This is a genomic window from Enterococcus sp. AZ103, from assembly GCF_051714685.1.
Lineage (GTDB): Bacteria > Bacillota > Bacilli > Lactobacillales > Enterococcaceae > Enterococcus_A > Enterococcus_A alishanensis.
Window position 1 is genome coordinate 922744 of record NZ_JBIOSI010000001.1, and the last position, 113477, is coordinate 1036220.

Genomic DNA, 113477 nt, shown 5'->3' on the forward strand with positions numbered 1-113477 from the left:
GGTAAAACGATCTAATGGATGTTGAGCTGACATAAATGAAATATCTGAGGCGATAGAGCAATAACGTCCAATTTGTGACTGTGTTGGAAACATAGTAGCAGAATAACTATGTGTACCGATAGTAGGCAAAGTTTTATCAAAAGACGATACTGTGTATAAGCAATTGTTTTCTAAAATAGTTGAATCATCAATGGTTAAAATACAATTATCAGCTAAACCATCCTGACGATTGACTGCAAAATAAATTTTCTTTGATAATAAAAATTGCCTAAGTTCAGGTGTTATTTTTATTTTTTTAATCATCATGTACTCCTTATTTTCTGATTTTTCATCAGTTATAAAGATATTTTACTATGATTTTTAGATGTAAGAGATATTCTCCCAGATATGGGAGAATGGTTTAATAAATCAATCCAGTAATAATGCCGCTTAAAAAACTAACCAAGGTAGCACTTAATAAAATTTTCAATCCGTGTTTGGCGACTAAATTGCCTTTTTCCTCGTTCAAACCTTTCATGGCACCAGAAATAATTCCAATTGAAGAAAAATTTGCGAATGAGACTAAAAAGACAGAAACAATCGCCGTTGTACGGCCAGAAAAATGAAAGTTGCCTTTAGCTAATTCTGTCATAGCAACAAATTCGTTTGTGACTAATTTAGTCGCCATTAAGCTACCAGCACTCACCGCTTCATTCCACGAAATACCACTGAGAAAAGCCAATGGAGCAAAAATATAGCCTAAAATCTCTTGAAAACTTAAGCCTGTTACTTTAGCAAAAATAAAATTAATCATCGCAATCAAAGCTACAAAACCAATCAGCATGGCGGCAACAGTAATAGCCACGTGAAAACCATCCAAAATGTATTCTCCCAGCATTTGGAAGAAGGTTTGTTTTTGATCTTCTTCAATCGCTAATAAATCTTCTGTTTCCGAAAGTTTATAAGGATTTACGATTGCTGAAATAATATAACCGCCAAAAAGATTTAAAACTAATGCAGTAATAACATAACGAGGCTGTATTAAAGCCATGTAAGAACCTACAATTGACATTGAAACTGTCGACATGGCCGAAATACTCATAGTAGTAATTCGTTGTTCACTCAAATGAGGTAGCTCTTTTTTGATCGAAATAAAAACCTCAGACTGTCCTAAAATGGCTGAAGCCACGCCATTATAGGATTCTAATTTACCTAAGCCGTTTATTTTACTTAAAGCTAGTCCAACGCCCTTCATAAATAATGGTAAAATTTTGATGTAGCGCAAGATACCGATGATGGCAGAAATAAAAACAATCGGCATTAAAACATTTAAGAAAAATGGTGCACTGCCTTTATTAGCGATCCCACTAAAAACAAAAGCGACACCTGAGGCAGCAAATTTTAATAATGCATCAAATACTGCTGCTAAGGCCGAAACAATTACTGTACCAACAGACGTCCGCAATAATATAAAACCCAAAATAAACTGCAAAACCAGCATAAAAATAACACGTTTAAAAGCTATATTTTGACGTTGACTACTCATGCTAAACGCAACCAGTAAAACTATAATAAAACCAATTAATCCTACAAAATAGTGCATATACTCACTCCTTCAAAAATTCCTGATTCAGCATAGCGAATGTAGTGGAAAAAAACTAATAATAAGTTCATTATCCGACTAATTTTTAGACATTTCTCTTAAAAAAAACACTAACAAATTCATTTTAATAAAAATCTTTTCATCACCTTTTAGTAAATTTTGTGCTATGCTAAAAAAAATAACTTGAAGGAATGTAGCAAATGGAATCCAATAAAAAAACAGTTTCCTTACCGCGTTATCAGCAAGTAGCGGTTGAAATTGCTGAACGTATCGCTGAAGGTCGCTATCGAGTAGGAGAAAAAATCCATGCTCGTTCAACTTTAGCTAGCAACTTTAATGTTTCACCAGAAACAGCTCGAAAAGCAATTAATGTGTTAGTTGATTTAGGGATTATGGAAGTTCGGCATGGCAGCGGTGCTTATGTCTTATCCAAGGAAAAAGCACAAGCATATTATGAACAGTACCAAGACGTCCAATCAATTCAAGAAATCAAAAATGAAATAGTGTCGAGTATTCAACGTCAACGAAACGAACTAGACGATATTAGTCAAAAATTGAACCAGTTGGTTGCCAAAACAAAACGGGTTCACCATTCGGCCCCCTTTGTTCCTTATGAGCTCACTTTAACTGAAAATGCGCAACTTTTAGGTCAAACGATCAATCAATTAAATATTTGGCACGAGACGGGCGCCACTATTGTCGCATTGCAAAAAGGCGACAATTTGGTGCTATCTCCGGGACCATATGCGAAATTAGAAGTTGGAAATATTTTATTTTTTGTCGGCAATGAATTAGGTTTCCAACGGATGCAAAATTTGTTTTATCCTGATAAATAAACAAAAGACCATGAAATTGAGGTAGTATTTTCATGGTCTTTTTATTATTCATGAAAATTTTTGAAAGTTTCTTTTTGACAAAAGTGAACACACGATGTTAGTATGATATGGTCACTTTTTTATCGTTTCGAGGGAATTGAAACGAAGAAAAAACAAGGAGGAACTTACAAGTGAGTAAAGTAAAGGTTGAACATTTAACCAAAATCTTCGGTAAAAAGCAGCAACAAGCTTTAGCGATGATTAAAGAAAATAAAAGCAAAACAGAAATATTAGAAAAAACCGGCGCAACGGTTGGGGTTTATGACGCTAGTTTTGAAGTCAACGAAGGAGAAATTTTCGTTGTGATGGGACTTTCCGGTAGTGGGAAATCTACCATGATTCGTCTATTGAACCGTCTGATTGATCCAACTTCAGGTGAAATTTATATTGATGGCGAAGATATTGCTAAGATGAATAAAGATGAACTGCGGGAAGTTCGTCGCCACAAAATTAACATGGTTTTCCAGAACTTTGGTCTATTTCCACATCGAACTATTTTGGAAAATACTGAATATGGTTTAGAAGTTCGCGGTGTGTCAAAAGAAGAACGACAAGCAAAGGCAGAAAAAGCTTTAGAAAATTCTGGACTGCTTTCATTTAAAGATCAATATCCAAATCAATTATCCGGTGGGATGCAACAGCGGGTTGGTTTAGCGCGAGCATTAGCAAATGATCCAGAAGTTTTGTTAATGGATGAAGCTTTTTCCGCGTTGGATCCGTTAATCCGTCGAGAAATGCAAGACGAGTTATTGGATTTACAAGCAAGTGTCCAAAAAACAATTATTTTCATTACCCATGATTTAAATGAAGCATTGCGTTTAGGTGATCGGATTGCTTTGATGAAGGATGGACAGATTATGCAAATTGGTACGGGAGAAGAATTCTTGACTAACCCTGCTAATCAATATGTTCGTGATTTCGTTGAAGATGTGGATCGCTCGAAAGTCTTAACGGCACAAAACATTATGGTACCTGCTTTGACAACAAATATTGAAGTCGATGGACCAAATGTTGCCTTAAATCGGATGCGGAAAGAAGAAGTCAGTATGTTGCTGGCGGTAGACCGTAAACGTAAACTAAAAGGTAGCTTGACAGCAGAAGCTGCTTCGGAAGCTCGTAAGAACAGTCTTACTTTAAAAGAAGTACTAGACAAAAATGTTAGAAAAATTAAACCAGATATGCTGGTTACAGATATTTTCAATCTGATTTTTGACTCACCGGCACCACTTGCGGTAGTTGACGATGATGATAAATTAATTGGCGTAGTCATTCGCGGGAGTGTAATCGAAGCATTAGCTGGTGAGCACGAGGAAGAAGAGGTGGCAATCAATGAATAATTTTTTAACAAATAGTTTGCCAGTTGCTGATTGGGTAGAAAACTTTACTAGTTGGTTAACCAGTACTTTTTCTGGCTTATTCTCAGTTTTACAAAGTATCGGTCAATTTATCATGGATGGCATGACTGCTTTATTAACAGGTATTCCTGCTTTACTATTCATTGTAATTTTGACGATTGCCGCATTTATGATCTCAAATAAAAAATGGGGTCTGACTTTCTTTACGTTAATTGGTTTACTCTTTATTTATAATCAAGGCTTATGGCCGGACTTGATGAGTACGATTACGCTAGTTGTATTATCTAGTGTGATTTCAATTATTATCGGGGTACCATTAGGAATTTGGATGGCTAAAAGTGATCGAGCAAAAAGTATCATTACGCCGATTCTAGATTTCATGCAAACAATGCCTGGTTTCGTTTATTTGATTCCAGCCGTTGCTTTCTTCGGAATTGGGATGGTGCCAGGGGTATTTGCCTCAGTAATTTTCGCTTTACCACCGACCGTACGTTTTACTAATTTAGGGATTCGTCAAATTCCAACTGAATTAGTCGAAGCATCTGATTCATTTGGTGGTACTGCTAAACAAAAATTATTTAAATTAGAATTACCATTAGCTAAAGGAACTATTTTAGCCGGAATCAACCAAACAACAATGTTAGCTTTATCAATGGTAGTAACAGCTTCAATGATCGGTGCACCTGGTTTGGGTCGCGGCGTCTTGTCAGCTTTACAACGTTCACAAGTAGGTAATGGTTTTGTTAATGGTTTAGCATTGGTTATTTTAGCGATTATTATTGACCGTTTCACACAAAACTTAAACCGACCAAAAACTGAAAAATCAGCGCAACCAATGTCTAAAAAGAAAAAAGCTGGGATTTTAGCAATGGCAGCTGTATTAATTGTTTCTTCAATTGGTGGTGTGGTTTACAATAATGCTCAAAACACCTCAAAAGGAACAGTAAACTTGGCTTATGTAGAATGGGATTCTGAAGTTGCTTCAACCAATGTGATTGCCCAAGTCTTAAGAGATCAAGGATATACCGTTAACGCGACACCGTTAGATAATTCAGTTATGTGGGAATCTGTTGCCAATGGAGAATCAGATGCATTAGTTTCTGCTTGGCTACCGACGACTCATGCGTCGCAATATGAAAAATACAAAGAAAACTTAGTTGATTTAGGTCCTAACTTAGAAGGGGCAAAAACAGGCTTAGTTGTGCCAGAATATATGGACGTCAATTCGATTAGTGATCTAACTGATCAAGCTGGACAAACCATTACCGGAATTGAACCAGGTGCCGGGATTATGAACTCAACTGAAAAAGCCTTGAGTGATTATTCAAACCTATCAAGTTGGAGTTTAGAAAGTTCTTCATCAGGTGCTATGACAACGGCGCTAGCTCAAGCAATCAATAATCAACAAGAAATTATTGTAACGGGCTGGACGCCTCACTGGATGTTCCAAGAATATGATTTGAAATATCTAGAAGATCCTGAAGGAAGCTTTGGTGATGTTGAGTCCATCCATACGATGACTCGTAAAGGTTTAGAAGAGGATAACAAAGAAGTCTATGATATTTTAGATAAATTTGATTGGACGACTGACGACATGGAAAGCGTGATGCTAGCCGTTCGTGATGGTAAAGATCCGCAAGCAGCTGCACAAGATTGGATTAAAGCCAACAGTGATAAAGTTGCTGAATGGACAAAATAAGTTTATTGGAGAGTCGCTTGTGAGCGGCTCTTTTTTTGAAACAAAAAAGAGGACTTTTTCAGTCCTCTAAAAATTACAATTCTTTTTCACGGGCAATTGTGTCATCAACAGCCTTGACTACGGTTGCTAAGAAACGATTGTCTTCCAAGCTGACAACTCCAGCCACTGTTGTGCCACCAGGTGAGCTGACTTGATCAATTAAGCCCCAAGCATTTTCGGATGATGCAGCTAAAGTTTCTGCGCTTCCTAGCACAGCCTGAGTGGCCATTTCGGTAGCTAAATCTTTTGGCAAGCCATTTTTTACTCCTGCTCGAGCCAAGGAATCAATATAAAGGAAAGTAAATGCGGGTGAACTTCCAGCAATTGCTGCAAAAGTTGAAAACTGTTCTTCTGGTAATTCCCAAGCTTTACCAATCGCTGCAAACAATGCGATTATTTCCGCAACTTGTTCTTTAGAGGTAAATTGATTACCGCAAACTGCAGTTGCACCTTGACCTACCATGGAATTCATATTTGGCATTACGCGAATAATACTGACGGCTTGCTCGGTTTCCAAATAATCATAAAGAGTCGCCAAATCTTTTCCAGCTGCGATAGAAACTATCAGTGAATTTTTCGCTAAAATGGTTGTTCGAATTTCATTTACCACACTTTCAATAATTGGGGGCTTAACTGCCAATACAACGGTGTCAACTGCTTCAACCAATTGATTGACCTCTTCAACGGCATGGATACCTAATTGATCTGCTAAATTTTGGGCTTTTTCAAAATGGATGTTGTATAAATAGACATCTTCTGCAGAAACAAATTTTTGACTGATAATCCCTTCTATAATCGCCCGTGCCATATTACCGGCACCAATAAAACCAATTTTCATTTATTTTCCTCCTAAAATCTGTCTTCAATTGAATTATACGTTTTTTTTAATCACTTGAAAAATATTACAGCACAAGCTAAAGTTAAAACGAGGTGAGTCGATGTACGAAGAATATTTTAAAGAGGTTGGATTAACAGTGGTAGAATTACCTGTGGAATTAGAAAATAATTTACCGGTATATCGTGGATTAATTAAAGAATTGTCGTTTATTACAGCTGAAGCGATTTCGAAAAAAGCGATGTACGCTAAATTGGCAGAGCAATACCAGGTTTATCGCAAAGAAATCTTGGCGCAACAACAAGCAGTTGACGAAGAAAAACCTGCTTTGTCGTTGGAAGAGATGCTACGTTATTATGACGGCGAAATCTTTGCGGATTTTTCTGTAAGTGATTTGGAGGATGAGCATGAATAGTATGGAGAAAATTAATCAATTTCGAGATGAAAGAAATTGGCGGCAATTTCATAATGAAAAAGACTTGGCTTTATCTTTGACGCTAGAAGCCAGTGAATTGTTGGAACTATTTCAGTGGAAGACGTCAGAAGAAGCCAAAGAAAAGCCAGAGCGACTAAAAGAAGAACTGGCAGATGTTTTGATTTATGCTTATATGTTAGCTGATAATTTAAATTTCGATATTGACCAGATTATTGCTGAGAAACTGGTCAAAAATGCACAGAAATATCCAATTGAAACGAGTCGTGACAGTCGAGAAAAACCAAAATAAGTAAATCTTTATTATTTCAATACCATTCGTTCACAAAAAGTTCATAAATATTGTTTATAGTATGCATATACCAACAAACAACCCTAACACTTTTTCATTTTTAACTCCTTGCCTGTCGGACCCCACCGACAGGCATATTTTTTTGCTTTAATCTAAAAGAGATGGTACAAATAGATTGAATAAATTTAAATTGGAGATGGCGCTATGTTTGGATTTTTTGAAAAAATGGATACGATATTACCTGCTGACTTAGAAAGACAGCTGAAAAAAAATAAATTAACAGTTTTAGATGTACGGGATACAAACGAATATGCTTCTGGACATATTCCCAATGCGATTAATTATCCTTTGGCAGATATCGAAAACTATCAAGGGGCTAAAGATCAACCAACTTATGTCGTTTGTCAAGGTGGCGTTCGTAGCAAAAAAGCTGCAAAAATTTTGCAGGCCAAAGGATATCAAGTGGTAAATGTAACCGGTGGTATGAATTTGTGGCAAGGATCTCTTTCAAAAAAATAGCATCAAATGTTTTTGAATTTCCCATAAATTCTTCAAAGGTTCTTCAAATTCTCTCGGTATTATATATTCATACCAACAAACAACCCTAACACTTTTTTTCATTTTTAACTCCTAGCCCGCTAGTTCCCCGACTGGCGGGCATCCTTTTGTCTTCAAATAGGTTCTTATAGATTTTGCTCCTTGATTAAATGGTAATGGGCCTTTTTAGCTTGTAAGAAATCAATATGATCTTGGAGCTTTCTTTTTTCGAATTCCAATAATTGTTCTTGTTCTTCCAAAATGGCAATGCGTTGATTGATCGTGGTGATTCCTTGTTCTCGTAGCTTAGAATACTCAATAATTTTTGATAATTGCATCCCAGTGTTTTTGGCTTTTTGGATAAATTCAATCCAGTCCAAATCTTTTTTTGTAAATAGGCGATAATTATTTTCTGATCGTTTAGGCTGAAGTAAGCCTAATTCTTCATAATATCGTAAAGTGGGTATTGATAAATTTGTCAGTCGGGCTACTTCGGAAATTTTATAATTTTTAGTCATTGCTGTCCTCATAAATTTTTTCTTGCTATCAAGTAAGCTTGATAGTTTATGCTCATTGTATCAAAGAGGAGGATGTCATATGAATAATTATCAACGAGGATTAGAAATAAGAAAACAAGTTATTGGTCAAGAAGCTAGTCGTGCTGTATCGGAAAGTCTGAAAGAAATTGCACCAGTTTTAGATGAATACACTTTACTGGTATTCGATGAAATGGAAAATCGCAAAATTTTAGACTTAAAACAGCGAGAAATGATTACCATCACAACTTTATTAACTCAAGGAGATACTGCACCGCAATTAAAAATTCATATTCAAGGTGCTTTAAATGTGGGTTTATCGCAAGCTGAAATTATTGAGACCTTTATCCAATGTTTACCATATGTCGGTTTTCCAAAAGTTTTAAATGCTATTGCAGTTGCTAAAAAGGTATTTGAATAATAAGATTACGTCCAGATGATAACAAATTCTGGTCGTTTTTTTATGTAAATATTTACCATAAATTTCGATTATTTAAAGTAATTTAGAGTAAATTCAAATAGATAATTAGAATAACCTGTGATAGTATAAAAACGTCAAAATAAATGGTAGTTTAATAACTATCTTGGAGGAAACAAAATGATTGAAATTATTGCGACAGCAGAATCAATGGCACAGGCCTATGATTTGTTAGCTGCTGACGTCGATACTTTGTATATTGGGGAAGAAAACTTTGGTTTACGTTTGCCCTATTCCTTTTCTCGAGCTGAACAGCAGGAATTAATCGAAGCGGCTCATCAACAAGGAAAAAAAATAAATATCGCTTTAAATGGTATTATGCATCCAGAGAAGATGAAAGAAGTACCAGAATATTTAGCTTTTCTTAGTCAGGTCAAACCAGATCGGATTGTGGTAGGCGATACAGGTGTGATTCATTTATTACGCAAAGGAAACTATGGTTTAGATTTTATATATGATGCTCAAACTTTAGTCACTAATGCACGTCAAATAAATTTTTGGCATAAAAAAGGCGCTAGTGGCGCAGTATTAGCCCGAGAAGTTCCTTTTGATGAGATGAAACTATTGAACACCGAAGTAGAAGTACCAGTGGAAGTTTTGGTTTATGGTGCTACTTGTATCCATCAGTCCAAACGGCCATTAGTTGAAAATTATTTTAATTATACAAAACAAGATAGTAAAAAAGATAAAGAGCGAGGCTTGTTTATTTCCGAACCACGTAAAGATGAAACCCATTATTCAATCTATGAAGATCAACATGGCACTCATATTTTTGCCAATAATGATATCGATTTGTTACCGCAGTTGCAGGAATTAGTTGCGGCGGGATTTACTACCTGGAAGCTGGATGGTATCTTCACTCCCGGGGAAAATTTTGTGGAAATCGCCAAGCTTTTTGTAACAGCAAAAAAAATGTTAGAAGAAGATAATTGGCAAACAGCAGATATTCAAAAATTAGCTGAACAATTACAACAACTTCATCCTGAAAATCGCGAATTAGATACAGGGTTTTACTATTTTGATCCAGCCAGCATTAAATAAGGAGAACATTATGCAAAAAACAGCTTTAAAACGTCCTGAGGTGTTAGCACCAGCTGGGACTTTAGAAAAATTGAAAACAGCGATTCATTATGGTGCGGATGCTGTTTATATCGGTGGCGACGCCTACGGTTTGCGTTCACGGGCCGGAAACTTTTCATTTGAGGAAATGGCAGAAGGCGTAGCTTTTGCCAATGAGCACAAGGCAAAAGTTTATGTAGCAGCGAATATGGTTACTCATGAAGGCAATGAAAAAGGCGCCGGCGATTTTTTCCGTACGTTACGAGATATCGGTATTTCAGCGGTGATTGTTTCTGATCCAGCCTTAATTGAAATTTGTGCGACAGAAGCACCCGGCTTACCGATTCATTTATCAACACAAGCTTCGGCAACAAATTATGAAACGTTAGAATTTTGGCGTGAAGAAGGCTTGGAGCGGGTCGTGTTAGCTCGAGAAGTCTCGATGGAAGAGTTGGCGGAAATTCGTAAAAATACGTCTATTCAAATTGAAGCATTTATTCATGGTGCTATGTGTATTTCTTATTCCGGTCGTTGTACTTTGTCTAACCACATGTCGATGCGCGATGCCAATCGTGGCGGTTGCTCGCAGTCTTGCCGTTGGAAGTATGAATTATTCGATATGCCCTTTGCGAAAGAACACCGTTCATTAACTGAAAATGGAGAAGTGACAGAAGAATTTTCTATGAGTGCGGTGGATATGTCGATGATTGAACATATTCCTGATTTAGTTCAAAATGGTGTAGATAGTTTAAAAATTGAAGGTCGGATGAAATCTATTCATTATGTATCGACTGTGGCAAATGTATATAAAACAGCAATCGATAGCTACATGGCTGACCCTGAAAATTATGTACTAAAACAAGAATGGGTGGATGAACTTTGGAAAGTGGCACAACGAGAACTTTCTACTGGTTTTTATTACCATACACCTACGGAAAATGAACAATTATTTGGCCCAAGACGAAAAATCCCAGTCTATCAATTTATCGGTGAAGTCTTGAGTTATGATGAATCTAGTGGGATTGCCACCATCCGCCAAAGAAATCATTTTTCTGTGGGAGATGAAATTGAATTTTATGGTCCTAATTTCGAACATTTCCACCAAAATGTAATGGAAATGAAAAATGAAGACGGTGAATCAATTGATCGCGCACCAAATCCAATGATGATTGTGACGATGCCGGTTGCTCAAGTAGTAAAACCAGGAGATATGATTCGCCGTAAAAAGCCTGAAGTGACGAAATAATCTTAAGTCGAGACAATTTGTCTCGGCTTTTGTTATGATGAGGGTGAAGCTTTGAATGAGGAGGAGAATAAATGCAAGAATATGATTATATCGTTGTTGGCGGTGGCAGTGGCGGCATTGCTTCAGCCAATCGCGCGGGTGAACATGGGGCAAAAGTTCTATTAATAGAAGGAAATAAAATCGGTGGTACCTGTGTCAATGTAGGCTGTGTACCAAAAAAAGTTATGTGGCAAGCCAGTACCATGATGGAAATGCTGCAACGGGATGTTTCCGGCTACGGTTTTGATGTAACGATTAACCAATTTGATTTTACCGCTTTAGTAGAAGCGCGGGAAAAATATATTGATTTCTTGCACGGCGCTTACAATCGAGGATTGGATCACAATAAAGTAGAACGAATTTCTGGTTATGCTACTTTCCAATCAGATCATGTGATTGAAGTGAACGGAGAAACTTACACCGCACCCAATATATTGATTGCAACTGGTGGTTATGCGGGACCAATGAAGGTTCCTGGTGGAGAATATGCTCTAGATTCTGACGATTTCTTCGCTTTAAAAACCCAGCCAAAATCAGCAATCATGTTAGGTGCTGGTTATATTGCTGCAGAATTAAGTGGAGTGATGCAAGGCTTGGGAACAAAAGTTGACTGGGCTTTTCGTCATGAATTGCCATTAAGAACTTTTGATAAAATGTTAGCGGAAAACTTGCTAGAAATCTATCAAGATAATCACATGGGCATCCATCCTAATTGCGTTGTAGAAAAAATTGAGAAAAATGGTGAGGCCTTCACTGTTTATTTTGAAAATGGCCAAACTTTAACGGCAGAAAAAGTTTTCTTTGCTGGTGGACGTAAAGCCAATACTGAAAAAATCGGATTGGAAAATACCCAAGTGGAATTAGATGATAAAGGTTTTGTCAAAGTTGATAAATACCAAAATACAACCGCTGACGACGTATATGCTGTGGGAGATGTTATCGGAAAATTTGGCTTAACTCCTGTGGCAATCAAGGCGGGACGCCAGCTTTCTGAACGACTATTCAATGGTCAAACGGAAGCTCATTTAGACTATGAAAATATTCCAACCGTGGTGTTTACTCACCCAACAATGGCAACAGTTGGTTTATCAGAAGCCGAAGCAATTGAAAAATATGGCGAAGGTAAAATTAAAGTGTATCGTTCCCGTTTTACTCCGATGTATTTTGCTTTAGGGGAATACCGTCAAAAATGTGAAATGAAATTAGTTTGTCAAGGTGAGAACGAAAAAATTATTGGTTTACATGCTATTGGTGTCGGTGTTGATGAAATGCTACAAGGGTTTGCAGTAGCAATTAAAATGGGCGCAACCAAAGCTGACTTTGATAATACAGTGGCAATCCATCCAACTGGCAGTGAAGAATTTGTAACTATGCGCTAATCAAAATAACTGTGATAGAAAGAAATTTCTATTGCAGTTTTTTTGTGTAAATCAGTCGGAATACCTATTATTTACAATTGAATTCTTGCTATAATAAGCTATTACATCAAAAAAAGGGGAAGTGTCATGTTTTTAAATTTGTTAGGGATTACATTTATCTTTACAGCCTTAGGTTTATTACCAATTATTTATGATATTGTGCGGCGGAAAGGGCAAGGCGTAAAAAAAGGAATGATCATTTATCTTTTCTTCTTTATATGTTCCTTCATTTTTGTCTATTGGATGACGCCTCCGCAAAATTTAAGCTCAATTATTTCTAGTAATTTGACGGTCGTTTTTTTAATTAGTTTGGTGCTATTTTTTTCTTCACCGATAGAAAAAATAGCTGGACCAATCAGTGGTAAAGGAGTTAGAAATTTTCAATTTAAAGGCTTTGGCTTTCCTGCCAAAATTCCGGTACTTATTTTAGTCATCGGTATATTATTTGCGGCAGCCAGTGCTGTTTTACGAATCACTAGTATTAATAATGTTTACGATACCATCCAAGTAAAAAAAGTTAGCAAAACTGAAGAGCTTCGTTCGACTGAAGAAACGCCAATTGCTATCTCAACAGCCAGTGCACGCAATAAAATGCGTAAAATGATGAGTGTTGTGCCTAATAGCAATGTCTATGATCTAGGGACAATTACCGCGCAAAACGTTGATGGAGATTATGTTTATGTTGCCTCATTAGAATTTAAAGGATTAACAAAGTGGTTTAAATTCCGAGAATCACCCGGGTATTTGATTATCTCAGCAACCGATATTAATGCCCAACCGAAATTTGTTAAAAGTAAAATGAAATATATTCCAACGGCTTATTTAAATTATGATGCTGGTCGAAAGATATACTCTGAGGCGACACAATATGCCAATGTGGGTGCGGTGAACTTAGAAATCGCTAATGATGGCACACCTTATTATGTGCAAACTTTGACGAAAGAATACGGGATTAGCGGAATTACTTATTTTAATCGTTACAAAGTTGCTTTATTAAATGCCGTTACTGGTGATGTGAAAGTCTATGATTTAAAAGATGTGCCAAAATTCGTGGATGCGCCATTAACTAGTAAAGTTGCTCAAGAAATGAATCAATTTTATGGAAAATATGGCGATGGCTGGTGGAATTCTTTCTTTGGCCAGAAAAATGTCAAAGAACCAACTGATAATGGTATTTATTCCAATGGTGCGGTGACGCCTTTGTTAGATAAAAAAGATAATTTGTTGTATTTCACTGATTTCACTAGCCCAGATTCTTCTCAAGATTCGGCGTTAGGTTATAGTTTGATTAATGCTCGGACCGGTGTTTTACAATATTATCGTGATAAAAAAGGAATGATGGATAGTGATGGGGCGATTAGTGTCGCTTCGAAGATTTATCCAGAGAAAAAATGGAAGGCTCGTATGCCGATTTTATATAATGTTTCGGGAACGCCAACTTGGGTGATTTCTTTACTAGATTCCAATGGGATCTTCAAAAAATATGTTTATCTCAGTGCGATTGATAGTGATATTTTAGTAGATGGTGATACAGCCCAAGGAACATTGGACGCTTATCGAACACAGCTAGCGACAACTGATTCCAGTAATAACAATGTTGCAGCTAGTGATTTAACCGAATTTTCTGGTGTAGTTCGCAGAGTGAATCTCAATACGAATGGTACGACTACGACTGTTTCTTTCCTATTAGAAAATGACGAAACAATCTTTATTATGAATACCAGTAATAATTTATACTCGATCTTTTTAGAAGTTGGCGATACAGTAAGCTTTAAAGCCAATGTAATTAAAGGACAAACTACCGCAACAGTGGAGGATTTAACGATTCAAAATGTGACACCAGAATAAAAAAAGGGCAATGGTCAGCTGACCATTGCCTGTTTTTGTTATTGAACGCGAGGTTCTTTTGCTTCATTAATAGAATTTTTTGCTTTGTTACCAGTACGATTCATTGCTGATTTTGCTTTATCTGTTTGACGAGAAGCAAATTCACCAGTTGATTCAGCAGCGTCACCAACACGATCTTGGACTGTGACTGAATCTTCTTCATATTGTTCACGTGTTTTTACGTCAACCACATTTACATTGACTTCAATCACATCAAGACTAGTCATTTTGTTCATTTCTTCAGAAATAACTTTTTTGATTTGTTCATAGATATCAGTAATATCTTTACCGTATTCAGCCACAATATCTAAGTCAACAGCTACTTGTTTTTTTCCAACTTCTACATCAATTCCAGAAGTTACGTTATCAGTATTGACTAATTTTTCAGCTAAGTTAGAGAAAAATCCGCCATCAACAGTTAATAAACCATCAATTTTTTCTAAAGCAATCCCAACAATCTTTTGAATCACTTTGTCGTCAAAAGTTAGGTCACCTTTGATATTATGATTCTTTTCTGACATATCTGGTGTTGCCGGTGTTACTGGTTTGTTCATTTCTTTCGTATCCATAGTTCTCGTCCTCCTATTTTAATATCTTTTAAACTGATCAAAAAAACCAATTGACTGTAAATAATAGCCAAGATAACTTCCTATTAAGGTAAAGATGACCAGTAAAATTGTTTTTAAAAATCCAACTGTAATGAATAGAATCGCTAAAATTAAGCCAATCCCGCCAAAAATCAGTGGATACTTATAGCGCTTTAAAAAATTTTCCATAAGCTCCTCCTTATATCACTCGAGGTTGCTCTTGAGTTTGCGTTTTATTTGTCTTGAAGTTCTTAAAAGTGACCTCAGTAAAAACCTTCTCATTTGGACCAATTAAAGTAGTAATTTTATCTTTGATTTCGGCTGCCAACTGTTCCTGTTTAGTAGTGGCATGAAACATATTGCGCATTTTACCCTGTACTTTAATTTTAATTTTCTTCTTTTTAATCTTTACCTTTACATTTGGTTCAGATATATAAGGTTCTTGTTGAACGGTGGTCAATACAAAATTCTCCAGGGCTTTAGCTTGTACGATTAAAGCACCATCACTTTTTTCAAAGTGTAGCTCTTTACTCGCATTGGGGAAGAAGATAATAACTAAAAGACCTATCAATAAAAGAATCATGAAGCCAAGACTAACCCAAAATAAAAATTCTGGGATATATTCACCAATTAAGGGATATTCTTTCATCGGTAAAAAGTTTAATTTTACCGGAGCAACATTTTGGTTTTCAATTATATTAAAAAAAAGTGGGAAGAAAAGTAAAATTAGCGCTAGAATTCCGATTATTTTCGTTAGTTTTCGCATCTAATTCATTCCTTCCTTTTATCTTTTACCTAGGAAGAATGAAACCACTGCAACTAGGATAATTGCACCAATGATTGAAGGAACAATTGCCATGCCGGCAAGTGATGGTCCCCAACTTCCTAAAATAGCTTGTCCAAGAGCTGAACCAACTAAACCAGCAATTATATTTGCAATGATTCCCATTGAAGAACCTTTCTTAGTGATTGCACCTGCAATAGCGCCAATCACACCACCAACGATTAATGACCATATAAGACCCATCGTAATCTCTCCTTTTTTATTTTAGATAGTAAATACCTAATTTTTTTGAGATGCTTATTCAATTCTTTTTCTGATTCTGATGTTTTTCGCATCATTCGGCGGGCCCTGCCTGTAAATGAAGCATACGACAATTACGGCTGAAAACGGTAATAATAAGACTTAAAAATACTATCAATTATTTATATATACAAAAATTTCTGATTGATTTTTGATTACTTCCTATTATATATACGGAAAAATATTTATTTTTTGTTCCAGAGTAATCATTTGATTTTTGACAAAAAATGTTTTTTTATTTATTTATTTAATTACATGGATAAAAAACAAGCAATAGTGGCCTTTAATTTGTGGAAGATTGAAAACTAAAAAACAGAAGATTCTTTAGTCTGAAAAATTATTTTACTAAAATCGAAAAAAATGCTTACGAAGAATTTTTTTCTGTGCTACCTTAATCAATGTGCTGAAAAATATTTCGTAACTTTTCAGAAAATATAATTCAGTCAAACAAAAAAGGAGTGGATGTAATGCCCAAAACAAAAACAGAAGGATTGCTTTTTACAACGATGATGTGTTTCATGATGGTCTTAGGAATGAGTACTTATAATTTAATTGTACATGGTGCTTTTTCAATAATGGCATTATTGACTGGCTTGATTCCCGGATTTGTTGTTGCATTTATTTTAGATGTATTTATCGTCGGAAAAGTGGCAAAATCGGTTGCTTTTAAATTACCAATCAACCAAGAAAAAATGTTGTATAAAATTTTAGCAATTTCCGGTTGTATGGTGACGGGGATGGTTTTATGTATGTCATTTTACGGTGTGATTTATGAACAAGGATTTAGTAGTCAATTTTTAGCTATGTATGGTCGGGCAATTTTAACCAACATCGTGATGGCTTTACCTTTACAACTATTAATAGTGGGTCCTATTTCAAGAAAAGCTTTAGCAACATTTCAAAAAATCTCAGAAAAAAATCGTTCAGTAGATGTAACACTAGATTAATTTTTCGGCACTTTCTAACACGGAGGTGTCTTTTTTTTGGACTATCATCAGAAAACCTTCTAGAATGTATGAGAAGGGACTGATTCGAAAAATGAAGGGTGTCAAACAGACCTATTTGAAAAATATTAAAAGCGGTAGTTTTATTTTATTGTTGTTACTACCTTTTTTATTAGTAGCTATTTTTTTCGCGGCAGAAAAAATTTATGAAGACAATTATGATATTGAAACGATTGGTGTTGTCAGCAATCTACCTGCTACCTTTAAACAATTAAAAGAAATCCCTCAAGAAGAATTTCATTTCGAAAAAATTACCACTAAAAAACAAGCCAAAAAACGTTTAATGAATAATAAAATCGACGCGTATATTGTTTTAAATACTTCTAGCACCAGTGTTGTGCGGGCCAAGCTGTACAGCAAAATTCCAGTAGGAATTAATGTGGAGGATGAGGTTTCGAGTATTGCTAGTGAGCTGCAGAGAAATTTGCGGGCTGAAGCGATTGATTTAGATGGTAGTTTGGTAGATCAAATTATTGTTCCTGCCCGATTTTCATTTCATCGAGTCGGTTTTCAAGGGCGTCGCATGGAAGTGATTCGTTCAGGCTCAGCAGGCTTTAAGTATTTGGTTTATTCTTTTACTACTTTGACGTTATTCATCTTTTTAATTCTATTTATCCCAATAACTACCGGAGAGTTTAGCCAAAAAGATCATCGTAGTTATCTAAGTAAGTTAATGGGAATTGCATTAGTAGGTTTGACCCAATTCATTGTTTGGAGTGGCGTGGGTATTGGCTTTTATCAACTGTTTAAGGAATCAGAATTATTAAGCTATTTTGTTTATTATGAACCAGTTAAAATTATTCTTGATGGTGATTTTCTAGCGCTGATCCTATTGATGTTGTTAGGCTTTTTACTATTTATTACTCTCGCGTCATTAAATGGTTTGATTGGTAAAAAAATAAATGAACAACCTAGCGGACAAACGGTAGTAATTTTAATTATTGCGGCTTTTGCAGTAAATCGTATTTTAGGCGAAGTTGATGCGGGAAATCAAATTACTGCGATTAGTTCCTATATTCCTTTTCTTTCGCAATTTAGTATGCCGTTAAGAATCGCTTCAGATGCGGTTACGACAAATGGCGCGCTTAGTGCCGTAGTGATTCTATTGGGTAGTTGGTTGTTGTTAACCGGCTTTGGTAGTTGGTGGGGAAAAAATAAACTTTGAGTTTTGTTAAGTAAAAAAGAAAATTTTTGCTAGAATTTCTTCACAATTGATTCATAATTTGTCGGTATTATCTATGTATACCAACAAACAACCCTAACACTTTTTCATTTTTAACTCCTAGCCCGCTAGTTCCCCGACTAGCGGGCATCCTTTTTTTAAAAATAAAATAAAATTCTTAAATTCCCGTGGTACACTTACTTTATAATAAAGGAGGCGCTATCATGGGGATTTTTTTATTACATTTTAGTCCTACAGGTTCTAGTAAAAGGGTCGGAAAGCTCTTAGCCAAAGTTTGGAAAGAGCCAGTGAAAAGAATTGATCTAACGAAACAAAATTTTGAATATGCTCATACTTTTAATCAGGAAGATGTGTGCTACTTCGCGGTTCCGGCATTTGGCGGTCGGGTACCGGCACTAGCCTTGGCACATTTGACAGAAATCCGTGGAAAGGAAACACCTGCTATTTTAATTGCTACGTATGGCAATCGAGCCTTTGACGATTTATTTTTAGAATTACAAGATTTCTTATCGCCAAAAGGGTTTGTAGTAAATGCTGCTGTTGCCAGTGTGACGGAACATTCAATTGTCGGTGAGTTTGGAACAGGACGACCCAACGAAGCTGATATAGCTGAGTTGAATGATTTTGCCAAAAAAATCCAGATCAAAATCCAAGCCCAACCGAGTGAAATATCTGCTCTTGGAAACAAACCTTATCGTTCTTATCAAACAGCCGACTATCGTCCGTTGACCAGTGATGCCTGCACCGATTGTAAATTATGTGCTGAAAAATGTCCGACTTGTGCGATTCCTTATGAAAATCCGCGAGAAACTATTTTTGAAAAATGTATTTTATGTATGCGTTGTATTCATATCTGCCCAGAAAAAGCTCGTTATGTAGATCCCACAGCCATCGCATCACTAAAAAATCATTTACAAGAAGTGGCGACGGGACATAAAGCCAATCAACTTTTCTTGAAATAAAAGAATGACCACGAAAAAATAATTTTTCGTGGTCATTTTGAATTTCATGAGAGAGCTATATTTTTAATAAATAAATGAAGGCAAGAGCCGCTATAGTTTGAACAATTCCGACGGATAAGCCGTAGATTAAAAAGCGCGGTCCTTCTTTAATAAACTTGCGAAAATCGAGCCGTAAACCGATGGCAGCTAAAGCAGTTGTTTCAAACCAAGTACTGATGAAATGTGCACCATCAGAAAAAAGTGTTGGTAGATTAAAAAAGCTATTCAGGATACAAACTCCTAAAAAAGCTAACACATACCAAGGCACCGGAAATTTTTTAGTCGTCTGTAGTGTTGTTGGTGAAAGTTTCTTGGTTCTTTGTTGGAAGATAAAAACTACCACGACTAAAAATAAAATGCGAGTAATTTTAAACAGCATGGCATAACTAACAACTTCTTGATTGATTAGGCTAGCACCTGCTACTACTTGTCCGACTGATTGTAACGTACCACCTAATAAAGCACTACTGGTTAATAAATTCTTTCCTAATAGGGTGACGGCTAATAAAGGCAACGCCAGCATCATGACAGTTCCTAATAAATTCACTAAAGTAATCACTTGGCCTTTTTCTTCATCATCGGCTCCGATACTTGGCGCAATCGCACCAATCGCGGAAGATCCACAGACGGCATTTCCGCCCGCCATCATCATGGCCATCTTATCAGAAAAACCTAATTTTTTTCCTAGAAAAATTGCCGCAATAATTACAGTAGCCATCATGCAAATAATATAAAGCAAACCGTTAACACCTAAATGGCTAATGGTTTGAAAAGTTACAGTAAAACCTAATAGAACAACAGAATATTCTAGTAGACGACTTTCGGCAAATTTTGTTCCCATGGCCAAAGTGTCTTGTTTAAAAAAAGTATTTCCTAAAAAAATACCTAAAAATATCGCTATTGTTGCTCCGCCTAAGCTTGGAAAGAAAATCGCTAATAGCTTAGCAATGATTGCTACCCCAATCGATAAACTCAATCCTGGTAAAATCTTTTTCATAATGTCCCCTCTTTCTTTCCATATTATAAAGGATAACTACCATTATTATTATTAATTGATATAATAGCTTTAATTAAAATATTTGATGGAAGGGTTCACATGTTTAAATATCTAGAAACATTCAAAGTTGTATACGAAACCAAAAATTTCTCCAAGGCAGCAGAACTTTTATTTGTTGCCCAACCAACCGTCTCAGCTCAAATTAAGCAATTGGAAAATGAGTTAGGCGTTACGCTATTTATCAGAAATGGTCGCAAAGAAGTTTTGACTACGCCACAAGCAGAGCTTCTATATGAAAAAGGGTTGATGTTGTTAGAAGATTGGGAGATTTTGACGGAAACCTTAAAGCAACAAGAAAACCATCAGCTGCGAGCAATTATCGGCGCTTCGCATACCTTTGCCGTCTATCTGTTGCCTGATTTATTGATGCAATTAAAAAAATTGTTTCCTAAAATAAGCTTTACTATTAAGATGATGAACTCATTGGAAGTTATTCAAGCCTTGGAGCATCATGAAATTGATTTTGGCTTCATCGAAAAACCTTTGTCAGCAAAAAATCTGTTGCGCTTTCCTTTAATTGAAGATCAATTAGTTGTGGCTGGGGATCTAGAGAAGGGTCCTTGGTTAGTACGAGAAAAAACTTCAGGGGTGGCCTATTACACACACCGTTTTTTAGCAGAAAATGATATCCAACAGGAACAAATAGTTATCGAAAGCAATGAGGTTATCGTATCTTTACTGAAAAAAGGCTTTGGTTGTTCGTTGATCTCTAAGCGAGCTGCAGCTGATCTGAATTATGAAAGCTTGTCTGAAAAATACATTCGCCATTTTTATTTAGTGAAAAGAGAACCACCATTACCGATAGACTTAAATAAAGTGTTTGACTGGATTAGGTTAAGAGGATTCGCTGAAAATAAATTGACAGAAAATTAAGGACTCTCTACAATGAACAAGAGTCATAGTAAGTAAGGAAAAGGAGAATAACATGAAACAAATTAAAATCGGCAGCACGAATTGGGAAGCTTCTAGCGTCATTTTAGGCATCATGCGGATGAGTAAAGTTTCTGCAAAAGAGGCGGCGACAGCTGTAGCAACTGCTTTTGAAAATGGGATTAATTATATTGATTCTGCAGACATGTATTCAGATGGTCAAGCAGAGATAGTTTTCGGTCAAGCGTTAAAAGATTCTGGTGTGAAGCGAGAAGATTTGTGGCTGCAATCTAAGGGCGGTATTATTCCAAGCAAAGAACAAGATAGTTTATATGGTGGACGCTATGATTTTTCTAAAGAACATCTATTGTCATCGGTGGATGGAATTTTAAAACGAATGGATGTTGATTACTTAGATGCTTACTTATTGCATCGCCCAGATCCTTTGATGGAAGTTGATGAAATCGCTGAGGCTTTTGATCTATTACAAGCAAGTGGAAAAGTTCGTCACTTTGGTGTTTCTAATTTTAACCCTGAGCAATTTAAATTGTTGCAAAGCGGTTTGAAACAACCATTATTAATTAACCAATTACAATTTAGTATTATGCACACAGGCATGGTTGATTTCGGTATGCATACCAACATGACAGACGCCCGCTCAATTAATCATGATGGTGGGTTGCTGGAATTTTCTCGCCGTAAAGGGGTAACAATTCAAGCTTGGTCACCATTCCAATACGGTTTCTTTGACGGCACTTTTATTAACAATGAAAAATTCCCTGAATTAAATCAATTGTTAGCTGATCTAGCTGAAAAATATGGGGTAGGCAAAAATGCCATTGCAACTGCTTGGATTTTAAGACATCCAGCCAATATGCAAGTTATTTTAGGAACGATGAATCCTGAAAGAATTGCTGACTCAGCCGCTGGAGGAAATGTAGTTCTAACAAAACAAGAATGGTATGACATTTATTACGCAGCTGGTAATGATATGCCCTAAAATTTTGAACGAGCTTTTTGCTCGTTCTTTTTTATGGACAAAAAGGATGCCCACTGGTCGGGGAACCAGTGGGCAAGGAGTTAAAAATGAAAAAGTAATAGGGTTGTTTGTTGGTATACTCATATAATAATCGCAAAAGATGAAAAAGTTAAGAATATTGCTTGAAAAAAAATTATTTTTATTCGAAAGATAAATTTATTCTGGTTTTTTTATGCTATTTGGATCAATGCCCAAAGCCTCTGCCATTTCTGGATTCACATAAAATTCTAGATTTTTAGCATGTTCGACTGGAATATCAGCTGGTTCAGCTTCGCCATTTAAAATTTTGGCTGCCATTTTTCCAGTTTGGACTCCCAGATCATGGTAGTTGACGCCGTAACTAGCTAAACCGCCTAATTTGGTTTCACTTACTGCACCGTAAACAAGTGGCACTTTTGCTTCCTTAACAACATCACCGGTAATTGTCGCTGCACTTGCCATTGTATTGTCTGTTGGAACGTAGATGCCATCACAAGAAGCAGCGACTTTTTCAGCGACCTGTTGCACATCGTTGGTGCTGGTGACGGTTTTTATTTCGTAATCGACACCCTTCTCATCTAATACTTCTTTAGCAATATCAATCTGAACTTGAGAATTAATTTCGCCGGAATTGTAGATCATACCAATTTTTTTAGCATCCGGTACAATTGATAAAAGTAACTCAATCTGTTTTTTCACAGGAGATAGATTACTGGTTCCAGTAACATTTCCCCCTGGTTTTTTATAATTATCAACTAATTTTGCTGTTTTCAAATCGGTCACAGAAGTTACTACAATCGGAATATCGCTAGTCATAGTTGCCAAACTTTGAGCTGCTGCTGTTGTAATTCCTAATAACAAATCTGGATCTTCTTTGATTAGATTTTCAGTCATGGAACGCAGATTGTCTTGATTGTTTTGGGCATTTTGATAATTGATTTTAATATTTTCGCCATCGACAAAGCCTTCTTCTGCTAAACCATCGACAAAACCTTCGTAAGATTGATCCAAAGAATCGTGTTCCACTAATTGTAAAACGCCGATTTCTTTGACATCATCCTTTTGACTGTCGGCACTACTATTTCCACAAGCCGCCAAAGTCAGTAAACCTAGTACGCTTAAACTACATAACAACATTTTTTTCATAAATATCTTCCCCTTCGTATAAAAAAAGTCATCCACCTATTTCTAAGTGGATGACGAAAATACAAAGACAAATTTATTTTGCCTAGCCACTTAGAAAAAATCCTACGTGGCCACGCCGAAACGCTACAGCCATCATAGATACATATCGTCTGCATCCACAATGTCTGGTTGCAAACTTACCTAAAATAGCTATAGTAATATTGGTTATTCAGTTGTGAGTGTTTTTGTAATGTCATGAAAAATCCCTCCAACTTTTGTTAAAGATGAGTATACAGTAAGAAAAATGAGATGTAAATAATAAAATGAAAATAATTCACATGTTTTAGCCAATGAGTCTATGATCGATTTTTTGACTATTTAAAAACCATAAACGATGGTAATCTCCGACTAATACTGTAAATTCAGCTTTTTTTCCTATTTCTGCTAGCTTTTCAGTCAAATAATTTCGTAAAATCCAAGGCTCTTCGATTGATTCTATTTTAAGATTTAAAATATTTTCGATTCGCGCTGGTGTGGTCATTAAATCATTAGCGACTTGTTCTAGGGTTAATCCAGATAAAGTAAAATTTCTTTTTAAATCATCAATTGTCTGCTGTTGTTCTGTTTGATTGAGCGACATGTAATTCCCCTCCATAGTTGTATTTACAACTTAATCTGCGATGAGTTTACGCTGATAAGATTTGTTTGTCAATTAAATAGTTGTAAATAAAACTGTTTTTCGTTAAGTTTAATTGGAGGTGATTAGCGTGGAGAAAAATCTTGATTCATTAGCAGAGAAAGTTCATCATTTGGAAAGTTTACAGCAAAGATTTGTTCATAAAGAGTTAAAAAAAATAGGGTTAAATATGTTGCAAGCTCGAACCCTAGATTTTTTAGCGGTTTATCCCAATGTAATTCAAACTGATTTAGCCGATTATTTAGGAAAACAAAAAGCAACAGTCACGAATTTATTGAAAGTATTAGAAAATAAGAATTTAGTTGAACGTAAGCAGTCCACCGATAATGCTCGCCAAAAAAAACTTTCTTTAAGCACCTCCGGTAATCAAAAGGTTTTGTTGATTCAAGCAATTTTTGCTAAGCTAGACAAAAAACTAACGGGGAATTTAGCGACATCAGAAATAGACGAACTCAATCAACAATTTGCTCGTTTAATCGATGCCTTTTAATAGAAAGTAGGCTAGGTAATGGAAATCAAAAAATCAGGGTCAACAGCGGTATTTGCCGCACTAGGAGCCAATATTTTAGTAGCGATCAGCAAATTTATTGGATTTTTACTTAGTGGGAGCGCCGCTATGATGAATGAAAGTATCCACAGTGTAGTGGATTGTAGTAATCAAATTTTGTTATTATTTGGCAACCAAAGGGCCGGTCGAGGTCAAAGTGATTTGCATCAATTCGGCGAAGGTCGGGCGAAATATTTTTTCAGTACAATCGTCGCCACGATGCTGTTTTTTGGTGGTGGTGCATTGGGCGTAATGGAAGCTTTTCAAAAGCTAATTCACCCCAATCATGCAGTTGAAAACCCGGTGATCGTTTTAGTCATTTTAGTCTTTGGTATATTGGTGGAAGGGAGTTCTTTGCGAGTAGCTTTCAAAGAAATCGGTGAGTTGAATCGTGAAAAATTACCTTTATTTAAATTTTTAAAAGAAAGTCGCTATAGTGAAATTTTGATTATTTTTACAGAAGATTTTTGTGCTGTTTTAGGATTGATTTTAGCGATTGTTGGAACGATTTTAACAATGGTAACAGAAAATCCAATTTTTGATGCATTAAGTGGGTTGTTGATTGGTTTAATGCTAATGTTTGCTTCTATTTTTCTAGCGCGCGAATTTTACAGTTTGATGATTGGCGAGAGTGTCTCGAGTCAAGACTTAACCAAGATAAAAACCGCTTTTCAACGGCCAGAAGTTAAACGTTTAATCGACATCAAAACAGTCCATTTAGCACCGACGGAAATTATGATTGCTGCAAAAATTGATATAGCTGATGATTTTGAAGAAATCAGTTATGATGTTGTCAATAATATTGAAGCGGATATCCGTCAAAATCTGTCAGATAAAAAGGCTTATATCTACATTGAGACTGATGAGTATGATCCTAATTATCAACAATCAAAGGACTGAAAATAATGCCAGCAATTCGATTTTTTTTCACGTATTCAAAAGAATTTTTACGTCGTTGGGGTAGTTATACATTATTGATTATTGGAACAAATTTGGCATTGACCTATATAGCGATTCCAGTGTTTCAATTTTTGACAGCGGAAATTTTAAAACTAGGAAATATCCCTTATGTTTCAAACACCAATATTTTAAATATTCTTACCAAACATCCTGCCGTTTTGGCGGCTTTGTTATTATTGATGCTCCTTATTTTTGCTTTAATTTTCTGGCAATTTACTTTTCAACTGCTGGGGATTCGGGTATTACAAACGAATAGCCAAGAATCGTTTTGGCGGAATTTTAAAACAGCTATCTTGCAAATGCGGTATTTACGCCCGGGAACATTTTTCTTCTTCATTTTTTATTTTATTTTGATTTTGCCTTTCGCAAATGCTGTTTTCAGAACCCCTTTATTGAGCAAAGTGACAATACCGGTTTTTATTTTAGACTATCTAGCGAATAATTGGGCTGTGTCGCTACTATTACTGTTGTTATCTGGAATCGTATATTATATAGGGATCCGACTGTTGTTTGTTTTACCCTTGATGATTTTTAAACAATATCGAGCGTGGGCGGCGGTTAGAGAAAGCTGGCAGTTAACGGCGAAACATTTTTGGCGCTACGTTCTTCAAATTTTCTTTCTTTCATTCGTATTGTCGCTTATTTCAGGAATAGGCTTTGAAGTAAGCTATTTGTTGCAAGTTTTATTTGATCAACTACCAGGAAAGCTACCGCTAATCTTTGCCATGTTAAATTTAACTGGCGTCCAGATGTTTAGTCAATTTATGATTGGTTGGACAAGTGTCTTATATTTTAGTTTACTAGTGCAAAAATTTTATCCATTGGTAATTAATGAAGAAAACGCATTGAAAATAAAATGGGTTTTGTGGACGCGTTTAATAGCCGGTGCAGTTATTCTAATTTTTGGTGGCTCTGCTTTGATTGCTAATGGATTGTATTTGGCCGGTCTTTATCCATTAGAACCTTTAGTTATTTCCCATCGTGGTGTGGACAATCAAAATGGTGTGCAAAATACCATTCCTGCTATGACAAAAACCATGAAAATCAAGCCAGATTATATAGAAATGGATATTCATGAAACAAAGGACCATCAATTTGTCGTGATGCACGATGAGAATTTAAAAAAATTAACAGGTGTAAATAAAGCACCTTATCAATTAACATTAGCAGAATTGACTGAATTAACCGCTCATGAAAATGGCTATAGTGCCAAAATTGCCAGTTTTGATGACTATCTAGCTTATGCGAATCAGCACAAGCAAAAATTATTAATTGAAATCAAAACAACCTCTCATGATTCAAAGGATATGTTGGAGCGATTTATTCAGAAGTATCAACAAAATATTTTAACCAATCAACATCAAATTCAATCACTAGATTACCAAGTTGTCAGCGGCTTAAAAGAAAAAGCACCAAAATTATTTGTCAGCTATATTTTGCCGTTCAATCTAACTTTTCCTCAGACAGTAGCCAACGCCTATACGATGGAAGAAACTACTTTAACCAGTGAATTCATTGAGCAAGCCACTAGCGCAAATAAGCAAGTTTATGCTTGGACAGTAAATGACAGTGACAGTATGGATCGTATGATGTTTATGGGTGCTGATGGGATTATTACTGATAATATTACATTGTTAAAAGAACAAATAAAAAATTTCCAAGACAATCCTAGTTATGCTAAAAGAATTGAGCTTTACATTAACCGATTACCAAGCTTTGATGGAAAACCGCAAGAAAATTAGTAGAATACTTAAATATCCAGCAATTTTTAGTTAACCTGACTAAATTAATCAATGGTTATGTTAAAATAGCAATAGCTTTCACAAGGAGTTAGGATACATTATTTTATTGTGTTTGCTCAGGTAATCAAAAAACGATTGAAGTGAAAACAGCAAGAAATGATAATATAAAACATTGATGTTTAGAGGGAGCGTTTAGATGAGAAAAAGAGGCTTTGAAGTAGTTTCAGCTTTCAAGGATCAAAATATTCAATTACCGCAGCGAGCAACTGAAAATGCCGCTGGTTATGATTTTGAAGCCGCCGAAGATATTGTTATTCCAGCAGTTTGGAAACAATTAATTCATCATTTTGTTAGTAATAAAACGGTCGATGAAAAGTTAGTAAAACCTGTATTAGTAGCAACTGGAATCAAGTCTTACATGGGCGAAGATGAGTATTTACAATTAGCTAATCGCTCCAGTAATCCATTAAAACGCTTTTTAGTGTTAAGCAATGGTGTCGGTGTGATCGATAGTGACTATTATAATAATCCAGACAATGAAGGACATATTATGTTCCAATTTTCTAATTTTGGATTAACTGATGTCAAAATAAAAAAAGGTGAACGGATTGGGCAAGGCATTTTCTTACCATTCTTAAAAGCCGATAACGATGTGGCAAATGAAAAACGCACCGGCGGTTTTGGTTCATCTGGTAAAGAGTAGGTGATTCAATGGCAAAAAAAGCAAAAGTTCAATTTGTTTGTCAAAACTGTGGTTACGTTTCACCTAAATATTTAGGACGATGCCCACAGTGTGGCAAATGGAATACTCTAGTTGAAGAAATTCAACAAGACACGGAAGATCGGCGTAATCGCGTAAGTTTAACCGGTGAAAAAGCGCAGCCTACAAAATTAAAAGATGTTGTCTTCACAAAAGAAACCAGAATTCAAACAGAATTAGCTGAATTAAATCGGGTTTTAGGAGGCGGTGTTGTTCCAGGATCATTGGTTTTAATTGGTGGAGATCCCGGGATTGGGAAATCAACATTACTTTTACAGGTGTCTCATCAATTAGCTGCGACTGGCGGGAAAGTATTGTATGTTTCCGGCGAAGAAAGTGCCCAACAAATAAAATTGCGGGCAGAACGATTGGGTTCTAGCGATACTGATTTTTATTTATATGCAGAAACAGATATGGCAGAAATTACTCATGCGATTGAACAACTTAAACCAGATTATGTGATTATCGATTCGATTCAAACCATGACGCAACCAGATATTACTAGTGTTGCTGGTTCAGTCAGCCAAGTCCGAGAAACCACTGCCGAATTAATGAAGATTGCAAAAACCAATGGAATTGCGATTTTTATTGTGGGGCATGTAACTAAAGAAGGAAATATTGCTGGACCGCGCATGTTGGAGCATATGGTGGATACAGTGCTTTATTTTGAAGGCGAAAAACACCACAGCTTCCGAATTTTGCGGGCAGTTAAAAACCGTTTTGGTTCTACTAATGAAATTGGCATTTTTGAAATGCGAGAACGGGGACTGGTAGAAGTTGCTAATCCTTCACAAGTATTTTTAGAAGAACGCTTGGCTGGTGCGACTGGTTCAGCAATTGTCGTAGCTTTAGAAGGCAGCCGACCAATTTTGGTTGAGATTCAAGCTTTAGTATCACCGACTGTTTTTGGTAATGCTAAACGGACCACTACAGGGTTGGATTTTAATCGCGTTTCATTAATTATGGCAGTTCTGGAAAAAAGAGCAGGATTATTATTGCAAAACCAAGATGCCTTTTTAAAAGCAGCAGGTGGCGTAAAATTAAATGAACCAGCGATTGATTTGGCTTTAGCAGTTGCAATTGCTTCAAGCTATGAAGAAAAAGGCACCGCATCCAATGAATGTTTTATCGGTGAAATTGGTCTAACTGGTGAAGTACGACGCGTTTCTAGTGTTGAATCACGGGTAAAAGAGGCGGCAAAATTAGGTTTTAAAAAGATTTATCTACCTAAGAATAATCTAGGTGATTGGACGCCGCCAAAAGGTATTGAATTAGTGGCAGTTACAACATTAGCTGAAACATTGAAAAAAGTATTTAAATAAAAGGAGGCGAGAAACACATGCAAAAAAGAATTTTAGTGGTCATTATTACGTTAGTGGGAATGAGCTTAGGCATTTCCTTTTTACCACTAGCGTGGATGGCCCTAAGACAAGGTGGCAACATGTGGTTGAATAATACCTTCACCAATGGCTTAATCGGTGCAATTATTTTCTTCTTATTATCTTTAGTCATTGCTGATCCTATCTCAACTGGATTAAAAACCATCGAAAAACGGTTAAACGAATTTAGTCTGACTTATTTACTATTTGGTGCAATTGGGACCATTCTAGGTTTGACACTAGGTTTGATTGTAGCAACACCATTAAATCGATTACCGATTCCTTTTGTCAATAGTGCGTTACCAGTATTGTTGATGATTTTATTAGGTTACTTTGGTTTTCGTGTGGGAACGACTCGAATTGATGAGTGGCGAAAAATTTTCTCTACTAAGAAAAAGACTGAAGAGAGCAATGAAAACAAGGTTTTAGAGCGAAAAGCGGGAGACAATTTCCGTAAATATAAAATCTTGGATACTAGCGTGATTATCGACGGACGGATTTATGATATTGCACGAACAGGATTTTTAGAAGGTGTCTTGATGATTCCTAATTTCGTGTTATATGAGTTACAATATATCGCCGATTCTGGTGATAGTTTGAAACGTGTCAGAGGTCGTCGTGGCTTGGATATTTTAAATGCTTTGCAAAAAGAAGAAGATATTCAAGTGGAGATGTACGATGGTGACTTTGAAGACATTAGTGAAGTTGATAGTAAATTAATTAAATTGGCTAAATTGTTAGATGGGGTCATCGTTACTAACGATTACAATTTAAATAAAGTATCAGAATTTCAAAATGTGGCTGTTCTAAATATTAATGCCTTAGCGAATGCTGTTAAACCAGTGGTCATTCCTGGAGAAACGATGAATGTATTGGTGGTAAAAGCTGGAACAGAACGTCAACAAGGTGTTGCTTATCTTGATGATGGTACGATGGTAGTCGTGGAAGATGGCCAACACTATATGAACGAACATATTGAAGTTGTGGTCACCAGTGCGTTGCAAACAGCAGCTGGTCGAATGATTTTTGCAAAACCTGCTCATTCGAGTCGCAACATTAAAGATGATAGTCCTGAGAAAAAAATTGAGTTTCAAGGAAAATAGACCTACTGTCCTTTACTAAATTGGACTTTGATTGTAAAATTTGGGAATAAGGCAAAAAATCTTTGTTACCTGGGAAAGAGGAAAAGACATGTCAAAAATTCGTGTACGCTACGCACCAAGTCCAACAGGACACTTACACATTGGAAACGCTAGAACAGCTTTGTTTAATTATTTATTTGCTCGCCATAACGATGGTGAATTTATTATTCGGATTGAAGATACAGACCAAAAACGAAATATCGAAGATGGTGAAAAATCTCAATTAGAAAACTTAGCATGGCTAGGTATTGACTGGGATGAAAGTCCAGAAAAACCAGGAGAATACGGTCCTTACCGCCAATCTGAACGTAGTGACATTTACCAACCACTAATCGATCAATTATTATTATCTAATCTTGCTTACAAATGTTATTGTACGCCAGAAGAATTAGAAGAAGAACGTGAAGCGCAACGTGCACGCGGCGAAATGCCTCACTACTCTGGGAAATGCGCGCATTTAACGCCAGCAGAACAAGCAGAAAAAGAAGCCGCTGGTTTGAAACCAGTCATTCGTTTCCGTGTACCTCGCAATGAAACGTATACTTTTAACGATATTGTGAAAGGTGAAATTAATTTTGAATCAGATAATGTTGGTGGCGATTTTGTCATTCAAAAACGGGATGGCATGCCAACTTATAATTTTGCAGTAGCAGTAGATGACCACATGATGAAAATCACTCATGTTTTACGTGGCGATGATCATATTGCCAACACGCCAAAACAATTAATGATTTATGATGCTTTTGAATGGAAACGACCACAATTTGGTCACATGACTTTAATTATCAACACTGAAACAGGTAAAAAATTAAGTAAACGTGATGAAAGTATTTTACAATTTATCGAACAATACCGTGATTTAGGTTATTTGCCAGATGCGATGTTTAATTTTATTGCGTTGTTAGGTTGGTCACCAGTCGGCGAAGATGAAATCTTTTCGAAAGAAGAATTAATCAAGATTTTTGACACTGCTCGTTTGAGTAAATCACCAGCTTCATTTGATGCTAAAAAGCTAGAATGGGTCAACAACAGTTATATTAAAGCTATGGATTTAGATGATTTGACAGATTTGGCATTGCCATTTTTAATCAAAGCCGGTAAAGTAGAAGAAAATCCAGATGCTGACAAAAAAGCTTGGGTGAAACGTGTTGTGGCATTATATCAACCACAAATGAGTTATGCAGCCGAAATCGTCGAAGTATCCAATCTTTTCTTTGAAGAACATCCAGTTTTAGATGAAGCAGCACAAGCTGTGTTGGCAGATGAAACAGTACCAATGGTCTTAGCCGCTTTTAAAGAACAATTGTCTGCATTAAATACAGTTGACGCAGCTAGTGTTTTAGCAGCGATTAAAGCTGTGCAAAAAGAGACAGGTGTAAAAGGAAAAGCTTTATGGATGCCGATTCGGGTAGCAGTAAGTGGCGTAACACACGGACCAGAACTACCAGAAACTGTTGAATTATTAGGTAAAGAAAAAGCTTTAGCACATTTAAATCAAGTCATTTAAACACGTTGATAAGAAAAAGTAAGCAAATTTTATTTTCCAGAGAGGTTGCGGTAGCTGAAAGTAACCAAATAATATTTGACGAAATGCATCTTGGAGTGGTTTTAGCGATAAGTAGCTAAAAACGGTCGCAGCCGTTATTTGCTTGAAGGCAGAAGAATCTGTAAAGAAAAGTGGAACCACGCAAAGCGCGTCTTTTGAGTTATACTCGAAGGACGCGCTTTTTTTACATATTAAAAAAAAGAGTTGAATCAAAAAGGGAGTTGAAGGGAATGAATTGGTGGCAACAAGCTTTAAAAGTAGCAAAGAAAAATGATCCAGCCGTAAAATCCAGCATTGAAGTTATTTTGACTTATCCAGGGTTTCACGCGTTATTTTTCCATCGACTATCGCATTTTCTATATCGTCATCGCTGGCATTTGTTGGCACGGATAAATTCACAATTTTGGCGTTTTTTAACCAATATTGAGATTCATCCGGGTGCAAAAATAGCACCTGGAGTTTTTATTGACCATGGAGCGGCTGTAGTGATTGGTGAAACAGCGGAAATTGAGACAGATGTGGTAATGTTTCATGGTGTGACATTAGGTGGTACCGGAAAAGATTCTGGTAAACGCCACCCAACTGTTCGCAAAGGAGCATTCATTTCAGCCCATACACAAGTTTTAGGACCAATCGAAATTGGCGAATATGCAAAAACCGGTGCTGGTTCAGTCGTGCTACACAATGTTCCTGCTCACGCAACAGTAGTAGGCGTACCAGCTGAAATTGTTCGATTAAATGGAAAGAAGGTTCATCATGATTAAAATTTACAATACTTTAACGCGGGAGAAAGAAAATTTTGTTCCGATTAAAGAAAATGAAGTCCATATGTATGTCTGCGGACCAACAGTTTATAACTATATTCATATTGGAAATGCCCGCAGTACGATTGCTTTTGATACGATTCGTAGGTATTTTGAATACCGCGGATTCGATGTCAATTATGTCTCAAACTTTACTGATGTTGACGATAAAATTATTCGAGCAGCAAAAGAATTAAAAATTTCAGCTCCAGAAGTGGCGGATCGTTTCATTGCTGCTTTTGAAGAAGATACTAATGCTTTAAATGTCAAAAAAGCGACTTTACATCCTCGCGTGATGGATCATATTCCCGACATTATTGCATTTATTGAAGTATTGATTGCTAAAGAATACGCCTACGAGGTGAATGGGGATGTTTATTATCGAACCCGCAAATTTACTCATTATGGTGAATTAAGTGATCAAAGTATTGATGAATTAGAAATTGGTGCCAGTCAACGAACTGGTGCTGAACAAAATATTAAAGAAGATCCATTAGATTTTGCTTTATGGAAAAGTGCTAAACCAGATGAAATTTCATGGGAATCTCCTTGGGGTGCTGGTCGTCCGGGTTGGCATATTGAATGTTCTGTGATGGCGACTAAACATCTAGGTGACACGATTGATATTCATGGTGGTGGACAAGATTTGGAATTTCCCCATCATGAAAATGAAATTGCCCAAAGTGAAGCTAAAACAGACCAAAAATTTGCTAATTATTGGATGCATAATGGTTACGTTACAGTCGGTGAAGATGATGTGAAAATGAGTAAATCTTTAGGGAACTTTACGACCGTTCATGACATTATTAAAGAAATTGATCCACAAGTTTTGCGCTTTTTTATGGCAACAACTCAGTATCGTCGACCGATTCGTTACAGCGAAGGGACAATGAAAGATGCCCAGGTGAATCTGCAAAAAATAAAAACAGCATTGGAGAATACGGAGTTTCGCTTCACTTCAGCTGTTGAAAAATTAAGCGATGATGCAGTAAAATTTGCAGAAATCGCTGAATTGAAATCTCGCTTTATGCAAGAAATGGACGATGATTTTAATGCTGCTAACGGAATCACTGTCGTTTATGAATTTGTTAAGTGGTTGAATACTTATAGTGAACAGACTGAAGTTTCGATAGCTGTTTTAGAAGTAGCTCTGTCTGAATATAAAGCAATGTTAGAAGTATTTGGCATTATTTTTGCAGCGGAAAATTTATTGGATCAGGAAATTGATGATTTGATTAATGAACGAAATCAAGCTCGCAAAGATAAGGATTTTGCTCGTAGTGATGAAATTCGTGATTTGTTGAAGGAACAAGGAATTGTCTTGGAAGATACCCCACAAGGCACGAGATGGAGACGGGAATAATGGCAGATTATAAACAATTAAATGGTTTGGCTTTAGCTTATGTGGGAGATGCGATTTACGAAACCTATATTCGTGATTATTTGGTGCGGCAAGGCCAAACGAGACCGAATAAATTACATCATATGGCGACTCATTATGTCTCCGCTAAAGCACAAGCATTTTTAATTGAACAAATGGAAGCAGAAAATATGTTATCAGAAGAAGAAGCAGGTATTTATCGGCGGGGGCGTAATGCCAAAAGCTATACTTCTGCAAAAAATACTGATATTATGACGTACCGCAGATCAACTGGCTTTGAAGCCTTGATGGGCTATTTGCATCTGTTGGAAAGAAAAGAGCGCTTGGAAGAATTGATTTCTTGGTGCATCAAAAAAGTAGGTGAAACCAATGAAAGATAAACGGCGCAATTACAAAGAAAAATTCCCAAAAAATAAAAAAAGACCGGCTCAAACAACTGAATCAGAACATTTACAAGAAGCAGATGATAATTTTGTTTTTGGTCATCATGCTACAGTAGAGGCTTTGCAAGCAGGTCGCGGTAATAAATTATTTATTCAAGAAGATGCTCATAGTGACAAAATTGATCAATTAAAAAGCTTAGCGAAAGAACACGCGGTGCCTTTAAAATGGGTACCTAAACAAAAATTAGATACTTTAAGTGACGGCGGAGTTCATCAAGGAATTATTCTAGCAATTACCCCTTATGAATATTTGAGTTTGGATGAATTATTAGAAAAAAATCCTAAAGAATCTGAACCGTTCTTCTTAATTTTAGATAGTTTGGAAGATCCTCATAATTTTGGATCGATTTTACGAACAGCTGACGCTAGTAATGTCAGTGGTGTGATTATTCCAAAACATCGTTCCGTAGGGATCACACCGGTGGTTACCAAAGCATCAACTGGTGCCGTGGAATATGTACCAATTGCAAGAGTGACCAATCTTTCCCAGACAGTTCAGCAATTAAAAGATGCTGGTTTTTGGATTTTTGGTACCGATATGGAAGGCACTGATTACCGGAAATGGCAAGTCAATGGTCCAATTGCTTTAATTATTGGCAATGAAGGTCGTGGAATGAGTGCTGGTTTGAAAAAAGAAGTTGATGAAATGTTAGCCATTCCAATGGAAGGACATGTACAAAGCTTGAATGCCGGCGTTGCGGCTAGCTTATTAATGTATGAAGTGTTGCGGAAAAGAAGTGATTTGACATGAAAAAGCAAATTTTGATTGTCGATGGCTATAATATGATTGGTGCCTGGCCTGAGCTTGTTAGCTTGAAAAACCAAGATCGACTAGAAGAGGCACGGGAAGATTTGCTAAATCGGTTATCTAATTATGCTAAATATGAAGGATTAGAAATTATAGTTGTTTTTGATGCCCAATTTGTCCCTGGGATTACCCAAAGTTTTTCAAAATACCAGTTGACAGTAGTTTTTACTAAAGAAGATGAGACGGCGGATAGTTATATTGAACGAACCGCTGGAGAATTGAATACGCGTCTGACGCAGGTTACGGTAGCGACTAGTGATATGGCAGAACAATGGACTATTTTTTCTCAAGGAGCCTTGCGAACATCGGCGCGAGAATTATATAAAGCGATTGAAACAACTGAAAAAGCAATTGCTGGAAAAACTGCAGATGTTTTTTTTCAAGATTATCGGCGAAATTCTCCGTGGGATGAGAGGCAGTTGCAAAAATTGTCTAAAAAAAGGGACGAATTGAGCCAAGATTAGTCAAATTCGTGTAAAGCGCTCCTCTTATTTCAAAAAGTTAGTATCCTCTAGTTAAAGGAGGAGAACAGATGAAATCAGAGAAGGACGCGATCAAGGAAAGTGATTGTTTTGAAGAATTATTTGATAAGTATTCACCGGTTATTTTTCGAATGCGGACACGCTATTATATTCGTGATTTTGAGTCTGACGATTGGCTACAAGAAGGACGGTTAGCTTTATTAAAAGCAATTAAAACTTATAAAGAAGACCAAGGAACGACTTTTGGATTATATTATAAGACAGTTTTAGAAAATCATATTTGCTCTTTATTAAGGAAACAAGAAGCTAAAAAAAGAAAAGCGTTACATCAGTCAATTTCAATTGAAAATAGCGGCTTAGAATTATTTACTGATTATCTTTTTTATAATGAGTATATCGAAGAGCAAGTGTCCATCTGTGATCAGTTTGATCATAATAGAATTCAACTGTCTGATCTGGAACGTCAAACACTCCATTACTATATTCAAGGTTATAATCTAGATGAAATCAGTTCGATGGTTGATCAAGAAGAAAGAAAGGTCAGTAATGCGCTGAATCGAGTAAAAAATAAAATTAAAACAGAAATCACCTTTTAAAATGATGAGTATTTGTACGCTTAATTATTAATAAATATTTCTTGCAATGAAATTTCTCTTATGATACTATTGTTGACTTGTATAATTTGTGTTATAGTATAGCCTGAGGTGAACTGTACAATGCCAACAACTTTAGCAACGATTAAGAAAAATTTGGAAGACCGGATCGGTAGCCAAATTATGCTTGTAGCGCAAACAGGCAGAAAACGTCAAACACAACGCAAGGGAATCTTAACTGAGACTTATCCATCTGTGTTTGTAGTTGATTTGGATCCAGAGGAAAATTCTTTTGAACGTGTTTCATACAGCTACTCAGATGTATTAACACAAACCGTGGAAATCGAATTTTTAAGTGAAGCAATATAAAAATAAAAAAACTATGGAAATTTTATTCCATAGTTTTTTTATTTTTATCTTTTAACAAGTCGCGAATTTCTGCTAAATAGTCTTCAGCAGTAGGCGCAGCAGGAGCCGCTTCTTCGGCGGTTTGTTTTTTGTTTAAATCTTTGGCTTTATTAGCAAATTTTACGATTAAGAATAAAACAAATCCAGTAATGATAAAAGTAATAATGGCGCTAGCTAAATCACCAAAAGCAAAAGTTACTCCTTTGACAGGTGTCCAATCTAGGACAGAAGTTGCATCATCTAATTTTTGGCCATTTGTTACTAGAGAGACAAACCACCCAATTAATGGTGTAATCACACCATTGACTACATTGGTTACGATGGCGGTAAAAGCACTCCCAATAACGACCCCAACAGCCAAGTCTAAAACATTCCCACGCATTAAAAAGTCACGAAATTCTTTAAGCATATTTTTCATCCTCCTTCAACATCTTTTAGTATATCGAAAACTTAGAAATTTTTGAAATTTGCGAACTGTGAGAAGGTGCTAGATCACTGAATCTAGTTCTCTATGCTATACTTGAAATGTTAGACAAAGAAAAGGAGTGTTATGATGCTGGAATTAAAAAAAGGTGTAAGAGTACATATTTTACCAACAAAAAAATATAAAACAATCCAAATTTATGGTCGTTTTACAACAGCTTTGAATACTGAAACTGTGACGAAACGCGCATTATTATCTAATTTATTAGAAACCAACTCCTTAAACTATCCTGATCAAACCCAATTAAGTGCCCGCTTAGCGGAGCTTTATGGCGCTAGTTTTGGTTCAAATGTTGGCCGCAAAGGTAATTTACATTGGTTAAATGTAGGTATCTCGGTGGTAAATGGAAAATACGTAAATGATGATCAATTATTACCGCAAATAGTGGATTTTCTAAAGGAAATTTTATTCTTCCCAAATATTAAAGATGGCGCTTTTGATCCACAAACTTTTGCGATTGAAAAAGAAAACATGCAGAGTTATTTGGAAAGTTTAACTGAAGATAAGCAAACCTTGGCTTCTTTGGCTTTACAAGAAACGTATTTCAAAGAGGAAGCACAAAAGAAACCTAGCTTCGGTAATTTAGCTGATTTAAAACCATTAACCAGTGAAATAATTGCTGAATACTATCAGCAAATGATTGCTGAAGACCAAGTGGATTTATTTGTAGTGGGTGACGTTGAAGAAGAGGAAGTAATCAAACTTTTACAATTATTACCTTTTGCTGATCGAACTGTAAACAGCCCAGACATTTACTATTCACAAACAATCAGCAATGTGATTGCTGAACGTCAAATGCAAGATTCTGTTCAACAAGGGAAACTAAATTTGGCTTATTCAACAGATACTTATTATGAAGATGTTGATCGTTTTGCGTTGATTGTCTTTAATGGTTTATTTGGTGGATTTCCTCATTCGAAATTATTTATGAATGTCCGAGAAAAGGAAAGTTTAGCTTATTATGCTTCTAGCTCTTTTGATACCTTTAGAGGATACATGCAAGTCCAAACAGGAATTGAAAGCAGCAATCGAGAAAAAGTTTTACGTTTAATTTCTGAACAGTTGATAGCCCTACAGCATGGTGATTTTACTTACTTGGCTTTTCAACAAACCAAAGCAATGCTGAAAAATCAGTATTTATTAGGACTTGACCATGTGCAAAATTTAATTGAAACTCATTACTTGGCGCAATGGTTACCAAAAAGTCAATTAACAGATGATGAGTGGCTAGCACGTTTAGCAGCCGTGACCAAAAAAGATGTTGAAAAAGTCGCTCAAAAAGTTACTTTACAAGCAATCTTCTTTTTAGAAGGAGGAGACAAATGATTAAACAAGAATATCAAACAATTAATGAAACCTTATATAAAGAAATTTTGCCCAACGGTTTGACAGTCTATTTATTACCAAAAGCTGATTATCATAAAACCTATGCTTTATTTAGCACCAATTATGGTTCGATTGATAATGAGTTCGTTCCGCGGGGGAAAACGGAATTTGTGAAAGTACCAGACGGAATTGCCCATTTTTTAGAGCATAAAATGTTTGAAAAAGAAGATGGTGATGTTTTTCAAAAATTTGGTGAACAAGGCGCTTCTGCCAATGCTTTTACTAGTTTTACCCGAACCAGTTATTTATTTTCCACCAGTGATCAGTTGGAGTTGAATTTGAAAACACTGTTGGATTTTGTGCAGACCCCTTATTTTACAGAAGAGTCAGTAAAAAAAGAACAAGGTATTATCGGCCAAGAAATTCAAATGTATCAAGATGATGCGAATTGGCAACAATTTTTCGGGATTTTAAAAAATATGTATCCTAAACATCCGCTACATATCGATATTGCTGGAACGATTGATTCAATTGCTGAAATCACTGCAGAAGATTTATACACTTGCTACAATACCTTTTACCATCCTAGCAATATGACATTATTTGTTGTGGGAAACTTAGAACCAGAAGAATTGATGGACTTTATTCGAGACAATCAAGCCAGTAAGACATTTTCAGAACCAACTGAGATTTTACGCCGTTATCCTGCAGAAGATAGCCAAGATATTCAAAAACTGCGGGAAGAAAAAATGAATATTGCTATTCCTAAAGCTTTAGTAGGTATTAAAGGTGTAAAAGAATTACCACAAGATGATCGCGAACGATTGGTCTTTAAATTATCTGTTGATTTATTGTTCCAATTACTACTGGGGAATACATCACAAAACTTCTTGCGCTTATATAATGAAGGCTTGTTAGATGATAGCTTTGGTTATGAATTTTCTTTAGACCGGACGTTCTACTTCGCTGACTTTGGCGGCGATAGCGAAACACCAGAAAAATTAGCCGACCATATTACAGCTATTCTGATCGGTTACCGTAATGACCCTGAAATTAATGAAGCGAATCTGGAATTGTTGAAGAAAAAAATGTTAGGAAAATATTTCCAGTCACTGAATTCATTAGAATATGTAGCTAATCAATTTACGACTTCTTTATATGGCGAGTGGACTTTATTTGATATGCCAGAGATTATTCAAAACATTACTTTGACTGATATTTTGGCAGCAGGGGAACAATTTATTCAAGCGGAAAATTTCAGTCGTTTTTATATGTTGAAGGAAGATTAAGATGACAACAGCTTTAATTATGGGGGCCAGCGGCGATATTGGGATGTCAATTTGTGAAGAATTGGCATCGGCCGGCTGGTCATTATATTTGCATTATTATCAACAAGCAGAAAAAGTTATAAATTTTGCTTCAGACTTACAGGAACGTTATCCTCAGCAGGATTTTTTTGTGGTATCCTTAAACATGCTAGCGGAGAATGATCTTGCCGCTTTTTTTAAAAATTTATTTCAAGTTGATGGCATTGTTTTTGCAGCAGGCTTTACTTATTATCAATTATTGCCAGAAATGCAAGGACAACAGATCGATAACTTATGGCAAATACATGTAAAAACACCTTTGTTAATATTACAGGCCTTACAAGAAAAACTCGCCCGCAGTAAAAGAGGACGTGTTATTTTTATCGGCTCAGTATATGGACATCGCGGTAGCAGTATGGAGACTGTTTACAGTGCTGTGAAAGGTGCACAAGAAGGCTTTGTTAAAGCTTATGCAAAAGAAGTTGCAACTTTAGGTATTACTGTCAATGTTGTTGCGCCAGGAGCGGTCAAAACAGCGATGAACCAGAATTGGCAAATGGAAGAATTAGCTACTTTAACAGAAGAAATTCCCTTGGGACGATTAGCTGAACCAAAGGAAATTGCCAATGCCTGCAGTTATTTATTTATGAAAGAAGCTAGCTATATTACCGGAATCATCTTGCCAATAGCCGGTGGTTGGATGGAATAAGGAGTAGAAGTCTGTGGCTATAAAAAATTTAGGAGAAACATTACGGGACGCCCGATTAAGTGAGAATATAAGTCTTGATGAATTACAACAAATCACCAAGATTCAAAAAAGATATTTACAAGCGATTGAAGAAAATGATTATGGTCAAATACCAAGCGAATTTTATGTACGTAGATTTTTAAAACAATATGCGGATGCAGTGAAATTAGATGGTCGATATATATTAGCTGTGTATGATGGAAAGGATCAGATTTTACCAACCTATCCAAAAGTTGAAGAAATAGAAAGTCAACGAACCAATAAATATAAAGAAAAGAAAGTTCGGCGTCGTTTAATCGCGACAATGCCGATGATTATTTTAGGTTTAGTAGCGCTTGCGATTGTCGTAATTGTTGGCTATGTTAGTTATTTAGACAACAATGATCAGCCTATTTTAAATGCTAGTTCAGTAGAAGTTGAGCGTAATTCTAGTAGTAGTACGTCAGAAACCGAAAGCAGCAGCTCAACGGAAGAAACAACTGAAGCTTCAACCTCGGAATCGGTTGAAGCACCGACAATGAGCCAAAATGTAACCAGCAATTCCAGCAGTACTGCCGCGGTCACACTAGATCAAGTAGCTGCGCCTTTAAAAATTAAATTTAATGCGCAAAATCGTGTTTGGGTAGGTCTGTCAGTCAACGGCAGCTTGAGTTTCCAACAAACAATCGAAGCAGGCCAATCGGCTGAGTTTGATTTGCCAGAGGGCACAACTTCCGCCAGTATTTCAGTTGGAGTTGCTAGTTATTTAACAATCCAAGCAAACGATACCGATCTAGATTTTCAAGCGAACAATTCAGAACGTTCGAAAACAATTGATTTAACAATTAACTATACGTAATAAGAAAGAGGGATTGACCCGTGAATTTACCAAATAAGCTGACAGTGGTCCGAATATTTATGATTCCACTGTTTATGATTGTTGTCTTAGCACCTATTGATTTAGGAACGTTAACTGCCGGCAACGCCCAACTCCCAGTGACACAATTAATTGGCGCAATTATCTTTGCAGTGGCTAGTTATACTGACCATCTCGATGGAAAGATTGCCCGCGCCAGAGGTTTAGTTACTAATTTTGGGAAATTTGCTGATCCGTTGGCAGATAAAATGCTTGTGATGACTGCTTTTATTATTTTGGTAAGCCAAGGAAAAGCACCTGCATGGGTCATTGCGATTATTGTTTGCCGAGAGCTAGCAGTCACTGGTTTGCGAACTTTAATAGTTGAACAAGGCGGTGGCGTGATGGCTGCTGCAATGCCTGGAAAAATCAAAACTGTGACACAAATGGTTGGAATTATTTTATTGTATCTTAATAACATACCTTTTAATTTTATTGGTATTCCAATGGATCAAATCATGCTTTATGTATGTCTGTTCTTTACGATTTATTCTGGCTATGATTATTTTGCAAAGAATGCGCATTTGTTCAAGGGGTCAATGTAAAAAGTTACGTCAGCAATTTTTGCTGGCGTTTTTTTGATTTCAGACGAAAATGACAAGTTTTTTAGACTTTTTTTGGTATGATAGACTCAAATAGCGTATTTTAAGAAAGAAGTGAAGAGAATGAAAGCAGAGATTATTGCAGTAGGAACAGAACTTTTGTTAGGACAGGTTGTTAATACAAATGCGACTTTTATTTCTGAAGGATTAGCTGATTTAGGAATTGAAGTTTATTATCATACTGTTGTGGGAGATAATCCAAAACGTTTAGAAGAGTTATTGGTTTTAGCGGATTCAAGAAGTGATTTAATTGTTTTATGTGGTGGTTTAGGACCAACTGATGATGATTTGACAAAAAATGTTTTGGCTGACCATTTAGGAATTCAGCTCGTTCGAAATCAAGCTGCATTGGACCATATGAATGAATTTTTTGGTAGTCGTGATCGACCGATGACACCGAATAACATACGACAAATTGAAACGCTTGAAGGCGGGATTCCTCTGCCAAATCGAACCGGTTTAGCAATTGGTAGTTTGTATCTAGGAGAAAAAAATAACTATATTATTTTACCTGGACCGCCAAGTGAATTAAAACCTATGTTCAGTGAACAAGCGGCGCCATTATTGGTAGAAAAATTTGGTGTTCATGAAAAACTAACTTCTCGCGTTTTGCGTTTTTATGGAATTGGTGAGTCACAAATTGTGACAGATTTAGCAGAAATGATTGAAAATCAAACCAATCCAACGATTGCACCTTATGCTAAACCAAATGAAGTGACCTTGCGCATTACTGCAAAAACCGAAGATGATGCTTCTGCAAAAACCTTGCTAGATCAGGTGGAAGCTGAGATATTAGCAGTTGAAGGAGAATACTTCTACGGGTATGGTGACGACAATAGTTTAGAAGAAACGGTCGTAAATTTATTAAAGGAACATCAAAAAAGTGTCACAGCCGCTGAAAGTTTGACGGCTGGAGCATTCCAAGCTCGTCTAGCGGACGTTCCAGGGGTTTCTGAAGTCTTTCCGGGAGGATTTGTGACTTATTCCAATGAGACCAAAGAAAACTTCTTAGGAATCGATTCAACGTTAATTGAAGAATATGGAGTAGTTAGTAAAGAAATTGCAGGTGTCATGGCTGAAAAAGCTCGAGAATTAGCAAATACAGATTATGCAGTAGCCTTTACTGGCGTAGCTGGTCCAGATCCATTAGAAGGTCAGCCTAAAGGAACTGTTTTTATTGCAGTAGCACAAAAAGATGGCGAAACAGTTATTGAACAGAAAGCTTTTAGTCGAGATCGCGCCTACATTAGACAAAGTTCTGTCATGAAAGGTTTAGACATGTTGCGCCGCGCAATTTTAAATAAATAATTAAATACGAATGTTTGTTCGCTTTTTGCTTGCATTTCTCACTTTAAACCGCTAAACTAATCATGTTGACTGACGGAAATTATAATATCAAGGAGGATTTTTCTTGGCTGAAGATCGTAAAGTAGCATTAGACAATGCTTTAAAGAAAATAGAAAAGAATTTTGGTAAAGGCTCCATTATGAAATTAGGGGAAAAGGTTGATACACAAATCTCAACTATTCCTAGTGGTTCACTAGCGTTGGATGTCGCATTAGGTGTCGGCGGATATCCTCGTGGTCGGATTGTAGAAGTTTATGGACCTGAAAGTTCTGGTAAGACGACAGTCGCATTACATGCGATTGCTGAAGTCCAAAAACAAGGCGGAACCGCTGCATTTATTGATGCGGAACATGCCTTAGATCCACAATATGCTGAAAAATTAGGCGTAAAAATTGATGATTTATTATTATCACAACCAGATACTGGTGAACAAGGTTTAGAAATTGCAGATGCGTTAGTTTCATCTGGTGCAGTTGATATTATCGTTATTGACTCGGTGGCTGCTTTAGTACCTAGAGCAGAAATTGATGGTGAAATGGGAGCTTCTCACGTTGGTTTGCAGGCTCGTTTGATGTCGCAAGCGCTACGTAAATTATCAGGTTCAATCAATAAAACGAAAACAATCGCAATCTTTATCAACCAAATTCGGGAAAAAGTTGGCGTAATGTTTGGGAATCCAGAAACAACACCGGGTGGACGTGCCTTGAAGTTTTACGCAACTGTTCGTTTAGAGGTACGCCGAGCAGAACAGTTAAAGAGCGGTACGGATATTATTGGTAACCGGACGAAAATTAAAGTAGTTAAAAATAAAGTAGCACCACCTTTCAAAGTTGCTGAAGTAGACTTGATGTATGGTCAAGGAATTTCACAAGAAGGCGAATTACTAGATATGGCTGTCGAAAAAGATATCGTAGATAAAAGCGGTGCTTGGTATGGCTACAAAGACGAACGTATCGGTCAAGGTCGAGAAAACGCAAAGAATTATATGCGGGAACATCCTGATATGATGGCGGAAGTTTCTCAAAGAGTTCGGGCAGCTTTTGGGATAGGCGAACCGGGTAGTGAAGGCGAAGAAGTTGAAGTAGCTGGTCAAGAAGAACTACCTTTAGAAGATGAATAAAAAGCAGAGAGTTGCGATCAATTTATTTTGGCCGCAACTTTTTTTGTTTTTTAGTCATTTCTCTGTAAAGGCTTGTTAACAAGCCAAATTAAGTTGACACACTATCAGACAAAAAGTAAAATATACTTGTGCGTATTTCGCACGTATGCAAGTTAGGCATATTGATAATTTTAATGACGTTTATCAAGAAAAACTACAGATAACTATAATACGATAGTACGGAGGTGGATTTCATGTTAGTTCCTATTCTCCTCGCTATCATCTTTTTAATTGTCGGTCTTGGTTTAGGGTTTATGGTGGCAAAATCGCGCCATGATAAAGAGATTGAAGGTGCTCATACTTCAGCAAGAGGCATCATTAATCAAGCCAATAAAGAAGCAGAAACACTAAGAAAAGAAGCTTTGTTAGAGGCCAAAGAAGAAAACCAGCAGTATCGCGCACAAATTGAAAGTGAGTTGAAAGAAAGCAAACAAGAATTAAAACTACAAGAAAATCGCTTGCTTCAAAGAGAACAGTCGATTGATCGTAAAGACGACTCTCTAGAGAAGCGTGAGCACTCACTGGAAGACAAAGAGACAAGAATTAGTGCTAGACAGCAATTAATTGACGAGCGAGAACAAGAAGTAGAACAACTGATTGAGAAACAACAAGTAAAACTTGAACAAGTTGCTTCGTTGACTAAAGATGAAGCCAAAGAGATCATCATGCAGACGACGGAAGAAGAATTAAATCAAGAGTTGACCATTATGGTGAAAGAATCAGAACAAAGAGCCAAAGAAGAAGCGGATCGTAAAGCGAAAAACTTATTGGCGATGGCGATTCAACGTTCTGGTGCTGATGCTGTTTCAGAAACAACTGTTTCAGTAGTTAACTTACCAAATGATGAAATGAAAGGTCGGATTATCGGTCGTGAAGGTCGAAATATTCGTACCCTTGAAACATTAACTGGGATTGATTTAATTATCGATGATACACCAGAAGCAGTTGTATTGTCAGGCTTTGATCCAATTCGTCGGGAAATTGCCCGTATGACGTTGGAAAAACTGATTCAAGATGGTCGGATTCATCCGGCTCGTATTGAAGAGATGGTTGAAAAATCTCGAAAAGAAATGGATGAACGGATTCGTGAGTATGGTGAACAGGCAGCCTTTGAAGTTGGCGCCCATACATTACATCCTGACTTAATTAAGATTTTAGGTCGTTTGCACTTTAGAACAAGTTACGGCCAAAACGTCTTAGATCACAGTGTCGAAGTTGCTCGCTTGACCGGTATTCTAGCAGCTGAACTGGGCGAAAATGTCCAATTAGCCCAAAGAGCCGGCTTGCTACATGATATTGGGAAAGCGTTGGATCACGAGATTGAAGGCTCTCACGTTGAAATTGGGGCCGAGTTAGCAGCGAAATACAAAGAAAATTCAACGGTTATCAATGCTATTGCTTCTCACCATGGAGATACTGAAGCGACTTCAGTTATTTCTGTTTTGGTAGCAGCTGCCGATGCAGTTTCAGCAGCGCGACCGGGTGCCCGTAGCGAATCATTGGAAAACTATATTCGTCGCTTAGAAAACTTGGAAAATATTTCCAACGGTTTTGAAGGGGTCGAATCAAGCTTCGCCGTTCAAGCTGGACGCGAAGTTCGAGTAATGGTTAAACCAGAAGCAATCTCTGACTTAGATGCCGTTCGTTTAGTTCGTGATATTCGTCGTAAGATTGAAGATGAGTTGGATTATCCAGGACACATCAAAGTAACTGTTATTCGAGAAACCCGAGCAACAGATTACGCGAAATAGTTATAATGCGCTTAAATCCTTTTATATAAAAGGGTTTGGCGCTTCTTTTTTTATTTTGACCATACTTTTGACCATACTTTTAAAAGTTAATATATTCAGCAAATTTATCAGCAGAATTTTCTTTTTGTTTTTTTGTTACATGGGAATATATTCCGAGCGTTGTTCTTGGGTTGCTGTGACCTAGCCTGTATTGAACTTCCTGAATAGACAAACCCGCTTCAAATAAGAGGCTACAGTGAGTGTGTCTAAGTCCATGAACCTTTATTTCTTCAATATTGTTAGTTTTACATATTCTTCTTAATAGACGATTAATTCTTGCATGATCTAGTATCAGATTTGATTTACTAGAAAATACTAACTGATCAGGTTTTAACGAATTGAAGCCATAACTAAGCAAATATTCTCTTTGATTTTTTCTCCATTTTTTTAGAACGTTGATAGTTTCTTGATCTAAAGAAATTTGACGATTAGAGCTATGATTTTTTGGATCAGTAATTATCGGACGACCTTGGTAATCTCTTGATACTGTTTTTGTGATTTTGATATTTTTATTTTCAAAATCAATATCATTCCATGTTAAGGCTAGAAGTTCTCCCTTACGCATACCGGAAAAAGATAAAAGTCTAAATATCGGATAGGTTAAAGGATAGCTATCTTGTGAGCAACATTTGAGAAATCTTTCTAGTTCATTTTTTTCAAAAAATTTCTTTTCTCCTGTTACTTCTTTTTTCTTTTTTGGAACAGGAACATGAGTCATTGGATTATCATGTATATACCGTAAATCTTTCGCATATTCAAAGACGTCTGATGCATAAGATCTTATTGCTTTATAGCTTTTATATTCTTTATACCATTGATTCACAGCGTTCTGACAGTAAGGAATAGTAATTTGTGAAATTCTTTTTTCTTTAAATAAAGGTAGTATATTACTTTGAAATATAGCGTAAACTCTATTGTAGGAACTTTCTTTAACAGTATTTTTATACCTCTTCAACCACATAACTGCAACTTCTCCGTATGTCACGTTTGATTGCGGTGTATACTTGTTATCCTTAGCTTGTAATTCAAGTCTAGCTAAAGCAATTTTTGCTTCTTTCTGTGTTCTAAAACCTCTTTTCGTCGTATATTGTTTTTTTCCTGTAGCTGGATTAATACCCAGATACGTTTTGAAATACCATGCCTTGTCACCATTTTTCTTCTGATATTGTTTTATCATTGCCATAAAATTGTCCTCCTTTAACGAACACACGTTCTTATAAATGCAAAAAAAATTATTAATGGCTACTACAAATATTTATAAATAAATGTTTAGTTCTCGTGGTAATCCTAAATAATCTAATAATTGAAATTTTGTAAGTCCGAATATTTCTTCTTCATTTTGCATATAGATTAATAATTTCATAGCTAAAGAATTAGCTTCATACTCCATCTTTGAAACCACCGTATCTAAGCCAATAGAGCGGAAGAAAGGTGTACTAGAACCGTTGTGCAATTTTATATGGCTAAATTCATGAAGAATGACAAAGTGTTGATACCATACCGGCCAATTATAATTGACTATTATGGTATGGCATCTATTATTTGTCTGAGTACATCCTCCAGTTTCCTCATCTAAATCAGCATATAACAATTTGCAGTGTGTATCTTTGATTAAGTCATAGATGTCATTGGGGTGATATTTAGCAACAAGTTTTTTAAATTCATTATCTATATAGTTACACATCCTAAACAACCCCCCGACTAATCTCTGTAATCCTTACGAGTAAATTTTTGCTTTGCTTCTTCTTTATTCATTTCCATAGCGGTTCTAATAGCAATTAGCAAACGATCTTTTTGGTCTTTGGTTGCAGGTTCACCATAGAAATTCAAGTTTTCTCCATTAGTAATTCCCTCTATTAATTTCTCAGCTTGAATAGCAATATCATTCTTTTCTTTTTCAGTTAATTCGTAGTATTTCTTTTTCTCAGTACGACCGAGTAGATAGTCAATGGAGACTCCGAAATAATCAGCTACTTTTTGAATTTTATCAACACCAGGAGTCTGTTTTTCCCAACGTCTGATTGTTCCATTACCATAACCTAATAGTTCTTCAAGACGACGTATCGAAATTTTTTGCCCATCAGCAAGCTCTTTTATTTTTTCGTACAAACCCATTTAAATCAGCCTTTCAGCTATGAAAGAAAAAATATGTATACCAAAATGCTACAAATATCTTGACTTGAGGATAATTGGCATATATACTGTATCTCGTAAGCAAGTTAGTTAGCAAAATAAAGACAACTAAAAAAGACCTAACACCGTTCCCCAACGTAAAAATAGGCTTTGTTGCGTTTATTTGCTATGCCCAGATTGTAGCATATTGGTATACAGTCGTCAATAAACATTTATAAATGCTAACTTATTTGCTTACACAATATTTGAAAGGAGTGAAAACAATGCCAGATACAACAGATTTGAGAGAGCGAATTATCGAGTTTAAAGAAGCAAACCAACTGTCTTATCAGACTATGGCTGACTTAATTAATGTTAGTAAGTCAGAAGTATTTTCGGCTTTAACAGGTAAAAGAACTGACCCAAAATCAAATTTAATTATTTCAAAATTAAAGCAAGCTTATGGAGTTAAGTAAGGAGAATCAATATGAAACAGGCAAAAGTTGTTAACGAATTTTATATACCGGATGATATTTTAAATCAAATAGCAGATATGGTTGTTCCTGTTGTTTTCGAAAAAATGTGTATGCAGCTGGACATATGGGATAAGTTGATGGATTTACCTCCGGCACCAACTAAATCTCAAATAAAAAAAGTCCTTGGTATTGGAGAAGACAAACTTAATTTTTTAATTGCAAATGGTGCTACTCCGATGCTTTGGGGTGATGGCAATAAATCTACTGTTCGTATTGAAAGGTCTGATATAAGAAAAGCGTTTGAAAACACTAAGATAAAAATATCGTAAACAACCAATTAAATAAGAAATCAGCCATGCGACAAAAGTTAAGTAGGTGAATCCAATGAACTTTAGATCAAATAATTTCAATTCTAAAGTCAGATATCTAATCCAGTGCCGACGGCAACAATTACAAGTTGATCGAGAAGCATTAAAGAAATCAAAGTTATTAACTGACTACCAGGAAGAACAGATAAGGGAAGAACTAGAAGTCTTAAGAGTTTTTGAACTTGAGTTAGGAGGAAGGATTAAGTGAGAAGAAACGAATTTAAAATTATCAAAAGATGCACTAATCAGCAGAAGTATTTACTAGACCGATTCTTGTTGATTATTAAGGAGGACATATGATCAAGTTACTAACAAATATATTAATAGCAGCAAGTTCAATTTTTCTAGTTTATGTCGGACGTGATCATTTTGTAGCTACATCCTGCTTAATAATCGTAACACGGACAGTTTGTTTTTTAAGTGAATATCAACAAAAAAAAGAGCCTACCTCGTCTGCCAACGAAGTAAGGCAATAAAAAATAAAGCTAGATAAGGAGAGTTTACCATATGACTGAAATCTTAATCAATAAGATTCTCTATAAAAATTTCAAAGGCATTGATAGTTTCGAGCTTAATTTACTAGGCGCTTCTGCAGTTGTCAGTGGTCGCAATGGGTTAGGTAAGACGTCATTAGCCGATGGTCTTCAATGGCTATTGTTCGGAAAAGATTCACTGGGAATGAAATTAAATCCTAAAACACTAGATAATCAAAATCAAGAAATTCTAGGATTAGAGCCTACTGTTGAGGCCGAGCTTTTGATTGATGGAAATATCACCATTTTAAAAAGAGTCCAAGTAGAAAAGTGGACAACAAAAAAAGGTGAGTTAGAAAAAACGCGTGGTAGTGATAGTACAAAGTATTTTATAGATTCTGTACCTACGAAGGAAAAAGATTGGAAAGAATATTTAGAATCTCTTGGTGGTGAGCAGCCCTTGCAAATGTTGTCAAATTCTTCTTTCTTTATGTCATTAAATTGGAAAGACCGACGTGAAATTTTAATTGGACTGACTGATTTGACAGATGAACAGATTATTGAATCAGATCCTGAATTAACAGAAATAAATACCTTTTTAGGAAATCATTCTATTGATGAAATGAAGAAAATTCTTAAAGGTCAAAAATCTGAAATCAAAGTTTCAATTGACGGAATGCCAGCGCGTATTCAAGAAGTTACCGACATGAAAGCAATTTTAAATCTTGCAGACAGAACTAAGGAAGTTGTCCAAAAAGATATTGAAGAAATGACAGCACTAATCACTGAGAAAGAAACTTGGTTATTAGATGCCAAAACTGGCTCGGTCAACCATGAACTGAATGAATTAAAACAAAAGCAAGTAGATTTGCGAGCAAAGCTGGTTGACGAAAAGACGAAATTCCAAACAAATTCTTTTGCAGCAACAGCTGACTTACAAGAAGACTTCAACAACCAACATGGTTTAGTTAATTCCCTTCGTACTGACGTATCAGCACTCGAAGCTAAAGAGTACCGGATGCAGGAAGCTTTGAAAGAAAAACGAGAGTTTTTACAGAATCATCTAGCCAAGTACAAGAAAATTAAAGCCGTAGATTTTGATGAGCACCAAAAGACATGTCCGACTTGTGGGCAAGACTTGCCGGTAAACGAGATTGAAAAGATGGTATCTGATTTTAATAAGAATAAAGCAGATCGACTAGAAAAAAATATTGAGGTAGGGAAAGCAACTAGGCAAGATGCCGATAAGCTTGAAACTGAATTAGCAGTTCTACAAAAAGAGTTAGCTGAAAAAAGAAATCAACTGCAATCGTCTGATTCCCGACTGGATGAAATCAATAATGATTTGATTTTTCAAAAAAATAAACAAGGGACTTTCGAAGATACTCAAATTTATCGAGATATCCTTGCCGGAAATAATCGAATCGAGACAGAAATGGAACGTGCCGCTGCTAAGGATACTAACACGGAAGCTGAAAAAATTGCAATTGACATTCAATCAGACAAAGAAATTATAGAAGGTCTGAATCGTGAATTACAAAAGTTTGAAACATTGAAAAGTTATGATGACCGCTTGATGGAATTAAAGGAACAGGATAAAGAACTGAAAAATCAGAACCAAGTGGTGGAAAAACAATTGTGGTTAATTGAAGAATTCACCAGACGAAAGGTAAAACGGATTGAAGAATCTATTAATGAGCGTTTCTCGATTGTTAAATGGAAATTGTTTGATGTTCAGAAAAATGAGGGCATTAAAGAAATGTGCGAAGCCACTTATCAAGGAATTGAGTATAGTAGCGGATTGAATAATGGTGCTCGAATTAATTGCGATTTGGATATTATACGCACACTGTCTAAAGGACTTGGCATCACAATGCCAGTGTTTGTTGACAATGCAGAGTCTGTGAATACATTACAACCAATTGCAGGACAAATGATTGAGTTACAAGTAACAGAAGACGAAAAATTGAAAGTTGAGGTATAGAAGACATGCAAGTTATCGCTTATGTAAAAGATTGTGGAGAAAAAATATTGATAGGAACTTTTGACTCCTTAGAAAATATTCATGATGAAGTTGAGATGAAGATGCATGAACTAGGTTTAAGTTACATGATTGAAAGTAAGCAAGCAAAACGTCCCGTATATATTGTTCAAGGATTCAGTGAATACAAATTAGTATGGGGGACGAATAGATAATGGAAAATAGTTCAGAATTTCAATTTGAAAAAGTAGATCCAGCAAGCTTTATCAAAAGGGATCTACTTTACAACGCAGCTCAATTGAATGAACAACTAGCAAAAGAATTATCTTTGTTGCAAGAAGAGCGTCATTCAAGAATTACTACTAGAGTTATTAATTTGGCAATGGCGACAGCCACAATTACGAAATTAGCTGAATTAAACCAATCTGACTCGAACACAGTCATCCAAAATAGAATGGGCCATTGACATCAACGTAAAGGCAGTGACGGCATCATTTTCTGAGGATGGATTATAAAGTTTTGGTTCATGGGCTTTAGGATTTCTATATAAATAGACAATTGTATTAATTAGACTCTTGAGGCCATTAAATTCACTTTTCTCTGACATAGTTTCATTCTTACTGTTGCCAATGATTATAGCAGGATTTCTCAAGATGAACACTTCGTTAACTAAAGTCGTTCCATCGAGTTCTAGTCCAGATAATTCTCGAAGGCGTTGAAGCAGTCCTTTACTGGCTTCAAGAATGGCATGGAAATAATTATTTGAAAAGAGTTCGCTTTGACAATATTTTAAAACTTCTGGGTGAATATCATACTTGGACAATCTTTCGTTAAACGATTGAAGCCGCTTTTGAGCATCATTGAACGTTTCAACAACTTTAATCACAATGACCTTTCCAGAGTCGTTGACTTCAAATCCGTAGAACATTAACTGACTATTGATATCACGTAGAATCTTCTTCCACTCATCAGGTCTATCCATGTATAAGGGAGGATTTAGTACGTACTGTATGACAGAAAAGAAAGGGGTAGCACTGTTCGTTCTTTTACACTTATCTAGAACAGATTCGTTGATTCTTCGCCATTTTGTTGTTGTATGGTCTCGCTCTAACCGGTCAAAGTTTGAAAGGTTCAATAGTTCAAACATAGTATCTATTTTTGAACCAGTCAATTCTTCAGCAAGAATTCTTGAAACATGTTCAACAATTGTATTATCAATGGGTTTACTCATTTTGAAATCACCTCAAATTAATTATAGCAAAAGAAAGGAAACAAAATAATGACAAATCAAAATACACCACAAATATATAAGTCGCAACTAGCAAAAATTAATGACACATATATGCCGCAAATTGAAACGCAATTGAGAGGTAATGGTATTCATATGACTGAGTATCAACGGACAGTTGTGATTAATGCTATTTCATCTATAAATGAAATGTTGGTTAAAGAAGCTCTGGGGATTGGTGATATCGACCAAAGTAATATCACTCAAACCTTAATGAATGTTGCAGCACTACAATTAAATGCTGCCGCTACTCCTAGAGAAGTTTATTTTATTAAACGAAATCAAAAGAATAAAGACGGAAATAAAATTCAAGTTATTGAGATGGGGATTGAAGGAGATGGAAATGATGCAATTCTTTCTCGGTTTGGTCGAAACGTAAAAACGGTACATCGTCATTGGGAAGTCCGAAAGAATGATGATTTTACCTACCCTGGTTATGCAGGTTTAGAGGTTACTCCGCCTACATGGTCTCCAAAAGGTGAGGGCGAGGTCATTCGAGTTGTTTATCCAATTGAGTATAACGATGGTCAAGTCGAGTATTTCATAAGTGAACGAGAAGATGTGAAATACAATTTATTAGCTCATATGTATAACAACTTGATGTGGGATAACAAAAAAGTTGAAAAAAAAGCAAAGATCAAAGAGTTTGCGGATACCCATTCCCTTGATGAAATTCTGAATAACGAAGAAATGCAAAACTTAGGAAATATCAGTCCAGCTTGGAAAGAACCACAAAGCCGAGAAGCGATGATTATTCGAAAGATGCGAAACCGCATTGTTAAAAAAATCCCCAAAGATTTTTCAAATGCTTATGTCCAATCAATTGTTGAATCAGTTGAAGATGATTTTGCTGCACGTCAATATTCGAGAAAAGAAGCTGAGGTGATTGAGGAAATTAAAGAAAACGCCAATCAAGAAATTCTTGATCCGGAGCCAATGAGCGAAATTATCAGTCCAGATAATGTAACCGAGGATAGTGTTATCCAAGATACATCTTTTGAAGAAACTGAAGTAACTGCCGATACAGAAGAAGCTGATCCATATGCTTAAAATTAATAGTTTTGGGTCCGGAAGTGCAGGTAATTGCTATCTGATTGACGATGGAAATTCTCAACTCTTGATTGAAGCTGGTGTCTCTTTTAAAAAAGTTCAGCAAGCAATGAGATTCGATTTTTCAAGAGTTGTTGGTTGCCTCATTAGTCATGAACACAGAGATCATTGTAAATATGTACCACAACTAATTGATTCAACTTCAATAGAGTTTTATTCGACTGAAGGAACATTTAAAGCAATGTCTGATGATAATAAACTTCATATTACGGCAAATGATTATTATCGGTTTAGTTTTCTGAAATATAAAGAAACAAAAAAAGTCGGTTCATGGTTCGTTACGCCATTTGAAACTGAACATGATGCAAAAGAGCCATGTGGATTTTTAATTGACAATGTTTCAGGTGATCGGTTGGTTTTTATCACAGACTCATATTACGTGAAATACAAGTTTCCTAATGTCACCCATATGATGATTGAAGCCAATTACTCAAAAGATGTCATTGACGAGAAAATGACACATGGATTTGATGTTAAAAGAAAGACTCGTTTATTAGAAAGTCATTTTGATTTCAATCAAACAAAAGAATTTATCAATGCTAATAAATCGACTCGTCTTCAGGAGATTTGGTTGTTACATTTATCAGATTCAAACAGTATTGAAAAACAATTTAAAGAAGAAACACAACAACTTGTTGGTGTTCCTGTTTATATAGCTTAGGTGGTGAGCGAATGGCGAAAGGAGCTTTCCAAACAAGCAGAGAAATTTTTGAAAATCCAATATGGTCCGATGTCGTTAAGTTTCGATTATTCTTCTATATTTACGGAAACGCAGTCTTCGCCAGCGAAGGAACAAACGTTGCAGGTATCCATTTAAAAAGAGGACAATTTTTGAGGTCGTTTCGAAATTTACAAAAAGACTTGATATATCAAGAAAAAAGAGGCTTCAAAATGTATTCATTATCAACGATAAAAACTAAGGTAGAACAATTAGTCAAAGAAAATCGAATTGAAATTGAAACTACCGAATACGGAACACTATTTACAGTAGTGAATTATGAGGAATATCAAGGGTTTGAGCGTTATTCAAAATCTTTATCCGAACGCCAATCGAACGACAACCGAACGACAACCGAACGACAACCGAACAATAATAAGAATGATAAGAATGATAAGAATGAAAAGAATATACATCATGATACAACCGGAGAGATGAAAGAGATTTTTAGATTGTATGAAAAATTATTCGGTAGTCTCAATTCTATTAATGTCCAGAGTATTCAATATTGGTGTGAAGATCTCTCAATAGAATTGGTATTTGAGGCGCTGAAACGTTCCAAAGGCACCCGCTCTTTTAAATACACAGAAGGTATTTTAAAAAAATGGGAATTAAAGGGTGTCAAAAATATGGATGACGTCAAAGCTTTAGACGATGAATTTGAGAAAAATAAGTCAACTCCTAAAAATAAACGGTCAGTTCCAGATAATGAACTTCCAGAAACGGGGCTTGATTGGTAATGGAAAATATGGGAAGTGCAATTGAGCAGCTGATGGAAAAAGTATTAGTCATCGTTGGTAAGTGTCCGGAATGCAATGGACCAATGCGGAAATGGAAAAATACTAATCCTGATGGTTCAGAAAGATGTGCACCAGTATGCACCGAATGTGGCTATAAAGAAATGATCAATCGGAATAATAAAAGAATTGAAGAAATGGCACAAGACGCAAAACAATCTGATGCGATTAACCGATTGAAAAATAGCTCAATAATTGCAAATGATTCTATTTGGTCTCAAGATTTCAGTAATTACAAAATTACTGACGATGAAGTCAAACAGGCCAACTATCAGGCTAAAGCTTGGATCAGTCGAGTAATTTCTGATTGGAATAAACAGAAGAAATTAGATGAAGAAGTTAAAAAACGCAAAGAAAAGAACGTGAAGAAAATACCAACACTTCATGCGATTTTAACAGGAAAGCCCGGTGCTGGGAAAACTCATCTTTCAATGGCGATGATTCATAAAATTATGTCAGATTCCAATTACCAGATTTCTTGTTCGATTGTTAGTTATCAGGAACTTTATGAACAATTGAAATTTGTTATTGGAGATCCAATCGCCAAAAAAGAAATTCAAGGTACGTTGATGACAGAGATTAAGAAATCAGATTTTGTTGTGATCGATGACCTTGGTGCCGAGCTTGGTCGCATGGAAGAAAATAATAAAGCCACTGAATTTAACGTCAGTATTTTAACTGGTTTGGCAGAAGCTCGAGTAAATAAAGCCACGGTATATACAACAAACCTTTCATCAAAACAACTTAAGAGCGCATATGGTGAGCGAGTATTTTCTCGAATGTTGAACAATACTGGAGGCAATGAAGTAATTACTTTTGAAACAACTAAGGACAAGAGGAGGAACTCTATTTGAGCTATGCAGTAAAAGCAATGTGTTATCTGGATATTGACGGAAACGGTCGGCCCAGTATTACACATGCTAAAAAGTACGATGATATAGAAATGGCTAGAGCAGCTGCCCTAACTTGTGGTGGACATGTTGTAGAAGTAATTGATAGACCAAAGCAGAAAGAAAAAAATAAGTCTAGAAAGTCTAATCAGGCTTGGATGCGAGGTGGAAAATGAAGGGACCAACAGCACTAAACAAACGTGGAAATAAAGTTTTAATTGATGGATATACTTTTGATTCGGAAAAAGAAGCACTATTTTATCAACGATTCGTTAAGAATTGTGGCTTTCCTTTTGAAGTACATCCTAGATTTGTTTTAATGCCTAAATCAGAGTTAGCTGGTGGGAATGTTTCTGCAATTGCCTATTCTCCAGATTTTATTATTTTAGATCACGATAATAACTGGTTGCATGTAATTGATGTGAAAAATAGCCATGGAATGTACGGGATAGATCAGGCAAACAAATTGAGATTTAGGTTGTTTGCTATGAGATACCATCATCCGGTTGAAGCAGTAGTTATACGGAAAAATGATTTTAAGGTAATCACTCAAGGGGTCACAAAGCCTTTGAAGGATAAAAAACCTTTCATAGTAAATGATTTTAACTACCATTGGCGTGACGCCACTAACTACTAGGAGGATTTCATGAAAGATTTTATAGAATTTGTGGCTGCGACATTAGGCTGTGCATTTAATGTAGCTGTCTTAGTAGTAATAATCATGGCACTGATTAAGTTTTTAATATTTGCTGGAAAAGTAATTTTTTAGGAGGAAAAATAAATGGCTTTAGAATTTAAACCAACAGTAAAATCTATCAACATTGTTAAAGAAGATTTAACAAAAATAACTTTAGAGGTTAGCAATGATTCTTTAATGGGGAAATACGATGAAATTCAAAAACTATCTAACAAAACTGTTCAAATTATTATGTTACCGGAAACTTACTCATACATTCAACAATTTGATCGCAGTACAAAAAAACCAGTTCAAGAATGGATTATTCATCCTGATGGGACGACAGAATTACGAAAATCTGAACAGACCCAATTAGATGTTGATGGCTTAGGGAATATTGATATCAAAGAAATTATTAAAAAAGTAAAAAAAGAATTGATTGATGAATACATCATGAAGTCAACTTCAATAGACTTTCCAGGAGATATTAATCCAAGAGATGTTATTTCTAGAATGAATGATGGAGATGATTTAGGCGATATTGCAGAATCATATGAAATGTCTGACGCAGCACTTCTGAATGAAGTAGAAAAAGCACGACAATATTTTGCACCTTTCGCTGATGCTTGGGACAAAGTAAGAGACGAAGTTGTCTTTCAAGAAATCGCTGAAACTAATTCTGGAAATAATGTTGATTCTGAGTCGCCAGAAAGCACCACAGAGGAGATAAAAGAAAAAACGGATAATCAGTCGAGCAAAGGAGAAAATCTCTCAGAAAAAGAAATAGGGCTAGAAAACGAAATTGCAGAAAATGAAGATTCAGAAGATGACCCGTACAAATAAAGAAGATCGCATTTTAATTTTGGAGAATGCTAAATGGATTTGGTCTAAGGAAGAAATTGAGCGAGCTGCTTCGCTCTTTTCCGAAGGCTACATGCCAAGCCAAGTGGCTATTAAGATGAACATGAGATTTATCGATATAGGTCTCCTGTATCTTCACCTAATCGATAAAAGAAAGGTCACTTTTAAAAATAAATAATTTTGGAGGGATTTCCATAGAAGCTCGGGAACGTTTGATAGATGTTGTTGTTCGCCAAATGGAACCTTTGCTTGAAATTGAGCAGTTAAGAAAATTAAAAGTAACTCTGTCTATCAACTTGACTAAATTTCAAATTGAAAATCAGAGAAATGACATTGTTATCTATGATGAAACGGCTGATATATTCGCCTATAAACAATATTTTGTTTCAAAGAAGCTCCAAGGTTTGTCAGATACAACAATCAATTTGTATATGCAAACCATAGATCGTTTTATGAGATTCACTAGGAAGTCATTTTGTGATGTAACGGCTTGCGATATTAGAAGTTATATAGCCTTACGAGGTATAAATGATCATCTAGGAAATGCTTCTTTAAATCGTGAACGTGGTTGCATTTGTCGCTTTTTCTCTTGGTTGCATGACGAGGATTATATAGCTAAGAATCCAAGTATTAGAGTTGAACAAATCAAAGTAGAGAAAAGGCTAAAAAAAGCTTTCACAAATATTGAAATAGAACTCTTAAAGAATGCCGCTAAAAGTATTAAACAGAAACTCGTAGTTGAGTTATTGTTATCCACTGGTTGTCGTGTATCCGAACTGTGTTCACTTCAGTTATCAAATTATGATAGACAAACAGGAACTGTCACAGTGATTGGAAAAGGAAATAAAGAGCGGCATGTTTACATTAACGCAGCGGCAAAAGTCTCCATCGATAACTATATAGCCGTTACCAAACATGAAATTGGTCCAATTATATTAGGGAAAAAGGGTGGTCCTATGACCTCGTCTGGTATTCAAAAGATGATTACAGATTTAGCGAAAAGGGCTGGTGTCAGTCATGCCCACCCACACAAATTTAGAAGAACCGCAGCAACCTTGGCTGTAAAACGAGGCATGGCCATTGAAAATGTAAGAACATTTTTAGGCCATTCCAGTGTAAATACAACTTTAGGATATATTGACAATTCCTTAACTGATTTCAAAGCATTACACGAAAAATATTTAGGATAATCTGTAAAAGGAAGAAATAGCGGAATTAATTCCGCTAATAGAAAGGAGCATGATTCATGAATACTGACAAGATAAAAGCAATTTTAGAGCAGAAAAACATGACTGCATATGCCCTTGCTAAGAAAGTAGGAATACCAACTTCACACATGACAAAAATTATGACTAATAAAGTAAGTGATCCTAGATTTGATTTAGTCTGCAGGCTTGCGGATGTTTTGGAAGTAAAAGTCGATGACTTGAGAAAGCCGGTGAATTATGAGCGATGATGCAAAGTTACTTAAATTTATTGTTGAGAATAAAATTGAAACACGTTGGGATGATGAAGAATGCTTAATTTGGATTCCACATTATTTATTATCGGAATTTGTAGAATTATTTTCATGGCACTTCGAAACTGAAAAGCAAGTTGTTGGAATGATTCAACAGGAAGATGTCTGTATTAACTTAGCCGAATTATTCGATGATTTAGCATTAGAAGAATTAATAGAAAAAGATTAGTAGGCTAGCGGAAGATTTAGCGGAATGAGGTGATTATTTGGCTAAAACAGACTTGACTAAACAAGCTGAAAAGTGCCTGTGGAATTACACGAATAAACAAAGTGTATTTGGTTGCTTTGAAGTAACTATTGGCTGGTTTGGAAAAGAACGAGTCGATTTTATGACATATTCAACTGATAATACTATTCGTTGTTATGAAATTAAAGTGACTATGGCTGATCTAAAAAGCACTGCTAAGCAAACATTTATTGGTGATTATAACTATTTAGTTGTAACACAAGATTTGTGGGAATTAATTCAGTTGGATAACTCACTAGGATGGAAGTATTACTATCAAGGTATTTTGGTATTTAAAAACAGTAGTGTTGGAATAACTAGCGTGAAAAAAGCTAAGAAACAACAAGTTTCAATAGGTACCAGAGCGACAGTATTAGAAAGCATGGTTCGTTCATTAAATCGTGAAGTCGGAAAATATTACAAAATTAAACCGTATTGGGAAGTCGGTTAACGAAACAAATAACTGACTTAGGAAGGAGAGATACTATAATGGCGATGTCTTTTGAAGGAATAAAGGGAACCAAATATTTGGACGAAGTTTGGGATAAGGCAGTAAAAAGAGGTTGCCTATATTGCGATATAACTAATAATGAGACGGTAGAACAATACCCTTTAGGTGCAGTGTATTGCATAACTTGTCAGAATCCAATAATCAGTCAAGAAGAAGTCGATAAAATGGAAAAATTAGGATTATTACCAAAGTCTAAAAAATAAAATAGTCCGCAAACGACGGAAATAATAGAAAGCCACTATAAAAAATAGTGACTTTTTAGAAAAGTTTATGAATAGTTTTCAAAAATTGATAGGAGATACTTTAACATAAATTATCCCAATTATTATCTTTATTAAACCATCAATCAAAAAAAGATAATTCAGTGGTAAAGAAAGTTGCCAATTGATCAAAACATTCGCAATAGTGAGAATTGAAAGAATCAACATCAATTTTCCATGAACTGGAGTGAAGGCTAAAAAGTGGATACTCACTGATAGAAAAATTAATCTCCAAATAGTTACAACCTGAGGAACCGAAAGATTCGTTTGACCGATTGAAGGAATAATCGAAAGTGCGACTAAACCTAACAATAGAATCAATGCAAAGTTGGCCCAACGATTTTGTTGTTTTGTTCCTTGATGAATACTAAATTTAGCCCTAGTTCTTTTATTTAATTGCCAAAACAATCCAAGGGAATAAACAATGATAAAAAAAATAGGATTGGGAAGAAAAATTGGAGTTGTTTGAACCGGGATAAGTAGCAAAAGAGTTGCTATTCCAGCCGTAATTAGCCAGACACCATTAATAAACTGACGAGGATATTTAAATTTTTGTGTTTTCTGCATAAAAAGACTTCTTTCTATTTTTTTAATGATTTTAATATAACACAAAAAAAATAGAATGAATCAAGTCCGCTAACCACCAAGATTATGGAATTTGAAAGGAGATAAAAATGACAGATGAAAATTTAAGTGAAAAAGAAAAGCCCAGGGTCATGAATACAGACCCAGAGCATAAATGCGCTATTTGTAACAGAGAAGCATCATTAGAACTCGAGGACGGAAATTTTATTTGCGATAATTGTGCTCAAATTCAACATGAATTGAGCCAAGAAATTTAAAGTCTATTCCAAATATCAACAAAGCTTTGAGCATCTATCTCAAGATTACGGAATGAGGTGACAAATGAAAACTAGCCGACACATACTCAAGATTTTACCCGAGTATTATGAACCAGTTGTAAATCATATCAAGACTTTTGAGATTAGAAAAAATGACCGAGATTTTAAAACAGGGGACTGGATAAAATTACTTGAATTCGATGGCAAGAATTACACAGGAAATTATGTTAACGCATTAATCACTTACATCACTTCTTACGAGCAAAAAACTGATTATGTTGTGTTCTCAATTCAAACACTCAGTTTTGGTGTTCACAATAGCGATAGCATTAAGCAGCTAACTCAACCTAGGAAGGAGATGTAATTTTGTTCGATTTATTCAAGAAGAAAAAAGAAATTACTAGCAATGAAACAGAACTTACTGACAATATTCCAGTTAGTAATTTAAAAAATTATGTTGTCCAAGGCTACGAAAAAGAAAAAGAGTTATTAGAGGATATAGGTGACAAAGCGAGAGAAATATTGCGCCTAAGAGACTCATTGAAAGAGTTCGATGCTTTGAAGGTGGTCCTTGAGAAAAAAGAATCTGATATAAGACGATTAGAAACGGATTTAAAGTTAGCTGAAAAATATAAGGACCTAAACACTGAGTTGAACGATAAAATAAATACTCTTCAAATCGAAAAACACAATCTTTTAAAAGAAAAAGCAGAAATCACTAGTTCACTAGAATCACAGTTTAGTCAGAAGCTTTTAGCGTTCAGCGATGACTTACTTGAAAAATTTTCTGAATTGGTAACGAATTACAAAGGTAATTTAAGTAAGCAAGAGGCTAAAGATATTTTGGATAGTTTACTTTATGTGAAAACCAAAGAAGTCAGCTAACTCAGCCTTTTACGGAAAGGAGCAATTCAATGCGAGAAATTAAATTTAGAGCGTGGGATAAGCGAAAAAAATTGATGCGTGAAGTAGCTGTTTTAGATTTTAATAAAAACGGGAATATTAGCGGTATTCAATACTGGAAAACACCATATGATCTTCAATCACTTCATGCTAATTATATCAATGTAATGCAGTACACAGGACTTAAAGACAAAAATGGTACTGAGATTTATGAAGGGGACATTGTTAGATATGTGGATGGCGAGTGTAGTTATACAGGAGTTGTCGAGGTTGATTGTTACACATTCTACATTAATGGAGTAGGACCATTAGATTCGTTTGACTTTTTGGATGTTTCAAATACTTTTGATGGCACAACTTCATTAACAATCATCGGCAACATCTACGAAAATCCAGAGTTGTTGGAGGTTCAAAAATGACTAATTTCAGAATAGGAATAGCCTTCTCTATATGTATCTTCTTTCTCATGATTACTTGGTTTGGCTCCTACAAATCCATTTTTATAAATTATGATTCGGCAGTGGTTGGAATCGGTTGGAAATTGCTTTTAACAGCATTGTTCATATTTTTAATTTGGTTAAATGTTAGAGGCTTATTCCGCTAACGTCGGCTTTTACAGAAAAAGACCGTTACTCGGAGAGAGATAACGGTCAAAGGCCTAGCAATATGACAAGTCTGAATTTGAAAGCAAAAAAAGGATTGCTAGACTTATTAATATGATAGCACAAAAAAAGACCGCTGGTGCAAGTGGAGACCAACGGTCAGCCATAATATATCTGATGAAAGACGTATGGCTACATGTATTTTAACATAAAAAAAGACCGCTGGAAAGGTAGCGGTCTACGAGCCTAATTATATAAAAGTAAAAAGCTTTGGGAGAATCTTACGTTAGAAAATAACTAGGCTCGAATTAGATTATACAACAAAAAAAGATAGCCGACCACTGGCTACCTAGGAATAATACACTGGTCTGTTTTCCGCCAGACTTAAATATTTTATCACTAAAGAGACCGTGGCGATAGGGCTCCACGGTCAATAAGTTAGGTATTCAAATTTGTGTTAGAAAATAACCTAACTTGAAAGCATGTTACAAAAAAAGGCAGTTGACTAGCAACTACCTTCGGAAGCGTTCTGCCTAGTTTCCGCTAGACAAAATTATTTTAGCAAATAAAAATACCAGCCACAAGTTGTGACTGGCGGGAACAAAATGAAGATTGATTGTTGGTATTAATACTTTAACATAAAACGTTTACAAATCATAGTGGTAATTAGTCAGTAAACGTATTCTTTTGCGGACTTAGGAGGGACAGATGAAAGATATTATAAGGGAAGTTAAATTGGTAGCTGACATCCATGGTTTTTCAAAATTAAAAGATATAAAAATGATTGATAAAACAAGATACTCGGCACTTATTGGGCAAACTGGAACAAAAATACTAGTGGATATTGAATCGAAACATGTATGGCAATGGTTTCCATTCAGACAGCGATTGATCTTACAACCAAGAAGACCAGGGAGGCAAAAAGATGGGGAAAACAAAATCTAAAATTAAGAAGAAAAAGCGGCGGCTTGAAGAAAAAGCAAAAGTTAACGGAACTGCTAAGAAAAAATAAAAAGAGCCGAGATTTCTCTCAGCCAGCTTTTCATATATCGACAATATGATTATAGCATAATAGGGGGAATCGTCGGATGACACTTTTTGATGTTAGTAAATATGAGACTCCAAAATCAAATGATGTAGACATGGAAAAAACAAAATACAACGTTGGTATTTTTATGAATGAATATCTTTCTGTCAGAAGCCGATGTATGCAACCAAGAGAGCCGAAAGTAACATCTAGCTTTAGTATAGTACCGCCTACCTTTAGTAATGAAAACTACGGAGAGGCTGAATCACTTTTGATACAAAAGGAAGAAGCTACAGAAGAGATGATTTATCTACATGGATTGTTTGAGAAGGGTTTTTTAGCAATCCAACAAGCTTTTAAAAAAGATATATCTGATAGGAGAAAGAAAATTTTTTATGACCGCTATGTTTTGGGTTATTCGCTATATGTTACCTCAGAGCGACATCATATTAGCGAAGATACTGTTTTTAGAGAATCGAATAAAGCAATAGTTCAATTTGCTTCAGCACTAGAGTTAGTTGAATTTAGATGAAATCGCGAAAAGATTCTGAATTTATTCTGAGTTCTTTCTGAGACAAATGAGTTATTATGATATTGTCAAAAAAATAAGAGATGGACAAAACCTTTCGAGAGTTTATAAATTTAGATACTCACACATCAAAAAATTTAAAACCGGAAGGGAGGGACAGCTCCTCTCAGTCTCACGTGATTAAGCAGCCTTTTGAGGTTGCTTTTTTTGTATAAATGGATATTGAAAAATAGAAAACAAACTCAATTCATTATGATTGCGAGGTGGTGTGATTTGTTGTATGGATAAAAAAGAACAAGCGAAACAAATGTATGAGAAAGGCTGTCAATATAAAGAAATTGCGACTTCTTTAGACATTCCTATAAATACATTAAAGTCTTGGAAAAAAAGAAATAACTGGCAACGTGGGGGTGCAACTTTAGGGGTGCAACCTTCATCAAGGGGTGCACCCCTTGGCAATGAGAATGCAAAGGGCAATTCTGGTGGAGGGGCCTCAGAAGGAAACAGTAATGCACTTAAAACTGGTGAATACGAAACCATTTTTTTAGACTATCTGTCTGTTGAGGAGAGGGAAATTTACTCAAGTTTGAGCGAAGACCCTCTTTTTATATTGAACGAAGAAATACGGTTGTTGAAAATAAGGCAACGGAGAATGATGATGCGTATTTCTAATGCGGAACAGGGGTTAAACCTTGTTGAAAAAGAACGACTTTATGAGTTGCGAGGGCGTAGACAGTTTATAGATTCTGAAAAGGGCGGAAAAAAGGTTGCCGTTGAAGTGCCACAAATGCAAATCACGGAAAAACGAGAAAAAGAAGTGCGCAAAATTGAAGATATTCTTAGGATTGAAGAAGCTTTAACTAGGATCAGTAACGCTCTAACAAAATCTATAAAGCAGCTTAAGGAACTAGAGTTAGCTGATAAGAAAGCTGAATTAACAGGCATTCAAATTGCTAAGATGAAAAATGATATGGGTTACGATTCAGATAATCCAGAGTCAATAGTGATTGTCGACGCTTGGAGTGATTCAGATGAGTAAAGTAATCAATGTTCAAAAAGAAATTAATCCACATTTTAAAGCAGTTTGGATTTCAAAGTTTCGATACAACGTTTTGAAAGGTGGGCGAAACAGTTTCAAGTCATCTGTTATCGCGCTGAAGCTTGTTTACATGGTGTTGCAGTATATTTTGAAAGGTGAGAAGGCCAATGTAGTAGTCATTCGTAAAGTTGGAAATACTATAAGAGACAGTGTCTTTCTTAAAATACAATGGGCATTGAACAAGTTTGGGATATTAAAACAGTTCAGATGGACGACTGGACCCTTTAGAATCGTTCATAAAAAAACAGGATCAACATTCTTTTTTTATGGCCAAGATGATTTTCAAAAGCTAAAATCCAACGACATCGGTAATATCATTGCAGTCTGGTACGAAGAAGCCGCAGAGTTCAAGGATTCAGAGGAGTTTGATCAAACGAACACGACTTTCATGCGACAAAAGCACCCTCTAGCTGATTCCGTGCAATTCTTCTGGAGTTACAATCCACCGCGTAATCCTTATTCATGGATCAATGAGTGGAGTGAATCCCTAAAAGGACAAAATAATTATCTTGTTCACGAATCAAGCTATATGGATGATGAGCTTGGTTTTGTAACCGAACAAATGTTAGATGAAATAAATCGTATTAAAGAGAATGATTTTGATTATTACAGGTATTTGTATCTTGGAGAACCTGTGGGACTAGGAACGAATGTCTATAATATTGATCTTTTTAAACCGCTTGAAGAACTACCAGATGACGACCGCATAGTTGCTTTGTATTATGCCACTGACGTTGGACACCAAACGTCAGCTACTGTGTGTTTATGTTTCGGATTAACTGCTAAGGGTAATGTAATCTTATTGAATATGTACTACTATTCGCCACAAGGTAAAGCAGTTAAGAAGGCACCCAGTGACTTATCAAAGGAGCTTCATGACTTTGTTATTAAGACATCCGGCCATGAATATGTCGGGAACGCACGGATTATGAAAAGGACAATAGATAGCGCTGAGGGTGGTTTGAGAAATCAGTACTACAAAGACTATGGACAACGTTGGCATCCAGTCGCTAAAAAAAAGAATATTGATATGATTGATTACGTCCATGACTTATTAGCTCAAGGGCGTTTTTATTATTTAAAGCCAACAATGAAGGTTGGTTTATCAAATTGTGATGACCTAACCCTATTCATTGAAGAACATAAGAGATACCAGTTTGATGAGAAGTATTTGAATACAGATGATCCAAAAGTAATTAAGGAATTTGACCACAGTGTTGATGCATTTAAATATGCTTGTGTTGACAACGCAAGAGACTGGCGGTTGAAAAGGTAGGTGAAATGATGAACTTCATTCAAAACGTAAAAAACCTATTTAAGAGAGGAGGATATGCTTTGTCCCGACAAACACTGAATACAATCAACGACCACCCTAAGGTTAATATTGATCCGATTGAATTGAAAAGGATTGACCAAGATTTTAGAGAATATCGGAATGATTATGATGAGATATCTTATATTAATTCCAATAACCAAATGAAAAAGCGTAAGTACATGACAATGAATATGAGAAAACTGACAGCGGAAATGTTAGCGAGTCTTGTATTTAATGAACAAGTAGAAATTAAAGTTGATGACGCTGCTGCGAATGACTACATTCAACATGTATTTGAGCACAATGATTTCAAAAAGAATATGACGAAATACCTTGAACCAATGTTTGTGGCTGGTGGTTTAGCAGTCCGACCTTATGTAGATTTGGAAACTGGAGAAATGGAGTTTTCTTGGGCTTTGGCAAATGCCTTCTATCCACTACGTTCAACGTCAAATGGTATTGCCGAAGGCGTACTAGTGTTTAAAACATTAGAAGTTGAAGATAAGAAAACAATCCATTATACACTTCTTGAATTTCATGAATGGGTGAGTGGTAATATCGTCATTACCAATGAATTATATCGCTCTGAAAAGTCTCATGTTATTGGTGACCGTGTGCCAATAGGTATGAACGGTCAATATGAAGGGCTTAAAGAAACAGCCACACTTCATACAATGACAAAGCCATTGTTTAACTATCTAAAGCCGGCCGGATTTAATAATTTTAGTCTATATAGTCCGCTAGGTGTCGGAATTTGTGACAATTGTGTCAATACGCTAAAACAGATAAATGATACATTCGATCAATTTAACTGGGAGATTCAAATGGGGCAACGAACTGTAGTAGTAAGTGATCATGCCTTGAATTATTTCCCAGATGAACAGGGCAATGTTATGGAACCTATTTTTGATCCGGACGTAAATGTTTATCGTCCTATGAGAATGGATGATGAGCATGAAATGATTAAAGATATTACCCATGAAATCCGATCTGAACAGTATATCAGTTCGATTAATCAATTTATGAAAACATTAGAAATGCAATTACAATTATCCGTTGGTACTTTTAGTTTTGATGGTCAATCAGTGAAAACAGCTACTGAGGTGGTAAGTGAAAACTCATTAACTTATCGAACAAGAAACATGCATTGTAACGAAGTAGAAAAATTCATTAAAGGGTTGGTCATCTCTACTTTAGAATTAGCAACCGGTACAATTCTAGCTGATGGACAGAAGTTGTACTCAGGAAAGATCCCATCATTCGAACAAATAAGTGTTGATTTTGATGACGGTATCTTTCAAAGTGTGGATCAAAAGCTAGAATTTTTCAGTAAGGCGAAAACGGCAGGGCTTGTACCTGTTACAGAAGCGCTCAAAGGAATCTTTAAGTTAACTGATGAGGAAGCTCAGAAGTGGTTTGAACGTATTCAGTCAGAAGAATCTGGTCTTGATGAAGGGGAAATACAAGCATTTAAAGAAGAGAAAGAATTGGGAGCTGAGGAATAATGATCACACCTCACCAATTAGATTTATGGTCCAGTAATATGTCTCATCTTTACCAATCATTGGAAGGTGAATTGATACGATTAATTATTAAGCGATTGAATAGTGGTCATAAGGATATTCTAGATTGGCAACGGGAGAAACTTCAAGAGTTGCACCTTTTCAATAGAGATGCAGCCAAGGCAATAGCCCAAGTTACTGGTCTTGCGGAATCGGAAATTAGTCGAATGTTTGAGAGTTCTGGTGAGCAAATGATTGAGGAATTAGACCAGCAATTACCCTACGATCCTTTGCCTAAGCCAAATAACTTAGATGAAATCATGAGGAGTTATCATAACCAAGTTTGGGGTGACATGAATAATTACGTGAATCAAACTCTTTTAAGCACAAATTATGGTTATGCTTCAGCGACTTCAAAAATGTTTAATGAGATTATAAATAAAACGACGGCTGCTTTTAACAGTGGTCTTTTTACGTTTGAAGGAGCACTAGAGCGGACAATCCAACAGTGGGCACAAAAAGGCATTCGATCAACCTTCGTTGATAAGGGAGGGCACACATGGAGCCTAGAAAGGTATGTCAGAACAGTTTTAAAGTCAACACTAGGGAATACTTATGACAGTCTAAGAAAAGATCGCATGAGTGAATATGGCATCCATACGGTGATTGTAACAAGTCATATGGGTTCACGAGAAGCTTGTTCTAAGATTCAAGGGAATGTGGTTGATCTCAGACCTGAATCAGAGCTACCCATTGATTGGGAGTACCGAAGCATTTATGACCTTTATTGGCAGGCAGAATATGGGGCAGCAGGTGGTCATCGTGGCGTGAATTGTAGGCATTTGCATATTCCTTTTATTCCAGGGGTGAATACAAATAATCAACCGAAGTACGACCCAAAAGAGAATGTGAAAGTAGCAGCGTTGAATAAAAAGCAGCGAGAGTTAGAAAGACGTGTTGTTAAATTTAAAAAGAACAAGCTTGTAGCTGGAGAAATGGGTAATGTGGATGGAGCAAGTCAATGGCAACGCAAGATTACAGCTACTCAAAAAGCTATACGTGTGCTAGTTGATAGCAATCCTAATCTATCACGAAATTATGCTCGGGAAAAAGTTTATACCCCAGTCAATACGCTGTTGAAAGACTTCAGATATGATAAAAAATATGATAACATTAGGGAAAAGATAAACCCTGAAAAATTCAATCGACATGTACGAGGAACAAAAGAATATCAAGCTTATTTTGAAAAAGGAACAAAATCTGGAGGAAAACCGAGTTATTTATCGATTTCACAAAAAAGAGCGCAACAATTAATCTATGAGAACGTTAAGGATTTCAATAATGCTAAACAACAAATAGACTTTGATATCAATATTGGTTATTATGTGGATCAAAAAACAGGGGAAACACAAGTGACGACTGTTGGAGTAGTTCATATTTCGAAAACAGGTATTCATATTGTGCCAACAAGGCCGAGGAGGGGATAAATTATGTTAGATAAAAAAATTAATATGTATGATTATATCGAGCATGTCGTTCAAATCATTAAAAAGAACGGCTCTGTTATCACCGCTTTTGTTACGGATTGTGAGACTGATTTTGATAACGATATAGGTGATGCAATGTTGTTAGACATGGAGACCGTACATTTACCTCAAAAATATAGGCAATCAATTCCACTAGAAACTGTATTTATTCAGGAAATAAAAGACATTGAAATCATCGAATAAAAAGAAAGGCGTGCCTAATGGTCCGTCTTTTTGTTTTGCCTCATACCAGCTTGAAGGTAATTAAGCTGGTATAGTTGCTGTTCAGAAAAATATTCAGGAGGAATAATTATGAACGAAAATTTGTTCCAATGTGGTTTATGTGGCAATCTAACACCATTTGTTCAAAAGACGGATAAGCTAGAAAATGCCGTACATCACACCTATGCAGAATGCCAGTGCTGTAAAGGAAAGACTACTATCTGTTATACAAATAAAGATATTCGCAAGTTGTTGTATAAACAAAGAAACACAAAGCCTGGTAAGAAGAAAGAGGCGCTTGCAAATCAGATTCAGTCTGAAATGCGCGTGTTACAAAAGAATTATGAGTAATAAGTCCGTTTAGGGATTTTTATTATGCCCTGAATATGGCATTAAACTGTTCAATCCATCGTGGTCGTTGCCACGTTAAAACTCGAAAGGATGAAGGAAATGAAAAGAGAAGCATTAAAAGAATTAGGTTTATCAGAAGAACAAATCGAATCAACCATGGCGTTGCACGGTCAAACTGTGAATGAATTGAATAAAAGCTTAGCTACTGCAGAGCAAGAACGAGATCAATTCAAAGAGCAATTAGATTCAAATCAGACAGAATTAGATTCCTTGAAAGAGACTGCGAAAGGAAATGACGCATTAACTCAACAGCTTGCAGACTTACAAACAAAATTTGACGAATCTGAAACAGCTTCAAAAACTGCGTTAGCGGAAAAAGACAAAGACTTTGCAATTAAATTAGCACTAAAAGAAGCGAATGCATTGGATGAAAGTATTCTGTTGAATCTAATCGATCGTGACACTGTAAAAGTCACTGAGACGGGTGTCCAAGGATTGAGCGAACAATTAGACAGTTTGAAAGAGAACAAGTCGTTCTTGTTTCAAGCAGAAAAGCAACCAGAACCCACGCCACAAATCACGACTGGTGGGAATCCTAGCGGAAATAATGGCACGCCTGAAGATCCGTTTGCAGCAAAATTAGCAAAATATAATTAAGAAAGAAGGAACAAATAATGGCAGGAGAAAATAATAATCAAGCAGTACGTTCATATCAGAAACAGTTTAAGGATCTAATGCAAGCAGTTTATCAAAAACAAGCTTTCTTTGCGGAATTCTTTGGTGGGGGTGTTGAGGCACTTGACGGAGTACAGCACAATAAAACGGCATTCTCAATCAAAACTTCCGACATTCCAGTTGTAGTAGGTTCTGAATACAACAAAGATGCAAACGTTGGTTTTGGAACAGGAACAAGTAAATCAACTCGCTTTGGGGATCGTACAGAAATTATCTATCAAGATACTGACGTACCCTATACTTGGGAATGGGTATTTCATGAAGGTATTGATATTCACACAGTGAACAACGATTTTAATGCAGCAATTGCAGATCGATTAGATTTACAAGCACAAGCAAAAGTGCAGTTGTTTGACAATAAAGGTGGGGCGTTTATTTCTAGTGTGGCCAACAAGTCAAAAGCTTTAGCTGATTATACACCAGAGAAAGTATTGGCTTTATTCAATGATTTGGCTACTGAATATGTCAATTTAGAAGCAGTAGGTACTAAAATCGCATGGGTTGCACCAGCGCTTTACAATGCTATTGTGGACCACCCATTAATGACAACTGCAAAGAATTCTTCAGCAAATATTGATGAAAATGGTGTAATTAAGTTTAAGGGATTTGTTATTAAAGAAACTCCTGATGCTAAATTTCAAACAGATGAAGTTGCTTATACATCAATTGCAGGGGTGGGTAAACAATTTACTGGTATTAATACGGCTCGTGCAATTGATTCAGAAGATTTTGACGGAAAAGCATTGCAGGGTGCTGGTAAAGCTGGAGAATTTATTCTTCCGGCAAATAAATTGGCTGTTATGAAGGTAACAACAACTCCCTAAAGAGCGGGCTTTTAAAGAGTCCGTTTCTTATAGTGAGATGACTGTGCCACAGTTGAAAGCACTTCTTAATGATCGAAATGTAACTATTCCGCAGTCAGCGAATAAATCTGATTTAATTCAATTGCTTGAGGAAGACAAATAGTCTTCCTCCTTTTTATATGAGAATAATCATGGTGGAAAGAGGGAAGATAATGTTAAGAAAAAATGATCATCGAAGAGGAGAAATTATTTTTGATGAGCTATCTTTGAAAATGACAGGTAATAAGCCATGCTGTTATGGTGAAATACTGGTTAATCAAATGAAATTAGGAAAAGGCATCAAGAGCGTGAAATTACACCTTAATGCCGCAGATATACCGATTTTAATTGTTGAATATCTTCCTAATTCGACGCCTAAAGAGTTGCTGGAATTAATCAAAGACGATTGTCCATAATCCATTCTTTTCTTTGACTAATATTGCAGTAATTGTTCCATTTTTAATGAGATGTAAAGTAATTTCTTTAACTATATTTTGATTAAAATGCGGTAATTGTAAATTGTGGGTTACACCTACTGGAACAGCTCTTTTTGATTCATGAACAATCAAATTTGTAATGGTTTTTATTGTTTTAATATTTTTATTAGTTTTAAGCATATCTTTCCCTCCAGCGGCTTCATTATACATGAGATAAATTCTTCACAGTTAGGAGGAGGTCCATGAGTTATATGAATTTTAAAGATTATGAAAAATTAGATGGTCGAGCATCAGAAGAAAAATTCAACTTATATTATCCTAAAGCTGCGATTTTACTAGATAATATAACGAATAATTTCTATTTGAAAAAAGATATTATCAAAGATATTTCTTTTCGTTCTGAACGTTTTAAACGTGCTTTAGTGGCTCAAATAAACTACTTCACAGAAATGGATGCAGATACGTTTGAGTCTCTAAATAAAGCGCCGCAGTCAGTTCAAATCGGGTCTACAAATGTCTCAAATGTGAGCCGGTACAATGCTTCGGGGTCAAACGAAAGTAAAGCACTTGTACCTGATGACGTGTTTATTTACTTAGAAGGTACTGGTCTATTGTATAGGGGTGTCCCATCATGTTAGTTCAAAAGCCACCAATCGAAATGCTTACTGACAAAATAGTTCATAGAACGTATGAAGGTGAAGGAGATTATAATAAACCAATTTACGGTGATTATGAATCTGTAGAACATGTACGAATTGACAGGAAACCAAAGTATGCTTTTACATCTGATGGCAAACAGTTGTTAAGAAATGCAAAGGTTTTTTGTTATTACGGTCTAACGACACCTTTACCTGATTTTAAAGAACAAGATATGGTTATATTTGATGGTGAGGAACACAAGGTCATTAGTGCAGCGGTATTCAAGGAGCCTTATGTTAATCAGATCTATTCTTACGAGTTAGAGGTGATCTAATGGTTGGGATATCTGTTAATTTAAGTGGTATTCGAAAGAAAATTAGTGTAGAAGCCAATATCAGAGGACAACAGGCTCTGGCTAATCAAGCCATGGCAGACATGAATCAGTTTGTTCCTATGAAGGAAGGAAACTTACGGATAGCTACCTCAATTGAAAGAGACGGCAGTGCGGTTCATTATCAAATGCCTTATGCAAAAGCACAGTTTTACGGTTCTAGTGGTAAAGCTGTCTTTAGAAAGTATTCCACACCAGGGACAGGTAAACGATGGGATTTGAGAGCAACAGGAATGTATTTACCAGCATGGAAACGTGCCTATTTGAAAGGGGCTGGTATTAATTAATGGATTTTTTAGATCGATTAAACGAATCAATTAACTCTATTCCCGAATTGCCATTGAAAATCCGAAAAGGATTCTTATCAGAGAAAGAGAGTTTAGCAATTACACCTATACCTGGTGGACATATTTCTCAACGATTTTACGATGGTAGTAAGGAAGAAATATTAAATTACGAAATTGCAATGAAATCAAATGATGGTTCCAAAGTGGAATCGACTCTTTGGAAGATAGCTGATTTTATTGAAAAATTAAAAGAATTAGACAGTCAAAATCATTCATTTTCATTTATGAACATCACAATTGCAAGCAAACCTTTTATTGGACCTACTGAGACACAAGATTGGTTTGTTTTTTTATTGGATATTCAGGCAAAAATAATTACTTATTAGGAGGAATAACACATGGATGCAACAATTTATCAAAACTTTTTACGGAAACACTATGTAGGGAATACGAAGGAAGATTTAATTTTAATCGGTGGCGGGATCACCGCTATTGCCCCAGAATTTGAAGAAGATTCTGAGAACATTGGTTACTACGATCTAAATGGTGGGACTTCAAAATTCACTAAAAGTGTGACTGTTTCTTATGCCTTCGAAGGACATCGAAAATATGGAGATGCAGCACAAGATTTTATGCGTAAGAAGCTATTTAAATTAGATGAACGTAGCTGCTATTTAAAGGTTGAAGAACCTGATGGCACAATTATTGAAGGTCCCGCAAAAATTAGTGATATCCAAGCACATGGTGGTGAAGCAAATGATCCTTCAGAATTCAAATGTACTATCTCATTTGAAGGTTTACCTACTGAGTCTGTGAAGACTCCAGCCGCAAAATCTTCTGGAGGAAAATAGAAGTTGTTTTTTTTGAGGATGCTATACAGCATCCTCTTATACATATAAGGAGGGCAAAAAAATGATTAAAATTAATGCCAAAAGAAAGTTTATTCCTGTAGAAATTGGTTCCAATACGTTTGAATTTGATTTATCTGATGACGCAGTATTAAAGATGGAGGATACTCTCACAAAAGTTGTCAAAAAAATTGAATCCATCAGTATTTCTGATGAATTATCAAAAAAAGAACGAGTATCACGGTTAAAACAAGCACAACGAGAATCTTTTGATTTCTTATTGGGTAAGGGTGCATATGACAAAGTCTATAGTGAAGTAAAAAGTGTAGATGGAATGACCGACGTTTTAATTGAATTAGAGAATCAAATGCCTCAGGAAATAGAAGCTGCTATGGTATCTGATAAATCGAAGAAATACCTCGGTGAGTAACAATGTTTTCCTTTGCTTATGGCTTGGAGGATAAGGTGGAAATTTTAGGGGAAGTGTATCAATTGAATTTATCTTATGACGTTGTTTTGAGATTTTTAGACTTGTTGTCTGATAAAGAAATCTCAGAAAAAACGCGATTAAATTTTTCAATGAAACTGTTATTAGGTCCACCAGAAAACCTCCCTCCTCTCTCCATTGAAGATCAAGCAGAGCTAATCAACCAAGTCATTCAAACACAAGTCTTGACGGAAAAACCCGCTGCTATTTTTGCGTCAATGAATAAGAAAGAAACAGCAGAAAAAGAATACTATTCCATTGAAGAAGACGCCGATATCATATTTGCGTCTTTTTATTATGACTATCATTTGGATTTAATAGAGGAGCGAGGTAGGCTCCATTGGAAGAAGTTTAAAGCTCTGCTAAATGGCTTAAGTGATAAGACGAAGTTAGCACAAGTCATAGGTATCAGAAAATGGAAGCCAAATAAATATACATCTCCAGAAGAAGAAAGTCAGATGAAGGAATTACAAGAATATTACTCTTTGGGCGTCAGTCAAAAGGATGCAGAAGAATTGTTGTATTTCAATTCATTATCTGGAGAAGAAAAAGAAGCATTTGCTAGAAAAAGATTAGCGGAATTGGAGGGTGAGAAAAATGGCTGATGGCAGAATATCTATTCAAATTGATGCAGACGGAAGACCTATTCGATCTTTGAATACTGATTTAGATAAGTTGGAGGGGAAATCTGGAAAAGCTTCAGGCGGTATTAAAGACATAGTAACTGGTCTTGGCCTAGTGAAAATAGCTTCAGCGGCCTTTAATGTCTTGGCGCAATCTGTCGGGGATGCGACAGCTCGTTTTGATACGATGCAGAAATATCCTAAAGTCATGTCTGCTTTAGGTTTCTCAGCAGATGATTCTAAAAAATCCGTTAATAAACTAGCAGATGGTATCGATGGTTTGCCTACAAGGCTTGATTCAGTTGTCTCTACTGCACAACGGATGACTTCAGTTACTGGGAATATGAATAAGTCTACTGATGCAACCATTGCGTTGAACAATGCCATGTTGGCCAGTGGTGCTTCCACAGATGACGCAAGTCGAGGAATGGAACAATATATTCAAATGCTTTCTACTGGTAAAGTAGATATGCAATCATGGCGTACGCTGCAGGAAACAATGCCTATAGGCTTACAAAAGACCGCTGAAGCAATGGGATTTGTGGGAGAAACAGCGCAGTCAGACCTTTACTCAGCTTTGAAAAAGGGCACCATTACTTTTAAAGACTTTCAAAATCAATTAATTGAATTAGGAACTGGTACTGGTGAATTAGCCAAACTGGCCAAAATTAATAGTGAAGGTATTGGCACCTCTTTTGAGAATTTGAAAAGTGCTGTAGTAAAAGGTTTAGCTAACGTGATGAAAGCAATGGATGATGCGACAAAAGCGTTAACTGGAAAAACAATTGCTCAAAATCTTGATTCAACTAAAGTAATCATCAATAAAGCTTTTGAATCCATCACAGGAGCGATTGGTAAAGTGACTCCTTATTTAGAATCTTTTGGAAAAGTAATTAAATCAGTATTTGGCCTACTAGAACCATATACTCCAGCCATTACAGGTTTTGTTGAAGCAATTACAGCTATGTTAATAATTCGTTCCGTATCAAAAGCATTTTTAGCGTCTGAAGCAGCAATCCGTGTGTATCTAGTGGGAGTAAAGGCAGTTCAAGTTGCAAGTACTCTTTATACTTTAGCAATCAATGCTCAAGCAAGGGCGGAATTGGCAAAAAATCTAGTAGAAAGAGCAGGAACAACTATTACGGCCCTTAGTTTAGCAGCAATCACTGCAAAAAATGTGGCAATGGGTATTCTCACAGGCACTACAAGTTTAGCGACGGTAGCCACAAGTGCTTTTGGTGCTGCCATTAAGGCTGCTTTGGGTCCGATAGGCTGGGTAACTGCAGCTATTGGACTGTTAGTGGCTGGTGGAGTAGCTCTATATAAACAGTTAAGCGCTGAAAGTGACGAGTACAAGCAATTGAAAAAGGAACAAGAAGGGGTTATCTCCTCATCTGAAAAACTTTCTGAGACGACTGAAACAAATATTCAAAATAGAAAATCAGAAATTGAATCTATTGAAAGCTCTAAAAAATCTTATCAAGATCTTATAGTTGAACTGGATGCATTATCTGCTAAGCAAGGAAAGACAACAGCAGAGAAGAATAACTTGAAAAAAATTGTCGATGAATTAAACAATTCAGTAAAAGGATTGAATATATCATACGATGCACAAAATGATACCCTGTCTCAAACGCCAGCTAAAATAACAGAGCAAGTTAATGCTTTTAAAGAGTTAGGTAAAGCCCAAGAAGCACAAAAGCAAATGAACACCATTATTGAAGAGCGAAATAGTATAGAAGCTAAATTGATGGAAATTAATGCTTTGCGTAAGGAGTGGAACGAAACAGTTGGAAGTTCTCCAGCAGAGGCGAAGAAAGCAGCTGAAGCAGTCGAAGAACTAGATAGTAAAGAAGCAAAATTGAAAGAAACACAGTTTGCTTTACAAACCGAATTCCAATCTACAGCAAGGGTTCATGAGGAAGCTATTAATTTAGCTAGTGTTGCAGTTGAGAATGGCGTGTTTAAGCAACAGGTATCTTACGAAGCATTGAATGATACGCAAAAAGAAGTAATGGATTCTATGCGATCGGAATATCAAAGCCTGGAGGAAAAAGCAACTAATGCTTTTGAGCAGATTTCTGTGAGTAGTGCGATTTCAACGGAAGAAATGATTGCGAATCTGCAGAAAAACCAAGAAACAATTGCGGCATGGTCAGAAAATATTGCAGCTCTTGCAGATCGAGGAGTCAATCAAGGCTTATTAGAACAACTTAGAAAAATGGGACCGGAAGGAGCAGCCTATACAGCAGAGTTAGTAAATGCTTCTGATGAACAACTTCAAAGGTTAAACGAAGTTTATGGGAATGGTGGGAGTACAGCTATGTCTGCAATGAGTCAATCGCTACAACTAGGCAAAGTTGGTGTTAATGATGAAGTCGCCAAGATTATTCCAGAGTCGCAGGCTACTATGGGGCAACAAATAGCTGCGGCAGATTTTGGATCTGTCGGAAAAGATATGACTGATCAGATGCGTGTAGCAATTGAAACCAATAAAAAACAAGTGTCTGATATCACTGGTTCCATGATTGATGATGCTGCAACACTTGCAAAAACTAAAGCAGCAGAACAAGACTTTAAATCAATAGGAACTCAAATTCCAGCAGGCATGCGTGATGGAATCAATGAAGGAAGTAAAGAAGCAGAAGAAGCCGCAGGAAATATGGCGAATAAGTTACCTACTGTAGCAAAGGATAATTTAGCAGTACACAGTCCTTCAAGAGTTTTTCATGAAATCGGGGAAAATGTAACGCAAGGATTAGCCGATGGAATTGAATCTAAAAAAGAGGAACCAAAAGGAAAAATATCTTCGCTTGTAGAAAGCTTGATATCTGCCACAAATTCATTTACTGATTCAATGGGGGATATAGGCGCAAATGCCATGGCGGGTCTGGCTAATGGCATCATTAATAATTCTGCACAAGCAATTCAAGCAGCTCAAGATGTCGCAAGTCAAATAACCCAAACTATGCAAAGCGCACTAGATATTAATTCACCTTCTCGTGTCATGAGAGATAAAGTAGGACGGTTTATTCCCCAAGGAATTGCGGTAGGAATTGATAAAGATGCGCATACTATCGATGATTCCTTAAAAAAAATTTCCACTAATATGTTTAGAGGATTGACTCCAGAACTTGCTTTAGGAGGGAATCAAATAGGGGCACTTTCACGAGGCAATTCAGTAGTTAATAATTCTACAAGCAGTTCTAAGACTTATCAGCCAGTCTTCCATATTAATATTGAAAAAGCCGATTTATCTAGCGATAAAGGTGTTGAAAATACTTCAAGGCAACTTGCTATCTTAACTGAAAGACAACAAAGGGGGCGTTTAGAATAGATTTAACAAGTTACCCTTTCTTCCAATATAGAGGAAGAAGATCAAATGAATTTAACATGCGAATATTGAATGACATGCAGTTTACCATTCCGGAGGCGTCGCTTAATTTTCAGAGCGATGTAATGGGGAGAAGTTCAGATATCATTCATGACAACGGAAAGTTTCTTGATTTCGAAAAAAAATTTCCTGTTCGGATGTTTAAAGAAGCAGATCGAACGATTGCAGCACAATTAAGAGATGTTGTGAAGTGGTTATATGTTGGACATGACTATTCTCCTTTAGCATTTAGCGAATACGCCGAATACTTTTATAAGGCAATTTGTTATGCAACAGTGACCGCAGAAGATAAAAAGCGAGAATGGCTAGACATTGAATTTACATTCAAGTGTCAGCCTTTTATTTTTCGACTAGATGGTGAAAGCGAAAGGGATATTTCGTCAGGTCAAAGAATAAATAATCCTGAGTTATTTGCAAGCCAACCGTTAATTTCTTTTTACAAAACAACTGCTACAAGTGACAGTAATATATACATTTCAAATGGCTCAACTAACAAGCAATTTAGAATTGCAAAAGAAGCTGGTATCGGAACAATTACACTGGATTGTGAAAATGGTATTGCCTATAAAGAAGGTGGGGTCAATGTATCAAAGTATTGTTTCTTGAATACTGATGGCTACAATCCTATTACATTGGAGCCGGGATTTAGTACGTTTACTTTTTCAAACATCACTAATTTTAAAATTAAGCCTAGATGGAGGACGATTGCTGTTTGAGTACACTCATTCTATTTGATAAAACGAATAATAATTGGTCATCTCTTGGCTTGGGTCCATTAACAGATGCTAAAAATCCAATAGTTGATAGAGAGCGAAATGGGATATATACGCTCTCTTTTCAATATCCTGTATTTAGCCCTTTGTTTAAAGAGTTAAAGATAGGAAGATGGATAGTTGCTGACGCTGGACCAACAAAACGAGCAAAGAGTCAAAAATTTGAAATAGAAACCATTACAAAACCTATTGATGGAATTGTGACAGTATATTGTGAACATTATCGATATCAATTATTACGTACAGCATTTAAAGTAATGCCCGTAGTGAAAGATGTTCCTGCACAAACGGCTTTAAATCAATTGAGGTTAAGCATGCTGCCGCAAGGTGATTTCTCCTTTTATAGTGATGTTACTACGAAATCAACTCTTGACTTATCGGACCCTTCAAAATTTAAAAATGCTCAGGAAATTCTGGGTGGCGTACAGGGTTCAGTGTTAGATAACTTTGGTGGGGAATATGTGTTTGATAACAATCAGGTACGTTTATTAGCTTCTGCTGGTTCTGATACAAATGTCGTTATTGCCTATGGAAAGAACTTGACAGATATCACCCAAGAAGAAAATATCGCTAATACGTATACTTCTGTATATGGATGGTATAAAGAAAAAGAAACAGAAAGAATTGTTATTCTTCCAGAGAGTATTATTGATAGTGATTATGTTGGAAACTATACACAAAGTAGAGTATTGATGGTTGATTTTAGTGAAGATGAACCAAGTTCTGTTGAAACATTAAGGTCATTAGTAAAAGCTTATATCAGGAATAATAATGTAGGAATCCCCAAAGTCTCTATCAAAACAAGTTTTGAAGATTTAGCTAGTTCTGTGTTAGCAGATGAATTAAAGACGATTGAAACATTGGATCTCTGTGATACTGTAACTATTGCATTTAATGAATTAGAAATTAATACGACTGCAAAAATCATAAAAACTTCTTGGAATGTCGCACTTGATAAGTACGATTCAATTGAATTGGGAGAGGCCCAGACTGACTTTGGAAAAGTAATGGCTGACTCTGAAAAGAATACGAATCAAATAATAAATAAAGTCAATTGGCTAGAGAACGCACAAAAGGAAGCCAGCGATATTTTAAAAAATCCTGGTGTAGGTCATGTTGTGATTTATCCTTCTTTAGCGGATCCACAAGAAATACTAATTATGGACACAACAAATGTAAATACTGCAAAAAATGTATGGCGGTGGAATGCTGGTGGTTTAGGATTTAGTTCCACTGGCTACAATGGCACATATGGGCTTGCGATGACGAACAATGGGGCGATTGTTGCCGACAGAATGACCACTGGTATTTTACGCGCCATTAATATTATAGGTGTAGCTATCACTGGGAGCACAATTACAGGAAGTACAATCACTTCTGAAAGTGGTAATGACAGAATCACAATGAGTGGGGCATCAATAAGTACTTATTTTGGTAATATTTTAAGATCAAAAATGACACCAACTAGTTTTTTTGTAAATGATTCAAATGGTGTCGAGATGATGAACTTATCTTCGCGTGGTTTAAGTATTAATAAAAAAAATACTACAAATCAATTAGGTTATTTAGGTAGAGGAACTGATAATGAAACTGGAAGAGAAGAATTAGCATTTAATGTGGATTACGGGAACATAGGTGTTATGGCAGTGCAAAATACAAGCATGGGCCTTTACTTTAGGAGACTTGCCGTTTCTTCAGCGGGTGTACATGCTGGTAATATTATTATGGGAGGAAATTATGTAGGTGGCAATCGAGAAATTAAAGATGCCATTTTAAAAGATGCGGGTGCCACTGGTAAATTCGAAGTATTTAATAATGTATCACTGAATTTTTATTCCAACTTGAATATGAATGGTTGGTCTATTTTAAACAATTCAGATATTCGGTTAAAAGAAAATATTGAAAAAACTGATATTGATGGAATATCAGAAACTAAAAAATTAGACTTTTATGAATTTTATAGAAAGCAACATTATCAGTTTAAGGATGATAAAAAACAACCTTCTAGAAAGAGAGAACTTGGCTTGATTGCTCAATACTCTCCTTTTTTGTCTGTAGAAGACAGTGAAGATCATTATCAAAGCATAGACACGAATAAACAAATAATGTTGAACAGCTTAACAAACAAACAACTGATTGAAATAGTTGAAAAGCAAGAAGAACGTCTCAGAATAATTGAACAGGCATTGAATATGAGTGAGGAGGTAGAAAATGGCTAATAAAATATTAAATTTAGATTTGTCTAAAGATCCCATTTGGCTACCTTTTGTATATGGGCGTGTGGGCGATGAAAAGTTACAGACTATCACCGTAAATATTACGAATAATGATCAGCAGTTCTCACTAGCAGGATATACAGTCGCATTTGAAGGAGTGACAAATGGAGGGAAGACGAAAGTCTTTGACTCAGACAATGTAAAGGTAACTAATGCTTCTACAGGTACTTTTGAGTATACTTTTCCAAGTGCTGCGTTTAGTACACCAGGAGTCTATGAACGAGCATATTTTTCAATTGCTAAGTCTGGTGTAAGAAACTCTACAGGAGATTTTAAAATTGATGTTTCTAACAACGCAGATATAGATGCTGAAGAAGCGCAAACAGTCATTACTGAATACAACAAACTTGTATCAGAATTAAACAAATTACAAAAAGAAAATATCAATGCTTTGACTAAGCAACAAACAGATTATATCAATACAACCAATACAAAATTTACAAGCATACAAAAACAGATTGCTGATTTACAGACTCTCATTGGTAGTTATGAAACGTCTGTAAATTCAACAAAAACCACTGCTATTACAGAAATCAACGCAGCATTAGAGCAATTTAAGAAAGGTGATTTTTATTCTAAATCGGAATCGGATAGCAGATACCTAAGATATTCTGTAGATCAAGCAACTAATGCAGAAGCGATAGCAGGTACAACCGGCTTAAAATGGATGTCACCAAGCACAACTAAAGTAGCTATAAGCAATCAAGCAACTACTCTAACTGGTAATCAAACAATTTCAGGTACAAAGAACTTTGTTACTGAGCCAACTGTGGATGGAAAACCACTAACAGATAAATTTGTAGACTTGACTTTAACTTCTGGCTTTTCAAACGGTATGACTGGTTGGATTAAGTTTCAACGGATTAACGATTTGGTCATTGTTTCTTATTCTATTTCTCCACCAAATAATAGTGGTGCTTGGGTAGAGATATTAGCTGGTAATAAAATTCCTGATAATTTTAAGTTTGTGGATACTGTGTACGGAACAGGCGGAATTGGAGCAGCATCAGCAGTGGCTTCTTCACTCGCTACTGTAGGTGTCTCGAGTTCAAATATTACATTTGGTGCTTACAGTCGCTCGTCAGGCTCATCAGCTTTTGCTGGGCAAGTAGTAGGAGTGGCATTAAATCGGGGGCGATAATATCCTGACTGTTGATAAGTATATTCTGCATGCGGGGAATAGTCAGGAATATCCCGAGAATTCTTTACCAGCCTTTAAAAATACGCCTGATAATTTTAAAGCAGTTGAATGTGACATTATCAACACCAAGGATAACCAATGGGTTTTAATGCACGATTTAACTATAGATCGAACAACAAATGGTTCTGGCTATGTTCAAGATATGACATTGGAAGAATTGAGACAATATCGGTTAGATGTTGGTCCAAATATAAATAATATGAGCGATACTGAAAAAATGATTCCTACGTTAAAGGAATTATTACTGATCTGTAAAGAAAAGGGTATCAAGCCAGTTATTGAGCTTAGGCAGAGAGATTATACTGACGATGCTTATTTGGAATTGTTTAAACAAATCAATGAAGTTTTTGATATGTCTGAATGTGTTTTAATGGGTTTTTATTTGAAAAATTTGGAGAAATTAAGAGCAATGTCAGCTTCTATTCAATTGTGGTACTTAACGTATTCATTAAATGATGAGGTATTAACAACCTGTAGAAACAATAAACTATCTGTGAACGTTAGTGAGAATGCAACAGATTTAGCCAAAACACGTGTTTCAACGTTCAAACAATACGGAGTGAAGGTAGGGACGTGGACCTTATATAATAGAGACCGATATCAATATTTATTAGATTGCGATGTAGACTATATTGCAACAAGTTTGAATGATATTAACTTGTAATTACACACTTTGGTGTGTTTTTTTATTAATTTTAAAAGGAGAAAAGAAAAATATGAATAATGAAAATTTTGGAATCGCTTATGGCGGTGGAGTAGTTAAAAATAAAAAAGTGGGTAAAGGTGAATTGTTACCATTCGGTGCGGGTATTAAGGGCTGGGATAATGAACGGTCTCTTAATAATGATGTTTTTGATTTGTCTAGTGATTGGAAGAAAATCACTTTGAAACGTGACGCTATGTTGCAAATTGATGGTATGTTTTCTAACTCTATGGTTCGTAAGGACGGAACGTATTGTTACTTAAATATTAAAGTAAACGGAAAATTCTTAGCAAGATTATCTGGTTTAAGTGGGGACATTGGTTGGGAAAATGATATCTCCTTTACAAATCGTTTTGCTTTCCAAAAAGGTGATGTGATTGAGCTAGAAGCTGATACTAATTATCCTAATAGTTTCTATTCTTATGGAGTAGGTTTTATTCGTATTCAGGAGTTAGGTAAAGAAAGTTGGTTCTGGGAATAACATGATTTTGTCGAAAGTTGGTGAAGCATTTTGGAGTTAGAACGACAAGTCCAAGAACATGAAGAAAAATTGAAACAACATGATAAAGAAATTGGCCGATTAAATGATGTTACTCTAGAACTTCAAAAAGCAACGAATGATAGTCTCATTCGTATAGAAGAAAACAATAAATTTCTTCGGGATCAGAACACGAGACAATCAGAACAAAATGGTGAAATTCTTCGAGAAATTATCAACAGGAATGGCATTGATGAAAAGAATAAGCATGAGTTGAAAATGCTGGATCGTTCAAATTTTTGGAAATTAGCACTTGGCATCGGTGGTTCAGCCGGTGTCATTTTTGCATTTGTATTAGAAATATTGAAGTTGATAGGAGGAAGATAAATGAAGATGAAAAACGAAACATATGACAAAGTGAAATGGCTTGTCATGATTTTCATGCCAGCCCTAACAGCACTAGTTGGCGGTCTAGGTAAAGCTTATGGTTGGGAAACATCTGAATTAGCAGTAACCACGTTAAACTTGCTTACTGCTTTTTTAGGTGCAATCACAATTAAGAGTTCTTTGAATTTTGAGAAGGAGGATGACCAATGACAGTTAGTAAATTAGCAACGCCATATATGTTTCAAAGCTTTGGCGCTCAACGTTGGTGGTGGGGGCGTTCACAGCCAATCACGACTATTGTAGTTCACCATGCAGCAACAACGAATTTTGATGCAATGCCTGGTGTGTGGGCAACTCGTGAAGCTTCAGCTCATTATGGCATTGGACAAACTGGACAGATTCGGGCATACATTGATGAAGATAATACTGCTTGGCATTGTGGAAATGGTAATCCATATTCTATTGGTATTGAATGCACGAATACAAGTGGTGACCCTAATTGGGGCGTGTCAGATGCGACTGTGGATGCTCTAGTTTCGTTGATTCAGGAAATTCAAAGCCGAAGAGGAAAGTTGCAAATAGTCGGCCATAGAAATGTACCAGGCAATTCAACAATGTGTCCAGGACCATCATTGTATCCTAGATTACAAGAGATCCGAGATCAAGTGAATAGCAGTGTAGTATTAGAAAAAGAAGAACCTAAAAAACAGGAGGATGAAGATATGACAGAATTTGTAGTAGTTTATAATGGAGCAATGTACCATGTGATTTTAGGATTAAAAATGCGGGTATTCGAAAATGAAGCTCAGTGGAACTCATTTGCAGGTTTATACGAACAAATCCACGGTAAGAGAATTAAAGATATCAATATGACCGGGAATGATGCAACGTTTATTGCAACAGCTCAAAATTGCGATATGAATGCAGAGAAAGATTTCCATAATGCAGTAACAGAAGGTATTGATGAAATTAAGAAAGCTCTTGGTTATAAATAAAAAATAGGCCCTCTTAATTGAGGGCGTACATAAAAATACCGCCACCTCAAAAGAGATGACGGATTGCAGTAAAGATAATCATTTAAGGAGAGGCCCGAACCTCTAACAAAACTTTACCAAATAATGTATACTAATACAAGCCGTACCCTTAGCTCAGTTGGTTAGAGCAGACGGCTCATAACCGTCCGGTCGTAGGTTCGAGTCCTACAGGGTACATAAAATAACCTTAAAAATGTCTATGTTATCCATGAAAAGCAAATCGCGTATGATTCTATAAGTCTAATATCTTTTTCTTTTTACTATCAAAATCCTCTTGGGTAATTATTCCATCATCTAATAACTGTTTATATTTCCGCAATTCATCGGCGTCAGAATAATTACTTTGGTGATTATTAATAGAATCTTTATTGGGTTGTATAATACTTTCAAGTTTTGTCACGATTGACTTTAACGATCCTTGACTGAGTTTGTATAAAGAGCTGTCTATTTTAACCTTGGAATTAATTAATACAATATCTTTAGGTTTATCATTTTTTGTAAAAATAGTAACTTTCAACATAGAACATGTTTCTTTTTTGTTTCCTCTAGTCATAAGACCGCCAACAATGGCACCTGTTGGACCGAAAAGAATTGCTCCAGCAGCAGCTGAGGCAGCACCACTTTTAACAATCTTTTTTTCATTTTCAATGACAGAAAAATCTTCAATATCATCATATAAATACTTAGAGTTAGGTTGTGCTGAAAGACCTGTACGAAATGCTGCAATCTTATGATTATCATCAAACTCTGCCCAAGTTCCTACCTTAATATTAGGACTAAATTGAGAAAAATGATCAAGTTTTTCTGTGATTGACTCCTTTTTATTTACATACATCTCTTGCAATTCAAAAATTGATTTAGGTTTTAACTTATCTTGATCTTCTTTCGACATACCTGCTAAGAAAATAGCACATTGTGTACAAATATAATCGTTGGAATTGAGCTGAAATTTAAAATTGATTATTGAAAACTTTTTATTGCATAATGGACAACATTGCTTAGGTGCCTGATTTTTAAATAATCCCATTGTAAGACCCCCTATATACTAATTTTAGATAATTGTACCATTTTTTAACTATTTAAACTGCTAGAATAAAAAAAACAATTTTAATCTACTACTCCTGAAGTGACCATACATTGACCATACTTTATAAGAAAAAACAGAATAAGTTAGGAAAGAGAAATCTTAATATATACCGTGTTTACAGTATTTAATGCATCATAGAACAATTTAGAATTGTATAGTATAGATTACGCGAAATAAGTAATGTTACTAAGACATCAATCGAAATTGGTTGATGTCTTTTTCTTTGAAAAAAAATTAAAAAAACATCATATCAAGTTGGCAAATACTTCAGCTTAAGCTACCATAAAAGAAAATACAGTTGTTACTTCAAAATTTTTTAGAGATATTGAACTAATCAAAAAGAGGAGCAAGAAAAATGAGAAAGCTCAGTCAGTGGCTAAAGAAGCATGCTACCTTAATTAAAATTATCTTTTTTGGCATCGTCTTGTTCTTCGTTGCCAATCAAGTCCGCAATATTGCTCATGGAATGAGCTTTCAGGATATTTTACTGCGCATCAAAGGGCAAAACCGCTGGGCGTTATTAGGAATGCTTATCGCTGGACTAGCGGGACTTTTGCCAATGGTCTTATATGATTGGGTGGCTGAAAAAAGTTTGGTAAATATGGGCAGTCAAAAATTAACTAAGCGAGATTTTTTAGTTGCCGCTTGGACGACAAATACAATTAATAATTTAGCTGGTTTTGGTGGAGTGATTGGGGCGAGTTTGCGAGCTAATTTTTATGGTAAAGGCTTGGAACGAAAAAAAGTGATTGCTACGGTGTCCAAAATTGCTTTGTTTATGCTCAGTGGGCTTTCACTGTTAGCTTTAGTAACTTCCTTAGATTTAATTGCATTCCGGCATAATAATCCTTTTTATCATTATCGTTGGTGGCTGTTATTAGGTGGTTTTTTCGCTCCTGTTTTATTGACGTTTATTTATAATCGTCGAAAAACTTTGTTTAAAGAATTTCGCGCGCGTTGGTTGGCCGAGTTAGTTGCCGCTTCGACTGGTCAATGGCTAGGAGCCTTGTCGGTCTTTTTAGTTGTCGGCTATTTGATGCAACTAGATTTTTCAATAGTTGATGTTTATCCCATGTTTGTGATTGCGACTGGATTAGGCATGCTGACGATGGTTCCTGGTGGTGCGGGAACTTTTGATGTCATGATGATTTTAGGGTTAGGACATTTAGGGTTAAGTCAAAGTAGTGCCGTGGTTTGGATTTTGTTTTATCGGATTTTTTATTATTTCATTCCTTTTGTAACGGGTATTATTATTTATTTAACCAATACTAGTGTGAAATTAAATCGTTATTTTGACAATTTGCCGCGGCTTCTATCACAAAAAATTGCCCATACTTGTTTAGTCGTTGCGGTATATTTTGCTGGAACTATGATGATTTTGTTATCTACCTTTACGAATCTATCTAATCTGAGCCGTTTATTTGAAATTGTCTTGCCTTTTTCTTTTAATTTCTTAGATCAGACGTTGAATTTATTAATTGGTTTTTTATTATTAGGATTGGCGCGAGGGATTTCACAAAAGGTTGAGAAAGCCTTTTGGCCCACCATCGCTTTGCTGATTTTTGGGATTGTGAATACAGTCTCTCGAACAGCTTCGGTTCGACTGATTACTGTATATGTAATTATTTTATTGATTGTTTGGGCTTCGCGCAAAGAATTTTATCGGCAAAGCTTTGCTTATTCTTGGGGAGCAATTGTGACGGATGGTTTGCTATTTGGTATTCTGTTAGTTATTTACGCTGTGGCGGGCTATCATAGTGGCCAAATTTGGAGCAGTCAGGCTTTTGCTAGTAAGTATTTTGCTTTTCCTTCTGAAGATATTTGGATTTCTGGCATGTTAGGTGTCGTTTTATCCATTATTTGTTTAGCCACTTTATATCAATTTTTGACGACTAAAAAAGAAATAGTTGGTGAGAAATGGGACGAAGAACGGTTCAATCATTTGCAAAAACTTTATGGTGGAACGGCAGCCAGTCATTATTTGCGCCTTTCAGGTTATAGCTATTTTTATTATCAAGAAAATGGTGCGGATCAAATGATGTTTGGTTTTCAACCGCGAGCAAATAAGTGCTTTGTTTTAGGAGATCCGCTAGGTAATCCTGAAAAGTGGCAAGCTGCCACGATTGCCTTTATGGAATATGTCGACAAATTAGGCTATCAATTAGCGTTTTATAAGATTTCAGAAGAATATGTTTTGCTGTTACATGATTTAGGTTTTCACTTTGACAAAATTGGCGAAACTGGCGTAACTGATTTTTCTCGTCATCATCAAGAAGTATTTTCAGACCGCTTTGGTTTTGAGCGTTTGTCTAAATTAGGCTATCAATTCCAATATTATCAACAACCAACAGATGCTTTATTGTCGGATTTGGTGAAAATTTCTGATGAGTGGCTAAATGGTGAAAAGGAAAAACACTTTTCAGTAGGTCGTTTCGATAAACAGTATTTAAAAACTAGCGGTATTGGAGTGGCTTTAAATCCTGAAGGTGAGCTAGTCGGTTTTATTAGCCAACAACCAATTACAAAAGAAATTGTTTCTTATGACTTGCTGCGCTACAAAAAAGATTTGCCTAATGAGCTGTCTACCTTTTTGAAGTTGCATTTAATGGATCAATTACATCAAATGGGTTTTAAGGAAGTTTATCAAGGTATGGCTCCGTTAGCAAAAGTAGGAGAAACTTCTTTTGCTTTCTTAGGTGAAAGAGTAATGAACTTGATTTATAAATACGGCCATTCATTTTATGATTTCCAACAAGTTACAGAAGAAAAAAATCCTTACGTTGATTATTGGCGACCTCGTTATTTTGCTTACATGAAATCCAGTAGTTTTGTTTTTTCTGCCAGTCAGCTATTAATTTTAATTGGTCGTGGGAAAGATAAAGCAACACCATTATCAGAAGAAATGATTGAATTATAAGGAGGTTCTGATAGATGAGCATTGCTCATCTTTATCAGACCTTTTTTTATGGAGGCCGAACTATACTTTTTCAGGAGGCTATGCTAAAATTTTCTAATGATAAAATTAGACAGGTGAGAAGATGGAAATCATTGAAAAAGCACCAGCAAAAATAAATCTGGGTTTAGATATTTTAGGTAAACGTCCAGATGGTTTACATGAATTGTCGATGGTGATGGCTTCGATTGATTTAGCAGATCGGTTATATTTAGAAGAAATTGCCGAAGATAAAATCGTGATTGAAACCAATAAGGCATTTTTGCCAACCGATAAAAAAAACCATGTTTATGAAGCCTTGGAGTTAGTTAAAAACCGATTCCAAATTCAGACTGGTCTACATGTGAAAATTCAAAAAAAGATTCCCGTTGCAGCTGGTTTAGGTGGCGGATCAACAGACTCGGCAGCAGCTTTGCGCGCAATTAATCGTCTATGGTCGTTGAACTTGACGACAGCAGAATTGGCGCAGTTAGGAGCTGAAGTAGGTTCAGATGTGCCATATTGTGTCTACGGAAAAACTTCTTTAGTAGAAGGTTTTGGTGAAAAAGTGACCGTTTTGCCGCCGATGCCGCAATGTTGGGTAGTGGTAGTGAAACCGCGGATGAGTGTATCGACGCGAACGGTTTTTTCACAAATCGTGATGGATCAATTACATCATCCCGATATTTCAGCTTTAGTGGCGGCGATTGAAGCCAATGACTATCAAGCAATGACGGAAAACTTAGGTAACTCGATGGAAGCTGTCACTATCAAAAAGCATCCGATTATTCAGCAAATCAAAGACCGTATGGTGAAATATGGTGCTGATGCCGCTATGATGAGTGGATCAGGTCCGACCGTTTACGGCTTATGCCATAAATATTCTCGGGCGCAGCATGTCATGAATGCTTTAAAAGGCTTTTGTGATGAAGTTTATTTAGTTCGAACCTTAAAGTAAGCTTGGGGATTTCCTCAAGCTTTTTTATTATTGAGAATTGATAGCTATGGATAGGCCATGGAGATAAAATTTTTAGGAGGCATTTTATGTTCATTGATGAAATCAGACTTCAAACTAATTTTTCTAATGAATATCCTTACACTTTACCAGTTGTCCAAGCACTTAGTAAAAATTCGTTGAAGCTCAATCAACCAATTAGTTTTTTTGCTGGTGAAAATGGCTCTGGAAAATCAACGTTATTGGAAGCTATTGCGATTTCTTTCGGGATGAATCCTGAAGGTGGGACAAAGAATTTCAACTTTTCCACTTATGACAGCCACTCTGAACTCCATGAATTTCTGACTTTAGTCCGAAAAGGGCTAATTCCCAAAGTTAGCTTCTTTTTACGAGCAGAAAATTACTATAATCTTGCTTCAGAAGTAGAAGAATTAGGATTATCTACTTATTATGGAAAAACAGCCTTACACAAAATGTCTCATGGTGAAGGAATGCTGTCTATCATTTCTAATCGCTTTGGTCCCAACGGTCTGTATATTTTAGACGAGCCGGAGTCTGGGCTTTCGGTATCTAGACAGATGACGTTACTAAGAGAAATTCTTTTATTGAGTAAACAGAACTGTCAATTTTTGATTGCCACTCATTCACCTGTTTTATTGGCAGCACCGGGAGTAACCATTTTTGATAGCAATAATGAAATGAAGAAAATTGATTACCAAACTACTGATGCTTATAAAGATATGAAGCTTTTTTTGGATAATCCTGAGCGCATGACTTTTTATTTGGAGCAAGAATAAAATTTTTTATTTATCTCCGATAAAAGTCCATAACAATTTCAAATTTTATTAAAATATGCTGAGTAGTAATTTTCTTTAAATTTTAAAAAAATGATTAAGGATCTGCTGAGATAGCTTAATTATCTTTATTAAAATAACGTAAATTCGATTACATGTTTATCTGTTTATATGAATAATAAAACATATAAATTACGATTTATCAGTGTTTATGAGTCTCAAAACGTAAATTTTACGATTTGAGTTGACGAATAAGAAAACGTCTGTTAAATTATTCTTTGTCTAAAAGATAAGGATGGGTGAATAATGAAAAAAAATAAAGGATTTCTTTTTTTATTACTTGTGATAGTATCATTAGTGCTGACTGCCTGTGGCGCGCAAGAAAATAGTCAAAATAGTGATGGAAGTAAATTAAAAATCATCGCGACTTTTTATCCAATGTATGAATTTACCAAGGAAGTAGCTGGTGACAAAGCAGATGTGGAATTATTAATTCCGGCGGGAACAGAACCTCATGATTTTGAACCCTCCGCTAAAGATTTGGCTAAAATTTCGGAAGCCGATGCTTTTGTTTATAACAGTCCTGAGTTAGAAACATGGACGGATCATTTAACTGACAGTGTTGACACGAAGAAAACAACCGTGATTGAAGCTTCTAAAGGAATCGATTTGATGGAGGGCTCGGAAGAAGAGCATGATCATGAAGGTGAAGCAGCCGATCATGAAGAAGAGCATCAACATGATTTAGACCCACACGTTTGGTTGGATCCTGTTTTAGCCATTAAAGAAGTCGAAAATATTCAAGCTGAATTAAGTAAAAAAGATCCTGACAACAAGTCAGCATACGAAAAGAATGCTGCTGCTTATATTGAGAAATTAAATCAATTAAATACTAAATATCAAGATGCTTTTCAAAATGCTAGTAACAAAACTTTTGTTACCCAACATGCGGCCTTTGGTTATTTAGCAAAACAATATGGCTTAACCCAAGAAGCTATTGCCGGAATTTCCCCTGATCAAGAACCTTCACCAAGTCGTTTAGGCGAGTTGAAAGATTATGTAGAAGAACACAATGTTAGCGTGATTTATTTTGAAGAAAATGCTTCCTCAAAAGTGGCGGAAACCCTCTCCAATGAGACTGGTGTAAAACTAGCTGTCTTAAATCCGCTGGAAAGTTTAACTAACAAACAAATCAAAGCTGGCGAAAATTACATTTCAGTCATGGAAGAAAATTTAGCTGCCTTACAAGAAACAATTAAATAAGTAGTTTTACCGGTGTTTCCATCAGGGAATACCGGTCTTATTTACAGAAAGGATAAAAAAATGTCATACATAGAAGTTGAAAATTTGTCGTTTTATTATGATGACGAACCCGTTTTGGAAAATGTCTCTTATCATGTAGACCCAGGAGAATTTGTCATTCTAACAGGAGAAAACGGGGCAGCGAAGTCTACGTTAGTGAAAGCGACCTTAGGAATTTTGAAACCCCATAGCGGAAAAGTCACAATTGCTAAAACTAATAAAGATGGAGGCAAACTTAGTGTTGGCTATATTCCCCAACAAGTAGCTTCCTTTAATGCAGGTTTTCCTAGTACTGTCTACGAATTAGTCAGCTCTGGTCGTTATCCTCAAGGCAAATGGTTTAAAAAATTAAGTGCCAGAGATCATGAACATACTAAAAAAGCCTTGGAATCTGTTGGCTTGTGGAATATGCGTCACAAACGAATCGGCGAATTATCTGGCGGACAAAAACAACGGATTAATATTGCCCGCATTTTTGCGAAAGATCCTGATTTATTTGTCTTAGATGAACCAACTACTGGAATGGATGAAAGTTCACGCAATGATTTTTATGCGTTGCTAAAACATGCAGCTCATCGTCATGATAAAAGTATTTTGATGATTACCCACGACCATGAAGATACTAAAAAATATATTGATCGCCAAATTCGTTTGGTGCGAAAGGAGGATTCTCAATGGCGTTGCTTTCATATGAGTTCATGAGAAGAGCCTTTTTGGCGGCGATTTTTATTGCTGGGATTGCGCCAATGTTGGGGGTTTTTCTAGTCATTCGCCGCCAATCTTTAATGGCGGATACTTTGTCTCATGTATCTTTAGCTGGTGTGGCATTAGGCTTTTTCTTTAATTTAAATCCTACAGTAACAACGCTATTAGTTGTTATTATTGCAGCCATTTTGATGGAATACTTACAAAGCATGTACCGAGGTTATTCCGAAATTTCGATTGCTATTTTGATGGCCTCAGGTTTAGCTTTGGCATTAGTTTTAATGAGTTTGGCACCAGGTAGTTCGGCTGTGAGTATTCAATCATATTTATTTGGCTCAATTGTCACATTGACTTGGATGCAAGTAGTTTTCTTAGGAGTTTTATTAGTAGTCATTGGTGTATTATTTATTTTGTTTAAACGTCCAATGTATGTGCTAACCTTTGACCAAGATATTGCGGCTGTCGATGGTTTACCAGTTGTAAAAATGTCGATGATTTTCAATATTGTAACGGGGATTGCGATTGCAGTAATGATTCCGATTGCCGGTGCTTTGTTAGTTTCAGCGATTATGGTCTTACCGGCAGCGACCGGAATGCGGATGGGAAAAAGTTTTAATGCGGTTATTTTCATTAGTATTATTATAGGCTTTATCGGAATGGTAGGTGGATTAACTTCTTCTTATTATTTAGATACACCGCCGGGAGCAACGATTACTTTGAGTTTTGTCTTCTTATTTTTACTGATGTTAGTGGTACGTCGCGTAAAAATTTTATACCAACGTAAACAAAAGCAATATTAAATAGTCGATGAAAAGTTTCCAACAAAATAGGTTGGAAGCTTTTTTTATAGGTGAAAATGAGAAGAAAACGAAAGATTTCCTGATATTTTTCGTTCATTATTAATAAATTACGAACTTTGTATAAATTTATCTCGCTATTTCTCGCTTTTTCTCATCAAAACCCTTATAATGAGAAACGATAAAAAATTGAACAGGAGTGACAATGTGTGAAAGTTCGTCGTAGTGAACGATTGATCGATATGACTCAATATTTATTAGAACACCCCCATGACTTGATTCCCTTAACTTTTTTTGCGGAGCGTTATGGTTCAGCCAAATCTTCAATCAGTGAAGATTTAGCGATCGTCAAAAAAACATTTAAAGAGCGGGGCAATGGCTATTTAGCCACCATTCCTGGTGCAGCCGGTGGAGTCGTTTATACGCCTAGCATTAGCGAAGAGGAAGCTAGCCAATACATTGCTTCTTTAGCGGAAACTTTGTCAGAGGAAGATCGTTTATTACCTGGTGGTTATGTATATTTATCTGATATGTTAGGGCAACCAGATTTATTACGGATAGTTGGTAGAATTATTGCCGCGCAATACATCAACGAAGATGTGGATGCAGTAATGACTGTAGCAACTAAAGGTGTACCGATTGCTCAAGCAGTTTCTTATTATTTGAACGCACCTTTTGTGATTGTCCGTCGTGACTCAAAAATTACTGAAGGCGCAACTGTTAGCGTCAATTATGTATCAGGCTCTTCTGAACGGATTGAAAAGATGGAATTATCAAAACGCAGCTTGCGGCGTGGTTCAAAAGTATTAATCGTAGATGACTTCATGAAAGGCGGCGGGACCGTCAATGGTATGAAGAGCTTAATTGAAGAATTTGAAGCAGAATTAGTGGGTATCACTGTTTTTGCCGAATCTAAATTCAAAGGGGAACGAGCTATTTCTGATTACCGCTCGTTACTTTATGTAAAAGATGTTGATACTGCAACAAAAACTATTACAGTTGTCCCTGGCAATTGTTTTTCAAAAGAATAAAGCAATAGAGCAGGGACAAAAGTTCACTGCTCTTCTTTTAGTTAATTGAAAAAACGGATTATCTAAGCTAAACTGAAAGAAATAGAAAATATTTAGGAGCGATTATTTTGGAAAAGCGATACACGATTATTTTAGCGGCCGGTAAAGGAACCCGCATGAAATCGAAATTATATAAAGTTTTACATCCAGTAGCTGGTAAGCCGATGGTAGAACACATTATTGAACGAGTAATCGAAACAAAACCGTCAGAAATTGTGACCGTCGTTGGTCATGGCGCAGAAAAAGTCAAAGAACAATTAGGCGATCGAACTGAGTACGTGGTTCAAGAAGAACAATTGGGTACTGGTCACGCAGTGATGCAAGCGGCTGAATTTTTAAAAGGGAAAAAAGGGACGACTTTAGTCATTAGTGGAGATACACCGCTATTGACCAGTCAAACTATTGATCACTTATTTGATTATCACCAAGGAAAAAAAGCTAGCGCAACAATTTTGACGGCCCATGCTGATGATCCAACTAGCTATGGTCGTATTATTCGCGATCACGTGGGAATTGTTGAAAAAATCGTGGAGCAAAAAGATGCTACGCCAGAAGAAATTCGCATCCAAGAAATTAATACTGGGACTTATTGTTTTGACAATGAAGCCTTATTTGATGCTTTAGAAAAAATCGGAACAAATAATGCCCAAGGAGAATACTACTTAACTGACATTATTGAAATTTTAAAAGCCGATGGCAAAACCGTTTTGGCTTATCAAACGGAAGATTTTGAAGAATCAATTGGTGTGAATGATCGATTGGCATTAGCTGAAGCCAATCGGATTATGCGCCGCCGTATTAATCAGATGCATATGGTAAATGGGGTTAGCTTTATTGACCCAGCGACGACTTATATTGATGCGGGGGTTGAGATTGGTTCTGATACAATTATAGAAGCTGGTGTACAAATTCAAGGGAAAACAGTGATTGGTTCTGATGTAGTTATAGGTGCCCATTCGAAAATTGTCGATAGTATTGTTGAAGACAACGTTGAAATCAAACAGTCGGTAATCGAAGAAGCGATTGTCCGAAAAAATGCTGATGTTGGTCCTTATGCACATTTACGTCCACAGGCTGAAATCGGTGAAAAAGCCCATATTGGTAATTTTGTTGAAATTAAAAAAGCCCAAATTGGTGAAAATACTAAAGTCGGTCATTTAACTTATGTGGGAGACGCTGTTTTAGGAGAAGATATCAATGTCGGTTGTGGCGTTGTTTTTGTCAACTACGATGGGAAAAACAAACATCAAACGGTTATTGGAGATCACGTCTTTATCGGCTCAAGTACTAATTTAGTAGCACCATTAACGATTGAAAAAAATAGTGTTATTGCGGCTGGCTCGACGATTACCGAAGATGTCAAGGAAGGCGATTTAGCAATTGGTCGGGCTCGACAAGTTAATAAGAGTGGCTATGCTAGCCATTTGCCTTTTTAGGTAGAAAAAACATTTTTGATTTTTAAAAATAGGCTTTTTTTTTAGCCGCAATAGTTTATAATCGTATTCGTATGCATAATAGAAAGTGGAGGTTCCCATGTCAAAACATTATTTTGATCCAAGATTGAAAATTTTCGCTTTAAGTTCTAACCGTCCGTTAGCCGAAAAAATTGCGGAAGAAGTCGGTGTTGAACTAGGTAACAGCTCTGTTACGAAATTTAGTGATGGTGAAATTCAAGTTAACATTGAAGAAAGTATTCGTGGCTCACATGTCTATGTGATTCAATCAACGAGTGCCCCTGTCAACGATAATTTAATGGAACTTTTAATCATGATTGATGCTTTAAAACGTGCCAGTGCTAAAACGATTAATGTCGTAATGCCATATTATGGTTATGCTCGTCAAGACCGTAAAGCGCGTGCCCGTGAACCGATTACAGCTAAATTAGTGGCAAACATGATCGAAAAAGCTGGCGCAACTCGCCTATTAACATTAGACTTACATGCCTCTCAAATTCAAGGTTTCTTTGATATTCCAGTGGATCATTTAATGGGTGCACCATTAATTGCTAACTATTTCTTAGAAAAAAATATTTGTGGTGACGATGTAGTTGTTGTTTCTCCCGACCATGGTGGAGTGACTCGTGCTCGAAAATTAGCAGAATTTTTGAAATCACCAATTGCGATTATTGATAAACGCCGACCAAAAGCCAATGTGGCAGAAGTCATGAATATTATCGGTAATGTTGAAGGTAAAACTTGTGTGATTATCGATGACATGATTGATACTGCAGGAACGGTAACTTTAGCAGCCAATGCGTTAAGAGAAGCTGGTGCAGTAAGTGTTTACGCTTCATGTACACATCCTGTTTTATCAGGTCCAGCAATGCAACGAATTTCTGATTCAGCCATTGAACATTTAGTTGTAACAGACTCAATCTTTTTATCAGATGAACGCAAAATCGACAAAATCGATGAAATTTCTGTGGGTGTGTTAATGGGAGATGCAATTAAACGCATCCATGAAAACAAACCAGTTAGTCCATTATTTGAAAAGAAATTCTAATAAATTATTTACTCTGTCAAACGCTTGACAGAGTTTTTTTGATCAAAAAAAACGACTGCCAGAAAGACAGTCGATCATAAGATTATTTATTGACAAAATTTTTCTCATCGTAGATTTTACGTAGATTCATGTAAAGCGGTACTAGATCTTCGTTGGTGTAATCAATTTGGAAGATCTTAAGATTTGGTTTTTCTTTTTGTAAAATAGAAGAAGAAGTAATGATCAAATCATAGTCATCGCGAGCTGAAGTATCATAAGCTTCTGCATCAACAAAACGTAAATCTTCTAAAAACTGATAAATGTCTCGGACAAAGATGGCGTTATGCTCTAAGGCAACTGCAACTTTTAAATTGTCCGAATATGGAAATTGATTAAAGTAAGGTAGTAATAATTGTTTAAATGATTTTCCTAATAAACCGTGAATTGAGTTTATAAAGTTAAAGCTTGGATTTTCAGTAGCACTTTGCATGAAATTCATGATATTTTGTTCTAAGACATAACCACCTTGGGTTTGATTTTTAGCAGGTGCAAAAACCAAGCTAGTAATATTTGGAAATGGTTGGCGGTAAACAAAGAAAGTAAAGGTAATATTTAATAAATTACCAATAATCAAAGGATCATCCATGACGCCAGGTTTATCTGGGAACAAGACTTTTTTAGCAAAGGAACGAAATTCGTTTACAAAATCATTGACTGCGTTTGGTCGTGCAGAGAAATCGTGAATCGCTTGTTTTAAACTGCTATCTTCTCGAATAGTGTAGAAAGGTGCATAATGAGCAATGAAGTAAATAAAACTTGATTCCCCTTTTAATTGTCTAGGAGTCATTTCAAAATTCACTAAATCTTTTAATGAAGAGAAATCATAATAAGGATTGTCTTTCATCAAGAAATTATAACGAGGATCATACTTGGCAAAGTTTTGCTTGCTGACCCGGGCTAAGAATAAAGCCCCAAATAAACGCAATTCCCGTGTACCAAAATAGGTCCGTGATAATGGGAAATAATGACTATAGTGATTAATTAAAAAATCTAATATTTCGGTATCTATATTAAGAGGAATATCAATTCCGCGAGTCCCTAACCATAAAATATCAAATAAAGCCATTCGGATGAGACGTTCGTCACCTGACATACCCGCTTCCGTATAGGTAAAACGAATATTGAAATGTTTTAGATGTTTTTTCAAATTGTCGATTTTACGGGAAACAGTTGAGCGACTAACGAAGTATTTTTCACAGAATTTTTCAATGGTAGGCTCTTCTTCATTCAAGAAATATAAGATATACTGAAAGGGTACCGCTTTTTTAAGCAAGTGATAACGATATTCGTCAACCGATATTTTGATGTTTTGAATGTTGACTTTACCAGCTCTCATCATGATCTCTTTATGATCAGATTCAATTTCTTTTAATTCTTCTTCAATCTCGTTTAATTCAATAACGCTTTGTTGATAGTTTAGCTCCATGTCTTCAGACAATTGACTAATGGATAGAACGGGTTTTTCTGTTTTCAGTAAGTATTTGAAAATGTTGAATCGTAATAAGAGCGATGGATCCAACATTAACTGCTCGTATAACATATAGTATCCTCCTTGATATGTGTCACTAAATAATAACCATATTTAATTTAGTAACATTGTACTGTATTTTATATAAACTGTCTTGTTTAACACTTATAGAATAATGAATTATCAGTAATATTCTGATAAAAAAAATGGAATTGTGACTTTGTAATTTTAAGAAAGAAGATGAAACGATGACAAAAGCCCGTCTAGAGGCATTTACAGATGGTGTGGTAGCGATAGTTTTGACTGTTTTAGTGTTAGATATTCAAATTCCTGATTCACCATCTCTTTACTCAATCTTAAATATTAGCAATACTTTATTAGCATATACGGTCAGTTTTATTTTTGTAGCTGTTATTTGGGTGAACCATCATCGGATGATGCAGATGGCCGAAAAAATAAATTATTCCGTCATTTGGGCCAATATTTTTTGGCTATTTTGGCTGACTTTGTGTCCAGCAGTGACTAGTTGGGTTGGCCGCAATCCAAATCGCTTTTGGCCTGAGTTTTTCTACGTTGTTGTCTACATGATGTGGAGTTTTTCTTATGGAGTACTTTCAAAAAGAGTGGTCAAAGCTAATGACCCAAATAGTCATGTGGCCATCGTTTTATCTCGTGATCGTCGTAGCCAAATATCGATGATTATTAATCTCATTATTCTGGTAGGAGTGTTTTTTTATCCGCCATTAGGAATGATTGGACGTTTTTTCGTATCGGCAATTTGGATTGTTTCATATCGCACCGCAAACAAGTATTTTCAAAAAGTTCGAGTGTTATTTTTTAAATCATAAAGAGTCGAAAAATGTAGTTTTTTAAAGCAAAAAATAACGAATAAAGACTTTTAAATCAACATTTTTAAGGAAAAATAAAAAAGGTCATTTTTACTTATTTGACTTCAATTAGTTCTCTTTTTATGACTCAATCTTTATTTTATAATTATGGAAAAACACGACAATTGTGCAATATACTTCAAAAGTTTAATGATTAAACAGGGAATAAAAGAAAAACTGACGACATTCGATCTTAATCGAATGTCGTCAGTTTTTAGTTTGTTTATTGTTTATTGTTTATTGTTTATGGTTCCGGATGTAGTACGCGATGTAGAAATTCTTTAGTACGAGCTTCTTTCGGATGAACAAAAATGTCTTCTGAGGTACCTTCTTCAGCGATAACACCTTTATCCATAAAGATTACCCGGTCAGAAACTTCTTTGGCGAAAGCCATTTCGTGGGTCACGATGACCATTGTTAACCCTGATCCAGCTAAGTCTTGCATAATACTCAAGACATCGCCGACCATTTCTGGATCTAGCGCAGAAGTGGGTTCGTCAAACAACATCACCTCTGGATTCATTGATAATGCGCGAGCAATGGCTACCCGCTGCTTTTGACCACCAGATAATTGCGCAGGACGTGCATCGATAAAACGGCCCATTCCAACTTTATTCAAGTTTTCAATGGCAATTGCTTTAGCTTCATTTTCTTTTCGTCCTAAGACGGTCATTTGACCCGTCATACAATTTTGTAAAACATTCATATTGTTAAACAAATTAAAGCTTTGGAATACCATCCCTAGATGTGTGCGATATTTTGGTAAGTTATAACCAGGTGCTAGGACATTTTCGCCATTATAAATAATTGCACCACTGGTGGGTGTTTCTAGTAAATTGATACAGCGTAAGAAAGTACTTTTACCAGAGCCAGAAGCGCCAATGATGGTCACAACTTCTCCTTTATTAACAGTCATGCTGATATCTTTTAAGACTTCATTATCGCCAAATTTTTTATTTAGATGTTCAATTTCGATAATACTACTCATAAGAACCTCCTACTTCATATTAATGTAATAAATTTCTTTGCAGAAATTTAGTTTTATTATCAGGCGGATACCATTCTACTAAGGCGAAGAGCGCTAAGAAGAACTGGCACCTACTTCATATTAATGTAATAAATTTCTTAAACAACGACCTATTTATCTGCTTCGATGGCAACATCAGTATCTTCTAAGCGAGTGTAAGCGTCAGGACCATCCATTTTCTTTTCAACTAAGCGCAATAGACGTGTTGCACTGAAAGTTAGAACAAAATAAATGACACAGATGATAAAATACGTTTGGAAGAACAGGTAGTTGGTTCCGGCAGCACTTTTACCTTGGAAGAATAATTCGGTTACTGAAATGATACTTAAAACTGAAGTATCTTTAATATTGATAACTAACTCATTACCAGTTGCTGGTAAAATATTTCGCAATACTTGTGGTAAAACAACTTTGCGCATGGTTTGACTGTGAGTCATACCGATAGCGTGAGCTGCTTCAAATTGTCCATTGTCGACAGAGAAAATTCCTCCACGTACAATTTCAGACATGTAAGCTCCAGTATTAATGGAAACAATAAATAAAGCAGCAGCAATTCGATTCAAATCAATACCAAAAGCCATAGCAATTCCGTAATAAATCACGGCAGATTGAACGATCATTGGGGTGCCTCGGAAAATCTCGATATAGGCACTTAGTAACCAGCCAAATAATTTTTGGAAGAAACGATTTAATTTGTTTTTAGCTTCTGGCAATGTCCGGAAGACACCGACTAGTAATCCGATCAAGGTACCAACTGTTGTACCAACAATCGCTAAGAGTAAAGTGACACCAGTTCCCCGTAAGAACATACCGCCATTTTGACGTAAGATTCGGACAAAAACATTTTCTTTTTTACCGGATGAATCAGTCGCTACTTCTTCAGCTGCTGGTTGGTCTTTGATGGCTTGGTCCATTATTTCAACCCGTTCATCTTCAGGAATTTCAGCTAAAATTTGATTGACTTGGGCAATTTCTGAATCACCTTTACGCATTCCGACAGAGACTTGTGTATCTTCTGGATTGGTTTGGAAACCATTGGCAGCAGAAAATTCTACCATGTGTAATTCAGGATTGACACTTTCCGCAGTTACGCCTTCAGGTCGTTCGCTGACATAGCCGTCAATAACGCCAGATTCTAAAGCCACACGCATAGCTGGAAAATTATCCATCGCTTCTTGCTTGTTCACATCTGGAATTTGATCTACTACATCATAATGGAAAGTTCCCAGTTGAGCAGTAATTTTGGCATCCTTAAAATCTTCTAATGAAGTTGCTTGGGCATATTTTGTATCATTCCGGGTAACGATTACTAGCTGTGATGTGTAATATGAATCAGAAAAATCAATTTCTTTGGAACGTTCAGCAGTTGGGGACATCCCTGCGATGATAGCGTCAATTTTGCCAGATTGTAAAGCCGGTAGTAGACCATCCCATTCAGTTTTGACAATCACTAGTTTGCGATTCATCTTATCGGCAATTTTTTTCGCCATTTGGACATCGTAACCGCCAGCGTAGGAGTCATCACCTTGAATTTTTACGGCACCTTTACTGTCATTATTTTGTGTCCAGTTAAAAGGTGCGTAACCAGCTTCCATGCCGACCCGCAATTCTCCTTCAGGTGTTTGTGCATCTGCATGGGTTACATTTGGTAAAATGATTAAACTTAAAAACATAGCAACAAAGGCAAATAATGTTATTCTTTTTTTCATATTTTCTCCCTTTCCTTAAAGCTACGAGATGAGCCCAACAAAAAAAGCCGCCAAAAAGTTAAAGGCCGCCTGCAAATATAAGAAGATGTTCCTCTCACAAAAACATAGCGCAACTTAGCTCGATGCTAAGACAGTCCGCAAGTACGTTAGCTTGCGTCCCAACATACGAAGTGAGTAGACTCTTCGTACATTTCGGCGAAAACATCCTAGTCCTATTTCAATGCGTCTATCCGCTCCATAGGGTTAATAAGTTTCGCGACCTCTACCTCATTGTATGAGGTATCTCGTATTCAGTTAGTATGGCTACTAGTCTATAATCTTACTAAACAAATGTCAATCACTCTGGCCGATAAATTGTTATTTCGTTTATAATAAAAAAGATAATGAGGTGATTTTTATGGACAGTCAAACGGCTGCAAAAAAAATATTGCAAGCAGATAAGCTGACTTTTTTAACGGGTGCTGGTGTTTCCACTCCATCTGGTGTACCCGATTACCGTTCCTTAAAAGGAGTGTATCAAGGACTTTCTTCGCCAGAATATTTATTGAGTCATCAATGTATGATCAAGGAGCCAGCTAAATTCTATGATTTTGTCAAAAAGATCTATCATCCTGAGGCCAAACCCAATGTAATTCATCAAAAAATGGCGGAGCTAGCACAGACAAAAGAAGTTTGGGTGGTTTCGCAAAATATTGACGGCTTACATCAAGCAGCAGGCAGTCGGCAACTCATCAATTTCCATGGTTCTTTGTATGATTGTTACTGTCGTAAATGTGGGCAAACCATTCCTTGGCAAAGATATTTACAGACAGATCAGCATGAGGAGTGCGGTGGACAAATTCGGCCTAAAATTGTTTTATATGGTGAAGGTTTTACTGAAGAAACGATGATGGATGCTAAGCAAGCGGTCTCCAATGCTGATTTAGTTGTAATTGTCGGAACTAGCTTTCAAGTTCATCCATTTTGTGATTTAATTTATGATAAGAAAAAAACAACTGAAATATTAGTAATTAATCAAACAGCACTGCATATTCCGATGACTCATGACTTCGTGGAAGCCGATGGCGTAACGGTGTTTGAAAAATTATAAAGGGAGAGAATTATGGTAACGGAAAAAGAAAAGATGATTGCTGGTCAATTATATTTTGCTTCAGATGCAGAATTAGTAGCCGACCGAGCTACCGCCAAAAAATTAGCCCAAGCAATCAGTCAGACAGAGGATAAACGAGCACGAGAAGAATTAGTTAAAGAAGCTTTTGGAAAAACTGGTGAACGGGTATATATTGAACCGAATATCAATTTTGATTATGGCTACAATATTTTCGTTGGCGAGAATTTCTATACGAACTATAATAGTATTTTATTAGATATTTGTCCGATTACAATCGGTAATAATTGTATGTTTGGTCCCAACGTTCAATTATACACGGCCTCTCATCCATTGGAACCTGGCAAACGTAACAGTGGGCTTGAATTAGGCAAACCGATTACGATTGGTGACAATGCTTGGCTTGGCGGGGGCGTTGTGATTGTTCCAGGGGTTACATTAGGGGATAATGTCGTGGTGGCTGCCGGTAGTGTAGTAACAAAATCATTTGGCGATAATGTGGTGCTCGGTGGAAATCCTGCAGGAGTGATTAAAACAATTGAAGAAGAAAAAACAACTGATTTGTTAGCAGAAGCACGCAAACAAATTGATGCAGTTGATCAGCAACTTGTGCAGTTGTTAGAAAAACGGATGACGGCTGTTTCTCAAGTGACAGAAGCAAAAGCAGAAAGTGGTCAAGCTGTATTTGATAGTAGCCGTGAAGTAATTGTTTTAGAAAAAATTGCTCAAAAAATTGAAAATCCAGATTTTCAAGTCCCTATCGTTGAAACTTTCAAAGCAATTATGGAACAATCAAAAGATTATCAAAGAAAAAAATTAGGTGATAAATAATGTTAAGCGGTCCAGAACGAAGAGAAAAAATCTTAACAGCTTTACAAGATACAGAAAAGCCAATTTCGGCTAGTGCTTTCGCAAAAGAATTTGGTGTCAGCCGTCAAATTGTCGTAGGGGATGTCGCTTTATTGCGAGCCAGTGGTGTCGAGGTGATTGCGACTGCTCGCGGCTATTTAATTGCAGGGATAAACGAAAAAAAAGTCAGTAAACTTGTTGTTCAACACACACGACAAGAAACAGCACTTGAATTACAAACGATTGTTGAAAATGGTGGCGAGATTATTGATGTCATCGTGGAACATCCTTTATATGGTGAATTAACTGGACAATTGCATATCGAAAATCAAGCTGAAGTAGTTGATTTTATAACGGAATATGAAAAATCAAATGCCAGTCTGTTATCTGAATTAACGTCAGGGATTCACCTGCATACAATTGCTTACAAAGAAGCTGAAGATTTGGAAAAAATTAAAGCTGCGTTAAAAAAAGTTGGTATTTTATATGAAGCAAAAGAACATTAATTTTTATCGTTTTTACTGATTGGAGAAGAGGGGAACAGTAGTGGAGATTGAAGTGAAAAAAGCGACTGAAATGGCACAAACAGAATTAATTGAAATCTTTCAAGAACGGGTCGCCGTTTTTGTCGTGGAACAAGAATGTCCATATCAAGAAGTGGATGAATATGATGCGGTAGCGTGGCATGTTTTGCTGAAGGATGAAGGTAAATTAAAGGCTTATGCCCGTATCATCGAAAAAGAAGATCATGTAACTTTTGGTCGGGTCTTAGTAGTTAAAGCTTATCGCGGTGAAAAATGGGGCAAAAAAATAGTAGCAGCTGCGATTGAAGAAACCAAAAAACGTTTTCCCGATAGAAAGATCCAAATTTCAGGACAGGCCTACTTGAAAAAATTCTATCAGTCGTTTGGTTTTGAGATTGTATCAGATATATATTTAGAGGATGGTATTCCTCATTTGGAGTTAATTTTAAATGATTGAACTTTTGAATGCAGAATATATGACGGCGGTGATGACTATTTGGTTGGAAAGTAATCTGGCTGTCCATAATTATATCCCAGCAGTTTATTGGTGGAACAAGTTTGATGACGTAAAAAGTGTTTTGAAAGAATCGGAAGTTTATATCTATCGTCAAGCAGATGAAGTCTTTGGCTTTGCAGGTGCACAGGAAGATTATTTGGCTGGGATATTTGTCGATAAAGAACATCGTAGTGAAGGAATCGGTCAGCAATTATTAAATGAAATGAAGCAAAAGCATCCAAAATTATCACTGAATGTTTATCAAAAAAATCAAAGAGCAATTGATTTTTATTTGCGTGAAGGATTCCAAAAGATTGAAAAGCAAATAGACGAAGTAAACGGTGAACCAGAATGGTTGATGCAATGGGAGAAATAGTTTAACACAATTTGGAGAGGAGCCGAGAGGGTTCCTTTTTTTTTCGCCATAACTAAATGACGGCGCTCGATTTTTTATCGACTTTCTTGATTTTTCCAGTCATAATTAAATTGAGTAACAATAGATGGTTTTTGTAAAGGTATTCAAGGCAGTCTTTTTGCTATAAATAAAGATTAAAGGTGATGAAATGAAAAAAACGATAATTGTTGTAGAAGATGATCAAGATTTGCGACGGGGGATTTCATTTGCATTGGAGCAAGAAAACTACCGGGTATTAATTAATGATCAGGTAGGGCAGACGATTGAAATGATCCAACGGGAACAGCCCCAGCTAGTCATCTTAGATATTAACTTACCAGATGGGAGCGGGCTTGATTTGTGTTTACAGATTCGCGAATTTTCACAGGTACCGATTTTTTTCTTGACAGCGCTTGATTTAGAGACCGATATTGTCCGAGGTATTACGATTGGTGCCGATGATTATATTACTAAGCCATTTTCATTAGCAGTCTTAAAAGCCAAAGTAGCAGCCATATTAAAACGCTATGGTACGGAAGAAATAAAGTTAATTAGTGGCCCTTTTCAATTGGATTTAGCTGCCCATCGTTTATATAAAAATCAACAAGAAATATATTTATCAGCCACAGAATTTCGTTTATTACAGTATTTAATGAAAAATGGTGACATTGTTTTAGAAAAAGAAAAATTACTGAATGTTTTGTGGGATGATCAAGGAAAATTTGTGGATGAAAATACCTTGTTCGTTAATATCCGCCGTCTACGAAAAAAAATTGAGACAAATAGCAAACAACCGACATTTATTCAGACGGTTCATGGCGTGGGCTATGTCTGGAAAAGAGGATGTTAGGATGGTCGTTATTTTAATTATTGTTGGTGGATTGTTGACTAGTTTAGCTGGCAGTCTAATATTTTTTAAAAGGCAGCACTACAAACAATTACATACGCTGGAAATGGTGTTAGATCAAGTTATTCAACAAAATTTTTCCAGCCAGTCATTGGCTTATCAAGAAGGCTATGATGCCAAACTGATTTATAAAGCCAAACGAATTGCGGAGATGAATCAAGATTATCGAGAACAAGTTTTAAATGAACAGGAACGAACCAAGGGAACCATTGCTGACATGTCCCATCAATTAAAAACACCTGTGGCTAGCTTAGCCATGTACTTGGAATTGTTGCAAGAAAGTACATTAACCCAACAGCAACAAACAGAATTTTTAGAGCGAATGGTAGTTAACACCGATCGGCTGTGCTGGCTGACAGATGAATTTTTAAATATTGCCCGTTTTGAAACCAATACAATCACTTTGAATCAGCAAATTGTCGGTTTAAAGCAGACATTGCAACAAGCCATTTTGGAAAATTTACCAGCAGCTTCAAAGAAAAAGCTAGCAATCCAACTTCAGATAGAAGCAGATTTTTCAATTCGTTACGATCAAAAATGGCTGACTGAAGCATTTACTAATATAATAGAAAATGCAGTTAAATACGCTTTCGAAGGAACTAATATTCAAATTCAGGTGAATCAGCTGATTGCCTACACCCGAATTCAGATTGAAAATCAAGGACCACCGATTCCGCCAGTAGAATTACCTAAAATTTTCAAAAAATACTATCGTGGAACCAACGGTCAACTTTATGAGGGGGCGGGTATCGGTCTTTACCTGGCAAAGCTGATTGTGGAAAGTCATGGCGGTTATGTCGTTGCCGATTCTCGCAATGAGCAGACAATCATCTCAATTTTCTTACAAAACTGACAGAACTCTTGGTGACATTGTCATTAGGATGTCAGATTGACTTGCTATACTTTTTTGTAAGAGAGGGGGCGTTTGGCATGAACGTTGTTGAAACCAAACATTTAATGAAAATATATGGTGAAGGAGATAATCGTTTATATGCGGTAAATGATGTCAATCTCACAATTAAGCAACGGGAATTTGTCACTATTGTAGGAACATCAGGTTCTGGGAAAAGTAGTTTACTGAACTTAATTGGCGGCTTAGATCGACCAACAAGTGGAGAAATAAAAATCTCTGGTCGTGAATTGACTACTATGAGTGAAGAAGAGTTGACTATTTTTAGACGTCGCAGTGTGGGTTTTGTTTTTCAGTCATTTAACTTAGTACCGATTTTAAATGTATATGAAAATATTGTTTTGCCGGTTCAATTAGATGGCAATCAGGTTGATGAAGGATTTGTGGCTGAAATCATCAATGTACTAGGATTAAAAGGCAAAGAATATCAGCTGCCTTCACAGTTATCAGGAGGACAACAGCAAAGAGTCGCTATTGCTCGAGCATTGGCATCAAAGCCGGCGATTATTTTAGCCGATGAACCTACTGGCAATCTGGATAGCCGCAGTAGTCAGGATGTTTTGGGCTTACTTAAGAAAACCACGAAGAAATTTAATCAAACCTTGATTATGATTACCCATAATGATCAAATTGCTCAGATGGCTGATCGAGTCATTCGCATTGAAGACGGAAAGCTATCTGAAATTGCCATTACAGGTGGTGATTGGTCATGAATAGTCAAAAAGAAATCACCAAAAAACTATGGCGGAAAAGTTTTGTTGCTAACAAACGCCGCAACATTTTCGTTGTGCTAGCGATTGCTTTAACCACGTTACTGATTACCTCGGTTATTTCTTTAGGCTCTAGCTTTGTTGAATCCAATCAACAACAAATGCTTCAATACGTGGGAACAACAGCAGATGCCAGTATCAATAATTTATCGGCTAATCAGTTTAAACAATTAGAATCGGATCAACAAATTATTAGCTATGGACAGCAATCTACCGTTGCGAACGTTGACCCCAACAGTATCAAAAATGACAAAGTCCAACTCATGCTCCATTGGTTTAGTAAAACTGAATGGCAAGATTTGCGCAGACCCACGATTTCAGATTTTGTCGGAAGCTACCCGCAGGCTGAAAATGAAGTTTTAGTACCTAGGTATGCTTTAAAAGCATTAGGTATTACCAAGCCGAAAGTCGGAATGAAGATCCCTGTCAACTTTACCACCGATCAACAGACAACCACTCAAAAATTTATTTTATCAGGATATTATACGGAATACATTAGTCAAAGGGCACCAGAATACAGCTATTTATTAGTCTCTACCAAATTTAAAGACAAGTATCTTGCGAATAGTGAAAACATTTTCACTTCATTTAAGTATCAAAAAGGTACAGATATTTCTCAAGAAAATAAAAAATTGAAAAAAAGTTTACACTTATCTGGCACCCAAGAAATTGCACCTACGCTTAGAGAATCTACCCAAGATACAGGCACCATCCTAATCGGTATCGCTCTTTTTCTCTTAATTATCTTAATTTCCGGCGGACTCTTAATTTACAACGTGCTGTATATTTCAATTGCTAATGACATTCGTTTTTTCGGATTACTAAAAGCAATTGGGACCACGAAAAAGCAGCTACGAAAAATTGTCTTGAAACAGGCTCTTCTGCTGGCAATTATCGGCATTCCAATTGGTTTGCTGGTAGGTACAGGTATTTCTCTTTTGATTATTCCCTTTGTCTTAAAAGCTACTGTATATGCTGATGCAACAGTAGTATCGATCCAACCAATTATCTATCTTGGCGCTAGCTTATTTTCTTTAGGGATGATTTTGTTAAGTGCTATTAAGCCGGCGAACTTTGCAGCTAAAATTTCACCAATTACTGCCATTCATTATACAGAGGGTGTTGGTAGAAAAAAACAAGTACATTCTTTTCACGGTGGGAAACTGTCAACTTTAGCTTGGCGCAATATTTTTCGCGATAAAAAACGCGCGCTGATTGTTATTGCCTCCCTTTTCTTAGGAATTACTTCTTTCGTAGCAGTAAATACAGTGATTAAAAGTATTGATTTTGAGAGTTTTGTTCTCAGTGAATTGATTCATGATGTTTCGATAGAGAATTTTAATACTTATAATGACGAAAACGGTGAACAAAACCAAGCAATTACACAACAAATCAATCATTTGTTAACCGAAAAAATGGATTTTAAAAAATTATCGGTGACTTATCGGGTGTTTATTGACATTCCATACGAAAAAAACCAATATGCTGATTACCTTACTTCCTATAATCAAAGTTTTAAATATGGGCAAGTTGATCCAAATGAGATTAAAACAGGACAATTTATTGGTGAAATCCGCAGTCTATCAAACAGTGAAGCTAAAAAATTGGTAGGAAAAAATTTTGATAGTCAGGGATTTGAAAAAGGCGAATTTGCCTTCGTGCAATCAGATAAACCTAAAGATTTTAAACAGCTTTCAACGATTAACTATACCGATGTTCAAACACAGCAAACAGGAGAATTTAAAATCGGTGGATTCATTCCAGTGGATTACCAAGCTATTCAAACGAAAAATGGTGCACCAGTTTTATTTGTTGCCAGAAACTATTTTGAAAAAATCTTTTCAGATGCAGAGTTGGCAAGCTGTCAATTCGATGTGGACCAACAAAATGAAAAAATCGTAGTTGATCAGTTGAACAATATTTTAAGCGGTCAACAAGGCTACGCACTCACCACCAAATCAGAAATGCGCGCACGAGCAGAAAATGAAACGTTAATGCTGAGAGTATTAGGTAACACATTGGCAATCATTCTAATCATGATCGGACTCCTTAATTTTGTAAATATTTTAACCACTAGTATTTTGTCCCGCAAACAAGAATTAGCTGCGATGGAAAGTATCGGTATGACCCGCCGACAAGTGATTAAGATGTTGACTTTAGAAGGGAGTTACTACAGTATAATTATTACTATCTTAGTCGCGACTTTGGGACTAGCGATTACTTATGGTATTTTCAGAGGGGTTAAACAAATCGCCTCCTATGCGACTTTTACTTTACCTATTAGACAAATTCTTATTTCATTAATATTTGTTTTTATGCTAGGTATATGTGTGCCACGTCTTGTCATGAGAGAAGTCGGAAAAGGTGCGTTAGCAGATCGGATTAAAGAATAAAAAAATAGAAGATAGTCTGAAAGCCACCTCATTGTTGAAAGTGAGGTGTTTTTTTGTTGTGGTGGCTATTTATTAAACGAAAAATCGATAAAAGGTTGTTACAAAAAAACGACCGAGTCGGCTCGATCGTTTCTTACTATTCAATAATCAAGACGCCATCTTTAATGCTTAATGGATTCTTTTCGTTAATGTGGTCATAGAACATTACGCCATTCAAATGATCAATTTCATGCTGTACCACGATAGCTTGATAATTTTTTAAGCGAATTTTATGTTTTTCCCCTTGTTCGTCAAAATAAGTTAGGGTAATTCTGGCTGGACGTACCACATATCCGGGTACTTCACGGTCAACAGATAGACAGCCTTCGCCTTCACCTAGAGCTGCTTCTTGGACAGAATGGCTCAAGATTTTTGGATTATACATGACAACACTGAGTTCGTCCTCTGGTTTTTCGGGGTCGATGCTGGGTACATGGACAGCAATGATTCTTTTAGAAATATCTAGCTGTGGTGCGGCTAAACCAACGCCACTCCGTAAATGCATTTCTTTAGATTTTTCTGGATCTTGGCTATTTTTTAGAAATTGGATCATTTCCGCTCCTAGTTTTATTTCTTCTTCACTAGGTGGAAGTGGAATTTCTTTGGCTACCGCTCTTAAAGTAGGATGGCCTTCTCTAATAATATCATCCATTGTAATCATGGATCTGACTCCTCTCGAATGTTTTTCACCAATCTAGTTTAGCACAAAACTGAATCGGCGCCAAAAACTTCTTTTTATAGGGGAAAAATGTTGATTCCATTGGGCACTAGCTTGCATTTTCATATTAAATCAAGTAAAGTATTAGAGTGTGCGAAAGCACCGCTGCCTATCACTTGGTTGGACGATTCACCAACGTTTTACTCAGTCATAGGAAAAAATCAGAAAGAGGTGAAAAACATGGCATTTTCAAAAGAACGCAAAAACGAAATCATCAGTGAATATGCACGCCATGAAGGAGACACTGGTTCTCCAGAAGTACAAATCGCTGTATTGACGGCAGAAATTAATCATTTGAATGAACACGCACGTGTCCACAAGAAAGACCACCATTCTTACCGTGGTTTGATGAAAAAAGTTGGTCATCGTCGTAACTTGTTAGCTTACTTACGTAAAACTGACGTTCAACGTTACCGCGAATTAATCCAACGCTTAGGACTACGTCGTTAATTTTAAGCCAATTAGGAGTGGAAGCAATAATTTTTATTGTTTCGCTCCTATTTCATTATTAAAGTATTAATTTTTCAAAGAAAAATTAATCTGATTTTCAAACGGATACCATTCTACTAAGGCGGAGAAACGCCAAGAAGAACTGGCACCTATTTCATTATAATGAAGCCAATTTTAAAAAGACCATTTTTCTTCTATTGTAGAAGAATCAAAATATAAATATCCTTTCACTGATGATCGAACTTCTACTAACCAAATGAAAGTCGCGAAGCTTTCGCCGTTTCCATTTGTTTAGTAGATCCCATGAGTGCAGAAGGAAAAAAGGAGAAATACATGTC

At 36.1% G+C, this 113477-nt stretch carries 135 protein-coding genes, 1 tRNA gene, 1 pseudogene and 1 other annotated feature (2 of these 138 only partly in view); of the genes and pseudogenes, 114 read left to right on the forward strand and 23 right to left on the reverse strand.

The features are described 5' to 3' along the window. Both ID741_RS04630 and ID741_RS04635 read right to left on the reverse strand, forming a co-directional pair. Nucleotides 1-303 carry the 5' end (the start) of a CatB-related O-acetyltransferase gene (locus ID741_RS04630; protein ID WP_281419034.1) on the reverse strand. The gene continues 474 nt to the left of window position 1, outside the view, so 303 of the gene's 777 nt are visible here — the first part of the coding sequence; its start codon is at nt 301-303; its stop codon lies beyond the left edge, outside the window. A gap of 97 nt (nt 304-400) precedes the next feature. Next, on the reverse strand, nt 401-1582 hold the full coding sequence (locus ID741_RS04635; protein ID WP_438719218.1) for a NupC/NupG family nucleoside CNT transporter: 1182 nt from the start codon (nt 1580-1582) through the stop codon (nt 401-403). 200 nt (nt 1583-1782) lie between these two features. Between ID741_RS04635 and ID741_RS04640 the strand changes: the two genes are divergently transcribed. From ID741_RS04640 to ID741_RS04650, 3 genes are all read left to right on the forward strand, one after another. Then, nucleotides 1783-2418: a GntR family transcriptional regulator gene (locus ID741_RS04640; protein ID WP_438719220.1), complete on the forward strand. Its 636-nt coding sequence runs from the start codon at nt 1783-1785 to the stop codon at nt 2416-2418. A gap of 170 nt (nt 2419-2588) precedes the next feature. Further along, on the forward strand, nt 2589-3794 hold the full coding sequence (locus tag ID741_RS04645; protein WP_218326677.1) for a quaternary amine ABC transporter ATP-binding protein: 1206 nt from the start codon (nt 2589-2591) through the stop codon (nt 3792-3794). Next, nucleotides 3787-5511 carry an ABC transporter permease/substrate binding protein gene (locus tag ID741_RS04650; RefSeq protein ID WP_218326675.1) on the forward strand — a complete coding sequence of 575 codons (1725 nt, stop codon included), beginning with the start codon at nt 3787-3789 and terminating at the stop codon, nt 5509-5511. The genes ID741_RS04645 and ID741_RS04650 overlap by 8 nt, the downstream gene beginning before the upstream one ends. 73 nt (nt 5512-5584) lie before the next feature. On the opposite strand, the gene proC is transcribed toward ID741_RS04650, so the two are convergent. After that, nucleotides 5585-6388, reverse strand: coding sequence for a pyrroline-5-carboxylate reductase (gene proC / locus ID741_RS04655; RefSeq protein WP_438719223.1), 804 nt, complete (start codon nt 6386-6388; stop codon nt 5585-5587). A 100-nt stretch (nt 6389-6488) separates the two neighbouring features. Between proC and ID741_RS04660 the strand changes: the two genes are divergently transcribed. From ID741_RS04660 to ID741_RS04670, 3 genes are all read left to right on the forward strand, one after another. After that, on the forward strand, nt 6489-6800 hold the full coding sequence (locus ID741_RS04660; RefSeq protein WP_438719225.1) for a hypothetical protein: 312 nt from the start codon (nt 6489-6491) through the stop codon (nt 6798-6800). Then, complete coding sequence (locus ID741_RS04665) at nt 6793-7110, forward strand: nucleotide pyrophosphohydrolase (protein WP_438719227.1); 318 nt, start codon at nt 6793-6795, stop codon at nt 7108-7110. Before ID741_RS04660 ends, ID741_RS04665 begins: the two co-directional genes overlap by 8 nt. 204 nt (nt 7111-7314) lie before the next feature. Beyond that, on the forward strand, nt 7315-7629 hold the full coding sequence (locus ID741_RS04670; RefSeq protein ID WP_218326669.1) for a rhodanese-like domain-containing protein: 315 nt from the start codon (nt 7315-7317) through the stop codon (nt 7627-7629). Nucleotides 7630-7793: 164 nt separating this feature from the next. Here the strand turns inward: ID741_RS04670 and ID741_RS04675 are convergent, their stop codons facing one another. After that, the gene (locus ID741_RS04675) at nt 7794-8165 is read right to left on the reverse strand and encodes a MerR family transcriptional regulator (protein WP_218326667.1); all 372 of its coding nucleotides are present in this window, start codon (nt 8163-8165) and stop codon (nt 7794-7796) included. A gap of 79 nt (nt 8166-8244) precedes the next feature. Here ID741_RS04675 and ID741_RS04680 point away from each other — a divergent pair, with 79 nt between their 5' ends. The 5 genes from ID741_RS04680 (at nt 8245) to ID741_RS04700 (ending at nt 14271) form a co-directional block, all read left to right on the forward strand. Next, on the forward strand, nt 8245-8604 hold the full coding sequence (locus tag ID741_RS04680) for a carboxymuconolactone decarboxylase family protein (RefSeq protein ID WP_218326666.1): 360 nt from the start codon (nt 8245-8247) through the stop codon (nt 8602-8604). A gap of 177 nt (nt 8605-8781) precedes the next feature. Next, on the forward strand, nt 8782-9702 hold the full coding sequence (locus ID741_RS04685; protein ID WP_218326664.1) for a peptidase U32 family protein: 921 nt from the start codon (nt 8782-8784) through the stop codon (nt 9700-9702). A gap of 10 nt (nt 9703-9712) precedes the next feature. After that, nucleotides 9713-10966, forward strand: coding sequence for a peptidase U32 family protein (locus ID741_RS04690; protein ID WP_438719228.1), 1254 nt, complete (start codon nt 9713-9715; stop codon nt 10964-10966). 71 nt (nt 10967-11037) lie between these two features. After that, nucleotides 11038-12384, forward strand: a complete 1347-nt coding sequence (gene gor / locus ID741_RS04695; protein WP_438719229.1) for a glutathione-disulfide reductase — start codon at nt 11038-11040, stop codon at nt 12382-12384. Nucleotides 12385-12510: 126 nt separating this feature from the next. Then, nucleotides 12511-14271: a DNA-binding protein gene (locus ID741_RS04700; protein ID WP_438719230.1), complete on the forward strand. Its 1761-nt coding sequence runs from the start codon at nt 12511-12513 to the stop codon at nt 14269-14271. Between the two features lie 38 nt (nt 14272-14309). Here the strand turns inward: ID741_RS04700 and ID741_RS04705 are convergent, their stop codons facing one another. From ID741_RS04705 to ID741_RS04720, 4 genes are read right to left on the reverse strand one after another with little or no spacing between them, the layout of a single operon-like run. Then, the gene (locus ID741_RS04705; RefSeq protein WP_218326656.1) at nt 14310-14879 is read right to left on the reverse strand and encodes an Asp23/Gls24 family envelope stress response protein; all 570 of its coding nucleotides are present in this window, start codon (nt 14877-14879) and stop codon (nt 14310-14312) included. Between the two features lie 18 nt (nt 14880-14897). Then, entirely contained in the window at nt 14898-15086 is a 189-nt protein-coding gene (locus ID741_RS04710; protein ID WP_218326654.1) for a DUF2273 domain-containing protein, read from the reverse strand. 10 nt (nt 15087-15096) lie between these two features. Continuing rightward, entirely contained in the window at nt 15097-15663 is a 567-nt protein-coding gene (gene amaP, locus ID741_RS04715; RefSeq protein ID WP_438719231.1) for an alkaline shock response membrane anchor protein AmaP, read from the reverse strand. A gap of 18 nt (nt 15664-15681) precedes the next feature. Then, nucleotides 15682-15924 (reverse strand): GlsB/YeaQ/YmgE family stress response membrane protein, encoded by a 243-nt coding sequence (locus ID741_RS04720; protein ID WP_218326651.1) that lies wholly within the window; start codon nt 15922-15924, stop codon nt 15682-15684. Nucleotides 15925-16448: 524 nt separating this feature from the next. On the opposite strand from ID741_RS04720, the gene ID741_RS04725 reads away from it, so the two are divergent. From ID741_RS04725 to ID741_RS04735, 3 genes are all read left to right on the forward strand, one after another. Further along, on the forward strand, nt 16449-16928 hold the full coding sequence (locus ID741_RS04725) for a DUF2798 domain-containing protein (RefSeq protein WP_438719232.1): 480 nt from the start codon (nt 16449-16451) through the stop codon (nt 16926-16928). Nucleotides 16929-17019: 91 nt separating this feature from the next. Further along, complete coding sequence (locus ID741_RS04730) at nt 17020-18150, forward strand: ABC transporter permease (protein WP_218326649.1); 1131 nt, start codon at nt 17020-17022, stop codon at nt 18148-18150. Nucleotides 18151-18371: 221 nt separating this feature from the next. Beyond that, entirely contained in the window at nt 18372-19130 is a 759-nt protein-coding gene (locus tag ID741_RS04735) for an EFR1 family ferrodoxin (protein WP_218326648.1), read from the forward strand. Between the two features lie 55 nt (nt 19131-19185). Here the strand turns inward: ID741_RS04735 and ID741_RS04740 are convergent, their stop codons facing one another. Beyond that, nucleotides 19186-20166: a YeiH family protein gene (locus ID741_RS04740; protein WP_438719233.1), complete on the reverse strand. Its 981-nt coding sequence runs from the start codon at nt 20164-20166 to the stop codon at nt 19186-19188. 99 nt (nt 20167-20265) lie between these two features. Between ID741_RS04740 and ID741_RS04745 the strand changes: the two genes are divergently transcribed. Both ID741_RS04745 and ID741_RS04750 read left to right on the forward strand, forming a co-directional pair. Next, entirely contained in the window at nt 20266-21099 is an 834-nt protein-coding gene (locus ID741_RS04745; protein WP_438719234.1) for a LysR substrate-binding domain-containing protein, read from the forward strand. A 52-nt stretch (nt 21100-21151) separates the two neighbouring features. Further along, the gene (locus ID741_RS04750; RefSeq protein ID WP_218326645.1) at nt 21152-22096 is read left to right on the forward strand and encodes an aldo/keto reductase; all 945 of its coding nucleotides are present in this window, start codon (nt 21152-21154) and stop codon (nt 22094-22096) included. Between the two features lie 195 nt (nt 22097-22291). Here the strand turns inward: ID741_RS04750 and ID741_RS04755 are convergent, their stop codons facing one another. Further along, entirely contained in the window at nt 22292-23260 is a 969-nt protein-coding gene (locus ID741_RS04755; protein ID WP_218326643.1) for an ABC transporter substrate-binding protein, read from the reverse strand. 322 nt (nt 23261-23582) lie between these two features. Continuing rightward, on the reverse strand, nt 23583-23879 hold the full coding sequence (locus ID741_RS04760) for a DUF2316 family protein (protein WP_218326641.1): 297 nt from the start codon (nt 23877-23879) through the stop codon (nt 23583-23585). A 127-nt stretch (nt 23880-24006) separates the two neighbouring features. Between ID741_RS04760 and ID741_RS04765 the strand changes: the two genes are divergently transcribed. The 14 genes from ID741_RS04765 (at nt 24007) to ID741_RS04830 (ending at nt 36891) form a co-directional block, all read left to right on the forward strand. Next, on the forward strand, nt 24007-24426 hold the full coding sequence (locus ID741_RS04765; protein WP_218326639.1) for a MarR family winged helix-turn-helix transcriptional regulator: 420 nt from the start codon (nt 24007-24009) through the stop codon (nt 24424-24426). An 18-nt stretch (nt 24427-24444) separates the two neighbouring features. After that, entirely contained in the window at nt 24445-25383 is a 939-nt protein-coding gene (locus ID741_RS04770; RefSeq protein ID WP_218326637.1) for a cation diffusion facilitator family transporter, read from the forward strand. Between the two features lie 5 nt (nt 25384-25388). Beyond that, nucleotides 25389-27185 (forward strand): glycerophosphoryl diester phosphodiesterase membrane domain-containing protein, encoded by a 1797-nt coding sequence (locus tag ID741_RS04775; RefSeq protein WP_438719235.1) that lies wholly within the window; start codon nt 25389-25391, stop codon nt 27183-27185. A 196-nt stretch (nt 27186-27381) separates the two neighbouring features. After that, the gene (locus ID741_RS04780; RefSeq protein ID WP_218326633.1) at nt 27382-27888 is read left to right on the forward strand and encodes a dUTP diphosphatase; all 507 of its coding nucleotides are present in this window, start codon (nt 27382-27384) and stop codon (nt 27886-27888) included. Nucleotides 27889-27896: 8 nt separating this feature from the next. Then, nucleotides 27897-29267: a DNA repair protein RadA gene (radA, locus tag ID741_RS04785; protein WP_218326631.1), complete on the forward strand. Its 1371-nt coding sequence runs from the start codon at nt 27897-27899 to the stop codon at nt 29265-29267. A gap of 17 nt (nt 29268-29284) precedes the next feature. Continuing rightward, nucleotides 29285-30427 carry a PIN/TRAM domain-containing protein gene (locus ID741_RS04790; protein ID WP_438719236.1) on the forward strand — a complete coding sequence of 381 codons (1143 nt, stop codon included), beginning with the start codon at nt 29285-29287 and terminating at the stop codon, nt 30425-30427. Between the two features lie 88 nt (nt 30428-30515). Beyond that, nucleotides 30516-31973, forward strand: a complete 1458-nt coding sequence (gene gltX, locus ID741_RS04795) for a glutamate--tRNA ligase (protein WP_438719237.1) — start codon at nt 30516-30518, stop codon at nt 31971-31973. Next, nucleotides 31970-32171, forward strand: a binding site (T-box leader). It overlaps the preceding gene by 4 nt. Before the next feature lie 71 nt (nt 32172-32242). After that, nucleotides 32243-32776 (forward strand): serine O-acetyltransferase, encoded by a 534-nt coding sequence (epsC, locus tag ID741_RS04800; protein ID WP_218326628.1) that lies wholly within the window; start codon nt 32243-32245, stop codon nt 32774-32776. After that, nucleotides 32769-34178: a cysteine--tRNA ligase gene (gene cysS / locus ID741_RS04805; RefSeq protein ID WP_438719239.1), complete on the forward strand. Its 1410-nt coding sequence runs from the start codon at nt 32769-32771 to the stop codon at nt 34176-34178. Before epsC ends, cysS begins: the two co-directional genes overlap by 8 nt. After that, nucleotides 34178-34576, forward strand: a complete 399-nt coding sequence (locus ID741_RS04810) for a Mini-ribonuclease 3 (RefSeq protein WP_218326626.1) — start codon at nt 34178-34180, stop codon at nt 34574-34576. Before cysS ends, ID741_RS04810 begins: the two co-directional genes overlap by 1 nt. Further along, nucleotides 34566-35390, forward strand: a complete 825-nt coding sequence (rlmB, locus tag ID741_RS04815; protein ID WP_438719240.1) for a 23S rRNA (guanosine(2251)-2'-O)-methyltransferase RlmB — start codon at nt 34566-34568, stop codon at nt 35388-35390. The genes ID741_RS04810 and rlmB overlap by 11 nt, the downstream gene beginning before the upstream one ends. Continuing rightward, the gene (locus ID741_RS04820) at nt 35387-35911 is read left to right on the forward strand and encodes an NYN domain-containing protein (RefSeq protein WP_438719241.1); all 525 of its coding nucleotides are present in this window, start codon (nt 35387-35389) and stop codon (nt 35909-35911) included. Before rlmB ends, ID741_RS04820 begins: the two co-directional genes overlap by 4 nt. A 68-nt stretch (nt 35912-35979) precedes the next feature. Beyond that, nucleotides 35980-36525: a sigma-70 family RNA polymerase sigma factor gene (locus ID741_RS04825; protein ID WP_438719243.1), complete on the forward strand. Its 546-nt coding sequence runs from the start codon at nt 35980-35982 to the stop codon at nt 36523-36525. 120 nt (nt 36526-36645) lie between these two features. Further along, on the forward strand, nt 36646-36891 hold the full coding sequence (locus tag ID741_RS04830) for a Veg family protein (protein WP_218326622.1): 246 nt from the start codon (nt 36646-36648) through the stop codon (nt 36889-36891). A 22-nt stretch (nt 36892-36913) separates the two neighbouring features. Here ID741_RS04830 and mscL read toward each other — a convergent pair whose 3' ends face one another. Continuing rightward, nucleotides 36914-37339 (reverse strand): large conductance mechanosensitive channel protein MscL, encoded by a 426-nt coding sequence (mscL, locus tag ID741_RS04835; protein ID WP_438719244.1) that lies wholly within the window; start codon nt 37337-37339, stop codon nt 36914-36916. 141 nt (nt 37340-37480) lie between these two features. Between mscL and yfmF the strand changes: the two genes are divergently transcribed. From yfmF to rny, 8 genes are all read left to right on the forward strand, one after another. Further along, nucleotides 37481-38740 carry an EF-P 5-aminopentanol modification-associated protein YfmF gene (gene yfmF, locus ID741_RS04840; protein WP_438719245.1) on the forward strand — a complete coding sequence of 420 codons (1260 nt, stop codon included), beginning with the start codon at nt 37481-37483 and terminating at the stop codon, nt 38738-38740. Then, nucleotides 38737-40029: an EF-P 5-aminopentanol modification-associated protein YfmH gene (gene yfmH / locus ID741_RS04845; RefSeq protein ID WP_438719246.1), complete on the forward strand. Its 1293-nt coding sequence runs from the start codon at nt 38737-38739 to the stop codon at nt 40027-40029. The genes yfmF and yfmH overlap by 4 nt, the downstream gene beginning before the upstream one ends. Before the next feature lies 1 nt (nt 40030). After that, a complete protein-coding gene (gene ymfI, locus ID741_RS04850) occupies nt 40031-40756 on the forward strand; it encodes an elongation factor P 5-aminopentanone reductase (RefSeq protein ID WP_218326617.1) in 726 nt (241 codons plus the stop codon). Between the two features lie 13 nt (nt 40757-40769). Next, a complete protein-coding gene (locus ID741_RS04855) occupies nt 40770-41633 on the forward strand; it encodes a helix-turn-helix domain-containing protein (protein WP_218326616.1) in 864 nt (287 codons plus the stop codon). A 20-nt stretch (nt 41634-41653) separates the two neighbouring features. Next, the gene (gene pgsA / locus ID741_RS04860) at nt 41654-42235 is read left to right on the forward strand and encodes a CDP-diacylglycerol--glycerol-3-phosphate 3-phosphatidyltransferase (RefSeq protein WP_218326615.1); all 582 of its coding nucleotides are present in this window, start codon (nt 41654-41656) and stop codon (nt 42233-42235) included. A gap of 120 nt (nt 42236-42355) precedes the next feature. Then, nucleotides 42356-43600 carry a competence/damage-inducible protein A gene (locus ID741_RS04865; protein ID WP_218326596.1) on the forward strand — a complete coding sequence of 415 codons (1245 nt, stop codon included), beginning with the start codon at nt 42356-42358 and terminating at the stop codon, nt 43598-43600. A gap of 103 nt (nt 43601-43703) precedes the next feature. Beyond that, entirely contained in the window at nt 43704-44759 is a 1056-nt protein-coding gene (gene recA, locus ID741_RS04870) for a recombinase RecA (RefSeq protein ID WP_218326595.1), read from the forward strand. A 233-nt stretch (nt 44760-44992) separates the two neighbouring features. Further along, nucleotides 44993-46549 carry a ribonuclease Y gene (gene rny / locus ID741_RS04875; RefSeq protein WP_218326594.1) on the forward strand — a complete coding sequence of 519 codons (1557 nt, stop codon included), beginning with the start codon at nt 44993-44995 and terminating at the stop codon, nt 46547-46549. A gap of 79 nt (nt 46550-46628) precedes the next feature. Here rny and ID741_RS04880 read toward each other — a convergent pair whose 3' ends face one another. The 3 genes from ID741_RS04880 to ID741_RS04890 all read right to left on the reverse strand — a co-directional run bounded on the left by ID741_RS04880 (nt 46629) and on the right by ID741_RS04890 (nt 48703). After that, on the reverse strand, nt 46629-47771 hold the full coding sequence (locus ID741_RS04880) for a tyrosine-type recombinase/integrase (protein WP_438719247.1): 1143 nt from the start codon (nt 47769-47771) through the stop codon (nt 46629-46631). A 72-nt stretch (nt 47772-47843) separates the two neighbouring features. Beyond that, a complete protein-coding gene (locus ID741_RS04885) occupies nt 47844-48272 on the reverse strand; it encodes an ImmA/IrrE family metallo-endopeptidase (RefSeq protein WP_438719248.1) in 429 nt (142 codons plus the stop codon). Between the two features lie 17 nt (nt 48273-48289). Next, nucleotides 48290-48703, reverse strand: a complete 414-nt coding sequence (locus ID741_RS04890; protein WP_438719249.1) for a helix-turn-helix domain-containing protein — start codon at nt 48701-48703, stop codon at nt 48290-48292. A gap of 281 nt (nt 48704-48984) precedes the next feature. Here ID741_RS04890 and ID741_RS04895 point away from each other — a divergent pair, with 281 nt between their 5' ends. From ID741_RS04895 to ID741_RS04925, 7 genes are all read left to right on the forward strand, one after another. Then, a complete protein-coding gene (locus tag ID741_RS04895) occupies nt 48985-49176 on the forward strand; it encodes a hypothetical protein (RefSeq protein WP_438719250.1) in 192 nt (63 codons plus the stop codon). An 11-nt stretch (nt 49177-49187) separates the two neighbouring features. Beyond that, on the forward strand, nt 49188-49505 hold the full coding sequence (locus ID741_RS04900) for a hypothetical protein (protein ID WP_438719251.1): 318 nt from the start codon (nt 49188-49190) through the stop codon (nt 49503-49505). A 55-nt stretch (nt 49506-49560) separates the two neighbouring features. Next, complete coding sequence (locus ID741_RS04905) at nt 49561-49752, forward strand: hypothetical protein (protein WP_438719252.1); 192 nt, start codon at nt 49561-49563, stop codon at nt 49750-49752. Nucleotides 49753-49840: 88 nt separating this feature from the next. Then, entirely contained in the window at nt 49841-50020 is a 180-nt protein-coding gene (locus ID741_RS04910) for a hypothetical protein (protein WP_438719253.1), read from the forward strand. A gap of 31 nt (nt 50021-50051) precedes the next feature. Further along, nucleotides 50052-52001 carry a hypothetical protein gene (locus tag ID741_RS04915; RefSeq protein WP_438719254.1) on the forward strand — a complete coding sequence of 650 codons (1950 nt, stop codon included), beginning with the start codon at nt 50052-50054 and terminating at the stop codon, nt 51999-52001. 5 nt (nt 52002-52006) lie between these two features. Continuing rightward, nucleotides 52007-52213, forward strand: a complete 207-nt coding sequence (locus ID741_RS04920) for a hypothetical protein (protein WP_438719255.1) — start codon at nt 52007-52009, stop codon at nt 52211-52213. Beyond that, nucleotides 52213-52464 carry a hypothetical protein gene (locus tag ID741_RS04925; RefSeq protein WP_438719256.1) on the forward strand — a complete coding sequence of 84 codons (252 nt, stop codon included), beginning with the start codon at nt 52213-52215 and terminating at the stop codon, nt 52462-52464. The genes ID741_RS04920 and ID741_RS04925 overlap by 1 nt, the downstream gene beginning before the upstream one ends. On the opposite strand, the gene ID741_RS04930 is transcribed toward ID741_RS04925, so the two are convergent. Then, complete coding sequence (locus ID741_RS04930; protein WP_438719257.1) at nt 52414-53229, reverse strand: TIGR02391 family protein; 816 nt, start codon at nt 53227-53229, stop codon at nt 52414-52416. The two genes, ID741_RS04925 and ID741_RS04930, sit on opposite strands and share 51 nt — an antisense overlap. A 48-nt stretch (nt 53230-53277) precedes the next feature. Between ID741_RS04930 and ID741_RS04935 the strand changes: the two genes are divergently transcribed. Genes ID741_RS04935 through ID741_RS05000 form a run of 14 tightly spaced genes read left to right on the forward strand, consistent with a single transcriptional unit; the run spans nt 53278 to nt 60797 of the window. Continuing rightward, a complete protein-coding gene (locus tag ID741_RS04935; protein WP_438719258.1) occupies nt 53278-54336 on the forward strand; it encodes a hypothetical protein in 1059 nt (352 codons plus the stop codon). Next, the gene (locus ID741_RS04940) at nt 54329-55057 is read left to right on the forward strand and encodes an MBL fold metallo-hydrolase (protein WP_438719259.1); all 729 of its coding nucleotides are present in this window, start codon (nt 54329-54331) and stop codon (nt 55055-55057) included. Before ID741_RS04935 ends, ID741_RS04940 begins: the two co-directional genes overlap by 8 nt. A gap of 11 nt (nt 55058-55068) precedes the next feature. Next, a complete protein-coding gene (locus ID741_RS04945) occupies nt 55069-55854 on the forward strand; it encodes a DnaD domain-containing protein (RefSeq protein WP_438719260.1) in 786 nt (261 codons plus the stop codon). Beyond that, nucleotides 55854-56765 (forward strand): ATP-binding protein, encoded by a 912-nt coding sequence (locus tag ID741_RS04950; protein WP_438719261.1) that lies wholly within the window; start codon nt 55854-55856, stop codon nt 56763-56765. The genes ID741_RS04945 and ID741_RS04950 overlap by 1 nt, the downstream gene beginning before the upstream one ends. Next, complete coding sequence (locus ID741_RS04955; protein WP_438719263.1) at nt 56762-56977, forward strand: hypothetical protein; 216 nt, start codon at nt 56762-56764, stop codon at nt 56975-56977. The genes ID741_RS04950 and ID741_RS04955 overlap by 4 nt, the downstream gene beginning before the upstream one ends. Next, nucleotides 56974-57438, forward strand: a complete 465-nt coding sequence (locus ID741_RS04960) for a DUF1064 domain-containing protein (RefSeq protein WP_438719265.1) — start codon at nt 56974-56976, stop codon at nt 57436-57438. Before ID741_RS04955 ends, ID741_RS04960 begins: the two co-directional genes overlap by 4 nt. A 9-nt stretch (nt 57439-57447) precedes the next feature. Further along, the gene (locus ID741_RS04965; RefSeq protein ID WP_438719266.1) at nt 57448-57570 is read left to right on the forward strand and encodes a hypothetical protein; all 123 of its coding nucleotides are present in this window, start codon (nt 57448-57450) and stop codon (nt 57568-57570) included. Nucleotides 57571-57582: 12 nt separating this feature from the next. Next, nucleotides 57583-58320 (forward strand): hypothetical protein, encoded by a 738-nt coding sequence (locus ID741_RS04970; protein ID WP_438719267.1) that lies wholly within the window; start codon nt 57583-57585, stop codon nt 58318-58320. After that, a complete protein-coding gene (locus ID741_RS04975) occupies nt 58304-58516 on the forward strand; it encodes a hypothetical protein (protein WP_438719268.1) in 213 nt (70 codons plus the stop codon). The genes ID741_RS04970 and ID741_RS04975 overlap by 17 nt, the downstream gene beginning before the upstream one ends. Nucleotides 58517-58532: 16 nt before the next feature. After that, nucleotides 58533-59528: a tyrosine-type recombinase/integrase gene (locus ID741_RS04980; protein WP_438720449.1), complete on the forward strand. Its 996-nt coding sequence runs from the start codon at nt 58533-58535 to the stop codon at nt 59526-59528. A 56-nt stretch (nt 59529-59584) separates the two neighbouring features. Next, nucleotides 59585-59794 (forward strand): helix-turn-helix domain-containing protein, encoded by a 210-nt coding sequence (locus ID741_RS04985; RefSeq protein WP_438719269.1) that lies wholly within the window; start codon nt 59585-59587, stop codon nt 59792-59794. Continuing rightward, on the forward strand, nt 59784-60026 hold the full coding sequence (locus ID741_RS04990; RefSeq protein ID WP_438719270.1) for a hypothetical protein: 243 nt from the start codon (nt 59784-59786) through the stop codon (nt 60024-60026). The genes ID741_RS04985 and ID741_RS04990 overlap by 11 nt, the downstream gene beginning before the upstream one ends. Nucleotides 60027-60063: 37 nt before the next feature. Next, on the forward strand, nt 60064-60534 hold the full coding sequence (locus ID741_RS04995) for a hypothetical protein (protein ID WP_438719271.1): 471 nt from the start codon (nt 60064-60066) through the stop codon (nt 60532-60534). A 38-nt stretch (nt 60535-60572) separates the two neighbouring features. Beyond that, nucleotides 60573-60797 (forward strand): hypothetical protein, encoded by a 225-nt coding sequence (locus tag ID741_RS05000; protein WP_438719272.1) that lies wholly within the window; start codon nt 60573-60575, stop codon nt 60795-60797. 78 nt (nt 60798-60875) lie between these two features. Here the strand turns inward: ID741_RS05000 and ID741_RS05005 are convergent, their stop codons facing one another. After that, complete coding sequence (locus tag ID741_RS05005; protein WP_438719273.1) at nt 60876-61421, reverse strand: DUF6609 family protein; 546 nt, start codon at nt 61419-61421, stop codon at nt 60876-60878. 107 nt (nt 61422-61528) lie between these two features. On the opposite strand from ID741_RS05005, the gene ID741_RS05010 reads away from it, so the two are divergent. The 17 genes and pseudogenes from ID741_RS05010 to ID741_RS05090 all read left to right on the forward strand — a co-directional run bounded on the left by ID741_RS05010 (nt 61529) and on the right by ID741_RS05090 (nt 72765). Continuing rightward, the gene (locus ID741_RS05010; protein WP_438719274.1) at nt 61529-61696 is read left to right on the forward strand and encodes a hypothetical protein; all 168 of its coding nucleotides are present in this window, start codon (nt 61529-61531) and stop codon (nt 61694-61696) included. A gap of 64 nt (nt 61697-61760) precedes the next feature. Further along, on the forward strand, nt 61761-62060 hold the full coding sequence (locus ID741_RS05015; RefSeq protein ID WP_438719275.1) for a DUF3850 domain-containing protein: 300 nt from the start codon (nt 61761-61763) through the stop codon (nt 62058-62060). A gap of 2 nt (nt 62061-62062) precedes the next feature. Next, nucleotides 62063-62581 (forward strand): hypothetical protein, encoded by a 519-nt coding sequence (locus ID741_RS05020; RefSeq protein ID WP_438719276.1) that lies wholly within the window; start codon nt 62063-62065, stop codon nt 62579-62581. A gap of 29 nt (nt 62582-62610) precedes the next feature. After that, complete coding sequence (locus ID741_RS05025; RefSeq protein ID WP_438719277.1) at nt 62611-63018, forward strand: YopX family protein; 408 nt, start codon at nt 62611-62613, stop codon at nt 63016-63018. Between the two features lie 891 nt (nt 63019-63909). Next, nucleotides 63910-64146, forward strand: a complete 237-nt coding sequence (locus ID741_RS05030) for a hypothetical protein (protein ID WP_438719278.1) — start codon at nt 63910-63912, stop codon at nt 64144-64146. A gap of 143 nt (nt 64147-64289) precedes the next feature. Continuing rightward, entirely contained in the window at nt 64290-64760 is a 471-nt protein-coding gene (locus tag ID741_RS05035; RefSeq protein WP_438719279.1) for an ArpU family phage packaging/lysis transcriptional regulator, read from the forward strand. Nucleotides 64761-65037: 277 nt separating this feature from the next. Next, on the forward strand, nt 65038-65796 hold the full coding sequence (gene terS / locus ID741_RS05040) for a phage terminase small subunit (RefSeq protein ID WP_438719280.1): 759 nt from the start codon (nt 65038-65040) through the stop codon (nt 65794-65796). Continuing rightward, nucleotides 65789-67132: a PBSX family phage terminase large subunit gene (locus tag ID741_RS05045; RefSeq protein ID WP_438719281.1), complete on the forward strand. Its 1344-nt coding sequence runs from the start codon at nt 65789-65791 to the stop codon at nt 67130-67132. The genes terS and ID741_RS05045 overlap by 8 nt, the downstream gene beginning before the upstream one ends. Nucleotides 67133-67191: 59 nt before the next feature. After that, nucleotides 67192-68676 (forward strand): phage portal protein, encoded by a 1485-nt coding sequence (locus ID741_RS05050; protein WP_438719282.1) that lies wholly within the window; start codon nt 67192-67194, stop codon nt 68674-68676. Then, nucleotides 68676-69830 (forward strand): annotated as a pseudogene (locus ID741_RS05055) (phage minor capsid protein); the annotation flags it as partial. The gene ID741_RS05050 and the pseudogene ID741_RS05055, both read left to right, overlap by 1 nt. Beyond that, nucleotides 69810-70160 (forward strand): polymorphic toxin type 50 domain-containing protein, encoded by a 351-nt coding sequence (locus tag ID741_RS05060; RefSeq protein ID WP_438720450.1) that lies wholly within the window; start codon nt 69810-69812, stop codon nt 70158-70160. The pseudogene ID741_RS05055 and the gene ID741_RS05060, both read left to right, overlap by 21 nt. Nucleotides 70161-70163: 3 nt before the next feature. After that, entirely contained in the window at nt 70164-70403 is a 240-nt protein-coding gene (locus ID741_RS05065) for a hypothetical protein (RefSeq protein WP_438719283.1), read from the forward strand. Between the two features lie 108 nt (nt 70404-70511). Beyond that, nucleotides 70512-70772, forward strand: a complete 261-nt coding sequence (locus tag ID741_RS05070) for a hypothetical protein (RefSeq protein ID WP_438719284.1) — start codon at nt 70512-70514, stop codon at nt 70770-70772. Nucleotides 70773-70871: 99 nt separating this feature from the next. Further along, complete coding sequence (locus tag ID741_RS05075; protein WP_438719285.1) at nt 70872-71429, forward strand: phage scaffolding protein; 558 nt, start codon at nt 70872-70874, stop codon at nt 71427-71429. Between the two features lie 17 nt (nt 71430-71446). Continuing rightward, nucleotides 71447-72331, forward strand: coding sequence for a phage capsid protein (locus ID741_RS05080; protein ID WP_438719286.1), 885 nt, complete (start codon nt 71447-71449; stop codon nt 72329-72331). A gap of 37 nt (nt 72332-72368) precedes the next feature. Continuing rightward, entirely contained in the window at nt 72369-72473 is a 105-nt protein-coding gene (locus ID741_RS05085) for a HeH/LEM domain-containing protein (RefSeq protein WP_438719287.1), read from the forward strand. 49 nt (nt 72474-72522) lie between these two features. Then, on the forward strand, nt 72523-72765 hold the full coding sequence (locus ID741_RS05090; protein WP_438719288.1) for a hypothetical protein: 243 nt from the start codon (nt 72523-72525) through the stop codon (nt 72763-72765). Here the strand turns inward: ID741_RS05090 and ID741_RS05095 are convergent. Continuing rightward, on the reverse strand, nt 72742-72996 hold the full coding sequence (locus ID741_RS05095; protein ID WP_438719289.1) for a hypothetical protein: 255 nt from the start codon (nt 72994-72996) through the stop codon (nt 72742-72744). The two genes, ID741_RS05090 and ID741_RS05095, sit on opposite strands and share 24 nt — an antisense overlap. Before the next feature lie 32 nt (nt 72997-73028). Between ID741_RS05095 and ID741_RS05100 the strand changes: the two genes are divergently transcribed. From ID741_RS05100 to ID741_RS05180, 17 genes are all read left to right on the forward strand, one after another. Beyond that, nucleotides 73029-73424, forward strand: a complete 396-nt coding sequence (locus ID741_RS05100) for a hypothetical protein (protein ID WP_438719290.1) — start codon at nt 73029-73031, stop codon at nt 73422-73424. Beyond that, nucleotides 73418-73759, forward strand: coding sequence for a putative minor capsid protein (locus ID741_RS05105; protein ID WP_438719291.1), 342 nt, complete (start codon nt 73418-73420; stop codon nt 73757-73759). The genes ID741_RS05100 and ID741_RS05105 overlap by 7 nt, the downstream gene beginning before the upstream one ends. Beyond that, nucleotides 73759-74103, forward strand: coding sequence for a minor capsid protein (locus ID741_RS05110; protein ID WP_438719292.1), 345 nt, complete (start codon nt 73759-73761; stop codon nt 74101-74103). Before ID741_RS05105 ends, ID741_RS05110 begins: the two co-directional genes overlap by 1 nt. Then, the gene (locus ID741_RS05115; RefSeq protein WP_438719293.1) at nt 74103-74489 is read left to right on the forward strand and encodes a phage tail terminator protein; all 387 of its coding nucleotides are present in this window, start codon (nt 74103-74105) and stop codon (nt 74487-74489) included. The genes ID741_RS05110 and ID741_RS05115 overlap by 1 nt, the downstream gene beginning before the upstream one ends. 12 nt (nt 74490-74501) lie before the next feature. Then, complete coding sequence (locus tag ID741_RS05120; protein WP_438719294.1) at nt 74502-74954, forward strand: phage tail tube protein; 453 nt, start codon at nt 74502-74504, stop codon at nt 74952-74954. 61 nt (nt 74955-75015) lie between these two features. After that, complete coding sequence (locus ID741_RS05125) at nt 75016-75381, forward strand: hypothetical protein (protein ID WP_438719295.1); 366 nt, start codon at nt 75016-75018, stop codon at nt 75379-75381. Between the two features lie 2 nt (nt 75382-75383). Then, complete coding sequence (locus ID741_RS05130) at nt 75384-76043, forward strand: Gp15 family bacteriophage protein (RefSeq protein ID WP_438719297.1); 660 nt, start codon at nt 75384-75386, stop codon at nt 76041-76043. Continuing rightward, the gene (locus ID741_RS05135) at nt 76036-79398 is read left to right on the forward strand and encodes a tape measure protein (RefSeq protein WP_438719298.1); all 3363 of its coding nucleotides are present in this window, start codon (nt 76036-76038) and stop codon (nt 79396-79398) included. The genes ID741_RS05130 and ID741_RS05135 overlap by 8 nt, the downstream gene beginning before the upstream one ends. Before the next feature lie 122 nt (nt 79399-79520). Beyond that, complete coding sequence (locus tag ID741_RS05140; RefSeq protein WP_438719299.1) at nt 79521-80171, forward strand: phage tail protein; 651 nt, start codon at nt 79521-79523, stop codon at nt 80169-80171. After that, complete coding sequence (locus ID741_RS05145) at nt 80168-82447, forward strand: phage tail spike protein (protein WP_438719300.1); 2280 nt, start codon at nt 80168-80170, stop codon at nt 82445-82447. The genes ID741_RS05140 and ID741_RS05145 overlap by 4 nt, the downstream gene beginning before the upstream one ends. Next, on the forward strand, nt 82440-83645 hold the full coding sequence (locus ID741_RS05150) for a BppU family phage baseplate upper protein (RefSeq protein ID WP_438719302.1): 1206 nt from the start codon (nt 82440-82442) through the stop codon (nt 83643-83645). Before ID741_RS05145 ends, ID741_RS05150 begins: the two co-directional genes overlap by 8 nt. Before the next feature lie 25 nt (nt 83646-83670). Continuing rightward, on the forward strand, nt 83671-84369 hold the full coding sequence (locus ID741_RS05155; RefSeq protein WP_438720451.1) for a glycerophosphodiester phosphodiesterase family protein: 699 nt from the start codon (nt 83671-83673) through the stop codon (nt 84367-84369). Between the two features lie 52 nt (nt 84370-84421). Further along, nucleotides 84422-84889, forward strand: a complete 468-nt coding sequence (locus ID741_RS05160) for a hypothetical protein (RefSeq protein ID WP_438719303.1) — start codon at nt 84422-84424, stop codon at nt 84887-84889. A gap of 30 nt (nt 84890-84919) precedes the next feature. Then, nucleotides 84920-85273, forward strand: coding sequence for a hypothetical protein (locus ID741_RS05165; RefSeq protein WP_438719304.1), 354 nt, complete (start codon nt 84920-84922; stop codon nt 85271-85273). Continuing rightward, nucleotides 85274-85483 carry a phage holin gene (locus ID741_RS05170; RefSeq protein ID WP_438719305.1) on the forward strand — a complete coding sequence of 70 codons (210 nt, stop codon included), beginning with the start codon at nt 85274-85276 and terminating at the stop codon, nt 85481-85483. It abuts the gene before it with no gap. After that, a complete protein-coding gene (locus ID741_RS05175) occupies nt 85480-86268 on the forward strand; it encodes a peptidoglycan recognition protein family protein (RefSeq protein WP_438719306.1) in 789 nt (262 codons plus the stop codon). Before ID741_RS05170 ends, ID741_RS05175 begins: the two co-directional genes overlap by 4 nt. Nucleotides 86269-86410: 142 nt before the next feature. Next, nucleotides 86411-86484: transfer RNA gene (locus ID741_RS05180), tRNA-Ile, on the forward strand. A 55-nt stretch (nt 86485-86539) separates the two neighbouring features. Here ID741_RS05180 and ID741_RS05185 read toward each other — a convergent pair. Continuing rightward, nucleotides 86540-87334: an SHOCT domain-containing protein gene (locus tag ID741_RS05185; protein WP_438719307.1), complete on the reverse strand. Its 795-nt coding sequence runs from the start codon at nt 87332-87334 to the stop codon at nt 86540-86542. Nucleotides 87335-87749: 415 nt separating this feature from the next. Between ID741_RS05185 and mprF the strand changes: the two genes are divergently transcribed. The 9 genes from mprF to ID741_RS05230 all read left to right on the forward strand — a co-directional run bounded on the left by mprF (nt 87750) and on the right by ID741_RS05230 (nt 98451). Continuing rightward, nucleotides 87750-90311: a bifunctional lysylphosphatidylglycerol flippase/synthetase MprF gene (mprF, locus tag ID741_RS05190; protein ID WP_438719308.1), complete on the forward strand. Its 2562-nt coding sequence runs from the start codon at nt 87750-87752 to the stop codon at nt 90309-90311. 121 nt (nt 90312-90432) lie between these two features. Further along, a complete protein-coding gene (gene ispE / locus ID741_RS05195) occupies nt 90433-91284 on the forward strand; it encodes a 4-(cytidine 5'-diphospho)-2-C-methyl-D-erythritol kinase (RefSeq protein WP_218326591.1) in 852 nt (283 codons plus the stop codon). Nucleotides 91285-91370: 86 nt separating this feature from the next. Beyond that, nucleotides 91371-92078 (forward strand): AAA family ATPase, encoded by a 708-nt coding sequence (locus tag ID741_RS05200; RefSeq protein ID WP_218326589.1) that lies wholly within the window; start codon nt 91371-91373, stop codon nt 92076-92078. A gap of 303 nt (nt 92079-92381) precedes the next feature. Next, a complete protein-coding gene (locus ID741_RS05205) occupies nt 92382-93338 on the forward strand; it encodes a metal ABC transporter substrate-binding protein (RefSeq protein ID WP_438719309.1) in 957 nt (318 codons plus the stop codon). Between the two features lie 60 nt (nt 93339-93398). Beyond that, nucleotides 93399-94079: a metal ABC transporter ATP-binding protein gene (locus ID741_RS05210; RefSeq protein ID WP_218326586.1), complete on the forward strand. Its 681-nt coding sequence runs from the start codon at nt 93399-93401 to the stop codon at nt 94077-94079. Then, a complete protein-coding gene (locus ID741_RS05215; RefSeq protein WP_218326584.1) occupies nt 94052-94882 on the forward strand; it encodes a metal ABC transporter permease in 831 nt (276 codons plus the stop codon). Before ID741_RS05210 ends, ID741_RS05215 begins: the two co-directional genes overlap by 28 nt. 206 nt (nt 94883-95088) lie before the next feature. Next, nucleotides 95089-95910 (forward strand): pur operon repressor, encoded by an 822-nt coding sequence (gene purR, locus ID741_RS05220; RefSeq protein ID WP_438719311.1) that lies wholly within the window; start codon nt 95089-95091, stop codon nt 95908-95910. A gap of 107 nt (nt 95911-96017) precedes the next feature. Next, nucleotides 96018-97385: a bifunctional UDP-N-acetylglucosamine diphosphorylase/glucosamine-1-phosphate N-acetyltransferase GlmU gene (gene glmU, locus ID741_RS05225; protein ID WP_438719312.1), complete on the forward strand. Its 1368-nt coding sequence runs from the start codon at nt 96018-96020 to the stop codon at nt 97383-97385. 97 nt (nt 97386-97482) lie between these two features. Beyond that, entirely contained in the window at nt 97483-98451 is a 969-nt protein-coding gene (locus tag ID741_RS05230) for a ribose-phosphate diphosphokinase (RefSeq protein WP_438719313.1), read from the forward strand. Nucleotides 98452-98533: 82 nt separating this feature from the next. Here the strand turns inward: ID741_RS05230 and ID741_RS05235 are convergent, their stop codons facing one another. Then, on the reverse strand, nt 98534-100030 hold the full coding sequence (locus ID741_RS05235) for a helix-turn-helix domain-containing protein (RefSeq protein ID WP_438719314.1): 1497 nt from the start codon (nt 100028-100030) through the stop codon (nt 98534-98536). Nucleotides 100031-100206: 176 nt separating this feature from the next. Here ID741_RS05235 and ID741_RS05240 point away from each other — a divergent pair, with 176 nt between their 5' ends. Next, nucleotides 100207-100806 carry a TMEM175 family protein gene (locus ID741_RS05240; RefSeq protein WP_438719315.1) on the forward strand — a complete coding sequence of 200 codons (600 nt, stop codon included), beginning with the start codon at nt 100207-100209 and terminating at the stop codon, nt 100804-100806. Nucleotides 100807-101089: 283 nt separating this feature from the next. Here the strand turns inward: ID741_RS05240 and ID741_RS05245 are convergent, their stop codons facing one another. Next, a complete protein-coding gene (locus ID741_RS05245) occupies nt 101090-101833 on the reverse strand; it encodes an amino acid ABC transporter ATP-binding protein (protein WP_438719316.1) in 744 nt (247 codons plus the stop codon). A 149-nt stretch (nt 101834-101982) separates the two neighbouring features. After that, entirely contained in the window at nt 101983-103581 is a 1599-nt protein-coding gene (locus ID741_RS05250; protein WP_438719317.1) for an ABC transporter permease subunit, read from the reverse strand. 397 nt (nt 103582-103978) lie between these two features. Between ID741_RS05250 and ID741_RS05255 the strand changes: the two genes are divergently transcribed. From ID741_RS05255 to ID741_RS05295, 9 genes are all read left to right on the forward strand, one after another. Next, nucleotides 103979-104671 carry an NAD-dependent protein deacylase gene (locus ID741_RS05255; protein WP_438719318.1) on the forward strand — a complete coding sequence of 231 codons (693 nt, stop codon included), beginning with the start codon at nt 103979-103981 and terminating at the stop codon, nt 104669-104671. Between the two features lie 12 nt (nt 104672-104683). Continuing rightward, the gene (locus ID741_RS05260; RefSeq protein WP_438719319.1) at nt 104684-105520 is read left to right on the forward strand and encodes a chorismate mutase; all 837 of its coding nucleotides are present in this window, start codon (nt 104684-104686) and stop codon (nt 105518-105520) included. Further along, entirely contained in the window at nt 105520-106044 is a 525-nt protein-coding gene (locus ID741_RS05265) for a transcription repressor NadR (protein WP_438719320.1), read from the forward strand. The genes ID741_RS05260 and ID741_RS05265 overlap by 1 nt, the downstream gene beginning before the upstream one ends. Before the next feature lie 40 nt (nt 106045-106084). Next, on the forward strand, nt 106085-106519 hold the full coding sequence (locus tag ID741_RS05270; RefSeq protein ID WP_425514617.1) for a GNAT family N-acetyltransferase: 435 nt from the start codon (nt 106085-106087) through the stop codon (nt 106517-106519). Next, the gene (locus ID741_RS05275) at nt 106512-106934 is read left to right on the forward strand and encodes a GNAT family N-acetyltransferase (protein ID WP_438719321.1); all 423 of its coding nucleotides are present in this window, start codon (nt 106512-106514) and stop codon (nt 106932-106934) included. The genes ID741_RS05270 and ID741_RS05275 overlap by 8 nt, the downstream gene beginning before the upstream one ends. A 187-nt stretch (nt 106935-107121) precedes the next feature. Continuing rightward, on the forward strand, nt 107122-107802 hold the full coding sequence (locus tag ID741_RS05280) for a response regulator transcription factor (RefSeq protein WP_438719322.1): 681 nt from the start codon (nt 107122-107124) through the stop codon (nt 107800-107802). A 1-nt stretch (nt 107803) separates the two neighbouring features. Further along, a complete protein-coding gene (locus ID741_RS05285) occupies nt 107804-108712 on the forward strand; it encodes a sensor histidine kinase (RefSeq protein WP_438719323.1) in 909 nt (302 codons plus the stop codon). Nucleotides 108713-108789: 77 nt separating this feature from the next. Beyond that, complete coding sequence (locus ID741_RS05290; protein WP_438719324.1) at nt 108790-109482, forward strand: ABC transporter ATP-binding protein; 693 nt, start codon at nt 108790-108792, stop codon at nt 109480-109482. Then, the gene (locus ID741_RS05295; RefSeq protein ID WP_438719325.1) at nt 109479-111932 is read left to right on the forward strand and encodes an ABC transporter permease; all 2454 of its coding nucleotides are present in this window, start codon (nt 109479-109481) and stop codon (nt 111930-111932) included. Before ID741_RS05290 ends, ID741_RS05295 begins: the two co-directional genes overlap by 4 nt. Nucleotides 111933-112068: 136 nt before the next feature. On the opposite strand, the gene def is transcribed toward ID741_RS05295, so the two are convergent. Beyond that, the gene (def, locus tag ID741_RS05300; protein WP_438719326.1) at nt 112069-112632 is read right to left on the reverse strand and encodes a peptide deformylase; all 564 of its coding nucleotides are present in this window, start codon (nt 112630-112632) and stop codon (nt 112069-112071) included. A 237-nt stretch (nt 112633-112869) separates the two neighbouring features. Between def and rpsO the strand changes: the two genes are divergently transcribed. Next, a complete protein-coding gene (gene rpsO, locus ID741_RS05305; protein ID WP_218326566.1) occupies nt 112870-113139 on the forward strand; it encodes a 30S ribosomal protein S15 in 270 nt (89 codons plus the stop codon). A gap of 333 nt (nt 113140-113472) precedes the next feature. Next, nucleotides 113473-113477, forward strand: the beginning of a protein-coding gene (pnp, locus tag ID741_RS05310; RefSeq protein ID WP_438719327.1) for a polyribonucleotide nucleotidyltransferase. The gene runs 2122 nt beyond the window's last position; 5 of the gene's 2127 nt are visible here — the first part of the coding sequence; its start codon is at nt 113473-113475; its stop codon lies beyond the right edge, outside the window.

Bases quoted from the DNA above. Each gene is read 5' to 3' on its own strand.
- ID741_RS04635 (WP_438719218.1), bottom strand. From the start codon at position 1,582: ATGCACTATTTTGTAGGATTAATTGGTTTTATTATAGTTTTACTGGTT.
- ID741_RS04640 (WP_438719220.1), top strand. From the start codon at position 1,783: ATGGAATCCAATAAAAAAACAGTTTCCTTACCGCGTTATCAGCAAGTA.
- ID741_RS04650 (WP_218326675.1), top strand. From the start codon at position 3,787: ATGAATAATTTTTTAACAAATAGTTTGCCAGTTGCTGATTGGGTAGAA.
- proC (WP_438719223.1), bottom strand. From the start codon at position 6,388: ATGAAAATTGGTTTTATTGGTGCCGGTAATATGGCACGGGCGATTATA.
- ID741_RS04660 (WP_438719225.1), top strand. From the start codon at position 6,489: ATGTACGAAGAATATTTTAAAGAGGTTGGATTAACAGTGGTAGAATTA.
- ID741_RS04665 (WP_438719227.1), top strand. From the start codon at position 6,793: ATGAATAGTATGGAGAAAATTAATCAATTTCGAGATGAAAGAAATTGG.
- ID741_RS04670 (WP_218326669.1), top strand. From the start codon at position 7,315: ATGTTTGGATTTTTTGAAAAAATGGATACGATATTACCTGCTGACTTA.
- ID741_RS04675 (WP_218326667.1), bottom strand. From the start codon at position 8,165: ATGACTAAAAATTATAAAATTTCCGAAGTAGCCCGACTGACAAATTTA.
- ID741_RS04680 (WP_218326666.1), top strand. From the start codon at position 8,245: ATGAATAATTATCAACGAGGATTAGAAATAAGAAAACAAGTTATTGGT.
- ID741_RS04685 (WP_218326664.1), top strand. From the start codon at position 8,782: ATGATTGAAATTATTGCGACAGCAGAATCAATGGCACAGGCCTATGAT.
- ID741_RS04690 (WP_438719228.1), top strand. From the start codon at position 9,713: ATGCAAAAAACAGCTTTAAAACGTCCTGAGGTGTTAGCACCAGCTGGG.
- gor (WP_438719229.1), top strand. From the start codon at position 11,038: ATGCAAGAATATGATTATATCGTTGTTGGCGGTGGCAGTGGCGGCATT.
- ID741_RS04700 (WP_438719230.1), top strand. From the start codon at position 12,511: ATGTTTTTAAATTTGTTAGGGATTACATTTATCTTTACAGCCTTAGGT.
- ID741_RS04705 (WP_218326656.1), bottom strand. From the start codon at position 14,879: ATGGATACGAAAGAAATGAACAAACCAGTAACACCGGCAACACCAGAT.
- ID741_RS04710 (WP_218326654.1), bottom strand. From the start codon at position 15,086: ATGGAAAATTTTTTAAAGCGCTATAAGTATCCACTGATTTTTGGCGGG.
- amaP (WP_438719231.1), bottom strand. From the start codon at position 15,663: ATGCGAAAACTAACGAAAATAATCGGAATTCTAGCGCTAATTTTACTT.
- ID741_RS04720 (WP_218326651.1), bottom strand. From the start codon at position 15,924: ATGGGTCTTATATGGTCATTAATCGTTGGTGGTGTGATTGGCGCTATT.
- ID741_RS04725 (WP_438719232.1), top strand. From the start codon at position 16,449: ATGCCCAAAACAAAAACAGAAGGATTGCTTTTTACAACGATGATGTGT.
- ID741_RS04730 (WP_218326649.1), top strand. From the start codon at position 17,020: ATGAAGGGTGTCAAACAGACCTATTTGAAAAATATTAAAAGCGGTAGT.
- ID741_RS04735 (WP_218326648.1), top strand. From the start codon at position 18,372: ATGGGGATTTTTTTATTACATTTTAGTCCTACAGGTTCTAGTAAAAGG.
- ID741_RS04740 (WP_438719233.1), bottom strand. From the start codon at position 20,166: ATGAAAAAGATTTTACCAGGATTGAGTTTATCGATTGGGGTAGCAATC.
- ID741_RS04745 (WP_438719234.1), top strand. From the start codon at position 20,266: ATGTTTAAATATCTAGAAACATTCAAAGTTGTATACGAAACCAAAAAT.
- ID741_RS04750 (WP_218326645.1), top strand. From the start codon at position 21,152: ATGAAACAAATTAAAATCGGCAGCACGAATTGGGAAGCTTCTAGCGTC.
- ID741_RS04755 (WP_218326643.1), bottom strand. From the start codon at position 23,260: ATGAAAAAAATGTTGTTATGTAGTTTAAGCGTACTAGGTTTACTGACT.
- ID741_RS04760 (WP_218326641.1), bottom strand. From the start codon at position 23,879: ATGTCGCTCAATCAAACAGAACAACAGCAGACAATTGATGATTTAAAA.
- ID741_RS04770 (WP_218326637.1), top strand. From the start codon at position 24,445: ATGGAAATCAAAAAATCAGGGTCAACAGCGGTATTTGCCGCACTAGGA.
- ID741_RS04775 (WP_438719235.1), top strand. From the start codon at position 25,389: ATGCCAGCAATTCGATTTTTTTTCACGTATTCAAAAGAATTTTTACGT.
- ID741_RS04780 (WP_218326633.1), top strand. From the start codon at position 27,382: ATGAGAAAAAGAGGCTTTGAAGTAGTTTCAGCTTTCAAGGATCAAAAT.
- radA (WP_218326631.1), top strand. From the start codon at position 27,897: ATGGCAAAAAAAGCAAAAGTTCAATTTGTTTGTCAAAACTGTGGTTAC.
- ID741_RS04790 (WP_438719236.1), top strand. From the start codon at position 29,285: ATGCAAAAAAGAATTTTAGTGGTCATTATTACGTTAGTGGGAATGAGC.
- gltX (WP_438719237.1), top strand. From the start codon at position 30,516: ATGTCAAAAATTCGTGTACGCTACGCACCAAGTCCAACAGGACACTTA.
- epsC (WP_218326628.1), top strand. From the start codon at position 32,243: ATGAATTGGTGGCAACAAGCTTTAAAAGTAGCAAAGAAAAATGATCCA.
- cysS (WP_438719239.1), top strand. From the start codon at position 32,769: ATGATTAAAATTTACAATACTTTAACGCGGGAGAAAGAAAATTTTGTT.
- ID741_RS04810 (WP_218326626.1), top strand. From the start codon at position 34,178: ATGGCAGATTATAAACAATTAAATGGTTTGGCTTTAGCTTATGTGGGA.
- rlmB (WP_438719240.1), top strand. From the start codon at position 34,566: ATGAAAGATAAACGGCGCAATTACAAAGAAAAATTCCCAAAAAATAAA.
- ID741_RS04820 (WP_438719241.1), top strand. From the start codon at position 35,387: ATGAAAAAGCAAATTTTGATTGTCGATGGCTATAATATGATTGGTGCC.
- ID741_RS04825 (WP_438719243.1), top strand. From the start codon at position 35,980: ATGAAATCAGAGAAGGACGCGATCAAGGAAAGTGATTGTTTTGAAGAA.
- ID741_RS04830 (WP_218326622.1), top strand. From the start codon at position 36,646: ATGCCAACAACTTTAGCAACGATTAAGAAAAATTTGGAAGACCGGATC.
- mscL (WP_438719244.1), bottom strand. From the start codon at position 37,339: ATGCTTAAAGAATTTCGTGACTTTTTAATGCGTGGGAATGTTTTAGAC.
- yfmF (WP_438719245.1), top strand. From the start codon at position 37,481: ATGATGCTGGAATTAAAAAAAGGTGTAAGAGTACATATTTTACCAACA.
- yfmH (WP_438719246.1), top strand. From the start codon at position 38,737: ATGATTAAACAAGAATATCAAACAATTAATGAAACCTTATATAAAGAA.
- ymfI (WP_218326617.1), top strand. From the start codon at position 40,031: ATGACAACAGCTTTAATTATGGGGGCCAGCGGCGATATTGGGATGTCA.
- ID741_RS04865 (WP_218326596.1), top strand. From the start codon at position 42,356: ATGAAAGCAGAGATTATTGCAGTAGGAACAGAACTTTTGTTAGGACAG.
- rny (WP_218326594.1), top strand. From the start codon at position 44,993: ATGTTAGTTCCTATTCTCCTCGCTATCATCTTTTTAATTGTCGGTCTT.
- ID741_RS04880 (WP_438719247.1), bottom strand. From the start codon at position 47,771: ATGGCAATGATAAAACAATATCAGAAGAAAAATGGTGACAAGGCATGG.
- ID741_RS04885 (WP_438719248.1), bottom strand. From the start codon at position 48,272: ATGTGTAACTATATAGATAATGAATTTAAAAAACTTGTTGCTAAATAT.
- ID741_RS04890 (WP_438719249.1), bottom strand. From the start codon at position 48,703: ATGGGTTTGTACGAAAAAATAAAAGAGCTTGCTGATGGGCAAAAAATT.
- ID741_RS04895 (WP_438719250.1), top strand. From the start codon at position 48,985: ATGCCAGATACAACAGATTTGAGAGAGCGAATTATCGAGTTTAAAGAA.
- ID741_RS04900 (WP_438719251.1), top strand. From the start codon at position 49,188: ATGAAACAGGCAAAAGTTGTTAACGAATTTTATATACCGGATGATATT.
- ID741_RS04905 (WP_438719252.1), top strand. From the start codon at position 49,561: ATGAACTTTAGATCAAATAATTTCAATTCTAAAGTCAGATATCTAATC.
- ID741_RS04910 (WP_438719253.1), top strand. From the start codon at position 49,841: ATGATCAAGTTACTAACAAATATATTAATAGCAGCAAGTTCAATTTTT.
- ID741_RS04915 (WP_438719254.1), top strand. From the start codon at position 50,052: ATGACTGAAATCTTAATCAATAAGATTCTCTATAAAAATTTCAAAGGC.
- ID741_RS04920 (WP_438719255.1), top strand. From the start codon at position 52,007: ATGCAAGTTATCGCTTATGTAAAAGATTGTGGAGAAAAAATATTGATA.
- ID741_RS04925 (WP_438719256.1), top strand. From the start codon at position 52,213: ATGGAAAATAGTTCAGAATTTCAATTTGAAAAAGTAGATCCAGCAAGC.
- ID741_RS04930 (WP_438719257.1), bottom strand. From the start codon at position 53,229: ATGAGTAAACCCATTGATAATACAATTGTTGAACATGTTTCAAGAATT.
- ID741_RS04935 (WP_438719258.1), top strand. From the start codon at position 53,278: ATGACAAATCAAAATACACCACAAATATATAAGTCGCAACTAGCAAAA.
- ID741_RS04940 (WP_438719259.1), top strand. From the start codon at position 54,329: ATGCTTAAAATTAATAGTTTTGGGTCCGGAAGTGCAGGTAATTGCTAT.
- ID741_RS04945 (WP_438719260.1), top strand. From the start codon at position 55,069: ATGGCGAAAGGAGCTTTCCAAACAAGCAGAGAAATTTTTGAAAATCCA.
- ID741_RS04950 (WP_438719261.1), top strand. From the start codon at position 55,854: ATGGAAAATATGGGAAGTGCAATTGAGCAGCTGATGGAAAAAGTATTA.
- ID741_RS04960 (WP_438719265.1), top strand. From the start codon at position 56,974: ATGAAGGGACCAACAGCACTAAACAAACGTGGAAATAAAGTTTTAATT.
- ID741_RS04965 (WP_438719266.1), top strand. From the start codon at position 57,448: ATGAAAGATTTTATAGAATTTGTGGCTGCGACATTAGGCTGTGCATTT.
- ID741_RS04970 (WP_438719267.1), top strand. From the start codon at position 57,583: ATGGCTTTAGAATTTAAACCAACAGTAAAATCTATCAACATTGTTAAA.
- ID741_RS04975 (WP_438719268.1), top strand. From the start codon at position 58,304: ATGACCCGTACAAATAAAGAAGATCGCATTTTAATTTTGGAGAATGCT.
- ID741_RS04985 (WP_438719269.1), top strand. From the start codon at position 59,585: ATGAATACTGACAAGATAAAAGCAATTTTAGAGCAGAAAAACATGACT.
- ID741_RS04990 (WP_438719270.1), top strand. From the start codon at position 59,784: ATGAGCGATGATGCAAAGTTACTTAAATTTATTGTTGAGAATAAAATT.
- ID741_RS05000 (WP_438719272.1), top strand. From the start codon at position 60,573: ATGGCGATGTCTTTTGAAGGAATAAAGGGAACCAAATATTTGGACGAA.
- ID741_RS05005 (WP_438719273.1), bottom strand. From the start codon at position 61,421: ATGCAGAAAACACAAAAATTTAAATATCCTCGTCAGTTTATTAATGGT.
- ID741_RS05010 (WP_438719274.1), top strand. From the start codon at position 61,529: ATGACAGATGAAAATTTAAGTGAAAAAGAAAAGCCCAGGGTCATGAAT.
- ID741_RS05015 (WP_438719275.1), top strand. From the start codon at position 61,761: ATGAAAACTAGCCGACACATACTCAAGATTTTACCCGAGTATTATGAA.
- ID741_RS05025 (WP_438719277.1), top strand. From the start codon at position 62,611: ATGCGAGAAATTAAATTTAGAGCGTGGGATAAGCGAAAAAAATTGATG.
- ID741_RS05030 (WP_438719278.1), top strand. From the start codon at position 63,910: ATGAAAGATATTATAAGGGAAGTTAAATTGGTAGCTGACATCCATGGT.
- ID741_RS05035 (WP_438719279.1), top strand. From the start codon at position 64,290: ATGACACTTTTTGATGTTAGTAAATATGAGACTCCAAAATCAAATGAT.
- terS (WP_438719280.1), top strand. From the start codon at position 65,038: ATGGATAAAAAAGAACAAGCGAAACAAATGTATGAGAAAGGCTGTCAA.
- ID741_RS05045 (WP_438719281.1), top strand. From the start codon at position 65,789: ATGAGTAAAGTAATCAATGTTCAAAAAGAAATTAATCCACATTTTAAA.
- ID741_RS05065 (WP_438719283.1), top strand. From the start codon at position 70,164: ATGTTAGATAAAAAAATTAATATGTATGATTATATCGAGCATGTCGTT.
- ID741_RS05070 (WP_438719284.1), top strand. From the start codon at position 70,512: ATGAACGAAAATTTGTTCCAATGTGGTTTATGTGGCAATCTAACACCA.
- ID741_RS05075 (WP_438719285.1), top strand. From the start codon at position 70,872: ATGAAAAGAGAAGCATTAAAAGAATTAGGTTTATCAGAAGAACAAATC.
- ID741_RS05080 (WP_438719286.1), top strand. From the start codon at position 71,447: ATGGCAGGAGAAAATAATAATCAAGCAGTACGTTCATATCAGAAACAG.
- ID741_RS05085 (WP_438719287.1), top strand. From the start codon at position 72,369: ATGACTGTGCCACAGTTGAAAGCACTTCTTAATGATCGAAATGTAACT.
- ID741_RS05090 (WP_438719288.1), top strand. From the start codon at position 72,523: ATGTTAAGAAAAAATGATCATCGAAGAGGAGAAATTATTTTTGATGAG.
- ID741_RS05095 (WP_438719289.1), bottom strand. From the start codon at position 72,996: ATGTATAATGAAGCCGCTGGAGGGAAAGATATGCTTAAAACTAATAAA.
- ID741_RS05100 (WP_438719290.1), top strand. From the start codon at position 73,029: ATGAGTTATATGAATTTTAAAGATTATGAAAAATTAGATGGTCGAGCA.
- ID741_RS05105 (WP_438719291.1), top strand. From the start codon at position 73,418: ATGTTAGTTCAAAAGCCACCAATCGAAATGCTTACTGACAAAATAGTT.
- ID741_RS05110 (WP_438719292.1), top strand. From the start codon at position 73,759: ATGGTTGGGATATCTGTTAATTTAAGTGGTATTCGAAAGAAAATTAGT.
- ID741_RS05115 (WP_438719293.1), top strand. From the start codon at position 74,103: ATGGATTTTTTAGATCGATTAAACGAATCAATTAACTCTATTCCCGAA.
- ID741_RS05120 (WP_438719294.1), top strand. From the start codon at position 74,502: ATGGATGCAACAATTTATCAAAACTTTTTACGGAAACACTATGTAGGG.
- ID741_RS05125 (WP_438719295.1), top strand. From the start codon at position 75,016: ATGATTAAAATTAATGCCAAAAGAAAGTTTATTCCTGTAGAAATTGGT.
- ID741_RS05130 (WP_438719297.1), top strand. From the start codon at position 75,384: ATGTTTTCCTTTGCTTATGGCTTGGAGGATAAGGTGGAAATTTTAGGG.
- ID741_RS05135 (WP_438719298.1), top strand. From the start codon at position 76,036: ATGGCTGATGGCAGAATATCTATTCAAATTGATGCAGACGGAAGACCT.
- ID741_RS05140 (WP_438719299.1), top strand. From the start codon at position 79,521: ATGGGGAGAAGTTCAGATATCATTCATGACAACGGAAAGTTTCTTGAT.
- ID741_RS05150 (WP_438719302.1), top strand. From the start codon at position 82,440: ATGGCTAATAAAATATTAAATTTAGATTTGTCTAAAGATCCCATTTGG.
- ID741_RS05160 (WP_438719303.1), top strand. From the start codon at position 84,422: ATGAATAATGAAAATTTTGGAATCGCTTATGGCGGTGGAGTAGTTAAA.
- ID741_RS05170 (WP_438719305.1), top strand. From the start codon at position 85,274: ATGAAGATGAAAAACGAAACATATGACAAAGTGAAATGGCTTGTCATG.
- ID741_RS05175 (WP_438719306.1), top strand. From the start codon at position 85,480: ATGACAGTTAGTAAATTAGCAACGCCATATATGTTTCAAAGCTTTGGC.
- ID741_RS05185 (WP_438719307.1), bottom strand. From the start codon at position 87,334: ATGGGATTATTTAAAAATCAGGCACCTAAGCAATGTTGTCCATTATGC.
- mprF (WP_438719308.1), top strand. From the start codon at position 87,750: ATGAGAAAGCTCAGTCAGTGGCTAAAGAAGCATGCTACCTTAATTAAA.
- ispE (WP_218326591.1), top strand. From the start codon at position 90,433: ATGGAAATCATTGAAAAAGCACCAGCAAAAATAAATCTGGGTTTAGAT.
- ID741_RS05200 (WP_218326589.1), top strand. From the start codon at position 91,371: ATGTTCATTGATGAAATCAGACTTCAAACTAATTTTTCTAATGAATAT.
- ID741_RS05205 (WP_438719309.1), top strand. From the start codon at position 92,382: ATGAAAAAAAATAAAGGATTTCTTTTTTTATTACTTGTGATAGTATCA.
- ID741_RS05210 (WP_218326586.1), top strand. From the start codon at position 93,399: ATGTCATACATAGAAGTTGAAAATTTGTCGTTTTATTATGATGACGAA.
- ID741_RS05215 (WP_218326584.1), top strand. From the start codon at position 94,052: ATGGCGTTGCTTTCATATGAGTTCATGAGAAGAGCCTTTTTGGCGGCG.
- ID741_RS05230 (WP_438719313.1), top strand. From the start codon at position 97,483: ATGTCAAAACATTATTTTGATCCAAGATTGAAAATTTTCGCTTTAAGT.
- ID741_RS05235 (WP_438719314.1), bottom strand. From the start codon at position 100,030: ATGTTATACGAGCAGTTAATGTTGGATCCATCGCTCTTATTACGATTC.
- ID741_RS05240 (WP_438719315.1), top strand. From the start codon at position 100,207: ATGACAAAAGCCCGTCTAGAGGCATTTACAGATGGTGTGGTAGCGATA.
- ID741_RS05245 (WP_438719316.1), bottom strand. From the start codon at position 101,833: ATGAGTAGTATTATCGAAATTGAACATCTAAATAAAAAATTTGGCGAT.
- ID741_RS05250 (WP_438719317.1), bottom strand. From the start codon at position 103,581: ATGAAAAAAAGAATAACATTATTTGCCTTTGTTGCTATGTTTTTAAGT.
- ID741_RS05255 (WP_438719318.1), top strand. From the start codon at position 103,979: ATGGACAGTCAAACGGCTGCAAAAAAAATATTGCAAGCAGATAAGCTG.
- ID741_RS05260 (WP_438719319.1), top strand. From the start codon at position 104,684: ATGGTAACGGAAAAAGAAAAGATGATTGCTGGTCAATTATATTTTGCT.
- ID741_RS05265 (WP_438719320.1), top strand. From the start codon at position 105,520: ATGTTAAGCGGTCCAGAACGAAGAGAAAAAATCTTAACAGCTTTACAA.
- ID741_RS05275 (WP_438719321.1), top strand. From the start codon at position 106,512: ATGATTGAACTTTTGAATGCAGAATATATGACGGCGGTGATGACTATT.
- ID741_RS05280 (WP_438719322.1), top strand. From the start codon at position 107,122: ATGAAAAAAACGATAATTGTTGTAGAAGATGATCAAGATTTGCGACGG.
- ID741_RS05285 (WP_438719323.1), top strand. From the start codon at position 107,804: ATGGTCGTTATTTTAATTATTGTTGGTGGATTGTTGACTAGTTTAGCT.
- ID741_RS05290 (WP_438719324.1), top strand. From the start codon at position 108,790: ATGAACGTTGTTGAAACCAAACATTTAATGAAAATATATGGTGAAGGA.
- ID741_RS05295 (WP_438719325.1), top strand. From the start codon at position 109,479: ATGAATAGTCAAAAAGAAATCACCAAAAAACTATGGCGGAAAAGTTTT.
- def (WP_438719326.1), bottom strand. From the start codon at position 112,632: ATGATTACAATGGATGATATTATTAGAGAAGGCCATCCTACTTTAAGA.
- rpsO (WP_218326566.1), top strand. From the start codon at position 112,870: ATGGCATTTTCAAAAGAACGCAAAAACGAAATCATCAGTGAATATGCA.